The 113,371-nt window shown below is 70.0% G+C and carries 103 protein-coding genes and 3 pseudogenes (1 of these 106 cut by a window edge); 44 read left to right on the forward strand and 62 right to left on the reverse strand.

What is annotated here, in order from left to right; translation table 11 throughout:
- The 11 genes from BLU79_RS23160 to BLU79_RS23210 form a co-directional block, all read right to left on the reverse strand.
- Positions 1-278, reverse strand: a 278-nt coding sequence (locus tag BLU79_RS23160) for a transposase (RefSeq protein WP_143052521.1), incomplete at its 3' end; no start/stop codon positions are given.
- 191 nt (positions 279-469) lie between these two features.
- Positions 470-1,084, reverse strand: a complete 615-nt coding sequence (locus tag BLU79_RS23165) for a hypothetical protein (protein ID WP_093908113.1) — start codon at positions 1,082-1,084, stop codon at positions 470-472.
- Complete coding sequence (locus BLU79_RS23170) at positions 1,053-1,862, reverse strand: FkbM family methyltransferase (protein ID WP_093907795.1); 810 nt, start codon at positions 1,860-1,862, stop codon at positions 1,053-1,055. Before BLU79_RS23170 ends, BLU79_RS23165 begins: the two co-directional genes overlap by 32 nt.
- The gene (locus tag BLU79_RS23175) at positions 1,859-2,086 is read right to left on the reverse strand and encodes a Trm112 family protein (RefSeq protein ID WP_093907796.1); all 228 of its coding nucleotides are present in this window, start codon (positions 2,084-2,086) and stop codon (positions 1,859-1,861) included. The genes BLU79_RS23170 and BLU79_RS23175 overlap by 4 nt, the downstream gene beginning before the upstream one ends.
- A complete protein-coding gene (locus BLU79_RS23180; RefSeq protein WP_093907797.1) occupies positions 2,083-3,006 on the reverse strand; it encodes a hypothetical protein in 924 nt (307 codons plus the stop codon). The genes BLU79_RS23175 and BLU79_RS23180 overlap by 4 nt, the downstream gene beginning before the upstream one ends.
- 23 nt (positions 3,007-3,029) lie before the next feature.
- Positions 3,030-3,767: a class I SAM-dependent methyltransferase gene (locus tag BLU79_RS23185; protein WP_093907798.1), complete on the reverse strand. Its 738-nt coding sequence runs from the start codon at positions 3,765-3,767 to the stop codon at positions 3,030-3,032.
- Positions 3,764-5,152 carry a condensation protein gene (locus tag BLU79_RS23190; RefSeq protein WP_093907799.1) on the reverse strand — a complete coding sequence of 463 codons (1,389 nt, stop codon included), beginning with the start codon at positions 5,150-5,152 and terminating at the stop codon, positions 3,764-3,766. Before BLU79_RS23190 ends, BLU79_RS23185 begins: the two co-directional genes overlap by 4 nt.
- Entirely contained in the window at positions 5,149-9,624 is a 4,476-nt protein-coding gene (locus BLU79_RS23195) for a DUF3367 domain-containing protein (protein ID WP_093907800.1), read from the reverse strand. The genes BLU79_RS23190 and BLU79_RS23195 overlap by 4 nt, the downstream gene beginning before the upstream one ends.
- A complete protein-coding gene (locus BLU79_RS23200; protein WP_093907801.1) occupies positions 9,621-10,373 on the reverse strand; it encodes a class I SAM-dependent methyltransferase in 753 nt (250 codons plus the stop codon). The genes BLU79_RS23195 and BLU79_RS23200 overlap by 4 nt, the downstream gene beginning before the upstream one ends.
- A 77-nt stretch (positions 10,374-10,450) precedes the next feature.
- Positions 10,451-11,605 carry a glycosyltransferase family 4 protein gene (locus BLU79_RS23205; protein ID WP_093907802.1) on the reverse strand — a complete coding sequence of 385 codons (1,155 nt, stop codon included), beginning with the start codon at positions 11,603-11,605 and terminating at the stop codon, positions 10,451-10,453.
- A 219-nt stretch (positions 11,606-11,824) separates the two neighbouring features.
- Positions 11,825-12,811: a cell envelope lipid trafficking protein PgfA gene (locus BLU79_RS23210; protein WP_093907803.1), complete on the reverse strand. Its 987-nt coding sequence runs from the start codon at positions 12,809-12,811 to the stop codon at positions 11,825-11,827.
- 214 nt (positions 12,812-13,025) lie between these two features.
- Here BLU79_RS23210 and BLU79_RS48335 point away from each other — a divergent pair, with 214 nt between their 5' ends.
- Together BLU79_RS48335 and BLU79_RS23215 are read left to right on the forward strand one after the other, a co-directional pair.
- A complete protein-coding gene (locus BLU79_RS48335; protein ID WP_167348315.1) occupies positions 13,026-13,178 on the forward strand; it encodes a hypothetical protein in 153 nt (50 codons plus the stop codon).
- Between the two features lie 2 nt (positions 13,179-13,180).
- On the forward strand, positions 13,181-14,428 hold the full coding sequence (locus tag BLU79_RS23215) for a PucR family transcriptional regulator (RefSeq protein WP_177001144.1): 1,248 nt from the start codon (positions 13,181-13,183) through the stop codon (positions 14,426-14,428).
- A 55-nt stretch (positions 14,429-14,483) separates the two neighbouring features.
- Here the strand turns inward: BLU79_RS23215 and BLU79_RS23220 are convergent, their stop codons facing one another.
- The 3 genes from BLU79_RS23220 to BLU79_RS23230 form a co-directional block, all read right to left on the reverse strand.
- Positions 14,484-15,338 (reverse strand): hypothetical protein, encoded by an 855-nt coding sequence (locus tag BLU79_RS23220; RefSeq protein WP_093907804.1) that lies wholly within the window; start codon positions 15,336-15,338, stop codon positions 14,484-14,486.
- Between the two features lie 86 nt (positions 15,339-15,424).
- The gene (locus tag BLU79_RS23225; protein ID WP_093907805.1) at positions 15,425-15,871 is read right to left on the reverse strand and encodes a hypothetical protein; all 447 of its coding nucleotides are present in this window, start codon (positions 15,869-15,871) and stop codon (positions 15,425-15,427) included.
- A gap of 47 nt (positions 15,872-15,918) precedes the next feature.
- The gene (locus BLU79_RS23230; RefSeq protein WP_093907806.1) at positions 15,919-16,506 is read right to left on the reverse strand and encodes a DUF2269 domain-containing protein; all 588 of its coding nucleotides are present in this window, start codon (positions 16,504-16,506) and stop codon (positions 15,919-15,921) included.
- A 173-nt stretch (positions 16,507-16,679) separates the two neighbouring features.
- Here BLU79_RS23230 and BLU79_RS23235 point away from each other — a divergent pair, with 173 nt between their 5' ends.
- The 3 genes from BLU79_RS23235 (at position 16,680) to BLU79_RS23245 (ending at position 18,911) form a co-directional block, all read left to right on the forward strand.
- Complete coding sequence (locus BLU79_RS23235; protein ID WP_093907807.1) at positions 16,680-17,150, forward strand: hypothetical protein; 471 nt, start codon at positions 16,680-16,682, stop codon at positions 17,148-17,150.
- A 139-nt stretch (positions 17,151-17,289) separates the two neighbouring features.
- Entirely contained in the window at positions 17,290-18,063 is a 774-nt protein-coding gene (locus BLU79_RS23240) for an IclR family transcriptional regulator (RefSeq protein ID WP_093907808.1), read from the forward strand.
- Positions 18,060-18,911, forward strand: coding sequence for an SMP-30/gluconolactonase/LRE family protein (locus BLU79_RS23245; protein WP_093907809.1), 852 nt, complete (start codon positions 18,060-18,062; stop codon positions 18,909-18,911). The genes BLU79_RS23240 and BLU79_RS23245 overlap by 4 nt, the downstream gene beginning before the upstream one ends.
- Before the next feature lie 102 nt (positions 18,912-19,013).
- Here the strand turns inward: BLU79_RS23245 and BLU79_RS23250 are convergent, their stop codons facing one another.
- The 3 genes from BLU79_RS23250 to BLU79_RS23260 form a co-directional block, all read right to left on the reverse strand.
- Positions 19,014-20,357 (reverse strand): NAD(P)/FAD-dependent oxidoreductase, encoded by a 1,344-nt coding sequence (locus BLU79_RS23250; RefSeq protein ID WP_093907810.1) that lies wholly within the window; start codon positions 20,355-20,357, stop codon positions 19,014-19,016.
- A gap of 74 nt (positions 20,358-20,431) precedes the next feature.
- Positions 20,432-21,682 (reverse strand): MAB_1171c family putative transporter, encoded by a 1,251-nt coding sequence (locus BLU79_RS23255; protein ID WP_371131912.1) that lies wholly within the window; start codon positions 21,680-21,682, stop codon positions 20,432-20,434.
- A complete protein-coding gene (locus BLU79_RS23260) occupies positions 21,679-22,296 on the reverse strand; it encodes a toxin-antitoxin system, toxin component family protein (RefSeq protein ID WP_177001145.1) in 618 nt (205 codons plus the stop codon). Before BLU79_RS23260 ends, BLU79_RS23255 begins: the two co-directional genes overlap by 4 nt.
- Positions 22,297-22,560: 264 nt before the next feature.
- Between BLU79_RS23260 and BLU79_RS23265 the strand changes: the two genes are divergently transcribed.
- The 6 genes and pseudogenes from BLU79_RS23265 to BLU79_RS23290 all read left to right on the forward strand — a co-directional run bounded on the left by BLU79_RS23265 (position 22,561) and on the right by BLU79_RS23290 (position 29,325).
- Positions 22,561-23,916 carry an extracellular solute-binding protein gene (locus tag BLU79_RS23265; protein ID WP_093907811.1) on the forward strand — a complete coding sequence of 452 codons (1,356 nt, stop codon included), beginning with the start codon at positions 22,561-22,563 and terminating at the stop codon, positions 23,914-23,916.
- Positions 23,913-24,866 (forward strand): carbohydrate ABC transporter permease, encoded by a 954-nt coding sequence (locus BLU79_RS23270; RefSeq protein WP_093907812.1) that lies wholly within the window; start codon positions 23,913-23,915, stop codon positions 24,864-24,866. The genes BLU79_RS23265 and BLU79_RS23270 overlap by 4 nt, the downstream gene beginning before the upstream one ends.
- Positions 24,863-25,699, forward strand: coding sequence for a carbohydrate ABC transporter permease (locus tag BLU79_RS23275; RefSeq protein WP_093907813.1), 837 nt, complete (start codon positions 24,863-24,865; stop codon positions 25,697-25,699). Before BLU79_RS23270 ends, BLU79_RS23275 begins: the two co-directional genes overlap by 4 nt.
- 276 nt (positions 25,700-25,975) lie before the next feature.
- A pseudogene (locus BLU79_RS23280) lies at positions 25,976-26,634 on the forward strand (arabinan endo-1,5-alpha-L-arabinosidase); the annotation flags it as partial.
- Positions 26,635-26,716: 82 nt separating this feature from the next.
- On the forward strand, positions 26,717-28,228 hold the full coding sequence (locus BLU79_RS23285; protein ID WP_093907814.1) for an arabinosylfuranosidase ArfA: 1,512 nt from the start codon (positions 26,717-26,719) through the stop codon (positions 28,226-28,228).
- A gap of 182 nt (positions 28,229-28,410) precedes the next feature.
- On the forward strand, positions 28,411-29,325 hold the full coding sequence (locus BLU79_RS23290) for a sulfite exporter TauE/SafE family protein (protein WP_093907815.1): 915 nt from the start codon (positions 28,411-28,413) through the stop codon (positions 29,323-29,325).
- A 31-nt stretch (positions 29,326-29,356) separates the two neighbouring features.
- On the opposite strand, the gene BLU79_RS23295 is transcribed toward BLU79_RS23290, so the two are convergent.
- Positions 29,357-30,196: an intradiol ring-cleavage dioxygenase gene (locus BLU79_RS23295; protein WP_093907816.1), complete on the reverse strand. Its 840-nt coding sequence runs from the start codon at positions 30,194-30,196 to the stop codon at positions 29,357-29,359.
- A 240-nt stretch (positions 30,197-30,436) separates the two neighbouring features.
- Here BLU79_RS23295 and BLU79_RS23300 point away from each other — a divergent pair, with 240 nt between their 5' ends.
- The gene (locus BLU79_RS23300; protein ID WP_093907817.1) at positions 30,437-31,108 is read left to right on the forward strand and encodes a DUF4360 domain-containing protein; all 672 of its coding nucleotides are present in this window, start codon (positions 30,437-30,439) and stop codon (positions 31,106-31,108) included.
- A 131-nt stretch (positions 31,109-31,239) separates the two neighbouring features.
- Here the strand turns inward: BLU79_RS23300 and BLU79_RS23305 are convergent, their stop codons facing one another.
- Positions 31,240-32,019 carry an intradiol ring-cleavage dioxygenase gene (locus tag BLU79_RS23305; RefSeq protein ID WP_093907818.1) on the reverse strand — a complete coding sequence of 260 codons (780 nt, stop codon included), beginning with the start codon at positions 32,017-32,019 and terminating at the stop codon, positions 31,240-31,242.
- Between the two features lie 353 nt (positions 32,020-32,372).
- Between BLU79_RS23305 and BLU79_RS23310 the strand changes: the two genes are divergently transcribed.
- Positions 32,373-33,518 (forward strand): methyltransferase, encoded by a 1,146-nt coding sequence (locus tag BLU79_RS23310; RefSeq protein ID WP_371131913.1) that lies wholly within the window; start codon positions 32,373-32,375, stop codon positions 33,516-33,518.
- A 16-nt stretch (positions 33,519-33,534) separates the two neighbouring features.
- Here BLU79_RS23310 and BLU79_RS23315 read toward each other — a convergent pair whose 3' ends face one another.
- Positions 33,535-34,428 (reverse strand): LysR family transcriptional regulator, encoded by an 894-nt coding sequence (locus BLU79_RS23315; RefSeq protein WP_093907819.1) that lies wholly within the window; start codon positions 34,426-34,428, stop codon positions 33,535-33,537.
- 99 nt (positions 34,429-34,527) lie between these two features.
- On the opposite strand from BLU79_RS23315, the gene BLU79_RS23320 reads away from it, so the two are divergent.
- Both BLU79_RS23320 and BLU79_RS23325 read left to right on the forward strand, forming a co-directional pair.
- Positions 34,528-34,893 (forward strand): YybH family protein, encoded by a 366-nt coding sequence (locus tag BLU79_RS23320; RefSeq protein ID WP_093907820.1) that lies wholly within the window; start codon positions 34,528-34,530, stop codon positions 34,891-34,893.
- A gap of 36 nt (positions 34,894-34,929) precedes the next feature.
- A complete protein-coding gene (locus tag BLU79_RS23325) occupies positions 34,930-35,307 on the forward strand; it encodes a peptidase inhibitor family I36 protein (RefSeq protein WP_177001146.1) in 378 nt (125 codons plus the stop codon).
- 651 nt (positions 35,308-35,958) lie between these two features.
- Here BLU79_RS23325 and BLU79_RS23330 read toward each other — a convergent pair.
- Together BLU79_RS23330 and BLU79_RS23335 are read right to left on the reverse strand one after the other, a co-directional pair.
- The gene (locus BLU79_RS23330; RefSeq protein ID WP_093907822.1) at positions 35,959-36,225 is read right to left on the reverse strand and encodes a DUF397 domain-containing protein; all 267 of its coding nucleotides are present in this window, start codon (positions 36,223-36,225) and stop codon (positions 35,959-35,961) included.
- Positions 36,222-37,064, reverse strand: coding sequence for a helix-turn-helix domain-containing protein (locus BLU79_RS23335; protein WP_093908118.1), 843 nt, complete (start codon positions 37,062-37,064; stop codon positions 36,222-36,224). Before BLU79_RS23335 ends, BLU79_RS23330 begins: the two co-directional genes overlap by 4 nt.
- Positions 37,065-37,194: 130 nt before the next feature.
- Here BLU79_RS23335 and BLU79_RS23340 point away from each other — a divergent pair, with 130 nt between their 5' ends.
- Positions 37,195-37,665, forward strand: a complete 471-nt coding sequence (locus tag BLU79_RS23340) for an ATP-binding protein (protein WP_093907823.1) — start codon at positions 37,195-37,197, stop codon at positions 37,663-37,665.
- Here BLU79_RS23340 and BLU79_RS23345 read toward each other — a convergent pair.
- From BLU79_RS23345 to BLU79_RS23375, 6 genes are all read right to left on the reverse strand, one after another.
- Entirely contained in the window at positions 37,662-39,494 is a 1,833-nt protein-coding gene (locus BLU79_RS23345) for an AAA family ATPase (RefSeq protein WP_093907824.1), read from the reverse strand. The genes BLU79_RS23340 and BLU79_RS23345 overlap by 4 nt on opposite strands.
- A gap of 36 nt (positions 39,495-39,530) precedes the next feature.
- Positions 39,531-40,367: a nucleic acid/nucleotide deaminase domain-containing protein gene (locus tag BLU79_RS23350; protein ID WP_093907825.1), complete on the reverse strand. Its 837-nt coding sequence runs from the start codon at positions 40,365-40,367 to the stop codon at positions 39,531-39,533.
- Between the two features lie 12 nt (positions 40,368-40,379).
- Complete coding sequence (locus tag BLU79_RS23355) at positions 40,380-41,063, reverse strand: SUKH-4 family immunity protein (protein WP_371131914.1); 684 nt, start codon at positions 41,061-41,063, stop codon at positions 40,380-40,382.
- Between the two features lie 312 nt (positions 41,064-41,375).
- A complete protein-coding gene (locus BLU79_RS23365; RefSeq protein WP_093907827.1) occupies positions 41,376-42,002 on the reverse strand; it encodes an SUKH-4 family immunity protein in 627 nt (208 codons plus the stop codon).
- A gap of 1 nt (position 42,003) precedes the next feature.
- Complete coding sequence (locus tag BLU79_RS23370; RefSeq protein WP_093907828.1) at positions 42,004-42,633, reverse strand: SUKH-4 family immunity protein; 630 nt, start codon at positions 42,631-42,633, stop codon at positions 42,004-42,006.
- A gap of 70 nt (positions 42,634-42,703) precedes the next feature.
- Positions 42,704-44,398: a nucleic acid/nucleotide deaminase domain-containing protein gene (locus BLU79_RS23375; RefSeq protein ID WP_093907829.1), complete on the reverse strand. Its 1,695-nt coding sequence runs from the start codon at positions 44,396-44,398 to the stop codon at positions 42,704-42,706.
- A gap of 243 nt (positions 44,399-44,641) precedes the next feature.
- Between BLU79_RS23375 and BLU79_RS23380 the strand changes: the two genes are divergently transcribed.
- The 3 genes from BLU79_RS23380 (at position 44,642) to BLU79_RS23390 (ending at position 47,631) form a co-directional block, all read left to right on the forward strand.
- Positions 44,642-45,637, forward strand: a complete 996-nt coding sequence (locus BLU79_RS23380) for an arabinan endo-1,5-alpha-L-arabinosidase (RefSeq protein WP_093907830.1) — start codon at positions 44,642-44,644, stop codon at positions 45,635-45,637.
- Positions 45,619-47,052, forward strand: a complete 1,434-nt coding sequence (locus tag BLU79_RS23385; RefSeq protein ID WP_093907831.1) for a family 43 glycosylhydrolase — start codon at positions 45,619-45,621, stop codon at positions 47,050-47,052. The genes BLU79_RS23380 and BLU79_RS23385 overlap by 19 nt, the downstream gene beginning before the upstream one ends.
- 195 nt (positions 47,053-47,247) lie before the next feature.
- Positions 47,248-47,631 (forward strand): hypothetical protein, encoded by a 384-nt coding sequence (locus BLU79_RS23390; protein WP_093907832.1) that lies wholly within the window; start codon positions 47,248-47,250, stop codon positions 47,629-47,631.
- 68 nt (positions 47,632-47,699) lie between these two features.
- Here the strand turns inward: BLU79_RS23390 and BLU79_RS23395 are convergent, their stop codons facing one another.
- From BLU79_RS23395 to BLU79_RS23430, 8 genes are all read right to left on the reverse strand, one after another.
- Positions 47,700-49,292: a pyridoxal phosphate-dependent aminotransferase gene (locus BLU79_RS23395; RefSeq protein ID WP_093907833.1), complete on the reverse strand. Its 1,593-nt coding sequence runs from the start codon at positions 49,290-49,292 to the stop codon at positions 47,700-47,702.
- Between the two features lie 183 nt (positions 49,293-49,475).
- Positions 49,476-50,621: an aldose epimerase family protein gene (locus BLU79_RS23400; RefSeq protein ID WP_093907834.1), complete on the reverse strand. Its 1,146-nt coding sequence runs from the start codon at positions 50,619-50,621 to the stop codon at positions 49,476-49,478.
- A 137-nt stretch (positions 50,622-50,758) separates the two neighbouring features.
- Complete coding sequence (mmsB, locus tag BLU79_RS23405; RefSeq protein WP_093907835.1) at positions 50,759-52,003, reverse strand: multiple monosaccharide ABC transporter permease; 1,245 nt, start codon at positions 52,001-52,003, stop codon at positions 50,759-50,761.
- Positions 52,000-53,550 (reverse strand): multiple monosaccharide ABC transporter ATP-binding protein, encoded by a 1,551-nt coding sequence (mmsA, locus tag BLU79_RS23410; RefSeq protein WP_093908119.1) that lies wholly within the window; start codon positions 53,548-53,550, stop codon positions 52,000-52,002. Before mmsA ends, mmsB begins: the two co-directional genes overlap by 4 nt.
- A gap of 32 nt (positions 53,551-53,582) precedes the next feature.
- Positions 53,583-54,695 (reverse strand): multiple monosaccharide ABC transporter substrate-binding protein, encoded by a 1,113-nt coding sequence (chvE, locus tag BLU79_RS23415; RefSeq protein WP_371131915.1) that lies wholly within the window; start codon positions 54,693-54,695, stop codon positions 53,583-53,585.
- A 139-nt stretch (positions 54,696-54,834) separates the two neighbouring features.
- Positions 54,835-55,797 carry a glycosyltransferase family protein gene (locus BLU79_RS23420; RefSeq protein ID WP_093907837.1) on the reverse strand — a complete coding sequence of 321 codons (963 nt, stop codon included), beginning with the start codon at positions 55,795-55,797 and terminating at the stop codon, positions 54,835-54,837.
- A 125-nt stretch (positions 55,798-55,922) separates the two neighbouring features.
- Positions 55,923-56,927 (reverse strand): zinc-dependent alcohol dehydrogenase, encoded by a 1,005-nt coding sequence (locus tag BLU79_RS23425; protein ID WP_093907838.1) that lies wholly within the window; start codon positions 56,925-56,927, stop codon positions 55,923-55,925.
- Positions 56,924-58,090, reverse strand: a complete 1,167-nt coding sequence (locus tag BLU79_RS23430) for a mandelate racemase/muconate lactonizing enzyme family protein (RefSeq protein ID WP_093907839.1) — start codon at positions 58,088-58,090, stop codon at positions 56,924-56,926. Before BLU79_RS23430 ends, BLU79_RS23425 begins: the two co-directional genes overlap by 4 nt.
- Before the next feature lie 529 nt (positions 58,091-58,619).
- On the opposite strand from BLU79_RS23430, the gene BLU79_RS23435 reads away from it, so the two are divergent.
- From BLU79_RS23435 to BLU79_RS23460, 6 genes are all read left to right on the forward strand, one after another.
- Complete coding sequence (locus BLU79_RS23435) at positions 58,620-59,666, forward strand: LacI family DNA-binding transcriptional regulator (RefSeq protein WP_093907840.1); 1,047 nt, start codon at positions 58,620-58,622, stop codon at positions 59,664-59,666.
- A gap of 153 nt (positions 59,667-59,819) precedes the next feature.
- Positions 59,820-60,821 (forward strand): ABC transporter substrate-binding protein, encoded by a 1,002-nt coding sequence (locus BLU79_RS23440; RefSeq protein WP_093907841.1) that lies wholly within the window; start codon positions 59,820-59,822, stop codon positions 60,819-60,821.
- Positions 60,822-60,921: 100 nt separating this feature from the next.
- Positions 60,922-62,460 (forward strand): sugar ABC transporter ATP-binding protein, encoded by a 1,539-nt coding sequence (locus BLU79_RS23445; RefSeq protein WP_093907842.1) that lies wholly within the window; start codon positions 60,922-60,924, stop codon positions 62,458-62,460.
- Positions 62,457-63,557: an ABC transporter permease gene (locus BLU79_RS23450; RefSeq protein ID WP_093907843.1), complete on the forward strand. Its 1,101-nt coding sequence runs from the start codon at positions 62,457-62,459 to the stop codon at positions 63,555-63,557. Before BLU79_RS23445 ends, BLU79_RS23450 begins: the two co-directional genes overlap by 4 nt.
- Positions 63,554-64,594: a galactofuranose ABC transporter, permease protein YjfF gene (yjfF, locus tag BLU79_RS23455; protein WP_093907844.1), complete on the forward strand. Its 1,041-nt coding sequence runs from the start codon at positions 63,554-63,556 to the stop codon at positions 64,592-64,594. The genes BLU79_RS23450 and yjfF overlap by 4 nt, the downstream gene beginning before the upstream one ends.
- A 336-nt stretch (positions 64,595-64,930) precedes the next feature.
- Positions 64,931-65,785: an SCO2400 family protein gene (locus BLU79_RS23460; protein WP_371131916.1), complete on the forward strand. Its 855-nt coding sequence runs from the start codon at positions 64,931-64,933 to the stop codon at positions 65,783-65,785.
- Between the two features lie 33 nt (positions 65,786-65,818).
- Here the strand turns inward: BLU79_RS23460 and BLU79_RS23465 are convergent, their stop codons facing one another.
- Positions 65,819-67,171, reverse strand: a complete 1,353-nt coding sequence (locus BLU79_RS23465) for a diacylglycerol/lipid kinase family protein (protein WP_093907846.1) — start codon at positions 67,169-67,171, stop codon at positions 65,819-65,821.
- A gap of 266 nt (positions 67,172-67,437) precedes the next feature.
- Between BLU79_RS23465 and BLU79_RS23470 the strand changes: the two genes are divergently transcribed.
- On the forward strand, positions 67,438-68,889 hold the full coding sequence (locus BLU79_RS23470; RefSeq protein WP_093908120.1) for a DUF2252 domain-containing protein: 1,452 nt from the start codon (positions 67,438-67,440) through the stop codon (positions 68,887-68,889).
- Here BLU79_RS23470 and BLU79_RS23475 read toward each other — a convergent pair.
- Positions 68,861-70,171, reverse strand: a complete 1,311-nt coding sequence (locus BLU79_RS23475; protein WP_093907847.1) for a cation:proton antiporter — start codon at positions 70,169-70,171, stop codon at positions 68,861-68,863. The genes BLU79_RS23470 and BLU79_RS23475 overlap by 29 nt on opposite strands.
- Positions 70,172-70,340: 169 nt before the next feature.
- On the opposite strand from BLU79_RS23475, the gene BLU79_RS23480 reads away from it, so the two are divergent.
- The gene (locus BLU79_RS23480) at positions 70,341-70,757 is read left to right on the forward strand and encodes a DUF7144 family membrane protein (protein WP_093907848.1); all 417 of its coding nucleotides are present in this window, start codon (positions 70,341-70,343) and stop codon (positions 70,755-70,757) included.
- 43 nt (positions 70,758-70,800) lie between these two features.
- A complete protein-coding gene (locus tag BLU79_RS23485; protein WP_371131917.1) occupies positions 70,801-71,268 on the forward strand; it encodes an SHOCT domain-containing protein in 468 nt (155 codons plus the stop codon).
- 12 nt (positions 71,269-71,280) lie between these two features.
- Here BLU79_RS23485 and BLU79_RS23490 read toward each other — a convergent pair whose 3' ends face one another.
- Positions 71,281-71,559, reverse strand: coding sequence for an MFS transporter (locus BLU79_RS23490; RefSeq protein WP_371131918.1), 279 nt, complete (start codon positions 71,557-71,559; stop codon positions 71,281-71,283).
- Between the two features lie 35 nt (positions 71,560-71,594).
- Positions 71,595-71,831: pseudogene (locus BLU79_RS23495) on the reverse strand (trehalase-like domain-containing protein); the annotation flags it as partial.
- Between the two features lie 267 nt (positions 71,832-72,098).
- Here BLU79_RS23495 and BLU79_RS23500 point away from each other — a divergent pair.
- Positions 72,099-72,503, forward strand: coding sequence for an SHOCT domain-containing protein (locus BLU79_RS23500; RefSeq protein ID WP_256333437.1), 405 nt, complete (start codon positions 72,099-72,101; stop codon positions 72,501-72,503).
- A 26-nt stretch (positions 72,504-72,529) separates the two neighbouring features.
- On the opposite strand, the gene BLU79_RS23505 is transcribed toward BLU79_RS23500, so the two are convergent.
- The 3 genes from BLU79_RS23505 to BLU79_RS23515 form a co-directional block, all read right to left on the reverse strand.
- Positions 72,530-72,727 carry a hypothetical protein gene (locus BLU79_RS23505; RefSeq protein ID WP_093907849.1) on the reverse strand — a complete coding sequence of 66 codons (198 nt, stop codon included), beginning with the start codon at positions 72,725-72,727 and terminating at the stop codon, positions 72,530-72,532.
- Positions 72,728-72,824: 97 nt separating this feature from the next.
- Positions 72,825-75,518 (reverse strand): helix-turn-helix transcriptional regulator, encoded by a 2,694-nt coding sequence (locus BLU79_RS23510; protein ID WP_177001147.1) that lies wholly within the window; start codon positions 75,516-75,518, stop codon positions 72,825-72,827.
- 128 nt (positions 75,519-75,646) lie between these two features.
- Positions 75,647-76,099: a MarR family winged helix-turn-helix transcriptional regulator gene (locus BLU79_RS23515; RefSeq protein ID WP_093907850.1), complete on the reverse strand. Its 453-nt coding sequence runs from the start codon at positions 76,097-76,099 to the stop codon at positions 75,647-75,649.
- A 127-nt stretch (positions 76,100-76,226) separates the two neighbouring features.
- On the opposite strand from BLU79_RS23515, the gene BLU79_RS23520 reads away from it, so the two are divergent.
- Positions 76,227-77,225, forward strand: a complete 999-nt coding sequence (locus BLU79_RS23520; RefSeq protein WP_093907851.1) for an NADP-dependent oxidoreductase — start codon at positions 76,227-76,229, stop codon at positions 77,223-77,225.
- Positions 77,226-77,344: 119 nt separating this feature from the next.
- Positions 77,345-77,764: an organic hydroperoxide resistance protein gene (locus BLU79_RS23525; RefSeq protein WP_093907852.1), complete on the forward strand. Its 420-nt coding sequence runs from the start codon at positions 77,345-77,347 to the stop codon at positions 77,762-77,764.
- A 98-nt stretch (positions 77,765-77,862) separates the two neighbouring features.
- On the opposite strand, the gene BLU79_RS23530 is transcribed toward BLU79_RS23525, so the two are convergent.
- Together BLU79_RS23530 and BLU79_RS23535 are read right to left on the reverse strand one after the other, a co-directional pair.
- Positions 77,863-79,014: a serine hydrolase domain-containing protein gene (locus tag BLU79_RS23530; protein WP_093907853.1), complete on the reverse strand. Its 1,152-nt coding sequence runs from the start codon at positions 79,012-79,014 to the stop codon at positions 77,863-77,865.
- Between the two features lie 9 nt (positions 79,015-79,023).
- A complete protein-coding gene (locus BLU79_RS23535; RefSeq protein ID WP_093907854.1) occupies positions 79,024-81,618 on the reverse strand; it encodes a M14 family zinc carboxypeptidase in 2,595 nt (864 codons plus the stop codon).
- Positions 81,619-81,802: 184 nt separating this feature from the next.
- On the opposite strand from BLU79_RS23535, the gene BLU79_RS23540 reads away from it, so the two are divergent.
- On the forward strand, positions 81,803-82,666 hold the full coding sequence (locus BLU79_RS23540) for a hypothetical protein (protein WP_093907855.1): 864 nt from the start codon (positions 81,803-81,805) through the stop codon (positions 82,664-82,666).
- Positions 82,667-82,751: 85 nt separating this feature from the next.
- A complete protein-coding gene (locus BLU79_RS23545; protein WP_093907856.1) occupies positions 82,752-83,555 on the forward strand; it encodes an EI24 domain-containing protein in 804 nt (267 codons plus the stop codon).
- 110 nt (positions 83,556-83,665) lie between these two features.
- Here the strand turns inward: BLU79_RS23545 and BLU79_RS23550 are convergent, their stop codons facing one another.
- A complete protein-coding gene (locus BLU79_RS23550) occupies positions 83,666-84,982 on the reverse strand; it encodes a pyroglutamyl-peptidase I (RefSeq protein ID WP_093907857.1) in 1,317 nt (438 codons plus the stop codon).
- An 87-nt stretch (positions 84,983-85,069) separates the two neighbouring features.
- Positions 85,070-86,014 carry a LysR family transcriptional regulator gene (locus BLU79_RS23555; RefSeq protein ID WP_371131919.1) on the reverse strand — a complete coding sequence of 315 codons (945 nt, stop codon included), beginning with the start codon at positions 86,012-86,014 and terminating at the stop codon, positions 85,070-85,072.
- A 49-nt stretch (positions 86,015-86,063) separates the two neighbouring features.
- On the opposite strand from BLU79_RS23555, the gene BLU79_RS23560 reads away from it, so the two are divergent.
- A complete protein-coding gene (locus tag BLU79_RS23560; protein ID WP_093907859.1) occupies positions 86,064-86,474 on the forward strand; it encodes a RidA family protein in 411 nt (136 codons plus the stop codon).
- Here BLU79_RS23560 and BLU79_RS23565 read toward each other — a convergent pair.
- Positions 86,437-87,027 carry a TetR/AcrR family transcriptional regulator gene (locus BLU79_RS23565; RefSeq protein ID WP_093907860.1) on the reverse strand — a complete coding sequence of 197 codons (591 nt, stop codon included), beginning with the start codon at positions 87,025-87,027 and terminating at the stop codon, positions 86,437-86,439. The genes BLU79_RS23560 and BLU79_RS23565 overlap by 38 nt on opposite strands.
- Before the next feature lie 102 nt (positions 87,028-87,129).
- On the opposite strand from BLU79_RS23565, the gene BLU79_RS23570 reads away from it, so the two are divergent.
- Entirely contained in the window at positions 87,130-89,571 is a 2,442-nt protein-coding gene (locus tag BLU79_RS23570) for a beta-glucosidase family protein (protein ID WP_093907861.1), read from the forward strand.
- 97 nt (positions 89,572-89,668) lie between these two features.
- Here BLU79_RS23570 and BLU79_RS23575 read toward each other — a convergent pair whose 3' ends face one another.
- Together BLU79_RS23575 and BLU79_RS23580 are read right to left on the reverse strand one after the other, a co-directional pair.
- Positions 89,669-90,646 carry an aldose epimerase family protein gene (locus BLU79_RS23575; RefSeq protein WP_093907862.1) on the reverse strand — a complete coding sequence of 326 codons (978 nt, stop codon included), beginning with the start codon at positions 90,644-90,646 and terminating at the stop codon, positions 89,669-89,671.
- Positions 90,647-90,656: 10 nt separating this feature from the next.
- Positions 90,657-91,550 carry an SGNH/GDSL hydrolase family protein gene (locus tag BLU79_RS23580; protein ID WP_093907863.1) on the reverse strand — a complete coding sequence of 298 codons (894 nt, stop codon included), beginning with the start codon at positions 91,548-91,550 and terminating at the stop codon, positions 90,657-90,659.
- 281 nt (positions 91,551-91,831) lie between these two features.
- Between BLU79_RS23580 and BLU79_RS23585 the strand changes: the two genes are divergently transcribed.
- Positions 91,832-92,326, forward strand: a complete 495-nt coding sequence (locus BLU79_RS23585; RefSeq protein WP_093907864.1) for a DUF3145 domain-containing protein — start codon at positions 91,832-91,834, stop codon at positions 92,324-92,326.
- Positions 92,327-92,404: 78 nt separating this feature from the next.
- Here BLU79_RS23585 and fabF read toward each other — a convergent pair whose 3' ends face one another.
- From fabF to fasR, 5 genes are all read right to left on the reverse strand, one after another.
- Positions 92,405-93,676: a beta-ketoacyl-ACP synthase II gene (fabF, locus tag BLU79_RS23590; protein WP_093907865.1), complete on the reverse strand. Its 1,272-nt coding sequence runs from the start codon at positions 93,674-93,676 to the stop codon at positions 92,405-92,407.
- An 85-nt stretch (positions 93,677-93,761) separates the two neighbouring features.
- Positions 93,762-94,010, reverse strand: coding sequence for an acyl carrier protein (locus BLU79_RS23595; protein ID WP_093907866.1), 249 nt, complete (start codon positions 94,008-94,010; stop codon positions 93,762-93,764).
- Between the two features lie 113 nt (positions 94,011-94,123).
- Positions 94,124-95,155, reverse strand: a complete 1,032-nt coding sequence (locus BLU79_RS23600) for a ketoacyl-ACP synthase III (RefSeq protein ID WP_093907867.1) — start codon at positions 95,153-95,155, stop codon at positions 94,124-94,126.
- A gap of 16 nt (positions 95,156-95,171) precedes the next feature.
- A complete protein-coding gene (locus BLU79_RS23605; RefSeq protein ID WP_093907868.1) occupies positions 95,172-96,104 on the reverse strand; it encodes an ACP S-malonyltransferase in 933 nt (310 codons plus the stop codon).
- Between the two features lie 89 nt (positions 96,105-96,193).
- Positions 96,194-97,399 (reverse strand): fatty acid biosynthesis transcriptional regulator FasR, encoded by a 1,206-nt coding sequence (gene fasR / locus BLU79_RS23610; RefSeq protein ID WP_093907869.1) that lies wholly within the window; start codon positions 97,397-97,399, stop codon positions 96,194-96,196.
- A gap of 109 nt (positions 97,400-97,508) precedes the next feature.
- Here fasR and BLU79_RS23615 point away from each other — a divergent pair, with 109 nt between their 5' ends.
- Both BLU79_RS23615 and BLU79_RS23620 read left to right on the forward strand, forming a co-directional pair.
- Positions 97,509-98,162, forward strand: coding sequence for a pirin family protein (locus BLU79_RS23615; protein WP_093907870.1), 654 nt, complete (start codon positions 97,509-97,511; stop codon positions 98,160-98,162).
- A gap of 84 nt (positions 98,163-98,246) precedes the next feature.
- Positions 98,247-100,499, forward strand: a complete 2,253-nt coding sequence (locus BLU79_RS23620) for an MMPL family transporter (protein ID WP_093907871.1) — start codon at positions 98,247-98,249, stop codon at positions 100,497-100,499.
- Positions 100,500-100,505: 6 nt separating this feature from the next.
- On the opposite strand, the gene BLU79_RS23625 is transcribed toward BLU79_RS23620, so the two are convergent.
- Positions 100,506-101,327: a serine hydrolase domain-containing protein gene (locus tag BLU79_RS23625; protein ID WP_093907872.1), complete on the reverse strand. Its 822-nt coding sequence runs from the start codon at positions 101,325-101,327 to the stop codon at positions 100,506-100,508.
- 144 nt (positions 101,328-101,471) lie between these two features.
- Positions 101,472-101,615: pseudogene (locus BLU79_RS23630) on the reverse strand (GNAT family N-acetyltransferase); the annotation flags it as partial.
- Positions 101,616-101,712: 97 nt separating this feature from the next.
- Here BLU79_RS23630 and BLU79_RS23635 point away from each other — a divergent pair.
- Together BLU79_RS23635 and BLU79_RS23640 are read left to right on the forward strand one after the other, a co-directional pair.
- Positions 101,713-102,204 (forward strand): MerR family transcriptional regulator, encoded by a 492-nt coding sequence (locus tag BLU79_RS23635; protein ID WP_177001148.1) that lies wholly within the window; start codon positions 101,713-101,715, stop codon positions 102,202-102,204.
- Entirely contained in the window at positions 102,201-103,217 is a 1,017-nt protein-coding gene (locus BLU79_RS23640) for an aldo/keto reductase (protein WP_093907873.1), read from the forward strand. Before BLU79_RS23635 ends, BLU79_RS23640 begins: the two co-directional genes overlap by 4 nt.
- A 41-nt stretch (positions 103,218-103,258) precedes the next feature.
- Here the strand turns inward: BLU79_RS23640 and BLU79_RS23645 are convergent, their stop codons facing one another.
- The 3 genes from BLU79_RS23645 to BLU79_RS23655 form a co-directional block, all read right to left on the reverse strand.
- On the reverse strand, positions 103,259-104,125 hold the full coding sequence (locus BLU79_RS23645; protein WP_093908125.1) for a DUF4429 domain-containing protein: 867 nt from the start codon (positions 104,123-104,125) through the stop codon (positions 103,259-103,261).
- Between the two features lie 57 nt (positions 104,126-104,182).
- A complete protein-coding gene (locus BLU79_RS23650; protein ID WP_093907874.1) occupies positions 104,183-105,400 on the reverse strand; it encodes an alpha/beta hydrolase in 1,218 nt (405 codons plus the stop codon).
- A 93-nt stretch (positions 105,401-105,493) separates the two neighbouring features.
- Positions 105,494-106,120 (reverse strand): TetR family transcriptional regulator, encoded by a 627-nt coding sequence (locus tag BLU79_RS23655; protein ID WP_093907875.1) that lies wholly within the window; start codon positions 106,118-106,120, stop codon positions 105,494-105,496.
- A gap of 66 nt (positions 106,121-106,186) precedes the next feature.
- Between BLU79_RS23655 and BLU79_RS23660 the strand changes: the two genes are divergently transcribed.
- The gene (locus BLU79_RS23660; protein WP_093907876.1) at positions 106,187-107,806 is read left to right on the forward strand and encodes an MFS transporter; all 1,620 of its coding nucleotides are present in this window, start codon (positions 106,187-106,189) and stop codon (positions 107,804-107,806) included.
- A 240-nt stretch (positions 107,807-108,046) separates the two neighbouring features.
- Here BLU79_RS23660 and BLU79_RS23665 read toward each other — a convergent pair whose 3' ends face one another.
- Complete coding sequence (locus BLU79_RS23665) at positions 108,047-108,808, reverse strand: potassium channel family protein (protein ID WP_093907877.1); 762 nt, start codon at positions 108,806-108,808, stop codon at positions 108,047-108,049.
- A 90-nt stretch (positions 108,809-108,898) separates the two neighbouring features.
- Positions 108,899-111,646, reverse strand: a complete 2,748-nt coding sequence (aceE, locus tag BLU79_RS23670; protein ID WP_093907878.1) for a pyruvate dehydrogenase (acetyl-transferring), homodimeric type — start codon at positions 111,644-111,646, stop codon at positions 108,899-108,901.
- 363 nt (positions 111,647-112,009) lie between these two features.
- Between aceE and BLU79_RS23675 the strand changes: the two genes are divergently transcribed.
- The 3 genes from BLU79_RS23675 to BLU79_RS23685 form a co-directional block, all read left to right on the forward strand.
- The gene (locus BLU79_RS23675; RefSeq protein WP_177001149.1) at positions 112,010-112,447 is read left to right on the forward strand and encodes a DUF3052 domain-containing protein; all 438 of its coding nucleotides are present in this window, start codon (positions 112,010-112,012) and stop codon (positions 112,445-112,447) included.
- A 118-nt stretch (positions 112,448-112,565) separates the two neighbouring features.
- A complete protein-coding gene (locus tag BLU79_RS23680; protein WP_093907880.1) occupies positions 112,566-113,024 on the forward strand; it encodes a peroxiredoxin in 459 nt (152 codons plus the stop codon).
- Between the two features lie 140 nt (positions 113,025-113,164).
- Positions 113,165-113,371, forward strand: the 5' portion of a protein-coding gene (locus BLU79_RS23685) for a TerD family protein (protein WP_093907881.1). Its footprint extends 369 nt past the window's final position; the window shows 207 of its 576 coding nt (coding positions 1-207); its start codon is at positions 113,165-113,167; its stop codon lies beyond the right edge, outside the window.

Here is a 113,371-nt window from a genome sequence, read left to right on the forward strand (position 1 = left end):
CGGTGCAGCACGGCCTCGTGGAGGCGGCCCCAGACGCCGGCTCTCGACCAGATCAGGAACCTGCGGTGGGCGGTCGACTTCGATATGCCGAAGCATGGCGGCAGTTGGCGCCAGGCGCAGCCACTGACCAGGACGTAGATGATGGCCGCAAACAGCGTCTCATCAGGCGTGTCCTGCGTTCCGCCGCCCTGCGGCCGCACCTTCGGAGGTGGGATCAGCGGCCTCGCGATCTCCCATAAGCCGTCCGGCACGATCCAACTCCACGTTCCCCGCCCCATACCGGGTCAACGCCCGCCTCACCACGTAGGACACGGTCTAAGGGTCGGGCCGTTCTCGGCTACGGGGCAGGCCCCTTCCGGCTACCGGGCAGGCCGCCCCGACCACCGGGTCAACTCCCGACCACCGAGCCGACCGCCCCGACCACCGGGTCAACCCCCGACCACCGAGCCGACCGCCCCGACCACCGGAACTACCGGACCGCCACCCGCTGCAGCAGCCCCCACGTGAACTCGGCGACCACCTCCCGCCGCACCCCCTCCCCGTCCGGCGCCGTGAACGCCAGCCCCCACCGCGTCGGCGCCGTGCCCTCCAGGGGCCGGGCGGGGGCGAAGGCGCGGGCCGCCTCGTCGACCGTGCAGGACCAGGGGGCGAGGTCGGACAGGGTGCGCAGGGTCGGGCCGGGCGCTCCCGGGGCGCGTACCAGCCACTCGTTCCAGACGGCGCCGTTCGGGGCGAGCAGTACCTCGAAGCGCAGGTCGGGCCAGAGCGGGACCGGCCACAGCCAGGCCTCGCACTCCAGGTCGCCGACCTTGCGGGTGACGACGGACTCGGGCGCGCCCAGCACCGACCGGTACCGGGAGGCGGCCCCGCGTGCGCGCGGCGAGCGGACCATGGCCTGCCATCGCTTGTTCGCCTCGCGCATCTCCGCGAGGGAGACGCCCAGTTGACGGCGGGCGTCGTCCACCAGGTCCGGATTGTGGTCGGCCATGCGGCGCAGCAGCACGAGCTGGAAGTCGCGCGGGGTGAAAGGGCCGACGGGGTTCGTTCCGCCGCTAGCGGGGTGTTTTCCGGGTCCGGAGGGCATGCCGCCCATCGTCGCCGATCGGGCGGCGGCCGTCGGGGAGAAAGAGGACTGAGTTGACGTACCGCGGCCCCCGGAAGGGCAGGATCCGACGCAGCAGGCCCTGGGTGACGACGTACGAGGTCTCCGCCTGGTGGGCCTCCAGCGGGAAGTGGCTCAGGGGCACCCAGTCGCGGCCGGGCAGCACCCAGCCGTCGTAGCCGAGCAGCGACAGATATGTCACCACCGGGCCGATCGGCTGGATGCGGGACTCCAGCTCGATGAACAGGGTGGGCCGGTCGCGCGCCAGGATGCCGGTCGCGCCGCGCAGCACCGCGAGCTCGCTGCCGTCCACGTCGACCTTGACGAACCCGACGTCCTTGAGGCCGAGTTCGTCGAGGGTGACACAGCTGACCGGCAGTGCCGTGGCGTGGATGTCCCGGCGGACCAGGGAGGACACACCCCGGTCGCCCGCGTCGTGCGGCGGCAGCCAGAGCCGGGCCGCACCGGGGCGTTCGGCCGCCGCGGCCTGCACGATCCGGACGTTGGGCGGGGCCGTCGCCGCCAGCAGCCGGGCCAGATGGGGAACCGGCTCCACGGTCACCACCCGGCGTGCCCGTCTCGACAGCCGCCGCGTCCACGGGCCGTACCACCCGCCGACGTCCACGGCCGTCCCGCACCCGGCGGGGCACAGCTCGGGCAGCCGGGCCAGCTCCGGCTCGAAGCGCGGGTACACGGCCCGGGCGACGGCGGCGACCAGGCGGGTGGGCAACAGCGGGGCGATGCTCGCGGTCAGGGTCATGGAGCCATCCGTTTGAGGAGGTCTTCGTGCTCGTCGTCGGAGACCTGCTCCCCGGAGGCCGGCAGCAGCTGCGGGATGCCGTCGACGATCGGGTAGCGGCGGCGCAGGCGCGGGTTGTACAGCGCCTCGGCCGGGGCCGCGGTGTCATCCGGCGCGACGAGGTGCAGCGGGCCCTTGTCGAGCGGGCACGCCAGGATCTGCAGCAGGGGGTCGTCGGGTTTCATGGTGGTGTCAACTCCTTGGCACCGATGGGGGGTTGAGGAGAGGGCGGAGGCTCGGGGCGACGGTCGTGGCGCGGCATCGACAGCAGTACGGCGACGGCGAGCGCCGTACCCGCGACCCGCAGCGCCAGCCGCAGCGGATCCTCGGGCAGCGATTCGCCGAACGACAGCGTGCCGAGCACGGCCGTGTAGAGGGAGGTCACCGTCGTGCACACCGGCACGATCAGCGAGGCCCGGCAGCGCTGCAGCGCAGCCTGCGACATGACCAGCCCGAACGCGCCGGTGAACAGGAGGAGATACGGGTACGGGGAGCGCAGCAGGTCCAGCAGCGCGTCACCGAGCCCACTGGTCGTCAGGTAGCTGGACACCCCTTTGATGGCCAGTGAGCTCACCCCGTACAGCAGCCCCACCGCCACGCCGTACTCCACACCGGTCGTCGGCAGCCGGTGTCGGTGCCGGGTCCTGCGCTCGGCGGAGTTGTACAGCCACACGCCCGCGGCCAGCGACGGCACGCACACCAGCAGGATCAGCGGGTACGGCGCGGCTTGACTGACGGTCTCCGAACCCTCCCGCAGCGACAGCACGACCATCAGCAGGGCGGCGAGGATCGCCCCGAGCGCGTACCGCTCCCGCCCGCTGGTCTCCTCGCCCAGCAGCCGCGCGGAGAGCAGCACGAGCAGCACGAGACCGGAGACGAAGATGCCCTGCGCGGCGGCGATCGGCAGGGTGCGGTAGACGACGAGCTGGGCGCCGAACCCGGCGGCGAGGGCGAGCGAACCGCCGATCCACAGCGGGCTGCCGAGCACCAGCCGCAGCAGCCGTGCGGGTTGCCGGATGCTCACCTGCGGAAGTGCGGTCAGCGCCCGTTTCTCCAGGACGAAACCGAGGCTGTACAGGGTGTTCGCCAGCAGGGCCGCGGCCACTCCCCACCACATGGTCCACCCCCCTAGGTCCGTCGAGCGTGCAGCAGCAGGATCGACGCGAGCGACGGCCGGGCGCAGGCCAGCCGGTCGAGCGGGCGCAGCGGACGCGGTACGCCGTGGAAGGGCGCGCCCGCGAGGCGTACGACGTCGAAACCGGACGCGGCGACGAACTCCCGCAGCGCACGGGCGGTGTAGAGCCGCAGATGCCCCACGACCTCCCGCCCCGGCCGCCCGTGGATCGCCCGCAGACTGACCTCCGAGAACACCGGCTGCACCCCGGCCAGCAGCAGGGCGCGGTTGTACCAGGCGGCCAGGTTCGGGGTGGAGAGCATCAGATGGCCGCCGGGACGCAGCACACGGCGGATCTCGTCCAGCGCGGCGTCCGGGTCGACGAGGTGCTCGATCACCTCGCTGAACAGCACGGCGTCGGCGGACCCGGTCCGGAACGGCAGCCCGCCGCCGGTGAGTTCACCGCGGACGGCGTACGGGATCCGGGTGCGGGCCCGCCGCAGGGCGTCCTGCGACCAGTCGATGCCGACGATGCGGTGGCCGGGGAGGAAGGGGGCTGCGGTGGCCGCGGCGGTTCCGTCGCCGCAGCCGATGTCGAGGATCGTGCCCGTCCGTTCGGCGGACGCCGGCCCCAGGGCCTCGGCGAGCATGCGGGCCTGGCGGCGGCTGCGGGGGGTGCCGGAGGCGACGGGCACGGCGGGGTTCTCGTAGAAGTCGCGTAGTTCGGGGGGCTTCACAGGGGAAGTCGTCACGGGGTCACCTCCGTGGTGTGCAGATAGTGCTCGAAGAGGTCCCTCAGGTGGGCGCCGTCGCCATGGCTGAGCAGGGCCCGCGACCAGCGCAGGGCGAGGTGGAGGCGGCCCGCCGTGGAGGCGGTGGTGACGGTGAGGCCGCGGGGCATCCGTGCGGGCGCCGAGAACCACACGGCGTGCGCGCGGCCGGTCTCCTCGCCGAAGTCCAGGGGGTAAGGGATACGGCCGATGTTGCTGAGGAGGGTGGTCGAGGTCCAGGGCGCGGCGGCTCTGCGCAGGCCGCGGGTGAGGACGGCACGGACGGCGACGGGGGCCCAGGGGGCGGTGAGGAGGGAGGCGCCGTGGCCGAGTTGGGGGCGGGGGAGGGACTTCAGGGCGCGGGTGCGGGTGGCCGTGCGGTGCAGGAGGGCGGGCATGTCGGCGGGGGTGTGTGCCGCCAACTCCCCCGGAGTGAAGGGGACTTCGACCAGTCGGGTGCCGTTGCCGATGGGCATGGTGGCGTCGCGGGGGCGGTCGTCCACGGGCATCGTGATGCGGAGGGGGCGGGGGTGGGCGCCGTGCTCCCTGTTCCAGTGGGCGATGGTCAGGGCCGTGGTCACCATGAGCTGGTCGTTGACCGTGTAGGGGGAGCCCTTGGGGCGGTGGGGGAGGGGGAGTTCGGTGACGAGCATGCCGTTGCCGGGGGAGGGTTCGGGGGCGCCGGGGGCCACACGGGCGGGGGGTGACCAGTTGGAGGGCATTTCCTCGGTGGCGGGCTGGGCCTCGGTCGTGCGCGTGGGCGGTGCGGCGGGGGAGTTGTCCCTGCCGCTGTAGAGCTCGGCGGCGGTGGCCAGGACGCGGAGGCAGGCGGGGCCATCGAGGGCGGTGTGGTTGATGGTGAGGAAGAGGACGGTTCCTTGTGCCGTCCGTGGCTGCGGACTGTCGGCTCCGCGCAGCCGCACACCCACGGCATCGGTCGCCTCGCTCCCCTCGACCGGCCCCGCCCCTTCCACCACCTCCACCCTGATCGGCGGGGACAAGGACAACGGCGGTGCCTGAGTCAGCGCCCGGGTCCGCGCGTCCCGCAACGCGTCCCGCCCCGGCGCCGGAAAGCTCACCACCTCCACATCCGGCTCCGCCGTCAGCTCCCACTCGTACCGCCGCCGGTACCACCGCCCCGGCGCCTCCCGCATGAGGATCCGCGGATGCCGACGCAGGGCCTCCGAGAAGGCCGTACGCAGTCGCCACGCATCCAACGGCCCCGGCAGATGGACCTCGATATGCACCGTCTCCGGCTCCTCCTCCTGGAGGCAGTGCCGGGCGACTTCGTCCACGACGGGGAACGGGACGCGAACCGGCGGCCGAAGCGGACCGTCGGCTCGCGCGGGCTGCTGCAGTGCGGTCATGTGGCCTCGCCCTTCCCGGCGTCGTCGGACCCCGACGCGTCCTCGGGCCCGGTCGCCCGGAACCGCGGCTTACGGGGCGCGATCCGCGCGGTCGGCGGATCCGGCACCGGCCCACCGGGGCCGCGGGCGGAGAGGGTCGGCCCCGAGTCGGGGGGCGGAGTTGTGGGATCGGGGCGCTCGGAGGGCTCGGTCCCCAGCGGACTGCGCCCCCGCTCGCGGTGCGGCAACGGCCGCGTCGGCGCCTCTGGGGTGCCGAAGCCCGGAACCAGGCCGCCTCCGGCGGCCGACGGCAGCACGGCTGTGGCGCCGGGCCCACCCGCTCCTTGGCCCGGGCCGCCCGCTTCTCCGGCCGCCCCTTCCCGCTCCCTCACCCCGACCACACCTGCGAACAGCCCGATCAGCGCGAGCAGTTGAGCCGCCCGGCCGAAAGCGCCCTCTCCTGCCCCCACCGGCTCCCCGGCCCCGACGGCCGCGGCAACCCCCGCGCCCGCGAGGGCCACCAACGCGATCGGTACGAGCAACGTATGCCGTCGCCACGCCACCACCGCCAGCGCCGGCACCAGCAGCGCGAACCACCCGGCGATGAACACCGCGACCACCGTCACGGCCACCGTGCCCAGCCACAGACCGGGCAGCGGCGGAGCGGGCTGCGGCTCGTCGGGGTTCGGGGCGCGACGGCGCCACAGCGCCAGCCCGGCCAGCAGCGCGAGTGCGACCGCGCTGCCGATCAGCCCGCCCTCGTACATCACGGCAGGCTCGTACGACAGCTCGACCGTGCCCCCGGCGCCCGCCGGGATCCGCCAGCCCTGCTGCCAGCCGTCCAGCCGTACCGGCGTCAGTTCCTTGCCGTTCAGCGTGGCGTGCCAGCCGTCGTTGAAGTTCTCGTACGTCGTCAGGTAGCTCGCCGCCCCCGACCCGACGCTCACCGCGCGCCGGTCGCCGAGCCAGTCCCGTATCTCCAGGTCACGCGCCGCTGTCGAGGCGTCGGCGACCGTGCCGCGCGTGAGTGTCACGTCGGTGAGCGTGAGGGGCCCGGCGTCTCCGCCCTCGACCTGGTGGTCACCGGCGGTCAGCTGCACCTCGGCGTCGTCGCGACCGCGCTGACAGAGCGTCACCTCGACGCGGCGCCGCTCCACGAGATCCCGTACGGTCCCCCGCACACTCGTCTCGTACAGCTCCCCGTCCACCGACACCACCGGCCCGTCCCCGCACGGCAGCGAGAACGTCCGGGTGGCCTTCGGCTTCGGGGTCCGGTACTGGTCGAGGGCCGGGAAGTAGGCCTCGGTCAGGCCGACGGGCAGTTGCAGATCCTCGCCCACCATCGGGTTGTAGAGGGTCAGGGGCGCCGTCTGGGTGATCGTGATGTCCAGGCGGTCGGTGGTGATCGGCGGGAAGCGGACGATGCCGTTCTCGTCGACGCCCGCGATCGCCGCGCCGTCCGGGGAGCTGATGTGCACCTCGGTCGGACGGGTGGACAGCCCGCCGGCCGGCGCGAGCACGACCTCCCCCACCGCCTGCTTTCCGGGCCAGCTCAGGTGGATCGTGGGCCGGTCGCCCGCGATCCACGCCGTGGTCAGGTCGCCGTCGGTGAGGTTGCGCGGCGACAGACCGGCCCCCAGCCGTGCCGTGGAGTCGGCGGTCGCGACGATCCGGTTCTGCTGGTCCGGCGCCACCTCGTACAGCAGCTTGTCCAGCTCCTCGCCCGGCACCGGTATCGCGCTCGCCCGGATCTCGTACGTCCCCGCGGTGGACGTCGTGAAGCGCCGGTGCAGGCCCGCCTCCGTGCCCGTCGGGGACAACCCGGTGGGGTCGGCCGTACGGGACAGCGAGACGATCTCGGCGCCGGCGCCCGTCCCCTTGGTGTCGGTGGGCAGCCGCAGCAGCCGGGTCACCTGCACGTCCGGCAGATCGATCTCGGAGAAGCCGGCGCCGGTCAGTCCGGCCCGCCGGGACACGGTGTCCGTGATCGTCAGCTTCATCCAACCGGTCTCGCCCGCAGGCGCCTTGACGGTCTGCGCACTGCCGTCCGGCCGCAGGAAGGAGCTCACCGCCCCCTTCTCCGTCTCCACCCGCACCCGCGTTGGTGCCTCCCGCACACCCTCCTGGGGCAGCGGCGTCACCTTGAACGACGACGGCATGTCGTACGACCCGCCCGCGAACGCGATCCGCAGCCACTCCCCGTCCGGTGACCCCTCCGAGCCCTCGGTCCAGGCCGTGTCCGGGTTGCCGTCGAAGGCGTTCACCGGATCGAACTGCGGCAGATGGAAGAGCCAGCTGCCGTACGACGACGCCGTCACCGACCGCGCCCCGCGCAGCTCGGCCACCGTCTGGTGGTCGAGGCCGCTGGTGGGCAGGATCTGGTGCGGACTCTCGCCCGCGTCCTGGGCGGCGTCGGGCGCATTGCGCTCATCGCGGGTGTACGTGTACGAGGTGTTGGCGTTGATCAGCCCGAACCGCGTGTCCGCGCGCCGCAGCCCGTCACCGACGACCTGCACCGAGGGCGAGCCAAGACCCGGATGGTTGTCGCCGGTCAACACGGTTGCCCGGCCGCGCAGTTCGGACGCCAGCGGCAGCAGCGACTCCGGCCCGCCGGAGACTACGGCCGTGTCGGCGACCGGCTGCAGCCCGGCCTGGTGCGGGCGCGGCACGTCCTCGCCCACCGGCTTGTAGATCTCCACCGCCCGCTGCTGCGGATACAGCCCCTCCACCTGGAGCGGGGTGTCCGGGGCGATCGTCCCGATGGTCGAAGTGGGCCCCAGACCGGTGACCCGCTCGTACCCGGACTGTTCCAGGGTCCGCTTCACCGTGGTCGTGGGGACCTGCCCGATCTGGTCGGGATCGAGGTCGTTGCGGACGACGACGTAGTAGATGCCCGCTCTGCTCAAGTAGTCCGCCAGCCCCGGCACTTGGCCACCACTCACCAGCGCCTGCTCGACGGCGTCCATGGCGCGCCGGTTGCCCGGAGTGCCGAAGGGGACGTAGTCGCGCTGCGCCCAGCGCGAGTCGGCCACGACGTCGAGGGGCTGGTCGATGGTGGAGCCCCAGGTGTAGATGCCGTGCGCGCTCGCCGGGACGACGAGGGCTCGGGCGTCGGGGGAGTACTTCTCCATCCAGTCGGCCGTGGCCTGCCAGTACTTGGGGATCTCCTTGAAGGAACCCGGGTTGAGGATCGAGCCGTTGAGGTACGGCCACATCAGTCCCGGCAGCACCAGCACGGCCGCGATCAGCGCGGCGAACCGCCGCCCCCGCACCGGCCGTGCTCCGCGCACCTCGGCCGCCACGCCCACCAGATGGGCGAGCCCCAGCGCCAGCGCCAGGGCGAGCCCCGTCTGGAACTTGTAGATGTTCCGGAAGGGGACGAGCCCGCCGTCCAGCCAGTCCTGCACGACCCCGTGGAAGGGCGCGCCGAACGTCCCGCCGTACCCGGCGAGCAGGATCAGCGCGACCGTCACCACGGTCAGCACCAGCCACCGCCGCTCCGGCATGTCCCGCCGCGCCAGCCCCGCGAGCCCCAGCCCGGCGGCGAGCGCCGAGCAGACGATCACGACGACGGCCGAGGCGACGGTCCAGCCGGCCGGCAGCCAGGCCTCTCCGAAGTGCAGATAGGCGACCCAGTTCCCGGCCCCGCGCAGGGCCTCGGTCGCCGACATGGTCTCGGTGGTGGTCTGCGAATTCTCCACGTAGGGAAGGAAGTTCTCGCCGTAGGTGCCGAGGAGCAGAAGCGGGATGACCCACCAGGCGGTAGCCAGAATCACCCCGGGCACCCACCACGCGATCAGCTTCCGCTGCCGTGGCCCGGCCGGCCGGGACAGCAGATACAACCCGACGGGTAGCAGCGAGGCCAGCGTGGAGGCGGCGTTGACACCGCCCATGAAGGGGATGATCAACGCCGACCGCAGGGCGGCGACCCGCGCGGCGAACCGCTCATTGGTCAGCGGCAGCAGCACCCACGGCAGAAACGCACCGGGCAGCGCGGCAGCGGACGTAGACCCGACGACGATGGTGAAGACGGGCCACAACGCATAGACGACCGCGGCCACCAGCCGCGACCCGCCGCTCCCCACCCGCAGCCGCTCGGCCAGCCGCAGCGCACCCCAGAAGGCGACCGACACGATCAGCGACAGCCACAACCGCTCCGCCAGCCACACCGGCAGCCGTACGACATCGGCCAGCCAGTAGAACGGCAGCATCGGCCACAGATAGCCCGAGTACTGGTTCTGGATGCCGCCGAAACTGCCCTCGTCCTGCCACAACTGGCCCAGGTCGGCGAGGAACTGGCCGGGATCGACGGTCACGCCCAGCTTGGTGTCGAACGTCTGCCGTCCTGGCTGGACCGCCACCAACAGCACGAACACCACGGCCCAGAACCCCAGCAGCCAGCGCCGCGACCGCGGCCCCTCCGGCGGGCCCGCGGCAGGCACGGAGGTCGGTACGGCTGCCGGGGGAGGAGCCTGGACCGTGGTCGTCGTCATGGTGGACACCGCCTGAGGATGAGGAGGAGGTTCCAGGTGGCGAACTCGCGGATACCGGGCACCTTCACCACGGTCTCCGCGAGGAACGGCCAGTAGCGGGAGCGCGCCGACACGACCTCGACGTCGTCGCGGGCGCGGACCTGCCGCAGGGTGGCGCCGATGTGCACGGCGAAGAGGTTCTCGCCGAGGGTGTGCTTGGCCGCCCGTCCGGTACGGCGCTGGTAGCGGGCACGGGCCCGCTCGGCACCGAGGTAATGCCAGGGCGCCCACTCATGACCGCCCCAGGGGGACAGCCAGTTGGTGAACGACACGTAGATCAGCCCACCGGGCCGGGTCACCCGCGCCAGCTCACTCAGAAACGTCTGCGGATCGGCCACATGCTCCAGCACATTGGAGGAGAAGGTGACGTCGGCGACGCCGTCGCGCAGGGGGAGCAGATAGCCGTCGGCGACGACGGCTCCATCAGGAGGCTTCTCGCCGAGCTCCGCCAGGTCCGGCTCGAAGAGAAAGGCATGCGCCCCCCGCAGCCGAAACTCCTCGGTGAAGTACCCACTCCCGCCACCGACGTCCACGACGGTACGCCCGGCGACGGGCCCGTCGTAGGCCTCGACCTGATCGGCGGCATCACGGGCCAGCAGTGAGTAGCAGGCTTCGGGGTCCTCCTGCTCATGGAGGAAGGCCCGAAAGAGAGCGAGAGACCGCCGAAAGGAGGGGTCCTTGTGAGTTCCGGGTTGGGGCGCTCCCCTCAAGGGGCGCGGGGAACTGCGCGACCAGCCACGAATCACCGGCACTCGCGAGACGACCGAACCATCACGGCGTTTAGGCGTCACGACGCCCCGTCCCGCCGCACGGCCTCTGAAGCAACGGCAAGAAACTGCCGCACCGTCCGATCCCACCGATACCGCGCAGACCGATCCCGCGCAGCCTTCCCCATCAACTCCCGCCGGTGCCCGGACAACGCCAACGCACACCAAGCAGCAGCGAACGAAGACTCTCCCTGCGCCAACACCCCGGTCTCCCCGTCCACGACGGAATCCCGAAGCCCAGGCACATCAAAGCCGATGGTCGGAGTCTCGCGCGTCGCGGCCTCGGTCACCACAAGCCCCCACCCCTCCACGGCAGAGGGATGCATCAGCATCCAGGCCTCGCACAGCAGCCGGTGCTTCTCGGCCTCGGAGACATGCCCGGTGAACTGGACACCAGGACCGGCGAGCTGCTCCAACCGCTGCCGCTCGGGCCCGTCCCCGACGATGACGAGCCGCCCACCGGTAACGGGCCGCACGCGCTCCCACAACCGCAGCAGCAGATCGATCCGCTTGTATTCGACAAGTCGGCCCACGGCCACGAACAGCGGCTCCGGGGAACGCTCGCCGAGCGGCCCCGGCTCCTCCACCCCGTTGTGCACGACACGGATCCGCTCCCGCTCGACGCCGATCCCGCGCAGCGCCTGCGCCGTGGACGGCGACACGGCGACCAGCAGACTCCGCCGCTGCGCCCCGGTCAGCGCCCAGTGCTCCAGTCTTCGGCCGAGCCGAGCGGCAGGCGCCATCGCCCCGCCGAACCGCATCTTCCACAGATCGGTGTGCACATGGTTGACCAGGCACAACGTGGGCCCGCGATGCCAGAGGGGGGCGAAGTACGGCATCCCGTTGCAGACCTCGACCAGCAGATCGCAGTCGCCCACCTGGCGGGCGAAGGCGGATCTGGCGCGCAGATAGTGGCCGTAGGAACCGCCGGCGGACACGACCCGGTAGTCGCGGTAGGCCGCGGGGCCTCCGCACAGGAGGGTGACCTGATGGCCGAGCCGGGTCAGCCCGTCGGCAAGGCGGTCGACCAGCAGCTCGGAGCCGCCGGCGGCCTCGTTGCCCAGGTCACGGTGGGCGAGAAAAACGATTCGGCGCGGATGTGGGGGAAGCGCCGGGGGGTGCTGCGGTGCCAAGGGGAGACTGGCACGCAGCTGGGAAGGCACGTGCTGGGGCATGGGTGCTCCAACTCGTCTCAGGGTGCGGAACTCAGCGTGGGGGTGGGGAGGGTTTGGGTTCCCGTGGGGGGAATCGGAGTTTCGTGGGTCTCTTACGGTCACTTTGCGTGGGGTATGGACAGGCTGTGTCCGGGTGGGGGTGGACAGTTTTCGCCCAGCCGTTCGCCAGGGCTACTCACCGGCGTGACAATTTCCGGCTTTGTTAGAGCTGACGTCACGTCACATCGTGAGCGAGGGCTGGGGCATCTCGACCGTTTCCGGGGAATCCGGCCGCTTACGCCCTCGTACCACCAAAACGCCACCCACCACCGCAAGTGCGAATCCTGCCCCAGCAGTCCCGATGGGCAGCGTCTCGCCCACCATACGCAGCAGCCCGCTGTCCCGTTTCGCCTGCCGCACGGCGTCCTTCTGCGTGGCCGTGGTGAACGCGATCTTCTCGCTGTCCAGCAGCACCACCGCGTCCTTGTCGCCGCCGGGCGCCCGCAGCGTACGGCGCGGACCGGTCTGGGCGTAGATCACCCGGCCGGTGCGCTGGTCCACGACCAGCTTGAACCCGTGGTTGGAGTACCACTCCTCGGCCAGCACCTGCGGCCGGTTCGGCTGGTCGACGATGCTGCCGGGGACGAGCCGGGTGCCGACCTTGCGGGGCGCGACCGTGGCGGTGAACCGGTAGCCGGTGTAGCCCTGGACCTTCTCGGTGCCGTCGTAGCGCATGGTGACTGTCGTGCCGCCGGTGTTGTCCCACCACTGGTAGGAGCGTTTCTGCACGTCGAACGGGAACTTCAGATAGGCCTCGCCCTCGATGTAGGGCGTCTCCTTGCAGCAGTGCACCGGCCTGGTCGTCTTCCGGTCCATCACCCAGCGGTGCGGGGCGAAGTCCAGCGCGTCGTGCGGGTCGGCGGCCGGCAGCGACTTGTCGGTGTCGACGGTGGTGATCACGTCCCAGACGCCGTTGCCGCTGCGCTCACTTTCCGCCACATTGCCGCGCACCCGCTGGGTGACGGTGATTTTCTGGTCCGGCACGGTCTCGATCTTGTCGGTGTCGAAGACGCTGCCGGTGCCTTTGTAAACGGCGGTGGTGTCGATGTCGATGGGGTTCACGGCGGCACGCGGGGTCACGTACCAGGCCAGCATGGGCGCCAGTACCAGCAGAAACGTGCCGATGCCCAGCAGGATCAGCGAGAGAGGTGAGGCTGTACGGCGCATCCGGCACTCCTGGGGTTTGACGCACACTTCGGTGCACGGTCGTTGCCTGGCCGTTCTTGGGCCGGGAACCGTAGGCGCCCCTTGACTGAGTGTCAATGTCTTGACGGTCTTGACGGGGCAGTCACAGCTTGTCGAGACTGGGCCCGACAGGCAGGGGTCGGATCGGACTTGTGACCCGGGGTGGGGACCTCCGGACAGAGAGGCTGACCCTGCGATGTCCAGACTGCTCGCCGCCGCGCTGACCGTCGCGCTCGCCGCCGTACTCGCGGTGGGCGCCGCGCTCGGCGTCGTCGCGCTGCTGGAAGCGACGCCCGACCAGCCCAACACGCCCTTGATCACCTACGAGCAAGCGGGCCAGGGGAGTTGACCGTGGCAGCGATCCGCTCCACGACCTCCCCGGCCGCGCCCGCCCGCTCGGCCTGGCACGACGTACCCCGCTTCCAGGTCCGCCGTTTCGCGGAGCTGGCCATGGCGGACGCCCCGGCCCTCGCCGAGGAGATCCTCAGCGAGATCCGGCGCGAGTACCCGCACCTGCCCGTCGTCCTCGACGAGTCGGGCGAGCCGATGGCCCTGGTCGGCATCCGGCGCGCGATCGAGGTGTTCGTCCAGCACCTGGAGACCTCGGAGGGCCGCCCGAGCGTCCCGCCGGGCGTCTTCCAGGAGTTCGGCCGGGGCGAGGGCCTGGGCGGCCGCTCCCTGGACTCGCTCCAGGCGATCTACCGGATGGGCGTACGGCTGGCCTGGCGCCGTTTCGCCGAGATCGGCCAGCGCGTCGACATTCCGCCGCCCGCGATGTACGAGCTGGTGGACGCGGGATACGAGTATCTGGACGGCCTCGTCGACCAGTCGGTGCGCGGGTACGCCGAGGCGGCGGCACGACAGGCGGGCGAACGGCTGCGCCTGCAACGCCGCCTGATGGAACTCCTGCTGGCCGAACACCACCGGGGCGATCCGGCGGACGCCCTGACGGAGCGGGCGGCCCGGATCGGCTGGTCGTTGCCCGAGAAGGTCGCGGTGGGGGTGCTGCTGCGCCCGGCACGGGAGGCGGTGGCGCCGGCCGTGGGGCAGGGGGTGCTGCTCGACATGGAGTACGAGCAGCCGCGCATGGTCGTCCCCGAACCGGACGCCGCCGGCCGCCCCGAACTGCTGCACCGGGCGCTGACCGGCTGGGCGGGCGCGATCGGCCCCCCGGTCCCGCTCGCCGACGCGGCGAAGTCGCTGCGCTGGGCCGAGGCGGCCGTACGCCTGATGGAACGGCGGCTGCTGCCGGCCGGTGAGGTCCTGTACTGCACCGAGCACACCGAGGCTCTCGTCCTCCTGCAGCCCGAGGAGCTGATCGACGACCTGGCGGTGCGGTGCCTGGCACCCCTGGAGCACTGCGGGCCCACGCACGGGCGGCGGCTCGCCGAGACGTTACTGGCGTGGCTGGAGACCAGGGGAGGGGCGCCGGAGGTGGCGGCCCGCCTGGGGGTTCATCCCCAGACGGTCCGCTATCGGCTGCGGCAGATCCGGGAGTTGTGGGGCGACGAGATGGACGACCCGGACCGGCGGTTCGAGCTGGAACTGGTGTTGCGGGCCCAGCGGTTGAAGGGGGCGCTGGGGGAGCCGCGCCGATAGTGCCGAGGACGGCGCAGGCTCCCGTGCACCCGTGCGGGCCGCCCGGGCGCGAACCTCAGAGGCCGTAACGGCTCTTCAGATGCCGCCAGAAGTCCCGGAACATCCACTTGTCGAACTCGGTGATCTGGGCGGCCGATCCGGCCTTCATGAGGAAGCAGCACTGGCCGGTCGGGGTCCAGTCGTAGAAGTCGTCGAGCCCGAAGGTGTGGCCGACTTCATGCAGATAGATGTGGATGTTCTCCTGCCCCAGGGCCGAGGTGAAGTACTCCTGCCCGACCCGCTGGCCCCAGTCACCGCCGGCCCCGCCCTGGAACCCCTTGGTCAGCCACAGGGACTGGTCGTAGTGGCGGGCGGCACCGCCCGGGCACTTGGAGTAGTTGCCGTCCTGGTGGAAGAAGCGGCCGCAGTCGGGGGCACACTGGGGCGCGTCTTCGCTGTCCAGGACGCCGCTGTAGATGTCGACGGAGTTGTCGGTCCACTGGAGGGTGGAGCGGTTCTTGACCGCCCAGCCGACGATGTTGACGGGCACGTTGGTGTACGGCCAGGCGTTGTGCCCGGCGCCGTTGCTCTTGACCATCGCGGCCATCCACTTCCCGAACTGCTTCTTCAGGGCGGCGTGGATCTGGTCGCGCAGGGCGGCGCTGACCGGCGCGTCGGACTCCCAGCGGACGCAGTAGTTGACGCTGCCCTTGTTGGCCATGACCTGGTCCCAGCCGTAGTTGCGGAAGCCGTAGAGGTCGGGGTAGGTCGACTCGACGTGGTTCCAGACCTCGCCCAGGGGCTGGACGAGGTTGGTCGGCGGGTTCCACTGTTCGGCGGCCTGGGCGGGGGCCGCGGTGACGGCGGGTGCGGCGATCAACGCGACGACGGCGGCGAGTACGGCGCCGAGTCGCGCACAGCGGGTGCGCATGGCGAACTCCCTTGGTGGGGGACGGGACTTCGCCTGTACGTTGCCGCCGGGGCGGTGGAGGTTGCCCGAGGCGGGCTACTTGTGTGTCACGGCGGTGTCCGGGGCACCTGCCCGACGGTGAACCCCTCGCCGTCCTGGAACTCGATCAGCAGCCGGGCGTCCATGAGATGGACCCAGAACTCGGGGCAGCACTCCACCACGGTGTCGGCGTGCGCGGCCAGCAGCCCCGCGTCCAGCGCGACCGAGGGCACCGCGAGGTTTCCCCAGAACACGACCGCCGTCTCGCCCGCAGGCGCGTGCCGGAGCAGCAGCTCGCGCAACTGCGCGCCGTCGAAGGCGGAGGAACGCTCGACCACCTCGGCTCCCCGCCAGTCCAAGCGGGTCGACCCGACGGTGCCGAACCGATTGAGACCCATCGCGGCGACCGCACGGTTCTCGTCGTACGAGAGGACCACCGCCGCCGCCTCGCCGACGGCGTGCACCAAGGCGGCGATCTCCTCCTGCTGTGTGCCGTAGCGGGCTCTCGCGCTCAAGGTGTGTGCCCCATGCGGGCATCCTGCCAGTGCTGCCGAGGAGGGGGTCAGACGGTCTGGCGGGCGGGCTTGGCGGTGCCCGACGCGGTGCGGGCTGCGGCGGAGGCGGCGCGCAGCCGTCGCCCCCGCCGGGTCAGCCCCCAGGGCTTGAGGATCGAGATCACCGTCATGAAGACGTACGCGGACAGCGACACGATCGGCCCGAACAGGACGTCACCGGCATCGGGCAGCGGCCCGCCCGCGGCGACGGCGGCGACCGCGGAGTTCACACCGGGGCGCAGGGCGAAGACGGTGGCGGTGGTCGTGGCCAGGGTCACCCAGAACTTGACGTAGACCCACCGGTGCCGCGCCAGTCCCCACTGCGTGCCCAGGGCCAGCACGAGCCCGCTGACCAGCGTGAGGAACGCGACCGGCAGCAGAAGCCAGTCGGCGAACAGCTTCATGGCCCGTACGGACGCCTCCACGGCCACCGCGGACCCGGTCGAGCCCGCGGTGATCCCGAGCGCGAGCAGCCCGACCGTGAGCCCGAGCCAGCTCGCGGAGGCGACGACGTGGACGACGAGGACGGCCCGGCGGGCGGGACGGCTCAGTTTCTTGGCCGACGCGGCGGAGGGGGTGGCAGATGTGGAAGACATGGAAGACATGGAAGACGTGGAAGCCATGGACCCCACCGTGCCGGGCGGGAAGAACGAGGACGTCTGACAGCGGGAGAAACCCCGTGTACTGCCGTGGGAGTACCCGACGCCCCTCGGGCTGCTCCCGCGCCGACCGACCGCAGAGCACCCCGCTCGCGAACAGAGGAGACCCGATGCGCCGACCGACACCCCACACCGCCCTACGACAGCTGGAGGCGTTCGTCGGAGCGTGGGACATGTGGGCCGCGGGCCGCACCGTCGGCCCCATCCGGACGGAATTCGCCTGGCTGGAGGGCGGCGCCTTCCTCGTCCAGCGCGCGGATGTCACCCCCGAGACCGCCCTCCCCGGCGAGTGGGCCGCGCACGCTCCCTTCCCCACCGTCGCCCTGACCGGCTACGACGACACGGCCGAGGAGTACACGGTCCTGTACGCCGACGGCCGCGGCGTGACCCGCGTCTACCGAGGCAGCCTGACCGACCGCACCTGGCGCCAGTGGCGCTCCGCCCCCGGCTTCCACCAGCGCCTCACCGCCACCGTCAGCCCCGACGGCACCACGATCGAGGGCAGCTGGGAGCAGTCACCCGACGGGGAGCGGTGGACGACGGACTTCGATGTGAGGTTTGTCCGCACTGAGAGGCCGTAAAGCGGAGGGATCTTGTCAGAGAGGCAGCGCAGCCCCATTGCCGGGGCAAACGCACTTTGAGTAGCCTGTGTTCGTTATTCCGATCGGCTGTTGAAATCTCGAACGCAGCCTCACTGACACCCAAGGGAGGGGGCCGGACGTGGGACGCCTCGTACCAGCCGTGACCAGGGCTCTCGACATTCTCGAGCTCTTCCTCGACGGGGACGGCACACTCTCCGCCCCCGACATCGTGCGCAAGCTCCAGCTGCCGCGCACCACCGTGCATGAGCTGGTGACCACTCTCGCCGCCCGGTCGTACATCGTCCAGGTGCCGGGCCAGCCGGGACGGTACCGGCTCGGTGTGCGGCCGTACCAGCTCGGCAGTCGGTATGCCGAGCAGCTCGACCTCGCGGCCGAGGGGCAGCAGGTCGCCCGGTCCGTCGCCGAGACCTGCGACGAGACCGTGCACGTGGCCATCCTCGAAGGCACCGACGTGATCTACATCGCCAAGGTCGACTCGACGCACGCGGTGCGGATGGTCTCCGCCGCCGGGCGTCGGCTGCCCGCGCACTGCACCTCCGTCGGCAAGATGCTGCTGGCCTCCCTTCCCGAGCCCGAGCTCAGCGCGCGTGTCCCCGACGACGCCGAGCTCGTCGCGATGACTCCGAACAGCATCACCGACCCCGGCGCCCTGCGCGAGGCCCTTGCCGGGATTCGGGAGCGAGGGATCGCCGTCGAGAGCCGGGAGTCCAACCCGGATGTGTCGTGCGTGGCGGCTCCGGTGCACGACCGGACCGGCAAGGTCGTCGCCGCGCTCTCCATCTCCGTGCCCATGATCCGCTGGAGCGACGACCGCCGCGTCGAGCTGGAGCAGCTCGCCGCCAAGGGCGCCGCAGAGCTGTCGGAGCGTCTCGGACACCGGAGCGTGGCATGAGGGCGACGGCGTACGAGGTCGCGGTGCGGGCGGAAGCCGAGCTCGGTGAGGGGCCGACCTGGGACGCGGTCAGTGGGCGGCTCCTGTGGATCGACATCCTGGGGTCCCGGGTCCACACCTACGACCCCGTCTCCGGGCGTCGCTCCGTCCGTACGACCCCGCAGCACGTCGGCGCCGTCAAGCCGCGCGTCGGCGGTGGCCTCGTCCTGAACCTCCGGGACGGCGTGGGGCTGCTGGACCCGGACGACAGCTTCCGCTGGCTGCACCGAGAGACCGTTCCCGGCCGCCGCGCCAACGACGCCGCCGTCGCGCCCGACGGCTCCCTGTGGGCCGGCACCATGCGCTACGACGAGGCGCCGGGCGGCGGCACCCTGTCCCGGCTCACCGGTGACGGCTCGGCCGAGGTGATCCTCGACGACGTGGCGGTGAGCAACGGCACCGGCTGGAGCCCGGACGGGCGGCTCATGTACTACATCGACTCGCCCACGCGCCGTGTCGACGTCTTCGACCAGGAGGGCGGGCGGGCCGTGAACCGGCGGCCGTTCGTCACGATCGAGGACGGCGCCGGGTTCCCCGACGGGCTCACCGTCGACGCCGAGGGCTGCGTCTGGGTGGCCCTGTGGGAGGGCTCGGCCGTACGCCGCTACACCCCGGCCGGCGAGCTGGACCGGATCGTCCCCCTCCCGGTGCCCCGCGTCACGGCCTGCGCCTTCGCCGGCCCCGACCTGACCGACCTGTACATCACGACGGCCCGCGTGGGACTGACCTCACCGCCCGCCCTGGCCGGGTCGGTGTTCGTCGTGCCGGGCGCGGGGAAGGGGCTGGCGCAACCGGCGTTCGCCGGCTGACCCGCCTGGGGTGCGGCGGCGGCTCACTGCGGCGCCGCCGCAAGCCTCCACCCAGCCGGCTACCGCACCCCCCCCGACAAACCTCCGCCCCACGGCCTACGGCTACCGCAACCCGCCCGCCTTCATCTCCTCCGCAGTCAACGGCGGCCCGCTCAACGCCGGCTTGAGCGGCCCGGCCAGCGCCGCCAGCAGCACGGACGGGGCCAGCAGCACTTCCGCCCCCCGCTCCAGGGACGTCACATCCGTCACCCGCCGGGCGATCCGCCCGTTCCCGGTGGCCGTGTGCATCAGTCGGCCGACGTACGCGGCCACGAGTCGCTCCCTGAGCGTGGGGCCGTGCTCCGTCGCGCCGGGGTAGAACACGTCCTGGCCTATGGCCATGTCCCAGGCGGCGCCGACCGGGCGGGCCACCGCCCGCTGGACACCGCGCGCCACTCCCGGCGTCGCCCAACCCTGACGGCGCATCATATTCCGTAGGATCAGGGCGCTTTGGGCGGCGACCGCCAGCCCGTGCCCGTACACCGGGTTGAGCGCGGCGAGTGCGTCGCCGAGGACGACGAAGTTCTCCGGCCACGCCGGCATCCGCTCGTAGAAGTACCGGCGGTTGACCGTGCTGCGGGTGACCGACACGTCGGACAGCGGCTCGGCGTTGTCGAGCAGGTCGCCGATCAGCGGGTGCCGCAGCTCCTCGCGGGCGAAGCGGGCGAAGTCGTCGGCGTCGGCGGAGGGTTCGCCGCCGCGGGTGCCGCAGAGGGTGACGATCCAGCGGCCGTCCTCGATGGGCAGCAGGAAGCCCGCCCGGCCGGGCAGCCCGTCGCGCGGGTCGGGCTGCACGTTGACGACCGGGAAGCCGTCCCGGGCCGCCTCGGGGGCGAGGTGGAGCCGACTGGCGTACACCAGCCCGGAGTCGACCTCGCGCTGCTGCGGTGCGGGCAGCCCGAGGTCGGTCAGCCACCGGTGCGCTCCCGACCCGCGGCCGGTGGCGTCGACGACCAGGCCCGCCTCCAGGGTGCGTTCGGCGCCGTCGTGCGTCCGGATCCGTACGCCGGTCACGGCGGCGTCCGTGCCGACCAGCCCCAACGCCTCGGCCCGCTCGACCAGTTCGATCCGCTGGTCGGCGAGGACCTGCGCACGGATCGTCGCGTCCAGCAGATCCCGCCCGGCCAGGATCACATGGTGCGACTCGGGCCAGCGCCGGAACCAGCCCCGCGCCGACAAAGCGACCATGTCCGTGGTGACCGGCAGCCGGTGTGCCCCGGCCCCGCGCAGCGCCTCGGTGATCCCGGGCAGCAGTTCCGCCACGGCCTGCGCCCCGCCCGACCACAGCATGTGGGCGTGCCGGGCCTGCGGCAGGCCCTTGCGGGGAGCGGCTCCCGCCGGCAGGGCGTCGCGTTCGACGACGATGACCCGGTCCACGAACTCGGTCAGGGCGCGGGCCGCGAGCATGCCGGTATGGGATCCCCCGAGGACGACGGCCGTTCTGAGCGACTGTGTCATGTCCCCGGGGGTGTGCTGTTCAGTCATGCGCGAGCTTTCTCTGCCTGGGCGGCCGCGCGGTCGCGTACCGCCTTGATGTCGTCGGGGTGGCGGAGGGCTCGGGACACGGCCTGGATCTCCCGCAGCAGGTACGCGGTGTCCGGGCCGGACGGTGCGGCGGTGCTCTCGGTCTCGGGGGACCGCTTGCGGGTGTCGACGGCGTCCAGGATCGTCACGGCCGCGGCGAGGGCCTCGGCCCGGGCGGGCACGAAACCGAGGGCCAGGGCCGCGTCGTACGACCGGCCGCGCAGGTCCTCGTCCAGGTGCCGGGACACCTGGAGGAGCCCGTCGCGGATGAACGTCTCACGGCGGATCAGGCGCAGCTCGCCGGTGCCGCGCAGGGCGAACGGCTCGCGTCCGCCGGTGACGGACCGCATCAGCAGATAGAGGGGCCGCAGCCGCAGGCGGTGCAGCCGGATCCGCCAGCGCTCGTGCAGGTACTGGCCGGCGTGCGGGATGATGAAGCCCACCGCGACCAGCGAGGCGGAGACGCAGGCGGCCGACGGTGCCAGGTCGGTGCTGAGCCAGTCCAGGTCGTGGCCCAGCCACCGGGCGACGACGGCGGTGAGCTTGGACGCGTCGAAGAGCAGGTTCGTCGCGTAGCCGACACCCAGGAACCTGAGCCCCCAGCGCAGCCAGGCGTCGAGGCCGTCGGTGCGGATCCAGTTCCAGATCAGCCGGGCCGTGATGGTGCAGGCCACGGTGTGCGCGAGGAGGTAGAGCAGGATCATCTCGCGCATGAAGGGCGTGGTCGCGTAGTACGTGTCGAGGTCCCGGAGCCGTTCCACGGGGGCGTCGGCGAGTGCGAAGAGGCCCCACAGGGTGGCCACCACACCGGCGTACACGGAGACGACCCAGCGGGTCGCGCGGCGGGTCGCGGTCGAGTCGTCGGAGAGACCGTTGCGCCAGGCGATGATCAGCAGCAGCCAGGACGCGCAGAGCGCGGTGAGCAGGGAGTACACCCAGGGCGCCGAGATGTTCGGCACGCCGGTGACGCGGTTGGTCCAGGCGATGGTGTTCGGGGCCGCGAAGACGAACACGGCGCAGGCGAACAGCAGCAGTCCGCCGACGGCGCGCAGCAGCGGGTCCCGCCACATCTTGACGATGCTGGGCAGCTTGATCGCCAGGGCGGCGGTCAGGATGACGGTCGGGATCCAGAACGAGATGTACATGTCGCCGAGGAGGGCGGAGGGTTCCTGGGCCGCCTGGGCCGCCTGGGCCGCAAGGCCGGTCATCGCGTCGTCCCCCCGCCGTCGCCCCCGCGATACCCCATCGAACGCTGCACGGGCCCGAGCGGCACGTCCGGCCCCGTCCCCGACAGCAACGGCCGGAAGGCGGCGGCCAGTCGGTGCCCGAAGTCGTCGGCCTCGGCCTCGTCCCGCTGCCGGGAGCCGTCGCGGGCGGCCACCGCGAGGGCGATGTCCTTCCACCCGGGCCGGTCGGCGAGGGCGTGCACGGCCGCCGTACCGGAGGTGTGGTCATGACCGTGCCCGGCGTGCAGATGCCACAACTCGTGGCCGAGGATGACCAGTTGCTGCACCGCCTCGGCCCGTTCCTCGACGATGACCAGGTCGAAGTCCTGGAACTCCACCCACAGCCCGGTCACTTCGATCTCGTCGGGGAACCGCTCGAAGCGCAGCTCGACGGGCCGCCCGCCGCGTCGTGCGCTCATCTCCGCGCACAGCGCGTGGCACACCTCGCGTACGTCGGCCGGGGGATGAGGTCTGGCACGTACGGCCGCGCTCAGCTCGGAAGCCAGGTCGCGCATGGTCGAGGCGCGGTGAGAGCGCCGCGACCGCAGCATGGAAGCGACCCGGGCCGCCCATGTGCGCGCGCCCGCGATGTCCATCGCACCCCCTGTTCCTCCGCCGCTCGGCGGGCCGTTCGAGCGTACGCGGCCCGACGTGCCCGCGTCATGCGATACGGCGACCGTTGTTCAACCGGTAACCAGCACTGCTGCTCTCGGAGCCCGCGCCTGTCTCGTCCGTCTCCCTTCCCTCCCGCCACCCACTCGGAATTCGTGCACAAGGCATTGACTAGAAAGCGCTTGCCGCCTACGGTCCCGTTCGAAGTTACGTGCAAAATTCGATATCTCGAACAGTTAGGGCAGGGAATGGGACAACCTGGCCTCAACCGCAGGCAACTTCTGGCCACCGCGGGCGGGTTGACGGTGGCCGGCAGCTTCGGCTTCGCCGCACTCGGCACCGGTGCCGACGCGCTCGCCTCCAGCGCCGGCACCCGGGTGCGGTACTGGAACCTCTTCAGCGGCGGCGACGGCTCCAACATGATCGCGATGCTGGACGCCTTCCGTAAGGCGAACCCCGGCATCGACGTGAAGGACTCGACCCTGCAGTGGGGCAATCCCTTCTACACCAAGCTCGCCATGGCCGCCGCGGGCAACCGCGCCCCGGACCTCGGCGTCATGCACCTCGGCCGCGTCACCGGCTTCTCGCCCGGCCGGCTCCTGGACCCCTGGGACGTGGACCTGCTCGCCAAGTACGGCGTACGGGAGACGGACTTCAACCCCGCGCTGTGGAAGCGTGCCGTCATCGACGGCAAGCTCTACGCCCTCCCGCTCGACATCCACGTCCAGCTCTGCTTCTACCGCAAGGACGTGCTGAAGAAGGCGGGCCTGCTCGGCGCCGACGGCCGGATCGTGCCCGTGACGTCGGCCGACGAGTGGTTCGACGTGCTCAAGGAGGCCAAGAAGGCCACCAGGAAGGGCCTGCAGACCATCGGCCTGTGGATCAACGACCAGAACTTCCAGTGGTGGTTCTTCGTCGCCTTCTACACCCAGCTCGGCGGCACCTGGTTCAACGCCGCCCACACCGAGGTCACCTTCGACACCGACAAGGCCGTCCAGGTCCTTGAGTTCCTGCGCCGCCACGTCAGCGACGGATACGCCGACCCGGGCCTGGGCTCCGTCGGCGCCGAACAGTTCCTCAACGGCGCACCCTTCGCCTGGGAGGGCAACTGGTCGGTGCCGGTCTACTCGGGCGCGAAGCTCGACTACGGCGCCACCCCGCTACCGCCCGTCTTCGGTAGCCAGGCCACCCACGCCGAGTCGCACGCCTTCGTCCTGCCGCACCAGTCCGACCGCGGCGGCGCCACCAACGAGGCGGCCCACCGACTCGCCGCCTACGTCGTCCGGCACGCCCAGCAGTGGGCGGCAGGCGGCCACATCCCCGCGTACACACCGACCCTGTCCACGGCGGCGTACAAGAAGCTGAACCCGCAGAGCGAGTACGCCTCCGCCATGGACCACCAGGCCACCGAGCCGAAGGTGTGGTTCGCGGGCTCCACCGGAATCCTCGCCCAGCGCATCGGCCCGATCGTCGTCTCCTCGACGGTGGGCTCGGCGGGGCCGGAGGCCGCCGCCGGCCGTATGAAGAGCGCGCTCACCCAGCTGCTCGCCATGAAGAACCCCATGGACGGCAGAACAGCCGCGCAAGGAGGTACGGCAGCATGATGGCGACCAGCGCTCAGGCCGGCGCTCAGACCGTCGTCGCACCGGCGCGCACCCGGACCGCCGCGATCGGTGCCACCCTCCGCCGAGGACAGGGCTTCCAGCACGGCGGCTGGTTCGTCGCCCCGTTCCTCGCCCTGTTCGCGCTCTTCGTGATCTGGCCGCTGCTGCGCGGCGTCTACCTCAGCTTCACGGACGCCAACATCACCGGCGACGGCGAGAGCTTCATCGGCCTCGACAACTACCGCGAGGCCCTGAACGACCCCCTGATGTGGGATGCGCTCGGCCACAGCGCGTACTTCACGCTCCTGGTCGTGCCCTGCATCACGGTCCTGGCCTTCCTTCTCGCGATGCTCGCCCACCACATCGAGCGCGGCAAATGGCTGTGGCGCCTGTGCTTCTTCGCCCCCTTCCTGCTCCCCTCCACCGTCGCCGGCAACCTCTGGCAGTGGCTGTTCAACCCCGGCACGGGAATGATCAACCACGTCTTCGGCATCGAGACGCCCTGGCTGACGGACAAGTCGTACGCGATGCTCGCCATCGTCATCACCACCCTGTGGTGGACGGTCGGCTTCAGCTTCCTGCTCTACCTCGCCGCGCTCCAGTCCATCCCCGACCACCTCTACGAGGCCGCCAAGCTCGACGGCGCCAACGCCTGGCACCGCATGGTCCACATCACCCTGCCGATGCTGCGCAACATCACGGGCCTCGTCATCGCGCTCCAGATCCTGGCCTCGCTCCAGGTCTTCGACCAGGCGGTCGTGATGATGGACTTCAGCCCCGGCCCGGAGAACTCGACCCGCACCTTCGTCCAGTACACCCTCGAAGAGGGCTTCACCAGTTACCGCGTGGGCTACGCCTCCGCGATCTCCATCATCTTCTTCGTGATCATCGCGGCCGTCGCCCTCGCCCGTATGTGGCTGCTGCGCAACCGTGAGGAGGGCGCACGATGACGACCGCCAGAGCATGGACGCCCAGCCAGATCATCCTGACCCTCCTCGCCACGGCCGTCTCGGTCGTCTTCCTCGCGCCCTTCGCCTGGGGCCTGTTCACCTCGCTCAAGTCCGAGACCGAGGCGGTGGAGGTGCCTCCGCACTGGCTGCCCGAGGACTGGACGGGCCAGGCGTGGACGGCCCTGTTCGAGACCGGCAACATCACGAACTGGTTCGTGAACTCGCTGGTCGTGTCCGTATGCGTGACGTCCGTCGTCCTGCTGGTGAGCGCGCTGGCCGGATACGGCTTCGCCCGCACCGAGTTCCGCGGCAAGAGCGTCCTGATGGGCGTGGTGATGGCGGGCCTGATGATCTCCCCGGCGGTCCTGGGGGTCCCCCTCTTCACCACCGTCCAGCAGATGGGGATGGTCGACACCTACTGGGGCATGATCCTGCCGCAGTGCGCGCCCGCCGCGATGGTCTACATCCTCTACAAGTTCTTCCAGGGCATCCCGCGCGAACTGGAGGAGGCCGCGTTCATCGACGGCGCCGGCCGCTGGCGCGTCTTCTTCACCATCGTCGTCCCGCTCGCCCGCCCCTCCCTCGCCGCGGTCGGCATCTTCACCTTCATCGCCTCGTGGAACAACTTCCTCTGGCCCTACATGGTGACCAACAACCCCGACCTGATGACCATGCCGAACGGCATCGCGACCGTCATGAACTCCTACGGCATCCAGTGGGCCCAGCTCATGGCCGGCGGCCTGATGGCGGGCCTGCCCCTGATCGTCGTCTTCGTCTTCTTCCAGCGGCAGATCGTGGCGGGCGTCGCCCACACGGGTTTGGCCGGTCAGTAACCACACTGAGGAGAGCCCGAGTTGAAGCGCCTCATTCTTCAGGGTGGAGATGTAGGCCAACCTGGCATTGGTGGCCCGTCGAGGCGTGGCGCCACGGCTACAGTCGCCATGTCCGACAACGTGGTTGTTGGACATGGCGCCGGGTGGGCGGGAAGTCAGGCCTGTGGAGGCCCGCGTAAGACCACACGAAAGACGTGGCAGGGGTCGTTGAAGCAGGAACCCGTGGATGCGCCACGAAGTGGTGCAGGCCGAAATCGTCAGCTCCCGGGCGGGCGAGGACGCCAATGGCTCTACTACGCGGCCGCCGTCTCCTCCTGGGGTACCAGCCAGGAGGCGATCGGCGTCGCCACCTCCCCGTCCAGCCTCCCCGGCACCTGGACGGACCACGGCAAGGTGTTCGCGTCGGAGACGACCGACACCTGGAACGCCATCGACCCCGCGCTCATCCAGGCCGACGGCAGGCTCTGGATGTCCTTCGGCTCGTACTGGACGGGCATCCGCATGGTCGAACTGAACCCGAGAACGGGCAAGGCGCTGGAGAAAGCCCCGGTCCATCACCTTGCGACCCGCCCGGACGCCCCGTACGCGGTCGAGGGCCCGTACATCGTCAAGCACGGCCGCCACTACTACCTCTTCGCGTCGTACGACGCCTGCTGCGCGGGCGTGAACTCGACGTACAAGATCAGGGTGGGCAGATCGACGTCGGTGACCGGCCCGTACGCGGACAGCGAGGGCAAGCCGATGCTGGAGGGCGGGGAGACCTGCTTCTGGCAGGCCACGGCCGGTACATCGGCACGGGCGGCCAGTCGGTGTTCCGGGCGAAGGGCCAGGACTGGCTGGCCTGTCACTACTACGACGCGGAGGACGAGGGCACGCCCAAGCTGGGCCTGAACAAACTGAACTGGCAAAGAGACGGCTGGCCATACGTCCCTTAGGGGCGCGGGGAACTGCGCGACCAGCCCCCCCCAAGCCCGCAGCCGCCGACGAAACAAGAACCACCCCTCTGGAAAGGCGACCATGCACAACACGGCCCGCTTCACCCTCGACCCCGCCTTCACCATCGGCGAAGTCAACCCCCGCCTCTTCGGCAGCTTCGTAGAACACCTCGGCCGCTGCGTCTACACCGGCATCTTCGAACCCGACCACCCCACAGCCGACGAGAAAGGCCTGCGGCAGGACGTCCTGAACCTGGTCCGCGAACTCGGCGTGACAGCCATCCGCTACCCCGGCGGCAACTTCGTCTCGGGCTACAAGTGGGAGGACTCGGTAGGCCCCGCGGAGGACCGCCCCCGCCGCCTCGACCTCGCCTGGCACTCGACGGAGTCCAACCGCTTCGGCCTCTCCGAGTACATCGACTTCCTCCGCAAGGTCGGCCCCCAGGCCGAGCCCATGATGGCCATCAACCTCGGCACCCGAGGCGTGGCGGAAGCGCTCGAACTCCAGGAATACGCCAACCACGCCGAAGGCACGGCCCTCTCCGACCTCCGTGTCTCCCACGGAGACAAGGACCCCTTCGGCATCAAGCTCTGGTGCCTCGGCAACGAGATGGACGGCCCCTGGCAGACCGGCCACAAGACGGCCGAGGAGTACGGCCGTATCGCCGCCGAGACGGCCCGCGCGATGCGCCAGATGGACCCGAAGGTCGAACTGGTCGCCTGTGGCTCCTCCAGCCAGTCCATGCCGACCTTCGCCGAGTGGGAGGCGACGGTCCTCAAGGAGACGTACGACCTCGTCGACTACGTGTCTCTCCACGCCTACTACTGGCCGGAGGACGGTGACATCGACTCCTTCCTCGCCTCGGCCGTCGACATGGAGTCCTTCATCGAGAACGTGGTCGCGACCGCGGACCACGTGGGCGCCCGGCTGAAGTCGAAGAAGAAGATCAACCTCTCCTTCGACGAGTGGAACGTCTGGTACCTGCCGGAGTGGGAGGCGCACGCCAAGACGCTGGAGGACTGGCCGGAGGCGCCGCGCCTGCTGGAGGACAACTACAGCCTCACCGACGCCGTCGTCTTCGGCTCGCTCCTCATCGCCCTCCTCCGGCACGCCGACCGCGTCACCGTCGCCTGCCTCGCGCAGCTCGTCAACGTCATCGCCCCGATCATGACCGAGCCGGGCGGCCCGGCCTGGCGGCAGACGACGTTCTTCCCCTTCGCGCAGGCGTCCCAGTACGGCCGCGGCGAGGTCCTGGACGTCCGGGTGGACTCCCCGACGTACGAGACGAAGAAGTACGGCGAGGCCGATCTGCTGCACGCCACGGCCGTGCGTGCCGAGGACGGCACGGTCACCGTCTTCGCGGTCAACCGCAGCCGTACCGAGGCCCTCCCGCTCGAAGTCGCCCTGAGCGGGCTGGACCTGACGGAGGTCGTCGAGCACAGCGCTCTCGCGGACGCCGACCCGGACGCGCGGAACACCCTCGACGACCCCGAGCGCGTCACCCCGCACCCGGTCGAGGGCACGGCGCTGAAGGACGGCCGCCTCACCGCCGTACTGGAACCGCTGTCCTGGAATGTGATCCGGCTGGGCTGAGGGGTTCTGGATCAGAGACGCGCTTGTCTGAGACGCGCTTGTCTGAGACGCGCATCCCTGAGACGCGCGTCTCTGTATTCGGACACTCTCAGCCCGCCCTCAGTTTGATGCCCTAGAGTCCGGTCCCGTCCAGCCATCCCTACCAACCCGGTAGGAAACCTCGGAAAGACGGGACCGGCCGCATGCGCACGCTGATACTGCTCGCCCTCGCGGGCCTGGGAGCCCAGCTCGTGGACGGCAGCCTCGGTATGGCCTACGGCGTCACGTCGACGACGCTGCTGCTGGCCATGGGCACCAACCCGGCCGCCGCCTCGGCCACGGTGCACCTCGCCGAGATCGGTACGACGCTGATGTCGGGCGCCTCGCACTGGCGGTTCGGGAACGTCGACTGGAAGGTGGTCGGGAAGATCGGCGTGCCGGGCGCGATCGGTTCCTTCCTCGGCGCGACCGTCCTGTCGAAGCTGTCGACCGACGTGGCCGCACCGCTGATGTCCCTGATCCTGCTGGGCCTCGGTGTGTACGTCATGTCCCGGTTCACCTTCCGCGGCCTGCCCAAGGACCGGATGGGCCTGCCCCTGCGGCGCCGCTTCCTGACCCCGCTCGGCCTGGTCGCCGGCTTCCTCGACGCGACCGGCGGCGGGGGCTGGGGGCCCGTCGGTACGCCCGCCCTGCTCGCCTCCGGGCGGATGGAGCCGCGCAAGGTCATCGGCTCGATCGACACCAGCGAGTTCCTGGTCGCGGTCGCCGCGAGCCTCGGTTTCCTCTTCTCGCTGGGCTCGCAGGGCATCGACTTCACGTGGGTCGCCGCCTTCCTCCTCGGCGGGCTGGTCGCCGCGCCGATCGCCGCGTGGCTGGTGCGCATCCTGCCGCCGCGGGTCCTGGGCTCGGCGGTCGGCGGCGTCATCCTCGTCACCAACGTCCGCACGCTGCTGAAGAGCGACTGGATCGCGGCGTCGGGGGCCACGTCCGCCGTGGTGTACGTCGCCCTGTACGCGCTGTGGGCCGCCGCCCTGACGTACTCGATCCGCGCCCACCTGAAGGAGGGGAAGGCGGCCGGGACCGAGTCCGCCGAGGAGCGGCAGCCCGTCAGCACCTGACCGATCGATCCGGGGGCTTGACCGATCGGTGTCAGTCGGTGCTGACGCCCACTGTCAAGGTCGCCTTGTAGCCGTCCGAGACGCTGTCGCCGAGCGCGGTCAGGGTCAGCAGGCCGGAGGACGCGCCGCCGTCGTCGTAGATGCCGTCGTCCTCCAGCAGGGTCTCGCGGGTCGTGTTCGCCGTATACGGCGAGGTCGCCTGGATCTCGGTGTTGATGTCCTGGTCGAAGAAGAGCTGCCCGGTGTGAATGATCTCGCCGCCTGTGTACGAGTCGTCGGTGAGCGTCACGTCCGTGTGCACCCGCATATGGACGTGGACCGCGCGTGAGACGTAGTGCCCCGGCCAGATGGACGTGATGCTGCACTGGCCGCTGTCGTCGGTCATCTGACCGCCGCGCAGGAACGTGCCGTTGTCCTCCTCCTCGTGGCCGTTGCCGCCGACGAAGCCGGAGTACTCTCCGAGGTGGTCGCAGTGCCAGATCTCCAGCAGGGCGCCTCCGAGCGGTGCGCAGTCGTTGGAGACGTCGACGACGGTGAAGGTGTACTGGACCTCGAAGCCCTCCTTGTCCTCCCGGATGTCCTCGCGTACGAGGGCACCTTCGAGGGAGTACGGACCCTCGGTGACCTCGGCGTTGAGGACGCAGACGCCGTCCGTGGCGGAGGTGGAGGCCTCCGTCGCGGCGGTGGTCGACGTGCCGCTCTCCGAGGTCGCGGTGTCGGCCGACGCGAGGCCGGCGACCGCCAGGCCGCCCACCGCTGCGACGGCGCCGCCGCCGATCAGGACGCGCCGACGCCGGACGCCCGGGTCCCTGCGGTGCCGGCTCGGTTGTTGCTCACTGTGTTCCGAGTGGTGCTCTGTGTTTCCCGTCATGTGAAGGAAATTAGGGGCCTATCTGAGGAACGGCTTAATGTGCGGCTGTGAATGACCTGGGGATGGATCCCTCAACTCGGTTGTAAATGGCTGGAGTTCACCCTGGCCGACCCTCATGGGGCTCCCTACGATTCCAACGCCTCCGACCTTCACAGAAACCTCACTCTTTCTTCAAAGATTCAACGAGGCGAGGCCGAACGGATCGAGGCACAGCCACCCCCCAACCCCAGGGAGAGATCCATGGCACGTGGACTCCTGAGATTCCTGCTGAGCGGCGGCGCGCTGGCCGCTCTGCTCACCGCGGCATTGCCCGCGCAGGCGGCTCCGTCCCCGTCCGGCGCGTTCGACGACCCGCCGCCGGACAAGATCGTCATCAAGGTCGCCACGGTGAACGGCTCCGGCTGCCCGCAGGGCACCACGGCGGTCGCCGTCTCGGAGGACAACACCGCCTTCACGGTCACCTACAGCGACTACCTCGCCCAGGTCGGCGGCAACTCCGACCCCACGGCGTTCCGCAAGAACTGCCAGCTCAGCCTGATCGTGCACGTCCCTGGCGGCTTCACCTACGCCATCGCCAGCGCCGACTACCGCGGCTTCGCCGCCCTCCAGCCCGGATCGAGCGCCATCCAGCGAGCCTCGTACTACTTCCAGGGCTCCCCGAACACGCAGTTCCGCAACCACCCCTTCAGCGGCCCCCTCAACGACAACTGGCAGGCCACCGACGAGACCGACTGGGCCCAACTGGTCTGGGCGCCCTGCGGGGTTCAGCGCAACTTCAACATCAACACCGAGCTGCGGGTCAACGCCGGCACGTCCTCGCCGGACAAGGTCAGCTTCATGACGATGGACTCGACGGACGGGGACATCAGCACGATCTACCACATCGCGTGGAAGGAGTGCCCGGGCAAGTAGCCCCTCCGCGCGGGGCGCATGCGTCGCGGGGCGCATGCGTCGGGCCGCGCCCGCTGGATGGCAGCGGGCGCGGCCTGTCTTGGCGCTCGTCGGCGTTGGATCTGTCCGGTGTCAGATCAGTTCTCCACCCCTCAGTTCTCCACCCCCAGCGTCAGCGTCCCCGCGTAGCCGGCGGACGGTGAACTGCCCAGCGCGGTGAGCGTGAGCAGGCCGGACGCGGCGCCTCCATCGTCGTAGATCGAGTCCTGGGCGAGGGTGGTGCGGGTGACCGTGTTGGCCGAGTACGGCGACAGCGCGGCGACCCGCGTCGTGATCGCCTCGTCGAAGAAGAGCTGCCCGGTGTGGAGTTCCTGACCGCCCTCGAAGGAGCCGTCGTCGGTCAGGGTGACGTCCGTGTGCACCTTGATGTGGATGTGGATGCAACGGCCTCTGTACCACCCCGGGTAGACGGTGGTGATCTTGGCAACGCCGTTGGAGCCGGTGAGGACGCCGCCGCGCAGGAAGGTGCCGTTGTCGGGTTCGTCGTGGCCGTTGTTGCCGACGAAGCCGGAGTACTCGCCGAGGGCGTCGGCGTGCCAGATCTCGACGAGGGCGTTGCCGAGGGGAGCGCAGGTGTCGTCGTCGACGACGGTGAGGGTCAGCTCCAGCGGGAAGCCCGTCTTGTCCTCGCTGATGTCGGCGCGGACGAGCTGTCCGTCGAGGTAGTAGGGACCTTCGGTCATCTCCTTCGTGAGCGTGCAGACGGCCGCGGCGGCGACGGTGGCCGTGTCGGCCGCCTCGGCTGTGGGGGCTTCAGGCGCGGCGGCGGCGACGGCGAGGGTGGCGGCCGTGGCGCCGGTGGCGATCAGTACGGTGCGGCGCCTGATCGGGGTGGGGGTTGCCTGTGCTGTGCCTTCTGAAGTGTCTGTCATGGACACGGCACCGTAGGGAGGGATGCTGTTGATGGGCTGTCAGTTGGGCAAAGTGAGCATCCGTCAAGTTACTTGTTGGTCAGGGAGGTTGGTGGGCAGTGGGTGCGCGACCAGTACGCAGCTGTGCGACCCTCTTGATGGCATCTGTCTGAAAGGCTGGTCATGACCCCAGGCATGGTTGTCGGCATGGTCGTCGGCTTGGTTCTCGGCGACGTCTCCTCGCGCGCTTCGACGCGGGAGCCGTAGCCCCACCTGCCCTGACATGCGTGCCCGTGCCGCAGCACGGGCCGTTCGGCCTGCTCCTCGTCGAAGTGCTCTTCGTGCCCCCGCACGTTCGATCCCGAGGAGTACATGTGTCCACGGTGTCCACCATCCACTGGACCGAGACGAACACCCCCCGTTCCGCCCACTGGCATTCCGAGAGCGCAACGCCGCCTCCCGGCCGGGTCATCGGCGCGGACGACCGTATGAAGGCCGACACCGCCTACCGTCTGGTCTGCGAAGGCACCGCCTTGCTGTGGCGGGGCGACTTCCACAACGCACGTCAACTGCTGCGAGCGATGGGCCGCCGCATCGACCGGAAGCCTCCTCGGCCAGGCGACAGCCCGGCGGACTCCTTCCGCCTGCATCGCCGGGCCCGCGGCCACCGGGCCCGAGTGCTGGGCAGGCTCCTCGTTCTGCTGGAGGACAACTACGGCCTGAACCTGCGCAGAGCCCCCGATGTGCGCCAGGCGTGCACCGAGGCATACGGTCCGCCGTCCGGACCGATGGCTGTCTCGCTCACGGAACTGCTGGGCGTGACCGGAGCGCATCAGTGGCGATCGAAGGGCGTGGAGGTACCGGCCCTCGACGCTCGCCTGCACCCGCACTACGGAGTGTTCTCCCCGGTCAGGGGCGAATACGTCGACCTCGTCGCACACGCACCACTCCCCGCGCCCGCAGGCCGACACGCAGGTCGCCGCCGCACCGCGTTCGACCTCGGAACGGGGACGGGGGTGCTCGCAGCCGTCCTGGCCCGCCGGGGGATCGACCACATCGTGGCCACCGACATCAGCCCGCGTGCCCTGGTCTGCGCACGCGACAACGTCCGCCGACTGAGCCTCACCGGACGCATCGACATCGTGGGTCCCGGCCTCTTCCCGGACGGGCGCGCGGACCTCGTCGTCTGCAACCCGCCCTGGATTCCGGCCCGGCCCACCTCCGCCGTGGAGCAAGGCGTCTACGACTCGGGCGGCAGCATGCTCCGCACCTTCCTGGACGGACTCACCGCCCATCTCGAACCGGGAGGTGAAGGATGGCTCATCCTGTCGGACCTGGCCGAGCACCTCGGACTCCGGACGCGCGGCGAACTGCTGGCCGGCATCGAAGCGGCGGGCCTGCGCGTGGTGGACAGAATCGACACCAGGCCGCGGCACCCACGAGCGAGGGACACCGCTGATCCCCTGCACGCCGCCCGTGCCGCGGAGGTCACGTCACTTTGGCGTCTCACCGGCAACTGACGGTCGGCGTCGGCTGTCACGGGGTCGGGTTGGGCTCGGTGAATGCTCGTCGACTGTGCACGAGCAGCTCGCGCACCGCGGGGTTGTGCGTGCTCTTCCAGATCAGAGCGAGCAATGCCGGTGTTTCGATGTCCTCGATGGTGCGGGCCGTGAGCCGGTCGCCGTAGCTTGCGGCCATCGAGGTGCTGAGGATGGCGACGCCGAGCCCGCGGGCGGCGAGGTCGGCAATGGCGTCCGCGGCACTGGCTTGCAGGGCGATCGAGGGTTGGAGGCTCTGTGCGGTGCAGGCGAGGTCGAATACCGTGCGCAGGCCGGTGCCGGGGGGCATGCACACGATTGGGTGGGTGGCCAGGTCGCCCAGAGTGACCCGCCGCTGTTTCGCCAAGGGGTGTCCGGCCGGAACTGCTGCGACGAGCCGCTCGCTGATGATTGTCAGCGCCTCCAGCCCGTCGGGGGTGGCGGTTGCGGTCCCGACGAGAGCCAGGTCGATGGTGCCTGCGCGCACCCGCTCGACGAGCAGGTCGGAGTTGTCCTCCAGCAGTGAGATCTCAACACCGGGATGCGCCCGGTGGAACGCGGCGAGGGCGTCGAAGAGGGATGTGACGGTGCAGCCGATGACCATGCCGACCGTGAGCCGGCCCCGGATCAGGTCGGTCACCTCACCCACTGCCTGGCCGACCGCCCCGGCTGCGGCGAGTGCGGCGCGCGCGTGTTCGAGCGCGGCCTTTCCTGCAAGGGTCAGGGTGGCGGTGCGCGCCGACCGGTCGAACAGCTCGGTACCGAGTTCCCGTTCCAACTGGCGGATCTGAGCGCTGACGCCGGACTGGCTGATGTGCACCCGCTCTGCCGCCCGGGTGAAGTTCCGCTCTTCGGCGACCGCGACGAAGTATTCCAGCTGCCTGAGCTCCATAACTGTGGATTCTAGCTTCCAGTAATTCCATCTGTTGGACTTCTGGTCAGGGGGTGACCACGCTGGGAGGTACCGGAGCCCGACGCCAGGAGGAACCCCATGCCGGAGTACGAGAAGGCCATGCGGCCCGAGGACATCACCCGCCTGTTCGTCGAGCGATCCAACGCCGGTGACGCGGCCGGGGTCGCCGCGCTCTACGAAGAGGAGGCGGTGATGGCCTATCCCCCCGGCGAGTTGACGGTGGGGCGGGAAGCGATCCGTGCGCTGTGGGGGAAGGTGCTGACCAACCGTCCCCGCTTCGAGCCGGAACAACCGCTGCCGACGCTGATCAGCGGCGATACCGCCCTGACCTCGACCCCGCCGAAGGACGGGGCCGGCGCCCGGGCGCAGGTCGTCCGGCGTCAGCCTGACGGAAGTTGGCTGCGTCTGCTCGACCAGCCCGAGTTCGTCCTGCCCACGCGCTGACTTCCTCGGTTCTGCGGGTAGCACCTCATGCCCATCATGCCCCTCCGCAAGCGTCGTCTCGGCCTCGGTCTGGCCGCCCTCGTCGGCACCGCCGCCATGCTGGCGATTCCCACGTCCGCGCAGGCGGCCGGGGACCCGGCCACCTGGTCGTGCGACCCGTCCGAGTTCTGCATCTACCACGACGCCCAGGGCGGCGGCGCGCACTACGCGCTGTCGGACGGCGCGTCCAACCTGGGGGCGCTGGCGGGCGGTCTCAACGACCATGTGTGGTCGGTGAAGAACATCTCCGGCGACGACTGGTGTTTGTACCGGGACGCCGACTACGAGAACGAGATCCAGGTGATCCTGGACGGCCAGGCCCTGGACCTTGCCTCACCCGTCCGGGACCAGGCGAGCTCCGTCGAGGAGTGCTGAGAGCCCACCTGAGCGCCCACTGGAGTGCGCTTTGAGCGCCCCGTCGCACATGGTCGTGCGGCGGGGCGTCCGCTGTGCGCCTGCGGGCGACCCCGTGACTTCTGAGGATGGCAAGAGGCCAGGAACGCCGCAGCATGTGAGTGCAGACCGAACGGGGATGACTCACATGGCGGTACGCATTCACTTCACCGACGCAGACCTTGCCCAGATCAGGCTGGCACAGGCGTCCGATCCCATGTGGGAGGCGCTGCTCAGCATGCACATGCTCAGACCGACACCGGGGCGGCCGTCTTCGGCGGCTGGCGGCGCAGACTACGCTGCGAACTGCCAGTAAACGTACGCCCGTTGCTCCGACTCGCACCACCCGTCGGCTACCGGGATTCATTCGCAGTGCTCCGGCGTTCACGCCGGGGGTGAAGCGAATCAGATGGGTGCGACGCGGTGCGTCGCGGTGTCGTTCCGGCGGAGCCGGTCGTACTTCTGCTGGCGCAAGCCGACGCTGCTGAGGGATCCGGCGCTGCCGTGCGTAGTGGTCTACCCGATGACGCACGAGACGATGCTGAGCGGCGGCGCGTCCGGGCTCCGCTCCTTGAACGCCCTCCTCGGACGTACCCGCGCCCGGATCCTCGAACTCGTCGCTGCTGCATTCGGTTACGCCGTTGGGGCTGGCCCTGCTGGACGGACGTGCGTGAGGAACTCCGTCCAGGTGGTGGGGGAGAGGGTGAGGTGGGGGCCCGCAGTGCGGTGCTTGGAGTCGCGGACGTGGATGGTGTGGGGGCAGGTGGCGACCTCTACGCAGTCGCCGTCGCCGCCACTGCTGTAGCTGGACTTGCGCCAGGAGAGGGCGACTTCGACACAGTCGCCGTCACCGCTACTGCTGTAGCTCGACTTGAACCACGCCAGTTCGCTGGTGCTCATAGCTCTCCTCGCATCCGCTGCAACAGGCTCACGGAGTCTTCAGGGGTGAGAGCCTGTGAACGCATACTGACATACCGCCTCTGGAGGACGCTGACCTCTTTCGGGTCGGATACGAGCAGCCCGCCTCGCTGCCCCTCGCAGTAGGCGAACCACTTGTTCTCCGGGGTCTCCAGGAGCTGCATCGGGCCGTCGAGCCCCGAGTGCGTCTCCCGTACCGTCGGCATGATCTGAATCTCGACGTTCCGCAGTTCGGCGATCTCCAGCACGTGGTCGATGAGCTCCCGCGTGACTTCCACGCCGCCCGTGCGTCGCCGGAACAGGTGCTCCTCCAGGACGAAGGCGAACGCAGTGTTCGGCCGTTCCCGCAACAGCTCCTGCCGTTCCGCCCGCGCGAGCCACTGTGCCTCGATCTGCTCGTCGCTCAACGGCGGCAACTGAGTCGTGAACAGGGTCCGAGCGTACGCCTCCGTCTGCAACAACCCCGGAATCAACCGGCATTCGTACGTGTACAGCGTGATCGCCGTGGCCTCCAGCAGTGCCCACCGCCGAAACCACGCCGCCAACCCCGGCTGCCGAGCCAGATGCTTGGCCGCGTTCCGTACTGCACCCGTATTCCCCAGCGCCGCCTCCGTCCGCTCCGCGAACTTCGGATCCGGCATCCGTCGCCCCTGCTCGATCGATGCCACGGTGTGTTTGGAGAGCCCCACCAGGTTCCCGAACTCCTCCCGGCTCAGCCCCGCATGCTCCCGCAGAGCCTGGACGACCGCCCCGAACGTCCGCAGACTGTCCGAAGACTCCGGCTCGCCACCCGTACCCGTACCCACCGCACCATCGACCACAGTCGGCCACCTCCCGCGCACATGGTCACGGTCGGTCACGCGTACCGTCCAGTCCGTAACCGCGTACGCTCGCGCAGCGTACGCGCCGCTCACCTGGTGAACTGCCTCCCGCAGCCGCCAGATTGGGCCCATGCCCGCACCTCACACCCCCCAACCCCCGCTCACCGTACGTACGTTCACCCAGCGCCTCAGCGCCACCCCGCGCGGCGCCCGCCTCGCCCTGACCCAACTCCACGCCTGGGGCATCCCGCACGGCAGCAGAGCCTCCGGTGCCGTCGCCGTGATCGTCGCCGAGCTGGCCGCCAATGCCGTCACCCACGGCCGCGTCCCCGGACGGGACTTCGAGCTGCGCCTGTCGCTCCCGACCGGCAGCATCCGTATCGAGGTCAGCGACACCCGTGCCGAGACCTGGCCGCCGAAACCCGGGGACGTACGACCTTCGTGCCCCCTGGACGAACACGGCCGAGGCCTCGTCCTCGTCGAGGCGTTGGCCGACCGGTGGGAGGTGGTGGACCGGGAGACGGCGCCCGGGAAGACCCTCCGTGCCGAGGTGGACCTGCCGGGGTGGCTGTCGCTCAACGGCGCCGGCCCACCGGCTTAGGGCCAGAGCCCGTCCAGCTGCAAGCGCACGGCGTACAGCCCCTCGGGACTTCCGACGACGAGCAGCCCCTCGGGTGTCAGGGCGAGCGCGCCGCAGGGGTGCAGCAGCGGCAGGACGCGCATCCGGCCGGAGAACACATGCCACAGGTGGATCTCCGCGTCGCTCCACGCGACGGCCAGCACCGGACCGACGGAGGTGTCGGCCGCCGCGAGCGCCGTGGCCAGGGACCCGCGCTGCTCCACGGGGACCGGCATGGGATCGCCCGAGGTCTCCCACAGCCGTACCGAGCCGTCGAGCGCCGCGCTGAAGGTGAGCGTTAGGTCGTCGGCGGCGATATGGAGGCAGGCGGCGGCGGTGACCGGCCGCTCGTGCACGCGGCAGGAGTGCGGGGTGTCCTGATACTCGCTCAGAGACCAGGTGTGGAGGCTGCCGCCTTGGTCACCGACGATCGCGTACGGGCTCCGCGGGCCGCCGCTGCCGAGTGCGGTGACCTGGGATCCGTTGTCGGCGAGGGCGGCCGAACCATGGTGCTCCGCGATCTGGTCGAGCATGAACCCGGCGATGGGATCGTCCTCGGGTGCGAGCGGCAGCAGCGCACCGGTCTGGTCGAGCAGCAGCATCGCGCGGGCGTCGCGTGGAGCGACGGAGACGGGGCGGGCGGAGGGCGGTGAGTCGGTCGCTGCGGCCGCGGCTGGGGCTGCGGTGCCGGTGTCCATGTCGTACGTCCGGATCCGCCCTGTGACGTCGGCCGTCAGCAGGTGTCGTTCGTCGTCGCCCGGCGCCGGTGCCAGCGCGGCGACCGGGAGATCGGGCCGGGCCCACACCGCGGACCACCAGTGGCGTTGGGCGAGGGGGCGCAGGAACTCGGCCAGGGTCGCGTCCGTACCCACGGCGGCGGCGTGCAGCAGGGCGGCGCGCTCGGCGCTGTCGGCGTGATGCGCCGTCAGCTCGGGGGCGGCGCGCTGCCATACCTCGCGGAGGCGACCGGGGGCCGGGATGCGCGCGTCGGCGAGCACGGCCGTGAGCGCGGTGGCCGAGCCGTGCACCAGGAAACCGGGGTCGGCCAACAGGCCTCGTACGGCGGCTCCTTCGTCGTCGGCGTCGGCTCGCAGGGCCGCGTCGAGGATGTGGCGGTGGACGGGGGCGGGCGCATGGGACCAGTCGGGCCGGCCGTCGGGTGTGCGCGGGACGGTCGCGGCAAGCTCCACGAACGAGCGCTTCGCGGGGCTGCCATGGCCGCTGCCGCCCAGGTCGATGATCTCGGCACCGTCTGCCTGGTCTGCGGGCAGCAGCCCGGAGTCGCCGATCTCCACGGCAGCGCGCAGGTGGGGGAGTTCCAGCAAGGGCTCCAGCAACTCGGCGACCAGGGTCGCCGGTGCCGCCGTCGGCAGATCCGCGGGGCCCGCCCCGGACCGGTGCAGATCGGCCACGAGCAGCAGCAACGGCCGCTCGTCCCGGCTCACCCGGTCCAGCAGACGCGCGGGGGAGAGGGGGCCGTAGCCGAGCTGGCGTCCGAGTTCCCAGGCGCAGGTCTGGGCGGTGAGTCCCTCGGTCAGGAGGGTGGCGTGGACGGTGGGACGGACGGTGGGGTGGGCACTGGCATGGACGGTCGTCCGCGACTGCCCGGCCGCCCCGTCCCCGGACCCGGCGAGGAACCAGGCGAGCAGATGGCTCTTGCCGCTGCCCTCGGCACCCCGCACCAGCAACAGCCGGGACCTGGCCCCGTTGTCGTCGGCCGCCCAGGCGAGCAGCTGCTGTCCGAAGGCCCGCTTGTCGTCGTCGAGCGGCGGCCAGCCGGCCATGTCCGGTATGGCGGTATCTACGGTCATGGTGAGCTGCTCCCCTCTTCTCGCGTCCCGGGTGTCCTACTGCGGCGGCTGCTCGGCCGCCTCACGCAGCAGCCGGATGCCCTCGGCACGGGAGTCGGCCGTCTCGCCGTAGGGGAAGTTGTGCGTGAGCTGCGCCTCGGGGAAGACCTGCCCGAGCCACAGCGAGCAATAGTGGCCGGGCATGAAGCAGGCCTCCAACTCGGTGTGGATCCGCAGTACTTGCTCCGGCGCGACACCCGCGGCCCGCAACCGGGCCCACAGCCGCTCCTCCGGGTGGACGCCGATGTCGCCGGCCTGCGTGACGATCTGCTTCTCGCCCTGCCCGTCGACGATCTCGAACGCGGTGAACCACTCCGCACTCGCGGTGTCCCTGATGTCGTCGAGAACCAGGGGCCACCAGTTCTCGCGCCCCTCGAACGCCCGCGGGTCGATGCCCCGCAACCGTTCCTCCAACTCGGCGTACGCGGCGGCGGCCTCCCGCGGCTGATCGGTGCCGACGATCACGGCGAGGGCCCGGTCGAGCGCGGCGAGCGACTCGGCGAACGCCTCCGGAGCCGCGTTCACGAACCTCAACTCCTCGTTCCAGTCGAGGAGTACGGCGTGCACGACGCCCTCGGGGTCGGCACAGATCTCGAACCCCCGGTCGAAGCCGAGCCGCGCCCACTGCAGGCACTCCTCCCGCACGACCGTACGCCCGACGGACTCCGCGAACTCCTGCAGCAGTACAGCGTCGTCGTGGGCGGTGGCGAAGTACGGCCCGACCTGGACGGGCACGGAGACCTCCGCCAGGCGCCGCACACTCGGGACCGCACCGGCCGCATCACCAACAGCCTCCTCCCGGAACTGCCGGACGCTGCCTGCGGGGACTGTCATGGGTAACTCCGCCTAACCAATGGACTCGTACACGTTCGAGAGAACAACATCCCACGCGGGCATGCGAGGCGCGTCCTCGGCCTCCCAGTCGAACCCCTCCGACCAGGCGGGCTCCACGCCCTCGAAGGGCAGCGGGTCGACCTGGGCCATCCTCTCCCGCAGGGACATCGCCACGCCCTCCGAGTCGGGGATCTCGTCCGACACGGTGAAGTCATAGTTGGGGCGCTCGACTTCGAGCAGGTAGATGAAATAGACGAAGGAGTCGAGACTCTGGTTCAGCGGATGTGCCCCGTACTCGCCGTCCGGTAAGCAGTACACCATCCCGGACACGGGGTCCAGGGCCACACAGTCGTAGAAGATCGACCCGATGACGAGCCAGTTCTCCCAGCCGTTCGGCATGTTCTCGTAGTCGGAGGAGTAGCGAAGCTCCGCACATCGGCGAAACCGGTTGGGGGTCTCTCCCTCGAAGAGCGCTCCATCAACCAGGAAAAAGGAAGCCCGGTCGTCCGGCAGGCCGACGCCCATCAGGATCGCGCGGGCCGACTCGTGGAGGCAGGCGGGGATGCCTTCCTCCTTCACTCTGACGATTCTCCTGGGTGGAAAGACCGATTCCAACATTGAGCGGTTGACAAGCCGATGCATTACCTGTCCATTAACTTCGTGTGGCGGGCCATCGCGTCTTGGGATAGGCGACATACTCAAGAATGTTGTGCCAGCGGGAATGGCTCACTCCCAGAGCCTCCGGATCGATCGCGCTCATTTGGTAGATCTGGAACTCGTCCCCCGGAAGGCAGTAAACGACACCCGTGACTCCGTCCAGGGCGATGTCGTCATAGGGGATCATCCCGAGAAGAAGCCAATCCGATGTGGCGCAGGAAGTGCGAGCTCAGTCCGTGCTGGATTTTCGCCACCACAGGCTCGGGAAACATGAGGAGTTCATCCAGGCGGAATTCGGTCTCCACCGTTTTCCGGTCGATGGGAGGTGTCAACTGCCCGGCCATTACGAGCTCACCCGATCGACTCGTGGACTTCGTGGAGGACGCGCTCCCAGGTCGGCATGGGTGGCGCATCGTCGGCCCACCAGTCGAACGTTTCCGACCAGGCGGGCTCCACCCCTTCGAAGGGAGCGGGATCGGCCTGGATCATCAGCTCTCGCAGATGTACCGCAGCACCGTCGGAGTTGGAAACGTCGCCCGAGACGTCGTAGTCGTAGTTGGGGCGTTCCACTTCCAAGAGGTAGAGGAAGTAAGCGAGAGTGTCGAGGCTCTGGTTCAGTACGCGTACTTCTGGGTGGCCGTCCGGCAGGCAGTAGAGCGTTCCGGAGGCGGGGTCCAGAACCACGGCGTCGGACAGGATCTCTCCAAGGATGATCAAGTTTTCCGCACCCTCCGGAAGGTTCTCGAAAGGGGTGAGGTCGATTTCCCGGCCCAGCCTCAAACCGTCGGGTGACTCGCTTTCGATGAACCCGACGTCGATGAGAAACCAGGCACTCCGGACCCTGGGGAGCCCGATCCCGGTCAGGAAAGACTTTGTGGCCCCCTGGAGGTTCGAGGGCAGCCTGTCATCGCTCGCTCTCATGAGCCGCATTGAGGGGAATGCTGATTCCATCATCGTGCGGTCGACGAGCCTGGGCACCTTAGTAAAGCGACTCGTAGACATTGTGCAGAACGCGATCCCAGGTAGGCATGTGCGGCGCATCATCGGCTTCCCAGTCGAACGCCTCCGACCAGCCGGGTTCTACCCCCTCGAAGGAAACCGGATCAATGCGGATCATACTTTCGCGAAGATGCGCAGCGACACCCTCCGAGTCGGGAATTTCCTCAGATACCGCGAAATCATAATTCGGGCGTTCGGTCTCAAGTAGGTACAGGAAATAGGCGAAAGAGTCGAGGCTCTGGTTGAGCATGTATACCGTTATGTCATTGTCTGGCAAGCAGTACACTGCCCCGGATGCGGGATCCAGAATCACGCCGTCGTAGGGAACCTCCCCGAGAATTATCCAGTCAGCACCCTCCTTCGGCATGTTCTTGTAGCGTGAGAGGTGGTTGATTTCCCGACACAGCCGTGGTCCGTTAGGTGATTTTTCTTCAACCAGTCCCGGATCCATCATGAACCAGGAGTTCCTCAGGCGCGGGAGACCAACCTCTGTGAGGAACCAGCGGGCGGACTCATGAAGTCCGGAAGGGAGCTTGTCTGCCTTGAGTCGGACAATCTTTTCCGGAGGGAACACGGATTCCATCATCGCGCGGTCGACGAGTCGAGACATGCTTACTCTCTTGTCTGCTTGGCCAGGTTTTCCTGCGACCTTACAGAGTAGCCGAGCGTGTGGCGTACGGTCAATTGTGGCTCCGCTTCTTCGGGTTGAGGCCGTTGAGGTATTGCTCCATCTGTGCGTTCCCTTGTTTCTTCGAATCTTCAGTCGCGCCATATTCAACGGTATGGGAAACTTGCACGCTGTCCGGAAGGTGATGTGACATCCATGCGCTGCAGTCCCTGGCGCCACTCCCTGTTGTGCATGGTTCTCGCTCGGTATAGAGCTCAGTCATTCTGTCGGTTGCGCCAGCATCTAGAAAAGGTATCCCCACCTGTCGCTCTGAATGCTGACCGGGAAACTTACTGCGCCCGACAAGGATGAATCCGTCCTGATCGCCTAGTTGTCCATATCTCGCTGCAGCATAGTTCCGACTGCTGAATTTTCCTTTTCGATACTGTCCATAGTCCCTGTTGGCCTGCCGTGCCAACTGCGTGGCCTGTGACAGATCGGTGCTTCCGAATTCGACCTGCTGTGACGGCTTCTTATGCCGAACTTCCGGCAGTGCATAATTGACTGCCTTCCTGTCCTCGACGAATCCTTCACTGTCGAGCCGGAGTGGGCCAAGCCGTGCCCGGTCCTCGTCGGTCAGATCCTGGTGTCCTGCAGAGGTGAGGCGCGTAACCCTGCCCTCGTCGTCGACGTGGAAGACAGGGGTGTTCCCATGTGACGTCTTGCTGATGCTCTGCAACTCGGTCGCGATGTCGTCGTCGTTGGACCGATGGCGCTTGGCCATCTTGCTCAAGCCGCCGGTCATGTTCTCGTCGAGGTGCTTGGCGGACCGCTTGACGCCCTTTTCGATGCCGTCGATGACCTGGTCCAGCATCGCGTTGGCGGCGTCGGCGATCGGGTCCTTGCCCTTGGTGCGGCCGTGCGAGGACTTGGCCCGGGACAGCTTGCCGCCCGCGCCGTCGCGGATCTTGCCGCCCGCGCCCTTGAGTTGGCTGCCGACGCGGTCGTAGGAGGCGAGGTCCATGCTGAACTGGCCTCCACCTCCCCCTCCGCCCAGATCGCCCATGCCGCCACTGGGACCGTTCGCACTGGCCAGCTGCATCGCCCCGCCCGACTTGGCGGCGTCGACGCCCTCGCTCAGGCCCTCCTTGCCCGCCTTCGCGGTCTGGCTCAGGTCGACGCCGTTCTGCACGCCGAGGGCGTTGCCGCCCAACTGGACCACCAGGTCTCCGGCCATCGATCCGAGAGCCTCGTAGACGGGGCCCATCGCGACTTCGATCACCCGTGAGGCGACCTCCTCGCAGACCTCCTGGAAGATGCGTTTGACCGCGATTCGCGTGACTTGGGTTCCGGCCAGGCCGCCCAGCGTCGACAGCCCCAGGGTGACCGGGGCCGCGGCGATCGCCGCCGCGATCTCGGCCGCGAGGATGCCCAGTTGCGCGATGGCAGCGAGCTTGGCGCCCTCGATCAGGACGGCCACCCCGTCGAGCGCGGTCGCCGCCAGTCGGCCTCCCTCGGCGAGGTTGGACAGGTGAACGTCCTTGACCTTGCTCCAGTGGCGTTCGAGGGCCTGTACGGCCAGGCCCTCGTTGGTTCCGATCAGGTCGGCGATCGCCGCGTGGGCGTCGGCGGCGCCGTCATCGATGTCGTCGGCGAACTCCCGCATGGCCTTGGCCATTTCGCGGTAGTCGTCCTCGTCGACGTTCGGCCAGTTGACGCCTATCAGATCAAGGGCCTCGTCCAGATAGCTCGGAAGAGTGACACCCACAAGAACCCCCGTTCGAAACCTACTTGAGGGAACGTAACTTCGAACGGCCAGTACCAGCAAGCTCGTTCAGGAGCTCTGGGCTTGTTCTGTGACATGGGTAATGCAGGGCAACCCGTGTGCGGCGCGGCTGTTGCTGTGTGGGCCATTGACGCGCAAGTGATTCGATTCTACGTTCCCGTCCGAAGTGACGATCGTTGTTCGGTATACGGAACAGGAGCGTCCCCCATGAGCCGCACGAGCCCCATGAGCCGTACTAGCCGCACGAGTTCCACGATCCGCAATCGCACCGCACTCCTCGCCCTCCCCGCCGCCGTCCTCCTCGCCCTCATCCCGTCCTCGGCGTCGGCCTACCCCAACCCCGGCCGGGTCACCGGCTCCGTCGTCACGCACGACCCGTCGATGATCCGCACCTCGTCCGGGCAGTACCTGCTCTACGCCACCGGCGGCGGCATCGCCAACAAGACGTCGTCCGACCGCACCGCCTTCAGCGCGGGCGCCGACGCCTTCTCCTCCCGGCCCAGTTGGTGGCGGACGTACTCCTCCGTCCCGGAGGCCTGGGCGCCGGACATCTCGTACCAAGGCGGCAAGTACCTGATGTACTACTCCGTCTCGTCCTTCGGCTCCAACACGTCCGCCATCGGCCTCGCCACCTCTACCACCGGCCAGCCGGGAAGCTGGACCGATCAGGGCACGGTCTACACCTCCAGCTCCTCCAGCGACTACAACGCCATCGACCCGAACCTCTTCGTCGACGGCGACGGCAAGTGGTGGCTGTCCTTCGGCAGTTGGTGGACCGGCATCAAGATGATCCAGGTCAACCCCGCCACGGGGAAGCAGCTGTCGTCCAACACCACGCGGTACTCGCTCGCCTCCCGCCCGACCGGCACCAAGGCCGTCGAAGCCCCCTTCATCGTCAAGCGGGGCAGCTACTACTACCTCTTCGCCTCCTACGACACCTGCTGCGCCGGCACCAGCAGCACCTACAAGGTGAAGGTCGGCCGCGCCACCAGCATCACCGGGCCGTACGTCGACAAGAACGGCGTCTCGATGATGAACAACGGCGGGACGCCCGTCCTGGAGTCGCACGGCAGCGTCATCGGCCCCGGCGGCCAGTCGATCACGAACGACGTCGACGGGGACCTGATCGTCTACCACTACTACGACGGCAACGACAACGGCACGCCCAAGCTGGGCATCAACCTACTGAACTGGAGCACCGGATGGCCCGTCGCCTACTGACCCTGCTGGCGGCCCTGCTGCTGGCCCTGTCGCTCGGGCAGCCGTCCGCGAGCGCCGCCTCCTTCGCCAACCCGATCAAGGCACAGAAGGGGGCCGACCCCTGGATCTCGTACCACAACGGCAACTACTACCTGGTGACGACGAGTTGGACCGACGTCATCACCATCCGCAAGTCCACCACCCTCGCCGGCCTCGCCACCGCGCCCAGCGTCCAGGTGTGGAAGGGCGACGCGGCCTCGCGGTGCTGCAACATCTGGGCCCCGGAACTCCACTTCATCAACGGCCGCTGGTACCTGTACTACGTCGCCGGCCAGAACGTCTCCGACTACATCCCGACGCAGCGCACGCACGTCCTGGAGAGCGCCGGATCCGACCCGATGGGGCCGTACACCTACCGGAACCAGCTCAACTCCGCCTGGATGCTGGACCCGACGGTCGCCACCATCAACGGCCAGCTTTACCTGTTCGGCAGTGCGAGCGGCGGCGGCACGCAGAACCTCGTCGCGGCCCGGATGTCCAACCCCTACACCCTCGCCAGCGGCTTCTCCACCGTCTCCACGCCGACCTACGACTGGGAGCGCAACGGCACGGTCAACGAGGGCCCGGAGATCCTCCAGCGCGGCGGGCGGACCTTCCTCATCTACTCGGGCAGCGGCTGCTGGACACCCGACTACAAGCTGGGGCAGCTGACGCTCACGGGGGCCGATCCGCTGTCCGCCTCCTCCTGGACCAAGAAGTCCACCCCGGTCTTCCAGCGCAACGACTCCGCCGGCGTCTACGGCCCCGGCCACAACGGGTTCTTCACGTCCCCCGACGGCACCGAGAACTGGATCGTCTACCACGCCAACGACAGCGCCAGCGACGGCTGCGACAACGGGCGTACGGCGCGGGCGCAGAAGTTCACCTGGAACTCCGACGGTACGCCCGACTTCGGTACGCCGGTCCGGCTCGGGGCGAGCGCGGCCGGCCCGTCGGGTGAGCCGTCGGCCGCCGCGACGACGTACACCATCACCAACCGCAACAGCGGCAAGTGCCTTGACGTGGCCGGGAGTTCGAGTGCCGACGGGGCCAATGTCCAGCAGTGGACGTGCAGCGGCGGCGCCAACCAGAAGTGGCGGATCGAGGACCAGGGAGACGACACCAGTCGCCTCGTCAACGTCGCCACCGGCAAGGTCCTCGACACCGAGAACTGCTCCTCCGCCGACGGCGCCGACCTGCGCCAGTGGTCCTGGCTGAACAACACCTGCCAGCGCTTCCGCTTCATCGCCACGGACAGCGACTACGTCCAGATCGTCAACCAGGCCACCGGCAAGGTGGCCGACGTGGCGAACTGCGGAACGGCGGACGGGGCGGACGTACGCCAGTGGAGCTGGCTGGGCAACACCTGCCAACAGTGGCGCCTCAACCCGGCTTAGAGATCGTCTCAACTGGCTTCGAGATCTGCCGCAGCGGCTTGTCACCCTGAAAAGGTGCAGGTACGCCGGGCGGCGGATGGGCGAGAGACTCGGGCTGCGCTCACGGAGGCGGGCACAGGCGCATTCGTTTCAAAACGCTCCTGTGCCGTCTTCGGGCCGCTGCCCCGACTCTCGCCATCTCACCCAAGGAAGACCATGAACTTCATCAAGGCTCGCACGTCCGCCGGTTTCGCCCTGGCTGCCGCTCTGGGGCTGGCCGGCTCCGTGCTGGTCCTGGCGGAGGCTCCCGCTGCGAACGCCGCCTGCGCGCCGAAGTACAAGACCCTCACCGACACGGGCGTCAAGGCCGTGTTCAGGTACGGCTGCGGTGACGTCAAGGGTTACGTGGAAGACACCAAGAAGGACGGGAGGGACGCCCGGGTCCAGTTCTCCACCTATGGCGGCACTCAGTCGAAGGTGACCGTCGCCAGCGGCAAGGGTGACCAGACGGATTTCGACCTCGACGGTTCCTGGGTCGAAGGCTGCGTGTGGCGCTACGGCTTTGGCGTCGGTTCCACCCCGAACTGCGACAATCTCTAGTATCCACCCGGACGCCCGCCTGATATGCGGCTCCGCCGCGTGGGCACGACCAGCCACAACCCAGGGCGCTACCCCACCTGCCCCATCCCCGCCGCATTCGGCCAGCTCTGACTGTTGGGCCACCCGGTCGCCGGGGCGGGAGTCAGGCCCGGACCCGTCGTACCCCGAACCTGCGCGGCCGTGAGCCCACCCCGAGCCGGTACCCCCGGCGGGGTGGGTCCGGGCATCGCCGCCGCAGCGGGCGCCACCGGCGACGGGAACGGCATCGGCGCGGGCGCGGCAGGCGCGGGGGCCGGCATCGCGGCCGCCGGGGCCACCGGAGCGGGGGCGGGCATCACCGGAGCCGGGGCGGGCATCACCGGAGCCGGGGCAGGCATCACCGGAGCCGGCGCTGGCATGGGCATGCCGGTCGTCTGCATCGCCGCCGCCTGCTGAGCCACCCCCGGCATCCCCGCGCCGTTGGTGGAGCCGACCAGCCGGTCCACGGCCGCCGTACCCGAGCTGTAGTTGGTCCCTGTACCCAGCTCGGGTACGGCGGCTCCCCTCCTGGTCCCGTAGAGCACCTGTTCCAGGCCGGACACCAGGCGACGCACGTCCACCTGGGGGCGCACCACGAGTCGCAGGAAGCGGCTGGACGAACCGATCTTGTTGCCGCACTCGCGGACCAGGATCCGGTGCTCGGTGAGCAGCCGGTCACGGACCACGGTGCCCTCGGCGCCCACGGGGAGGCGCACGAAGAGGAAGTTGCCCTGGGACGGGTACACCGTCAGACCGGGCAGCGCGGAGAGCTGGCTGGCCATGTCGAGGCGGTCCCGGCGCACTTGGTGGAGGCTCTGCGCGTACTCGGCGCCGTGGTTCTTGAGCATGAACACCACGTGCTCGGCGAAGGCGTTGAGGTTCCACTTCGGCAGCATGGAGCGGACCATGCCCGCGAGCGCCGGGTTGGCGACCAGGTAGCCGAAGCGGATGCCGTGCAGGCCGAAGTTCTTGCCGAGGGAGCGGAGGACTATGACGTTCGGCCGCAGCATGGCCTCCTGGACGACCGACGGCTCCTGCTCGGCGTCGGCGAACTCCAGGAAGGACTCGTCGATGATGACGAGGTCCAGGTCGGCCATCGCGTCCATGAACTGCACGAGCGCGTGCTTGTGCAGGTAGCCGCCGTCGGGGTTGTTCGGGTTGCAGATGACGGCCACCCGGGTGCCCCTGGCCCGGATGAACTCGGCGTACTGGGCGAGGTCCAGGGCGAAGCCGCTGGACTCCTGGAGCGGGAACATGTCGACCCGCTTGCCGGTCTCCATCGGCTGGTCGGTCCAGCGGCCGAACGTGGGGACGGGGATGGCGAGGGACTCCCGGACCATCAGATGGTCGATCCAGGTGATCAGCTCCGTGGAGCCGTTGCCCATCGCCACGCACTGCGGCGGAAGCTGGAGCAGACTGCACAGCTCGGACGTGATCGTGTCGGCGCTGCTCGGGTAGTACGTGATGATGTCCCGCAGCCGGGCCCCCATGTCTGCGAACATCTCCGGCGTCGGGAAGTACGGGTTGCAGGGAATACAGAAGTCGACCGGACCGGCTCCGTCGCCGCCCTCCCGCGTCAACGCCGCCATCGACGGGCTGTGTGCCGCGGTGCTGCGGAACAGCGAGGTGACGTTGTCGGCCATGGAACCTCCGTATGAGGGCGGGCCCGGCGGGGATGACCGGGCCCGTCGTCTTGGGTGGCCCGCGCGGGGGAGCACGGGCCGCCCTTACATACGGAGGCTGGGGTGGCGCTGTTCAACCACTGAGAAATCGGTAAGAACTTGTGTGCCACCTGTGAAGAACCGCCAGAGGAGACTTCTCGGGCCTCAGCGGCTGAACGAGTGCACCGTCGTCGAACGGTACGTCTGCCCGGGTCGCAGCAGCGTCGACGGGAACGCCGGCTTGTTCGGCGAGTCCGGGAAGTGCTGCGTCTCCAGGCACAGAGCGTCGCCCTGCCGGTAGGTGCGGCCGGACGGGCCGACGAGGGTGCCGTCGAGGAAGTTGCCGGAGTAGAACTGCAGGCCCGGCTCGGTGGTCGCCATCCGCAGGGTGCGGCCGGAGGACGGGTCCTTCAGGGTCGCGATCCACTCGGGGCGCGGCGAGATGCCCTTGTCGAGCACCCAGTTGTGGTCGATGCCCTTGCCGTACAGCAGCTGCTGGTTGGCCTCGCGCAGGTCCTCGCCGATCGCCTTGGTGCGGCGGAAGTCGAAGGGGGTGCCCGCGACGGGGGCCGGCTCACCGGTGGGGATGAGGCCCGAGTCGACGGGGGTGTAGCGGGACGCGGCGATCTTCAGCTCGTGGTTCTCGATCGTGCCGCTGCCCTCGCCGGCGAGGTTCCAGTACACGTGGCTGGTGAGGTTGACGACCGTGGCCTTGTCGGTGGTGGCCTCGTAGTCGATGCGCCAGTCGCCGTGCCGGGTGAGGGTGTACGTCACCTTCACCTTGAGCGTGCCCGGGTAGCCCATCTCGCCGTCGACGGACGTGTAGTACAGGTACAGGCCGACGTCCGAGCCCTTGGTGAACGGCTCGATGTCCCACACGTGCTTGTCGAAGCCCTTGGCGCCGCCGTGCAGGCTGTGCACGCCGTCGTTGACGTTGACCTGGTAGGCCTTGCCGTCGATGCTGAACTGGCCCTTGCCGATGCGGTTCCCGTACCGGCCGATCAGGGCGCCGAAGTACGGGCTCTTGGCGACGTAGTCCTCGATGTTGTCGAAGCCCAGGGAGACGTTGGCGAGCCGGCCGCGGCGGTCCGGGATCTCCAGCGACTGCACGATGCCGCCGTAGGAGAGGACCTTCATCCGCGTGCCGCCGTTGGCCAGCGACCAGCTGTAGACCTTCGTGCCGTCGGCGAGGGTGCCGAAGAGCGACTTCACCGGCTTGTTGCCTCCCGTGCCGTGTGCGGTGCCGATGGTCGCGGCGGTGATCCCCGCCGCCGCGGCTCCGGCCATGACCGTACGTCTGCTCGTGTCCATGTGCGGCTCCACTTCTTCGGGAAGCTGCTGAAACTCTGAGTAGTGCGAGAACTGCTGGGGACTGCCGGGAAAGAACCGGGCCCCGCCGTTCTGGCGGGGCCCTGGGGCCCCGCCGTCCTGACGGGGCCTGCTCGGCCTTACGAACCGACCTTGCGCTTGTTCCATACGTCGAACCCGACCGCCGCCAGCAGCACCAGGCCCTTGATGACCTGCTGCCAGTCGGTGCCGATGCCGACGAGGTTCATACCGTTGTTCAGCACGCCCAGGACCAGGCCACCGATGATCGCGCCGAGGACCGTGCCGACGCCGCCGCTCATCGACGCGCCGCCGATGAACGAGGCCGCGATGGCCTCCAGCTCGAAGTTGAGGCCGGCCTTGGGAGAGGCCGCGTTGAAGCGGGCGGCGAAGACCAGACCCGCCAGGGCCGCGAGCATGCCCATGTTCAGGAAGACCAGGAAGGTGACCTTCTTGTCCTTCACACCCGACAGCTTGGCCGCGGGCAGGTTGCCGCCGATGGCGTAGATGTGGCGGCCGATGATCGCGTTGCGCATGACATAGCCGAAGCCGACCAGCAGCACGCCCAGGATGAGCAGCACGATCGGGGCGCCCTTGTAGCTGGCCAGCAGCATCGTCAGCGTGAGGATGGCGGCGCCGAGCGCGACCAGCTTCAGCAGGAACAGGTTGAAGGGCGGGACGTCGAGGGAGAACTCCTGCTGCCGGCGGCGGTCACGGAACTCCTGGAAGACCACGAACGCGATCATCGCGAAGCCCAGCAACAGGGTGAGGTTGTGGTAGTTGGTGTTCGGGCCGACCTCGGGCAGGAAGCCGTTGGCGACCTTCTGCAGCCCCTCCGGGAACGGGCCGAGGGTCTGGCCCTCCAGGAAGATCTCCGTCAGACCGCGGAAGATCAGCATGCCCGCGAGGGTCACGATGAAGGAGGGTATGCCGCCGTACGCGATGAAGAACCCTTGCGCGGCACCCGCGAGGGCGCCCATCGCGAGGCAGAGGATCACGGCGAGTGGCCATGGCATGTCGTTCTTGACCATGAACACGGCCGCCATCGAGCCGACGAACGCCGTCAACGAGCCGACGGACAGGTCGATGTGGCCCGCGATGATGACCAGCATCATGCCGATCGCGAGGATCAGGATGTAGCTGTTCTGCAGCACCAGGTTGGAGACGTTGCGCGGCAGCAGCAGGTCGCCGTCGGTCCACACGGCGAACAGCACCACGATCAGGCCGAGGGCGATCAACATGCCGTACTGCCGCATGTTGCGGCGCATACCGTCCAGCACCAGCTGGAGCAGACCGTCGCCCGCGGCCCCTCCGCTCTTCCCCGGCGGCGCGGGGGCCGGGGTCTTGGCGGTCACATCCGTGCTCATCGGGATACCTCTTTGTCCTTTGTCATCTGACGCATCAGCGATTCCTGCGAGGCCTCGGCCCGCGAGAACTCACCGGTCAGCCGCCCCGCGGCCATCGTGTAGATGCGGTCACACATGCCGAGCAGCTCGGGCAGCTCGGAGGAGATGAAGACGACCGCCTTGCCCTGGGCGGCCAGCTGGTCGATGACCGTGTAGATCTCGTACTTGGCGCCGACGTCGATACCGCGCGTGGGTTCGTCCAGGATCAGCACGTCCGGGCCCGCGAAGATCCACTTGCTGAGGACGACCTTCTGCTGGTTGCCGCCGGACAGCTTGCCCACCGGCTCGAAGACGGTCGGTGCCTTGATGTTCATGGACTTGCGGAAGCCCTCGGCGACCTGCCGCTCCCCGTGCTCGTCGACCACGCCCCGCTTGGCGACCTTGCCCAGCGCACTGAGCGAGATGTTGCGGTTGATGGTGTCGATGAGGTTGAGGCCGTAGTGCTTGCGGTCCTCGGTGACGTACGCGATGCCGTGCTTGACCGCCTCGGGGACGGACTTCGTACGGATCTCCGTGCCGTCCTTGAGGACCGTGCCGCCCGCGTACCGGCCGTAGGTGCGCCCGAAGACGTTCATCGCGAGTTCCGTGCGGCCGGCGCCCATCAGGCCCGCGATGCCGACGATCTCCCCGCGCCGCACGGACAGCGACACATCGTCGACCACCTTGCGCTGCTGGTCGATCGGGTGGTGCACGGTCCAGTTGCGGATCTCCAGCGCGGGGGCCGCGCCCTTCTCCGCCTCGTGCGGGGTGCGGTCCGGGAAGCGGTGCTCCAGGTCCCGGCCGACCATGCCGCTGATGATCCGGTCCTCGGTGGTCTCCGCGGCCTTCACATCGAGGGTCTCGATGGTCTGGCCGTCGCGGAGGATCGTCACCGAGTCGGCGACCTTGCGGATCTCGTTGAGCTTGTGGGAGATGATGATCGAGGTGATGCCCTGCTTCTTCAACTCCAGGATCAGATCCAGGAGTTTGTCGCTGTCCTCGTCGTTCAGGGCCGCGGTCGGCTCATCCAGGATGAGCAGCTTCACCTTCTTCGACAGCGCCTTCGCGATCTCCACGAGCTGCTGCTTGCCCACGCCGATGTCGGCGACGCGGGTGTCCGGGTGGTCGGACAGGCCGACCCGGCGCAGCAGTTCGGTGGCGTGCCGCAGGGTCTCCCGCCAGTCGATGAACCCGCCCTTGGCGTGCTCGTTGCCGAGGAAGATGTTCTCCGCGAGGGAGAGGTAGGGCGACAGCGCCAGTTCCTGGTGGATGATGACGATGCCGCGGTGCTCGCTCGCCCGGATGTCCTTGAACTCGCAGACATCGCCCTCGAAGAGGATGTCCCCCTCGTAGGTGCCGTGCGGGTGGACGCCGGAGAGGACCTTCATCAGGGTCGACTTACCGGCGCCGTTCTCCCCGCAGATGGCGTGGACCTCGCCCTGCTGGACGGTCAGTGTGACGTCCGACAGCGCCTTGACGCCGGGAAAGGTCTTGACGATCGAGCGCATTTCCAGGACGGGTCCCGCCATGGTCGTGCCTTCCAATCAGAGTGGGCCGGCGGTTACTTGAGGTCGCTTTCCTTGATGTAACCGGAGTCGACCACCGTCTCCTTGTAGTTGGTCTTGTCGACGCTGACCGGCGTGAGCAGGTAGGCGGGGACGACCTTGGAGCCGTTGTCGTAGGTCTTGGTGTCGTTGACCTCGGGCTTCTTCTTGTTGAGCACCGCGTCGACCATGTTCGAGGCCACCTTGGCGAGCTCACGGGTGTCCTTGTAGACGGTCATCGACTGCTCGTCGGCGATGATCGACTTCACCGAGGCGACCTCGGCGTCCTGGCCGGTGACGATCGGCAGCGGCTTGCTCTTGGAGCCGTAGTCGTCCGACTTCAGCGCCGAGAGGATGCCGATGGAGATGCCGTCGTACGGCGAGAGGACCGCGTCGACCCGGCCCGAGCGGTACTTCGAGGTCAGGATGTCGTCCATGCGCTTCTGGGCGGTGCCGCCGTCCCAGCGCAGGGTGGTGACCTGGTTCAGCGCGGTCTGGCCGGACTTGACGACGAGCTGCTTCTTGTCGATGTAGGGCTGCAGGACGTTCATCGCGCCCTGGAAGAAGTAGCGCGTGTTGTTGTCGTCGTTGGAGCCGGCGAACAGCTCGATGTTGAACGGGCCCTTCTTGGAGCCGTCCTTCAGGCCGAGCTTCTCGACGATGTAGCTGCCCTGGAGCTCGCCGACCTTCTCGTTGTCGAACGACGCGTAGTAGTCGACGTTCTCGGTGCCGAGGATGAGGCGGTCGTAGGAGATCACCGGGATGTTCGCGTCGGCGGCCTGCTGGAGCACGTTGTTCATCGACTTGTTGTCGATGGCCGCGACGATCAGCGCCTTCACGCCCTGCGTGATCAGGTTCTCGATCTGACCGACCTGCTGGTCCGGGTCGTCCTCGCCGTAGACCAGCTTGGTCTTGTAGCCCTTGGACTCCAGATCCGCGACGACGTTCTTGCCGTCGGCGATCCAGCGCTCCGAGGACTTGGTCGGCATCGCGATGCCGATGGTCGCGCCTTCGGCGCTGCCCGAGTCGTCCTTGGAGCCGCCCTCGCCGCTCTGGCCACAGGCGGACAGGGTCAGGGCGAGCGAGGCGGCGGAGGCTATGGCGGCGAGTGCGGCTCTGCGAGTACGCATGGTCATCATCCTTGATGTGTGTGAGCAGGGCTCGGTCGGGCGGTGCGAAGACGCTTCGAGTGCTGAACGGAGAACTGCAAGGGTGTGTGGGATTGTGTTCGACTGCGTCTTCTTCTGTGAAGGGGGTTTGTCCGGAACGTTATGCGGGAGTTTCGAATCGCTTCAGCGTTCCGGGCAGCCGTGAACCGAGGGGCGCCATGTCGCCGTCAGCTCCGTGCCGTGCGAGCAGGTCCAGGGCCAGCCGGCCGCGCCGTACGCGTTCCCGGGCGGTGGCCAGCGTCAGGTCCCGCATGTGATGTCCGTAGGGATAGATGCCGGGGGCCTTGGAGAGCCCGAACTTCAGATAGAGCGGTGCGCCGCGCCGGATCAGCTCGGCGACCTCGTACATCCGGATATAGCCGCCGAGGTCGTCGGGGGCCTCGATGTACATGTCCATGGGGGCGGCGGAGACCCGCCGTATCTCGGTGAGGTGATCGAGCGTCAGATCGCTCGGCACGTTGATCGAGTCGCCGCCGAGGTTCTCGTACACGGCGTACGCGGCCGGGTTGACCGGGCCGATCAGCGCGCTCACCTTGAGGGTCGTGTCGGCCGGGATGATCCCGGCGGTCCGCGCCCGGTGCAGCGTCCACAGCACGCCCTCGTCGGCGACGAGCAGGCACTTCACGCCCAACTCCGTCGCCCGTACGGCGTCCTCGACGCAGCCGGCGACGGCGTCGTGGCCGCGTGCGCGCAGACCGGCCCCCCGCGAGTCGGTGCGCGTGGAGCCGCCGATGTCCCAGGTGCCGCGCGGGCCGGTGAACAGGCAGAGCTCGATGTCACGTTCGTTCGTCGCGTCGACCATCTCGGTGATCTCGGCGTCGGTCAGCATCCACACACCGCTGCCCTGGCTGATCCGGTGGATCGGCACGTCGAGTCGCGAGGCTTCCTTCAGAATGACGGCCAGCGCTTCGGGACCCTCGCACGAGGGGATCTCGGTGCGCCATCTGCCGCCGCCCGGGAAGGTGTGGGGCGAGGCGTCGGCGGGGGAGAGGTCGGGCGCGCCCAGGCCGAGGGCGGCGAGCGCCTGCTCGCCGGGTCGACGGGCTGCGGAAGCGTCGGTCACAAGCTGTCCTTCGTGTTCGATATGTCGGACGAGGTTCGCGGCTCAGGCTGTGCGGGGCTTTGGGTGTACGCCGGCACGGGGACCGTCAGGTTGCCCCCGTGCCGGCGTACGGCTGAGGGGGTCACTCAGGGGCGAAGGAGGACCTTGCCCACCTTCGGATCACCGGACCCGACGAGCTCGATCGCCTGCGGGAACTCCGCTAGCGGAAGCTCGTGCGTGACCAGCGGAAGCGGATCGAGCAGCCCGGCCCCGAAGACGCGCACCGTGTGCGCCCAGGCGTCCGGCGGCGCCCCGAAGACGGTGTGCACCTCCAGCTGCCGTACGACGAGATCGGTCGGGTCGAGACCCTGCGCACCCGACGCCGGGATCCCGGTGAGGACCAGTCGCCCACCGCGCCTCAGTAGCGAGGCGGAGGTGCGCGCGGCGTCCGCGGACCCGGCCGTCTCGATGACGACGTCGAAGTCGTCGGGGAGCAGCTGGTCCTTGGTACGGAAGTCGGTCGCGCCGTACTGCCGCGACAGCGCCTCGCGGTCGCCCCGGGTGCCGACGACGAGCAGCTCGGCCGGCGAGCCCGCCTTCAAGAACTGAACGGCGAACATCCCGAGTGTCCCGGTGCCCACCACCGCCACCCGCTCGCCCGGCAGCGCGTTCGCCTTGATCGCGGCGGCGGCGATACAGGCGGCCGGCTCCAGCAGGGCGGCGGCGGTGAGGTCGGCGTCGTCCGGCAGGGCGTGCAGCAGCCGGGCCGGGAGCGTGAGCGTGGCGGCCATGGCGCCGGGCTGGGTGAACCCGGTCTCCTCGTAGCCCGCGCTGCACAGCGTGGTCTCACCGGCGTGGCAGCGGTCGCAGACCTGGCAGTTGCGGAAGCCCTCGCCGACGACCTTGCGGCCGACGAGCGCCTGAGGCACACCGGCGCCGACCGCCTGCACGGTCCCGGACCACTCATGGCCCGGCGTCAGCGGGTAACGGACGTACCCCTCCGGCCGGTTGCCCTGGTACACCTCGCGGTCACTGCCGCAGATGCCGACGGCGTGGACGCGCACCAGCGCCTCACCGGCCTCCGGCTCACGCGGCGTGTGCTCGGTGAGCCGGTGCTCGCCGGGCGCCTCGATGACGACGGCGGTGCTCACTGCTCGGTGCCCTTCGGCTTGCGCTGCTCCCAGCCGTCGGCCCACAGGTCGAACCGGGCCTGCTGCTGCGGGAACTCCGCGGCGGCGTCGACGTCCAGCTCCACACCGAGACCGGGCTCGTGGGAGAGGTGGAAGCAGCCGTCCTCGGGGTTCACCTGGGGGGCGCCCTTGATGACCTTCTTGATCTCCGCGTCCGCGAAGTCGTTGAAGTGCTCAAGGATCTTGAAGTTGGGGGCGGTGAAGCCGACCTGCAGGGAGGCGGCGGTCAGCACGGGCCCGCCCACGTTGTGGGGCGCGACCAGCACGTAGTGCGTCTCGGCGGTGGCGGCCAGCTTACGGGTCTCCCAGATACCGCCGATGTGGCCGACGTCCGGCTGGATGATGTCCACGGCCTGGCTCTCGAAGAGCTCCCGGAACTCGATGCGATCGTGGATGCGCTCACCCGTGGCGACCGGCATGTCGACCTTGGCGGCAACCTTCTCCAGCGCCTTCAGGTTCTCCGGCGGCACCGGCTCCTCCAGCCATGCGGGCTTGAACGGTGCCAGCTCCTTGGCCAGGCGGACGGCGGTGGCGGGGGAGAAGCGGCCGTGCATCTCCAGCATCAGCTCGGCGTCCGGGCCGATGGCGTCGCGCACGGCCTCGATCAGGGAGACCGCGTAGAGGCTCTGCTCGTGGTCGAGCTCGAAGTGGCCCGTCCCGAACGGGTCGATCTTGAGCGCCCGGTAACCGCGCTCCATGACCCCCTGGGCCGCCTTGTGGTACGCCTCGGGTGTCCGTTCGGTGGTGTACCAGCCGTTGGCGTACGCCTTGACCTTGTCGGTGACCTTGCCGCCGAGGAGCTGCCAGACGGGCACCCCGAGGGCCTTGCCCTTGATGTCCCAGCAGGCCATCTCGATCACGGCGATTCCGGACATCACGATCTCGCCGGCCCGGCCGTAGTCGCCGTACTTCATCCGCTTGACGAGATCCTCGACAGCGAACGGGTCGGAGCCGAGAATGTGATTGGTCTTCGCCTCGTGCAGATAGCCGAGCAGTGCGTCGGTGTGGCCCAGCATGCGGGTCTCGCCGACGCCGGTGAGTCCCTCGTCGGTGTGCACCTGGACGTAGGTCAGGTTCCGCCACGGCGTTCCGACCACGTGTGTGCTGATTCCCGTGATGCGCACGGTACTCCCTGTCCTCTTCGGTCTGTTCGAAATATCGGCACTCGTTCGAAATGCTGGTCGCGACAGTAGGGACGACCACATGCGAGTGTCAATGGGTCTACAAACAACGGTTTCGATGCGGCGGTGCAGGCGGCGGCGAGGCGGATGCGACGGGGTGTGCCGCGAGGGCCGCAGGGCTCTTCGAGGGCGTGTACATGCCTCCCTGGCGGGTACTCGGATCGCTCCTGACCAGGTAAAACGCCCTCGGTCCCGCAACCTGTGCCGCCCGTCGCGTTATTCAACCGTGACGACTTCTCTGACGCAGCCCTCTTGACCGGCGCGAATTGTTAGCGCTCACAATACGTCCGCATTCACCAGTCGACCCCGACGGCATGCAAGGAGGTATGAGCGTCGTGTCAGCAGTGCTTCAACTCGCCTTCCCGCCCCGTGCCGTTGGCCCTTCCGGAACACCGGCATGACGCCGTCGGCGCCGAACCATCGGCCGTCGGCGCAGGTCTTATCGGCAGACGACCGCCAAGGAGGTGCGGCTGTGACCCGCTCGCAGCTTCGGCCGCCCACCATGGCCGATGTGGCACGCCAGGCCGGTGTGTCCCACCAGACCGTGTCCCGCGTGCTGGGGGACCACCCCAATGTGCGGGACGAGACACGGGCCAAGGTGTTGCGCGCGATCGAGGAGATGGGCTACCGCCGCAACTTCTCCGCACGGGCCCTGGCGACCCGGCGCACCCGGACCCTGGGTGTGGTCGCCTCCAACGCCACGCTCTACGGTCCGGCCAGTACGTTGTTCGCGCTGGAGGAGGCGGCGCGTGCCGAGGGCTATCTGGTCTCGACGGTCAGTCTGCGCAGGCTGACGGTGGAGACGTTGTCCGAGGCGATGGACCGCCTCAGTGAGGGCGGGGTGGAGGGGGTCATCGCCATCGCCCCGCAGCGGTCGGCGGTCGAGGCCCTCGCCAAACTCCGCCACCCGTTCCCGGTGGTGGCTGTGAGCACCGGCTCGGGCGCCGGGGTCCCCAGTGTCAACGTGGACCAGAATCTGGGCGCACGGCTGGCCACCAGCCATCTGCTCGCCGCAGGTCACCGCAAGGTCTGGCATCTCGCCGGGCCCGAGGACTGGCAGGAGGCGGCGGACCGGGTCGACGGCTGGCGGGCGACCCTCGAAGAGGTGGACGTGGAACCACCGATGCTGCTGCGGGGGGACTGGAGCCCGCTGTCGGGCTACCGGGCCGGCCAGGAACTGGCCGGCTGGGTGGGACGTGGCCTGACCGCAGTCTTCGTGGCCAACGACCAGATGGCACTGGGCGTGTTGCGGGCGCTGCGTGAGGCGGGCGTGCGTACGCCCCAGGATGTCGCGGTGGTCGGCTTCGACGACATTCCGGAGTCGGAGTTCTTCGCCCCGCCGCTCACCACCGTCCGGCAGGACTTCGCGACGGTGGGCAAGCGGAGCATCGCCCTGCTGCTGGACCTGATCGAGGGCCGTGCCCCCTCCGGGACGTCCCAGGTCTCCATCGAACCCCAACTCGTCGTCCGCGCAAGCACGTTCCCGTACCTTCCTCAGCCGGGAGCCGCTCCCGGCTGACGCCGCACCACCTGGTCGCTTTTCGCCCTTCGGGCAAGCGTGACCGATATTTCGAACAATGATCGGCAGGCTGGACGCTGTGCAGCCGGTCCCCACGAGTACCCAACGAGTACCAGCGGTCCATCCCCGGGCCGGCTCTTCAAAGGAGAAGACATGCTCAACAGACGGAACTTCCTCACCGCGGCGGTTGGTGTGGCGGCCACGGCCGGTCTGGCGGCCTGCGCCAAGGAGGACGGCTCCTCCGCCGGCTCCTCCTCGGGCGGCAGCAAGACGATCACCCTCGGCTTCTCCCAGGTCGGCTCCGAGAGCGGCTGGCGCACCGCCAACACCGACTCGGTGAAGTCGGCCGCCAAGGAGGCGGGCTACAAGCTCCAGTTCTCCGACGCGCAGCAGAAGCAGGAGAACCAGATCTCCGCGATACGCAGCTTCATCGCGCAGAAGGTGGATGTCATCGCCTTCTCGCCGGTGGTCGTCACCGGCTGGGACGCCGTGCTCAAGGAGGCCCAGGCGGCGAAGATCCCGGTCGTCCTGACCGACCGGTCCGTGGAGAGCGACGAGTCCCTGTTCGTCGCCCTGGTCGGCTCTGACTTCACCGACGAGGGCCGCCGCGCCGCCAAGATCCTGGAGAAGGTCCTGGAGAAGGCCGGCCACAAGGGCAAGGTGAAGATCGCCCAGCTGGAGGGCACCACCGGTGCCGCCCCCGCGATCGAGCGCGCCAAGGGCTTCAAGGAGGTCATGGACGCGGAGCACAAGGACGACTGGGAGATCGTCGTCAGCCAGACCGGTGACTTCACCCGCGCCGGCGGCAAGCAGGTCATGGCGGCCTTCCTGCAGTCCAACCCGGACATCGACGTGCTGTTCGCGCACAACGACGACATGGGCCTCGGCGCCATCCAGGCCATCGAGGCGGCCGGCAAGAAGCCCGGCAAGGACATCCTCATCGTCACGGTCGACGGCGTGAAGGACGGCTTCATCGCCATGTCCGAAGGCAAGATCAACGCCATCGTCGAGTGCAACCCGCTGCTCGGCCCCCAGCTGATGGAGGTCGTGAAGACGGTCCACGACGGCGGCAAGGTCGAGCGCTGGATCAAGACCGAGGAGAGCGACTTCATGCAGGACCAGGCCAAGGACGCGCTCCCCACCCGTAAGTACTGACCGACCGCACCCACCGGCAGGGAGCCTCCGGCCGACCGTCGACCATCCGGTCCCGGGAGGCTCCCTGCGGGCCTGAACCCATTTCAAGAGGAGCGCTGCCATGGCAGAGCCGCGGCCCGTCCTGGAGATGACGGGCATTGTCAAAGAGTTTCCGGGGGTACGGGCTCTGTCGGGCGTCGACTTCCGGCTCTTCCCCGGCGAGATCCACGCCCTCATGGGCGAGAACGGAGCCGGGAAGTCCACCCTCATCAAGGTGCTGACCGGGGTCTACTCCCTGGATGGCGGCACCATCACCCTCGACGGCAAGTCCGTGCGGTTCGGCAGCCCGCTGCAGGCGCAGCACGCCGGCATCAGCACGGTCTACCAGGAGGTCAACCTCTGCCCCAACCTCTCGGTGGCGGAGAACATCTTCATCGGCCGTGAACCCACCCGCGCGGGCCGCATCCAGTGGAAGCAACTGCGCAAGGACGCCGCGAAGATGGTCGACCGGCTCGGCCTCGACATCGACGTGACGGCGCCACTGTCCTCGTATCCGCTGGCCGTGCAGCAACTGGTCGCGATCGTACGGTCGGTGGGCCACGGCGACAGCGACGGCGAGGGCTCCGGCACCAAGGTGCTCGTCCTGGACGAGCCCACCTCCAGCCTCGACCGCGACGAGGTCCTCGAACTCTTCCGCCTGATGCGGCGGCTGCGGGACGAGGGCGTCGCGATCCTCTTCGTGTCGCACTTCCTCGACCAGATCTACGAGATCTGCGACCGCATGACCGTGCTGCGCAACGGCACCCTGGTCGGCGAGCACATGGTGGCCGACCTCGACCAGGTCGGGCTGATCGAGCTGATGATCGGCAAGGCCCTGGACCAGCTGGAGGAGCTGCACGAGCACCAGCTGCGCTCCGACGTCGGCGAGACGCTCGTCCAGGCCGAGGGCCTCGGCCGCACCGGCGGTATCGCCCCCTTCGACCTGGAGATCAAGAAGGGCGAGGTGCTCGGCCTCGCCGGACTGCTCGGCTCGGGCCGCACCGAACTGGCCCGGCTGCTGTTCGGCGCCGACCAGCCCGACAGCGGCAAGGTGACCGTCGCAGGCAAGCAGGTCTCGATGAGCGCCCCCAACGACGCCATCGGCGCCGGTGTCGCGTTCTGCTCGGAGAACCGCAAGACCGAGGGCCTCGTCCCCGATCTCACGGTGCGCGAGAACATCATCCTCGCCCTCCAGGCGTCCCGCGGCTGGACCCGGCCCATCCCGGCCTCCCAGCGCGACGAACTCGTCGCCAAGTACATCAAGGCCCTCGACATCCGCCCTGCCAACCCCGAGGCCCGCGTGGGCCAGTTGAGCGGAGGCAACCAGCAGAAGGTGCTGCTCGCCCGCTGGCTGATCACCCAGCCGAAGCTGCTGATCCTCGACGAGCCCACGCGCGGCATCGACGTCGGCGCCAAGGCCGAGATCCAGAAGCTCGTGGTCTCCCTGTCCGAGGACGGCATGTCCGTGCTGTACATCGCGGCCGAACTGGAGGAGGTGCTCCGGCTCAGCCACACCATCGGAGTGCTGCGCGACCGCAAGCTCGTGGCACAGCTGACCAACGGGCCGGAGATCACCACCAGCAAGATCCTGGAGACCATCGCGAGCGGAGAGCACCAGTGAGTACCCCGGCAGAGACCACCCCCTCCCGCTGGCGAGCACTGACGCACCACCACCTGTTCTGGCCGGTCGCGGTCCTGATCGCCCTGCTGCTCGTCAACGTCCCCTTCACACCCGACTTCTTCGCGATCCGGATGGCGGACGGCCACCTCTACGGCAGCCTCGTCTCGATCGTGCTGTTCGGCTCGCCGCTGATCCTGGTGGCGGTCGGCATGACCCTGGTCATCGCCACCGGCGGCATCGACCTCTCCGTCGGCGCCGTGGTCGCCATCACCGGCGCCCTGACCTGTTCGTACATCAGCGACCAGGCCGACCAGAACGCGCTGGCCGGGGTGTTCCTGGCCATGGGCATCGGCCTGGTGGCCGCGGTCGTCTGCGGCCTGTGGAACGGCTTCCTGGTGGCCCGCATGGGCATCCAGCCCATCATCGCGACCCTCATCATCATGGTCGCCGGACGCGGTGTCGCCCAGCTGATCACCGACGGCCAGATCATCACCATCAACAGCGAGCCGTACAAGCTCATCGGCGGCGGCTACTGGCTGACCCTGCCCTTCTCCATCTTCGTGGTGGCCGCCGTCGTGGCCGTCACCATCGCCCTGACCCGCCGCACGGCGCTCGGCCTGCTCGTCGAGTCGGTCGGCGGCAACGCCGAGGCCAGCCGCCTGGTCGGCATCCGCTCCCGGCGCATCAAGATCATGGTGTACATGTTCTGCGCCCTGTGCGCGGGCATCGCCGGCCTGATGATCAGCTCCAACACCTCGGCCGCGGACGGCAACAACGCCGGCCTGTGGATAGAGCTGGACGCGATCCTCGCGGTCGTCATCGGCGGCACCTCGCTGCTCGGCGGCCGGTTCTCCATCGGCGGCACCGTGATCGGCGCCCTCGTCATCCAGACCCTGACCACCACGATCTACACCATCGGCGTGCCCACCCAGACCAACCTGGTCTTCAAGGCCGTCGTCGTCATCGTCGTCTGCCTGCTGCAGTCCCCGAAGTTCCGGGCCAAGGTCTTCGGCGCGAAGGGACGCGCCCGGACCACCGCCCCGGCGGAGCCCGCCACCCCGGCCGACGCCGCCCCGAAGATGGAGGTGTCGCGATGAGCGCGACCACCAAGACCCGTACGGCAGCGGAAGGCCGTACGCCGTCCACGCCGGCACGGGCGTCCACGGCCGCGCGCCTGCTCGGCGACCGGCGGCTGCCCGTCCTGGTCACGGCCGGCCTGTTCCTCGCGATGTACATCGGCGGTCTCAGCCGCTACCAGAACTACGGTTTCGGCGAACCGCAGGTCTTCCTCAACCTGTTCATCGACAACGGCTATCTGCTGGTCGCCGCCGTCGGCGCCACCTTTGTCATCATGTCCGGCGGCATCGACCTGTCCGTCGGCTCGCTGATCGGCTTCACCACCATGTTCACGGCGTGGCTGGTGGAGCGTCAGGGACTGCCGCTGATGCTGGTCATCCCGCTCGCCCTGGGCGTGGGCGCGTTCGGCGGCTTCCTCATGGGCTATGTGATCCACAACTTCGAGATCCAGCCGTTCATCGTGACCCTCGCCGGCCTCTTCCTCTTCCGGGGCCTCTGCCTGGTCATCAGCAAGGAGTCCATCTCCATCGGCGACTCCACGGTGAGCAGCATGGCCCAGACCCGGGTGTCGCTCGGACTGGGGGAGCTGTCGATCGGTGCCGTCGTCGCCCTGGTCGTCCTCGCCGCCGCCTTCTACATACTCCACTACACGCGCTTCGGCCGCCGCGTGTACGCCATCGGTGGCAACGAGCAGTCGGCGCTGCTGATGGGGCTTCCGCTGGGCGGCACGAAGATCGCCGTGTACACGGTGAGCGGCTTCTGCTCAGCGCTGGCCGGCCTGCTGTTCATGCTGTACATCCAGTCCGGTGACCCGCTGCACGCCGTCGGCATGGAACTCGACGCGATCGCCGCGGTCGTCATCGGCGGCACGTTGCTGACAGGCGGCTCCGGTTACGTCCTGGGCACCCTGTTCGGCGTCCTCGTGCTGGGCCTGATCAAGAGCATCATCCAGTTCGAGGGCACGCTCAGCTCCTGGTGGACGAAGATCGCCACGGGTGTGCTGCTGTGCGCGTTCATCCTGATCCAGCGGGCGATGACGACGCGCAAGCAAACATAGGCCGGACCTGGGCACTTGGTCCGACGTGGCCCGTCGCACGGCGTACGTGCGACGGGCCGCGTGACGTTGCCGTACGGACCGGGCGCGGAGGATCGCGCCGAATGGTCGGGCTTGACCCCCACCGACCAAACTGGAAAGGCAAGTTCCGCACACAACTTTCACAGCAGCCGCTAGGAAAGGTGTGCGTCGGTTCCTTAGTCTTCCCGCGTCATGGACTACTGCCACCCGTGCCGACGGCACCTGAATGGCGCCCTCGCCTGCCCCGGGTGCGGCGTCACGGTCGAACAGCTACGCGTGCACGCGGGTGCGGGCGACGCGTATCCACAGATGCCGCCCATGGCCCAGCAGATACCCGCCCAGACCTACGCGGGGCAGTACGACGGGCACTACGACGGGCAGTACGACGGGCAGTACGGGGGTGCCGCGTACGGAGGTGGCGGTGCCTACGCAGGTGGCGAGTACGGCGGCGGTGACTACGGCGGTCCTCTGTACCGGGACGAGTACGCCGCCCCCGAGGTGGAGTACCGGGACGACGCGGGCGCCCAGGACGGCCACGACGACGCGCGCGACGGCCAGGACGACGGCCCGCGTGGGCGCGACGACGAGCGTGCTGACGACCGCGATGGCGACCGCGATGGCGACCGTGATGGCGACGACTGGGACGACGACGAGTCCGAGGGTGGAGTCAGCCGTCGCGATCGCAAGGCCGCCGCCCATCGGCGCCGCCGTCGCCGGGCCCTGCTGGTCGCCGCGGGGTTCGTCCTGGCCGCGGGCGGTCTGAGCCTCGCGGAGCTCGGCCTGGACGCGCCGGGCAGCAGCCCGAAGCCGGCGGCTGCCGGGGACGAGTCCGCGGAGGGCGCGGCGTCGGAGGAGGTGTCCGCGTCTCCGGACGCGACGGACGGGACGACGCGGACGGACGGGGAATCGCCGTCACCGGATCCGTCCAAGTCTCCCTCGGCTTCGAAGTCGCCGAAGGACAAGGGCGACAAGAAGGACGAGGACAAGACCCCCGACAAGGACTCCCAGTCGGCGACGGCGGGCGGCGGCGGTTCCGGTTCGTCCACCTCGGCGCCCACGGCCACGTCCGATCCGGAGACCCAGGAGCCGACGGCGGACCCGACCACGGCGGACCCGACCCCGGACCCGTCGCCGTCGGAGACCTGTGACCGGTTCCTCTGGTGGTGCACCTGATCCGTTCGCCTGATCCGTTCGCCTTCGCGAATCTTAAGGTGCGTGACGGCTTGCGGGACGGGTGCGGGGGAACGCCAGCCGGCCGAGGCTCCGCCAGTCCATCCGCGGCTTCTCCCCGGGCACTCCCGGCCGCTCACGCGGCACCCGCACGCGCAGCGCGCCGGGCGAGATACGGCAGGTGACCGGCGTGGGCAGCAGGAGGGCCTCGCCGTCGACGCCGACCGGGATGTCGGGGGCGCCGGAGTCGACCACCACCTCGGTCCCGGTCAGCAAGGTGAGCCCGCGCGCCTGCCGGCCCCGCAGCAGCCCGGCCGCCTGAGCCGCGTTGTCGACCTTGACGCCGGCGACGCCGAGCACCCCGGAGTCCAGCCGCGGGCGTCGGCCGAGTCCGGCGGCGTCGCCCAGCTGATAGGCGTTGTTGCTGATCAGGACCCCTTGGGGAGCGTCCATGACCACATCGCCCGCGCGGACGGTCAGGCGTGGCCCGACCTGATGGGGCAGCAGGTCCGGGAGCTCCCGGAGGATGGTGTGCACCTTGTCGTCGCGGTAGGCGGGGCTCTGCACGACCGCCGCGTACACACCGAAGGACGCGTTGTTGACGAAGACGCGCTCACCGATGAGGCCCAGGTCGATGCGGAGTTCGACCCCGTCGGTGAGGGCGTCCAGGCAGGTCGACGGGTCGGCCCGGTCGAGGCCGAGGTCCATGGCGAAGTGGTTGCGGGTGCCGGCGGAGATCACCACGAACGGCAGACCGTGCCGCGCCGCCACACCCGCCACCAGCGCCTGCGTGCCGTCGCCCCCGGCGACCCCCAGCAGATCCGCGCCGCGCGCCACGGCCCCTCGCGCGAGCTCGGCGACGTCCTGAGGGTGAGCCGGATCGAGTACGGCGACCTCGGCGCCCAGAGCGCGGGCCTTGGCCACGAGGTCGTACCTGCCGACCTTTCCGCCCCCTGAGCGCGGGTTCATGATCAGGAACGGTGCGGCGGGCGGCGGGCTCGGGTGCTCCCGGGGGCCGGCCCGCCCGGCGTCCGCGGCGAGGGCGGCCCGCCCGATCAGCATCGCCGCGAGCCACAGCGCGAGGGCGGACAGCGCGGCCCACAGCAGGCCCACCGCCGCATAGTTCAGCAGCACCGCGAGCGGCAGCAGCACGGCGAGTGCCGCGGCCAGCGCACGGGCCAGGCCGCGTCGGGAGAGGGCCCACCACAGCGCGGCCGCGGTGGCGACGAGCCCGGCCAGGCCGACGGCCAGCAGCCCGAGGCTCCTGACCCCGGCGGCCGCCAGCAGCAGGGCGATCGCGCCCGCCGCGACCAGGAGTGCCAGGCGCGCCACCCACCGCTGTGCCGCCGCATCGGGACGATCGGCCGTGCCGGACGTCCGTGCGGGCATCCGCGTACCGCCCACGGGGGCATCCCACCGCCCGGACCCCGGCCCCACATCACCTGTCACGGGTGATCCGGTCCGGGCGCCCGGCTTGAGAGCCTGTGAACAACCCCCCGCCTGCGCTCCGGCGCCTGGCGATCGCACGCTCCCTCACGCTCGAACGACCTCGCGCGGGGGACCATGACGCCGCAGCGCCCGCCCTTCGGGCGGACGACGGGGGTTTGTTCACAGGCTCTGACACTGCAGGGCAAGGAGGTCCGGGCATGGCCACGATGCACGACGGTCCGAGTTTCCCGACGCAGGACGGTTCGTTCTCCGCGACGAGCGGCGGCCCGCTCTCCCCGGCCGAGCGCGCGGCACTCGGCAAGGAGGCACGCGCGCGCATGCCGCGTTCCGCCCACGCCGGCTACGAACCCGACGAGAAACGGCCGGACCCCGTCGACATCATCGACCGGCAGTCCGCCAACCGCGTCCCCGAGCTGGTCCCCGTCCGCTACGGCCGGATGCTCGAATCGCCGTTCCGCTTCTACCGGGGAGCCGCGGCGATCATGGCGTCCGACCTCGGCGCCGGAATGCACACCGGGCTGTACGCCCAGCTGTGCGGCGACGCGCACCTGCTGAACTTCCGGCTCCTCGCCTCCCCGGAGCGCCATCTCGTCTTCGATATCAACGACTTCGACGAGACCCTGCCGGGCCCCTTCGAGTGGGACGTCAAGCGGCTCGCCGCGAGCCTGGTGATCGCCGGCCGGGCCAACGGGTTCCCGACGAAGCGGTGCGACGCCGTCGTTCTCGCCGGAGTGCAGGGCTACCGCGAGCGCATGCACGAGTTCGCCGGGCTGCGCACCCTCGACGTCTGGTACGCGCGGGACGACCTGGACCAGCTCGAGGGGCTGCTGCCCGAGCGGCCGGGCAAGGAGGACCGGGAGCGGGTCTCCCGGGCTGCGGCGAAGGCCCGCACCCGCACCAGCCTCCAGGCGGCCGCAAAGCTGACCCGGGTGGTGGACGGCGTCCACCGGATCATCTCGGATCCCCCCTTGATCACCCCCCTCACCGAACTGTTGCCCGGCACGGAGGGCGAGGAACTGGCACAGACCCTGCGGGAACTGATCTCCGGCTACTCCGACACCCTGACGTCGGAGCGGCGGCACCTGCTGAACCGCTTCCACGTGGCCGACATGGCGCGCAAGGTCGTCGGGGTCGGCAGCGTCGGCACCCGTTGCTGGATCGTGCTGCTGATCGGCCGCGACAGCGAGGACCCGCTCCTGCTGCAGGCCAAGGAGGCAGGCGACTCGGTCCTCGCCCCCTATTGCGGCGCCAGCGAGTTCGAGAACCAGGGCGAGCGGGTGGTGACCGGGCAACGGCTCATGCAGGCCGCCAGCGACATCTTCCTCGGCTGGAAGCACGCCACGGGCATCGACGGCCGCGAACGCGACTTCTACGTACGGCAGTTGCGGGACTGGAAGGGCATCGCCCGCCCCGAGACCATGGACGCTGGCGCAATGGGGTTGTTCGCCCGGCTGTGCGGCGCCTCACTGGCCCGGGCCCACGCCCGCTCGGGCGACCCGATCGCCATCGCCTCCTACCTCGGCCGCGGCGACAGCTTCGACCGGGCCCTGGTGGAGTTCGCCCAGGCCTACGCCGACCAGAACGAACGCGACCACCAGGCACTCACCGACGCGGTGGCCGGGGGACGTGTCACCGCGCGGACCGACCTGACGGCGTGACCCGGGGCCCTTCCGGCACGGACGCCCCCTCCCGCAGCCCGCGCCCACCGGCGGCGGCCGAGGCACGCGCGTACCAGCGGCCGTAGCGCTGGGCGAACGCCACGGCCGAGAGACCCTCCAGCAGGATGCTGAGGGCGACGGTGACGGCGACCACCCGGCCCAGCGTCTCGGTTCCCGGCACGTGTTCCTCGGCCACGAGCAGCGCCAGGACGATGGAGGCGAGACCCCGCGGCCCGAACCAGCCGATGTACGCCACCGTCGGCCACCGTAGGCCGCTCCCCGCCAGGGCAATGGCCACCGGGAGCATCCGCACGACCGTCAGGCTGAGCCCGGCGTACAGGACGATCTCCCAGGTCAGGTGCCGCAGCGCCGGGCCGAGCAGCACCGCCCCGAAGACCATCAGGCTGATCGACGCCAGCAGCGAGCCGAGGTTCTCGGCGAACTCGGGCGTGCGGTCCGGGCCCTGCGGCCTGCCGACGGGCTGGTGGTGCCGCACGGCGTGCCCGAAGGCGAACCCGGCGACCCAGGCCGCGATGAAGCCGCTGCCGTCGGTGACGACGGCCAGTTCGTACGCCGATACGGCGACCCCGAGCACGTACACCTGCCCCCAGTCCCGGGCGACCCAGCCGCGCGTCCGAGCCGCCCGCAGCAGCCGCCCGCCGAGGTCGCCGGCCAGCAGGCCCAGGGCGGTGCTGAGAAGCAGGGAGCGCCAGAAGGCACCCGCGATGCCTTCCTGCGCGTAGGACGTGCCGGGGACGCCGGCGGCGAAGACGATGAAGAACGGCAGGATCAGGCCGTCGTTCAGACCGCTCTCCACGTTGAGACCGTGGCGGACGAGCGGCGGTACGGACGGCTCGGACACGGCCGTCTTGCCCACGGCGGCGTCGGTCGGCGCGAGGATCGCACCCACCAGGGCCAGCTCCCACACGGTCAGCCCGGGCAGCAGCGGCCACGCCAGCAGCCAGCCCGCGGCGATGCAGAGCGGGAGGCCGATGCCGAGCAGCCGGCCGGCCAGGAAACCGCCCGCGACCAGGTCGGTACGCCGGACGGCCATGGCATCGGTGAACAGGACCAGGGTCAGGGCGGCCTCCATCAGAGCCGTGACCGGGGCGGCGAAGTGCTCGATGTCCACGACGCCGAGGACGGCGGGACCGATGAGCAGGCCGCTCCCCGTGAACACGATCGCCGACGTGGCCGGCGTGCCCGACAGCCGACGCGATCCGAGGGCGTAGGCGGCGGTGACACCAGCCACCGCCAGCCCCGCCCAGGCACCACCGCTCATCGCGTCGACCTCCTCGGGCCCTGGTGCCCAAGCCCCTGTGCTTCATGGCAGCAGGGCGGCACCCGGCGCGTCCTCACCCTTCGAGGGTGACGACGGGCGCGGCCGTCGTGGATCAGGCTCGTTGGTGTACGGCTGCGCGCCGCAGCCCGGTGAGGAAAGGAGGCCGGCCATGGCCACCAGCGCTCGTCCCCAGCAGCGAACGGGGACGGAGGCCGCCGCAAGCGGCCTGACGCTGTTCGCCGGAGTGATGCTGTTCATCTCCGGGATCCTCGACGTCTTCCGGGGAATCATGGCGATCGCCGAGGACGACGTGTACGTCTCCACCCCCAACTACGTCTTCAAGTTCGACCTGACCAGCTGGGGCTGGATCCACCTACTGTTCGGGGCCGTCGCCGTGGTCGTCAGCTTCGGTCTGTTCGCGGCGAAGCCATGGGCGAGGGTCGTCGGCGTCGGCATCGCGGCCCTGCTGATCATCGCCAACTTCCTGTCCATCCCGTACTACCCGGTCTGGTCGCTCACGCTGATCGCGCTGTACGCGTTCATCATCTGGGCACTGTGCGTGGTGAAGCGGGATCCACTCGGCTAGGGCGCGGCCGGGCCGAGACGTCTGGTGCCACCCGTGAGGGGTGATGCCCGACGGAACGGCCCGGCGCACGGTGAAGGCCTCGGGATCCCACCAGCCGGCGGAGGCGACCATGGATTACCCGCTGCTCGACGTCTTCCTCACCATGCTCTGGTTCTTCCTGTGGGTCATGTGGTTCATGCTGCTGGTCCGCGTGGTCGTGGACGTCTTCCGTGACGACGCGCTCAGCGGCTGGGGGAAGGCGGGCTGGACTCTGATGGTGTGCGCGCTGCCGTTCCTCGGTGTCTTCGTCTACCTGGTCGCCCGTGGGCGCGGCATGGGCGAGCGCGAGCTGCGCCACGCCCGGGACCGCGAGCGGGCGTTCCGCGCCTATGTCCAGGAGACCGCCGCACCGGCCTCGAAGCCGCCGGGCGCCAAGGCGGACGAGCTGGGCAAGCTGGCCACGCTGCACGACAAGGGCGCCATCACCGACGGCGAGTACGAGCGGGCCAAGTCCAAGGTGCTGGCCGGCTGACCCGGCCCGCCGTCAGGGCGCGTCCTCGGCCGGTGCCGAGGGCGCGCCCCTCGCGTCCGGTGCCCGCGGCAGCAGTTCCGCGGCGACGAGGCCGGCGACGCCGACGACGCCCAGGGTGATCAGCGCGACGGCGTAGGCGCCGCGGGTGAGTCCGGAGACGAGGATCGTGCCCGCGATCGCCGTACCGAAGGACGAGCCGAGGTTGGACACGCTGCGGGACAGGCCGGAGATCTCGCCCTGCTGCTCCTCGGGGAAGCTCGACTGGACGACGTTGACCGACGGGGTGAGCATCACGCCCAGGCCGAGCCCGATCAGCAGGAGCCCGTCAGGATCGCCGTGTCCGACAGGTACAGCTGGCGGACCGTCAGCCCCTCGCTCGCCGGGAGATCCACGGCGAGCCGGCAGTGGCCGCCGCGCTCGCTGTCCAGCAGCGAGGCGAAGACACTGGGCGCGTCGAAGCGCGGCGTACACCACCAGTCGACCGTTCCGGCGGACGAGATCAGCGCCGCGGTCTGCAGGTCGCCGACCATTCCGTGCTCGGCGATGGGCGGATAACGGTCCACGGCGCGCCTCCCTCCACCGGGTACGCCGAAGCGCCCCTGAAACGGGTCACCTGCATCGTTCGGGAGCGCCCGCGAGAGGGCTTCACCCCCGACAGGTGAGCCCCTCGCCAGCGGGCTTACGGCCGGCCCGGCCGGGAGGTCCGCGCCCCGGACGGCGCCACCCCACCCGCTCCGGGTGATGCCCTCCGCGCCCGGCAGGCGCAGCGTGGACACATCAGGCTACGAGTACCGTCGTGGCGCCACGGCGGCCGGCATGTGGAGGCAACAGTGGACGACTATCCGCTGCTCAACGCGTTCCTGACCATGCTCTGGTTCTTCCTGTGGGTCCTGTGGTTCGTGATGCTGTTCCGAGTCTTCGGCGACATCTTCCGGGACCACGAGCTGAGCGGATGGGCCAAGGCGGGCTGGACGGTCTTCGTCTGTGTGCTGCCGTTCCTCGGCATCTTCGTCTACCTCATCGCCCGGGGCCGCGGCATGGGCGAACGCGACGTACGCCAGATGCAGCGGCAGGAGGAGCAGTTCCGCTCCTACGTCCAGGAAGCGGCGGCCGGGGCGCCGGCGACCGGGCCGACCCACGTGGACGAGCTGACGAAGCTCGCCGGGCTGCACGACCACGGAGACATCACCGACGCCGAGTACGAGCGGGCCAAGGCGAAGGTGCTCGCGGGGTGAGTCGTACGACGCCTGCGACCGCCGGCTCACTCCGGGAGCCGGCGGAACTCCACGATGTGCAGGCCCAGCGACTGGAACCGAATCAACAGGCCGTACAGATGCGCCTCGTCGTTGACCTGGCCGTACAGCACGGTCTGATGAGGGACGACGAAGCTGTCCAACTCGGGGAACGCCGTGGTCAGCTCGTTCGACATCTGCCCGTCGACGCGGATCTCGTAGAGCATGTCCCCATGCTGGGGGGCCGGGGGGATCGGTGGCATCACCCGGGCGAGGTGACAGGCCCGGGTCCGTGTGGACGGGCTCGGAGCAGCCCGGCTCGCGTCAGAGCAGCCCTAGTTCGCGGGCCCGGCGGACCGCCTCGCCGCGCCGGGTGGCGGCGAGCTTGCGGTAGATGCTCTTGAGGTGGGTCTTCACCGTGTTGACCGACAGATGCAGATCGGCGGCGATCTCCTCGGTCGACATGAGCTGGGCCAACCGCTCCAGGACGTCCAGCTCCCGCGCGCTGAGCGGCTCCGGGGGCGGGCTCGCGAGGTCCTCCCGATGCTCCCGCCGCCGCCCGTCGACAGGCCGCCGCGCGAGGGTGTCGGTCAGCCAGGCGTGCTCCCGGGCGAGCGCGGGCCGCTGGAGCAGCAGCCGTCCGACCCACGGCCCGGCCTCCAGGAACGGCCGCCGCAGGTGATGCGGGCGGGCGGCGGCCAGGGCCTTCAGGAGCAGGCTCTGGGCGGCGCCGGAGTCGCCCAGCGCGTCGACGGCCTGCGCGCGGGTGAGCAGGGCCCACACGTCGATGACCGGTCCCCGGTTGTGGTGGTCGGGGAGTGCGTCGAGGATCCGCAGCGCCCGCTCGCCCTCGCCCGCGGCCACCCGCGCCCGGGCCTCGGCCACCATGCTCTCCGGGCCGTGCGCCGGCTGTTCCTCGAAGACCTGCACCGCGGCCCGCGGATCGCCGTCGGCCAACTGCGCCGTGGCCGTGGCCATGGCGATGCGGTCGCTCACCCAGGGGGAGGGCTCGGCGGAGCCCAGGGTCTGCTCCGCCATGTCGTCCAGGGCGAGGAGCGCCGACCGCGAGTCCCCGCGCGCGCAGAGCAGCCGGGAGCGCAGGATCGCCAGCTCCACGGCCAGGATGGGATCGCGCGAGGCGGCGGAGGTGCCGGCCGCCAGGTCGAGATGGCCGCGCGCATCCCCCAGGTCGTCGCGGTCGATCGCCACGGCGGCCAGCACCAGCTGGGCCATCCCGGTCCGGTCGGACGCCGACAGCCCCGAGTGCTCCGCCTCCGCGATCGCGTCCCGGGCGTGCGACTCGGCCCGGCCGGGACGGCCGTGCAGGAAGTCGATCAGTGCCAGCCGGCTGAGCGCCTCATGCCGGGGGAAGGCCGTCGAGGGGCCCTGGGCGGCCCGGACGGCGGCGGACAGCGTGGAGCGGGCGGCGTCGAAGCGGCCCGCCCACAACTGGGCCGAGCCGAGGTCGGTGAGCATGAGGGCCGTCAGCTCCGGACACCGCTCCAGCCGGTCAGCGGGCAGGGAGCGCTCCGCCTCCACCGCGGCCCGCGCCGCCGTCTCCGCCATGTCCGCCGAGCCCGCCACCCGGGCGGCCAGCACCCGCAGCACCGCACAGCTCAGCCGCACCGCCGCCGCGTCGCCGCCCGGCAGGTGTTCCTCCGCACGCCGCAGATAGATCACACCCCGGCCCACGTCGTGGCGGGCCAGTTCCCGTGCCGCGCGCACCAGGTCGGGGGCGGGCCCGGACGCTTCCGGCGCCATCCTGGCGAAGAGGCCGTCCAGCCGCTCGGCGGCCAGCCCCGTCAGCAGCCGGCCGATCGCCAGATGGTCGATGAACTCGGCGGCGGCCAGCTCCCAGTCGCCCGCGTCCGCCGCGTGCGGCAGGGCCTCGTCGAGCAGGCCCGCCCGGATCAGCCACTTGGCGGCCGTACGGTGCAGCTCGGGTTCCAGGCCGGGGTGGCGGACGCCCAGGTGCACCCGCAGGATCTCGGCGAAGAGCGGGTGCAGCCGGTACCACGAGTGCCCGATGGGCTCCACGAACGCGTTCGCCCGCTGCAACTCCTCCAGGATCGGCTCCGCGTCGTCCCGCCCGGTGAGGGCGTTGGCCAGATCGGGGTGCGTCTCCTCCAGGATGCTGGTGCGCAGCAGCAGGTCCTGGGTCTCGGCGGGGTGGGCGCGCAGCACCTCGCCCAGCAGGAAGTCGGCCACCGTGCTGTGCCCGGGCTCGAACTCCTTCAGGAAGCTCTCCGGATCACCGGCCCGCTGCGCCGCCAGGGTGCACAGCCGCAGCCCCGCCGCCCAGCCCCCGGTGCGGTCGGTCAGCACCCGCGCGGCCTCGGCCGAGAGCGGCAGCGCGTGCCGGTCGACCAGGGCCGCCGTCTCCTCGGCGCGGAAGGCCAGGTCGTCGGCGCGGATGTCGACCAGTTCTCCGGCGGCCCGATAGCGGTGCAGCGGAAGCAGCGGCTCGGTACGGCTGATGATCACCAGGCGCAGTCCCTCGCCGGCGTGACGCAGCACGAACTGGAGCCCGTCGGCCACCTCGGCACAGCCGGCCACCCGATCGAACTCGTCCAGCACGAGGACCACCCGGGAGTCCCGCCCGTTCAGCCAGGCCGCGAGCCGGGCCAGCAGCGAGTGGTCCACCTCGCCGGGGTGGGCCGGGCTGCCGATGGACTCGGGAAGGTCGACGCCGTGGTGCCGGAAGGCATGCAGCACGTAGGCCCAGAAGACACCGGGCGCGCTGTCCTCCGGCTCCACCGTCAGCCAGGCGACGTCCCCCGGCGCGCAGGCCGCGATCCAGTCGGCGACCAGCAGCGTCTTGCCCGCCCCGGCGGGGCCGTTGACCAGCGTCAGGGGACTGCGCGCACCCTCCGTGAGCTGCTCGACGAGCCGCTCCCGGCGCACGAACGTCGCGGGGACCGTCGGCACGGTGAGCCGTGCGGCGAGCACCGGATCGCCATTCGGGGCCAACGCCGTCACGCTGGGATCGCCATGGCCCTCTCCGACGGAGTACGACATCACACCCATCACAGACCTTATGGATGCCCGAGTATGGGGGTCCGGGGCTTAGCCCCCGGGAAAGCGCAGCACACCCACGCTCCGATCCTCGCCTCGGACCAGGGAGCCCGCAAGTGACGCTTCAGCCGTCAGACAGGACCCTTGTCCACGCCCAGCATCCGCCGCAGCAGATCCCGCAGCGCCTGCCGTTCCTCCTCGGACAGCTCCGCGAGGGGCTCCCGGGCGAACCGCAGGGAGTTCCGCAGGCTGCGGGCCACCTGCCGGCCCTCCTCGGTGGCCGCCGCCAGCTTCACCCGCCGGTCCGCCGGGTCCGGGCGGCGCTCCACCAGGCCCCGGGACTCCAGCCGGTCCACGATGCCGGTCACGTTCGACGGCTCGCACCGCAGCTGCTGCGCCAGCTTCCGCATCGGCAGCGGCTCCAGCGACAGCAGGCTCAGCAGCCGGGCCTGCGCGCCGGTGAGGGCGTGTTCGGCGGCGGCCTCGTCGTACTCCTCGTGGTAGCGGGCCACGACCGAGCCGATGAGGTCGACGACCTCAAGGGTCAGCTCATCGGGGCGGTGGGTCTTCTCTGGAGTGGCCATGCTCTCAGGGTAACCCCGTTACTTGACATCATGAAATATTCAGGAGCATGGTTGTTTCAGGTACTGAAGTAAAAACACGCTGCGAAGCGTGAACCCGCGAAGCATGAACCGGAAAGGCGCACCCCCCATGAGCAACCGCGAATGGCACCTCCTCTCCCGCCCCGTCGGCTGGCCCAAGGACGAGGACTTCGCCCTGGTCGAGGCCGAGATGCCGACGCCCGGCGAGGGCCAGGTGCTCGTACGGAACAAGTACCTCTCCGTCGACCCGTACATGCGCGGACGCATGTCGGCGGCCAAGTCCTACGTCGCCCCCTTCGAGCTCGGCAAGGTCATGCAGGGCGGCGCGGTGGGTGAGGTCGTGGCCTCCAATGCCGAGGGCATCGCGGTCGGCGACCACGTCCTGCACTTCTTCGGCTGGCGCGAGTTCGCCGCGGTGGACGCGAAGACCGCCGTCAAGGTCGACCCGGAGGCGGCGCCGCTCTCCACGTACCTCGGCGTCCTCGGTATGACCGGCCTCACCGCCTATGCCGGCCTCCTGCGCACCGCCTCCTTCAAGGAGGGCGACTCGGTCTTCGTGTCCGGCGCCGCGGGTGCCGTCGGCAGCCAGGTGGGCCAGATCGCCAAGCTCAAGGGCGCCTCCCGGGTCATCGGCTCCGCCGGGTCCGACGAGAAGGTCAAGCTCCTGGTGGAGGAGTACGGCTTCGACGCCGCGTTCAACTACAAGAACGGCTCGGTGAACGAGCAGCTGCGCGAGGCCGCCCCCGACGGCATCGACGTCTACTTCGACAACGTCGGCGGCGACCACCTGGAGGCCGCCATCGGGCAGCTCAACCTCCATGGCCGGATCGCCATCTGCGGCATGATCTCGGTCTACAACAACACCGAGCCCGCCCCCGGCCCGAAGAACCTCGCCCGCCTCATCGCGACCCGCGGCCGCATCGAGGGCCTCCTCGTCGGCGACCACTACGACCTCCAGCCCCAGTTCGTCCAGGAGGTCGGCCCCTGGGTCGCCTCGGGGCAGCTCAAGTACCGCGAGACGGTCGTGGAGGGCATCGAGAACAACCTGGAGGCGTTCCTCGGGGTTCTGCGCGGCGACAACACCGGAAAGATGATCGTCAAGCTCTGACGTCCTCGACCGGTCTTCTCCCGGTCTTCTACGGCTTTCCGGTATGCGGTAACTTCTTTCCGAAACCGTCGTCGATCGTGGGCGCGAGTCGCGGCGGACCGAGGAGGAGAAGACACCGCATGTCCATCCAGCAGACCGACGTCCTCTACACGGCCGTAGCCACCGCCGACAACGGCCGCGACGGCCGGGTGGCCACCGACGACGGCAAGCTCGACGTCGTCGTCAACCCGCCCAAGGAGATGGGCGGCAGCGGCGCCGGCACCAACCCGGAGCAGCTGTTCGCGGCCGGCTACAGCGCCTGCTTCCAGGGCGCCCTGGGCGTGGTCGCCCGCCAGGAGCAGGCCGACATCTCCGGCTCGACGGTGACCGCGAAGGTCGGCATCGGCAAGAACGACGACGGTTTCGGGATCATCGTGGAGATCTCGGCGACCATCCCGAACGTCGACACCGAGACCGCACGGGACCTGCTTGAGAAGGCCCACCAGGTCTGCCCGTACTCGAAGGCGACGCGCGGCAACATCAGCGTGACGCTGGTCTGACACCGCTCGTTGTGTAGGACGGAGGCCGCACCCCTGGACGTGGGGTGCGGCCTCTGTGCTGCACGCTCTCTCAGCTCTCAGCTCTCAGCTCTCAGCTCTCAGCTGGCCAGCGCCGCCCGATGCGCCGCCCTCACCAGCCGTTCGTTCTCCGGGGCCGCCCCGCCGGGGAAGGAGCAGCGGCGGCGGGTGTAGCCGTAGGCCAGGCCGCTGCGGGGGTCCGCGAAGGCCTGGGAGCCGCCTGCTCCGCTGTGGCCGAAGGCGCCGGCGCCCAGGAACGGGTACACGTAGTCGGAGACCGCCTGGAAGCCGAGGCCGAAGGACTTGTGCGTGCGGGCCACCAGGTCGTAGCCGGTCGAGTGGATCTGGCCGACCTCGGCGATGGTGTCCGGTTTCAGGAGCGGCGGGCGGCCGTCCACTTCACTGATGGTCGCCGCGTACATTCCGGCCAGCCCGCGCGCCGCCGCGACCCCGCCCGCCGACGCGGGCCCCTTCGCGCGCACCGCGCGGGAGTTGGGGTAGTCCGCCAGCTCGCCCGGATTCGGCACATGGATGTTGAACGCGATCGACGCCAGGGTGTGCGGACCCGTCGGCTCCGAGTCCAGCACGGCCTGCTGCTCCGGTGTCGGGGCCATCGGCTGCACCGGGCGGAAGCGGGGCTCCAGTTCCTCGGGGAGGCCGAGGTGGAAGTCGAGGCCGTACGGCGCCCGCACCCGCTCCTCGTACACCTCCTGGAGCCTGCGCCCGGTAGCCCGTCGTACGACCTCGCCGGTGAGCGCGCCGATGGTGAACGCGTGGTAGCCGTAGGCCGTGCCGGGGCGCCAGAACGGCCGCTGGTCCGCGAGCCGCTCGGCGACGGCCTGGTCGTCGGCCAGCTCGTCCCCGGTGAACCCGGCGTCGACGCCGACCAGCCCCGCACGGTGCGCGAGAAGGTCGCGCAGCGTCAGGGCGCCCTTGCCCTCGACCCCGAACTCCGGCCAGTAGTACGTCACTTTGCGGTCCAGCTCCAGCGTGCCCTCCTGCACGAGGAGCGCGACCACGAGGTGAGCGGCGCCCTTGGTGGAGGAGAACACGCCGTAGAGGGAGTCGGCCTCGCAGCCGTCACCGGTCCACAGGTCGACGACCTTGCGGCCGTGCACGTAGGCGCACAACTGCCCCTCGTAGTCGGGGAGTTCCCGCCCCACGAACGCGGCGAACTCCTCGCGCACCGCCTCGAAGCCGTCCGCGACGGTGCCGTGGATCCCTTGCGTCATCCGCTCTCCTCAATCTGAGCCGCTTGCGAGTGCCATGGTGAACAATGCCCGCCCCACCTGCGCGAATTCCCCCTTCGGGTGGTCCCGGAAGAGTGGTTCGGTGCCGAAGAGCACCGCGCGCGGGCCGCTGACCACCGAGGCCTGCCCCGCCGCGTCCGCGGGACCGCCGGAGCCGTCTGCCGAGGGCCGCCAGTGCCCGGAGACCAGCGGGTTCCCGGTCGCGTACGACTGCTCCACCCGGACCTTCGGGCCGAGATCCGTGAACCACACGGGCGCGTACACGAAGCCGTGGTCCGGGGCGCCGGACATCAGATCGCTGCGAGAGTTCACGACCCGCACCACACCGTTGGCGTCCCCGTTGCCCTCGACCGGCTTCGCGGCCAGCAGGTCGGTCGCCGAGCTGAGCCCGGCACCTGTGGCACCACGACCGACCAGACCATGCCGGTCGAGGAAGGCGTCGAGGGCGGTACGGGCGCCGGGGGTCAGGTCGCCGTGATCGAGCCCCGTCGACACGAACAGCACGTCCACCGACGACCAGTCGAACCCGGCGTTCAGCACGTCCGTCGAGACCGGCGTGACCTCGAAGTTCATCTCCCGCAGCGCGAACAGCTCACCCGAGGTGACGGCGGCGGCGACGCGGGTGCGGTGCAGCGGGGCGGTCCCGGTGAGCTTCGTGGCGTGGAAGGCGACGTCGTACGTACGGGCGGCCTCCGCGGCCTGGCGCCGCGCCGAGCCCGGCACGATCGCGCTGCCGTCGGCGGCGCGGCGCGCCTCGACGCCCTTGCGCAGCAGGGAGTTGAGGGCGGCGATCTCGTTCGGGTCGTCGAGCCGCAGCCGCAGATCACCGCGCGCGGCGACGTAGGCCACGGAAGCCGCCGCACGGACGGGACGCAGCACGCCGTACGGCAGACCCGGCAGCGTTCCGACGGACGCGCCCCACAGCCTGCCGAGGCTCCAGCCCGAGATGTCGTACATCACCGAGACCTTGTCGCTGATGTCCCGCCCGTCCGCGAGGAGCACGTTCGCGAGCCCGCGCTTGGGCTGGCGCATGTCGACGACGTACGCGCCCTTGGCGTACGTCTTCCCGCCGAGCCGGAAGGCGTGTGCCGCGCGGCTGACCCGTACGTCATTGGCGAGGAGATGGTCGACGAGGCGGGCGGCGGCGGTGGCGGAGCGCTGGGCGCCGGTGCCGGTTCCCGTGTCGGCCGGGATGACGTACGCGCGGGGGAAGCGGGTCGTGTAGACGTCCTCGGGGCCGATGCCGGGCACGCCCGGGACGGTCTCCTCGGACACGGGCACCTGCGCGGCGCCCGCCGCACCCCGCCGGAAGACCTCGATCTGGTCGGCGACCAGTGAGGTGCGCTTCGCCTGCACGAAGTCGAGGGTGGCGCGCAGGGCGGCCCCGGCGACGTCCACGTTGATCGCGGACCGGCGGCGCAGCTCGGCGGTCGGCAGGGTGTCGTACTCCTCGTTGTTCACCGCCAGCGGGATCTCCACCGTGTGCGCGGCGACCGTGCCGTGGAAGGCCGCGTACTGCGGGGTGAAGATCGGTGGCCAGTCGTCCCAGCCCTCCTCCTGGTCCCGGAACGGGATCTGCGCGGGCTCGACGCCGTCCTTGGCGGGTGTGTAGCCCAGGCCGTTGACGGCGGCCTCCATGCCGAGGGCGTTGGCGTAGGTGTTCTTCAGGAAGAGGTCGTACTCGTAGTTCTCGCCGTGCGGGGGAGTGGTGGGCTCGATCAGGGTGCCGTTGACATAGCCGTGCAGGTCGAGCATGACGGCCGGCTGCTTGTCGATCTGGATCTGGCGCATCGCGCGCACCTCGGGCTGCGAGGCGGTCACGAAGTCCCGGTTCATGTCGAAGCCGTTGGCGTTGGTACGCGTTCCGGCGATACGGCCGTCCGGATTGGCGGTGATGTTGAAGTAGAGACGGCTGTGGGCGAGCAGATCGCGCGTCTTGCCGTCATCGGCCTTGGCGAGCCGCTCGATGAGCTTGAGGGAGGCGTCGGTGCCCTCCCACTCGTTGCCGTGGATGTTGTTGTTGAAGAAGACCGGGGCTTTGTAGGTCTTCTTGATCTCCGGGGACTTGGCGGCGAGGGCGGGAGCGCTCTCGATCAGCTCGCGCATCCGCGCCTGGGCACGGGTCTGGCGGGCCGTCTCCGGGGCGGTGACGGTGACGAGGTAGAGCCGGTGCCCGCCGGCCGAGCGGCCCGCGACCTCGACGCTCACCCGGTCGCCGAGGGCCTGGAGGGCGTTCAGCTTCGGCGCGATGGCGTGGTACGGGGTGAGGCCGAGCTTGAGGGACTTGTCGGCCGGGTTCTCCGGGTCCGGGGTGAGGACCTGGCGGCGGGGGTAGCCGCGGCTGTCGTCGGCGATCGCCTCGGAGGCGGCACCGGCGCCGGTCAGGGCCCGCTGGGCGGCGCTGGGAGGCGTCCGCGCCGCGTCCCGGTCGAGTGCGGCCTCGCGGTGCGGGGGTTCGGGGTCGGCGACGGCGACGGCGGTGTGCGGGGTGAGGAGCAGGGAGCCGGCCGTGGCGAGGGCGAGGGTGGCGATCAGAACGGGCCTTGCAGGAACGGGTCTCGCAGGAACGGTTCTCGTGGTGCGCACGCGTACCTCCTTCTGAGCTTCCAAAGATCGGTACGGCGAGGTCTACCTGTTCGACTCAACGGCAACAAGAGGGAGTTGGCGCCACGGATGCCCCGGACGGCCCATATGGGGGCATCCGGAGGCGGCATGCTGTGAGTGGCACAGGCGGCGGCAGGACGAACGGCTCAACGACGAGGAGAGCCCCATGCCCACGATCCCCACGCTCCCCAGCAGGGACGACGTACTCCGCATGGCACGCAGCACGACCGACATCACCGGCCAACTCCTGGACACGGCCGGGAACATCACCCGTATCGCGATCAACACCTTCGACCCCAGAGACGGTTCCGGCGCCGAGGTCCTGCGCGTGCTGCGGCAGACCACCGCCGAACTGGCCGAGGCGAGCGCGTCGCCGCAGGCCCAGGAGGCGTTCTACCGCATCGTCGAGACCCTCACCCGCCTCGGCACCAGCGGCGCGCCCCTCGCGGTCCACCCGGTGAGCGAACCGGCGCACGCCCTGCTCACGGCGTTGGGCGACAGCCTGCTGCCGGTGCTGGACGCGGTGGAGCCGGCGGTAGAGGAGTTCGCGGCGGCGCTCGGCGAGTTGGTCGAGGCGACCTCGCCCCTCCTCCCGGCGACGGCGGGAGTGGCGGCGGGCGCGCTGCTGGCCCTGACCCCGCTCCTCCGTTCCGCGGCGGAGGTACTGCACGAGTCGTCCCCGGAACTGCGCCGCATGGCCGAGGCGTTGACCGCCGCGCTGGCCCCGCTGATGCCGCTCCAGGTGGCGCTGGCGGAACGCGCGGCCGTCGCCGGCGCGAACATCGTCCGGGCGACCCTCCCGCCCCTCGCCGACCTCACGGAGGCAGCGGCGGCGACCACGAAAGCGGCCCGCCCGTTCCTGATCGCCGGTGAGGAGTTCCTGGTGTCCGGGCTGGAACGCCTGCAGCCCCTCCTGCTGACCGGGGCGTCGCGCGCGGGGCGGGTGGCGCGGGAGGTGGCGGTACGGGTGTCGGCGGCGGTGAGCCCGGCCGCCGAGCAGGGGGTGGTGGTGGCGGTCACTCCCGCGTGAGGGCTGTGAGCTCGCCCGAGCTGCGGTGACCGGTCCCCGAAACGACCGTGACTCCTGTGTGACACGCCCCGACTAGAGTTCCCTCATGCGCGATCTTGGTGCCGGTTTCAGATATCTCCTCAAGGGCCAGCGATGGGTGGCCCGGCACGGCAAGCAGTACGGCTTCGGGCTGATCCCGGGCCTGATCACCCTGGTGCTCTACGCGGCCGCGCTGGTCGCGCTCGCGCTCTGGGGCCAGGACTTCGTGGCCTGGACGACGCCGTTCGCCGACGACTGGTCGAGCCCCTGGCAGGGCCTGTTCCGTGGCTTCCTCACGGCCGTCCTGTTCGTCCTGGGCCTGCTCCTCTCGGTCGTCACCTTCACCGCCGTGACGCTCCTGATCGGCCAGCCCTTCTACGAGAACCTCTCCGAGAAGGTCGACCGGGACGTCTCCCCCGACGGCACGGCCCCCGAGTCCGGCCTGCCGCTCTGGCGCGAGCTGTGGATCTCGGGCCGCGACAGCCTGCGCATCGTGCTGCGCGCCGCCGTCTGGGGCGTGCTGCTCTTCGCCCTCGGCTTCATCCCGGTCGTCGGCCAGACGGTCGTACCGGTCGTCGGCGTCATCGTCACCGGCTTCTTCCTCACCGAGGAACTCACGGCGGTCGCCCTCCAACGCCGCCGAGTGGAAGCCCGCGACCGCCTCACCCTCCTCCGCTCCCGAAAGACCCTGATCTGGGGCTTCGGCACGCCTCTCGCGGCGGCCTTCCTGGTGCCGTTCGTGGCGGTGTTCCTGATGCCGGGGGCGGTGGCGGGGGCGACGCTGATGGCGCGGGAGCTGATGGGGGAGGAGACGGAGGAGGAGCAGAACGGGCATTCGCTTCCAGGCAGTTTCAGCCCGTCCGGCGTTTGAGGACGAGGCCCCTTCAGGGCCGAAGCGGGGGTCCGGGGACGGCAGCCCCCGGGGACGGGACGGGTAGGGGGCGGCGGGGGCGAAAACCCTCGACGCCCGCCCCCCCGCACCTACGAACCCGACGCCGCACCCACCGCGGTAGCCACAATCGCCCGCACCTGCGCCACGATGTCCACCCGGTTCCGCACGAACTCCGGATCCGTTACCACCCCCGTCGCCGGATCCGTGTTCCCCGCCCCGAACTGCAGCACCGGCGTGTGCACATGCCCACCCGGCAGCGTGTCGTGCAGCCCCAGCCGGTCCCGCAACAGCGTCGCTCGGTAGGCGATCTCATTGGACAGGTAGTTCCCACCGCCCCCGGCCCGCGCGACGGACCCCGCCGTCGGCCCGTCCGGCCGAACGACCGCGTCCGTCCCGCCCGCCGGAATCTCGGTCACGCTGGTGTTGTCGTACACGGGGAATCGCCCGGTGTTCGCGGCGACGATCGACGCGTACGGCAGCGTCGTCGACGTCCACTGCGGCTGCGAGGCCGGATCGGTGACCGGGACGGTCTCGGTGCGCGAGAGGTTCTCGTTGTCGGGGAACCCACCCCGCCAGGCACCGTTGGTCCGCTCGATGTCGAACCTCCCGACCCGCCCCTGGCTGACGGTCGTGAACAGATCGATCTGCTTCAGATACGGCCGCAGCGTCCGCTCCACCGTCCCTCCCCCAGTGCCGAAAGCCTGGGAGGTGCCCCCAGCGAAGTCCTGCCACCGCACGGGGAACACGGCGGTCTCCACCCGCGCAGGCCCGTCCGCCGTCTCGATCACCGTGCCGTCGAGGGCGAGCGCGGTGGCCCCGGAGGGGTTGGAGATACGGATGTCCCGGTCGAGGGTGAAGGGATCGAACCCGGTGACGAGGACCCGCTTGAGCGCTTTGCTCCCCTTGGTTCCCTCAATCCGTTCGCCGCCGTACGGGTACCGAATATCGCCCTGCCCACGCGAGCCCCGCTCCAACGCATCCAGCAGCGCGCGCCGCTGACCGTCACTCAACCCGAACCCCGGCTCCCACGTACGCACCTCCCGCGTCATCGACAACCGCGCCCAGTACAACGGCCGATCGTCGTCCCGGCTCAGATCACCGCCCGCCGGGCCCCGCCCCTGTACCCGGTCGACGGCCCGCCGCCACAGCGCCGACCCCTCGCGTACGACGACGCGGCGGGCCTGCGCGTACGAGCGCGCGGCGCCGAGGTCACGGGCGAACTCAGCTGTGGCGGCGTCGAATCCGGAGCGGCGCAGGATCTCCTGCGGGACCGCCTTGTCGAGGCGCTGTTCCTCGACGGTCGGCGCGGGCGCCGTCTCGGCGGCGGCCGCCCCGGTCGTCGGGGCCGAGAAACCGGCCAGCAGGGCGAGGCCGAGGACGCCGATCCGAACGCGTATGGAATTCAAGGGAGTTCCGGTCCTTCCGTCACGGTGGGGGGTGAGGCAGTGCGTGCGTGGTGCGGGACGCGGGAAGTATCGCGTGGCGGGAGTGGTCTACGCCATGGTGCGGGAAATCTCCCTCACCGCTCCCCGCAAGGCGTCCACGAACGCTTCCCCCGCCGATGTCAACGACCGCCCCCGCACCGCCGCCGCGTAGACGGCCCGCGCCGGGCCGCCCTCGTCCAGCACGGGAAGCAGGGCCACATCCGGGCGCACGGACGCGGCGGCCAGCGCCGGCACCAGGGCGACGCCGAGGCCTGCGGCCACATACCCCTGCTTCGCGGTCCACTCACCGACGACATGCGCGACACGCGCCCGGAAGCCCTGCCGCAGGGCGGCGTCGAGGAGGGTGCCCTCGGGGCGGGAGCTGCCGGATACCCAGTCCTCGTCGGCGAGTTGACCCAGCCGTACGGGTCCTGCGCGGCCCACGAGGGGGTGCGCGGCCGGCACGGCGACGTACAGGGACTCGTCGAGGAGGTGGTGGAGTTCGTATGCCTCCAGCGGGGCGCGGCCCGTGGTCGAGACGACCGCCAGGTCGAGGTGGCCGGCGGTGAGGCGTTCCAGGAGCACCGGCGTGAAGCCTTCCTCGCGGGTCACATGGACGCGGGGGTGCCGGGCCCGGAAGGCGGCCAGCGCCTGCGGCACCAGCCCCGCGTCGGCCGTGGCGAAGGCCCCGAACCGCAGCCGCCCGCCGGTGATCTCGCGCAGCGCGGCCAGCTCGCGCACGGCCCCGCCCAGCGACTCGGCGACGGTCTCGGCGTACGGCACGAGAACCTGCCCGGCCTCGGTGAGCCGCACTCCCCGTGGCAGCCGGTCGAACAGCGGGCCGCCGCCCAACGCCCCCTCCAGTGAGGAGATCTGACGCGACACGGCGGACTGGGTCCATCCGAGGGTCCGAGCGGCGCCGGTGAAGGAGCCGGACCGTGCGACCTCCAGGAAAGCCCTCAGCCACACGGTGGACACCTCGGGAAACTCATGCTGATTCGGCATGACAGCCATGCTGGACATTCGCTTGTCGCATCTCAAGCCCACGCCTAGCGTCGACGGCATGGAGACCACCATCGACAACCCGCCGTCCGCGCCCCAGCCCCTCAGCCCGTACTACTCCCAGGTCGCCCGCGTCGAACACGCCGACGGCGGCGCCCTGTTGTTCCTCTCCGGGCAGATCGCCGAGGGTGCCACCGTCGCCGAGCAGACCCGCGGCATCTTCGAGACGATCGCCGCCCTGTTGGGGGCCCACGGGGCCGGCCTCGCGGACGTCATCAACATCCGCACCTGTCTCACCGACATCGGCACGCTGCACGAATACGGCACCGTACGGCGGCAGTTCCTCACGGGCACCCCGCCCACCAGCATGACCTTCGAGGTGCCGAGGCTGTTCCGGCCGGAGGCCCTGGTGGAGGTCGAGGTCGTCGCCGCCGTCAGTCCCGATCCGTCGGCTCCTCGCCCAACAGCCTGAGGAAGTCCCGGAACGCCCCCGGCATGTCCACCGACTCGGGGTCCAGGAGCCACTGGTACTGGAGCCCGTCCATCACGGCCACCAGCAGGGGAGCGGTGCGCTCGGGTGTGAGCCCGTTCGGGAGCCGGTCGCCGTACTCGGCGCGCAGGACCTCCGCCATGCTCGCCCGCACGCGCGTGTACCGCTCGGTGAAGTACGCGCGCGCCGGATGCCCCTCCGTCACGCTCTCGCCGAGCAGCGCCGAGAAGGTCTGGATGATCGCGGGCCGCATCGCGTTGTACTCGACGAGTGAGGCGAGCAGGTCGACCCGCCACCGGGTGTCGGGCACGGCGTCCCACTGGTCCCGCTCCTGGAGCACGGCGACGAGCAGCGCGCCCTTGGTCGGGAAGTAGTGCAGCAGCCCCTGCTGGGTGAGCCCGACCCGTTCCGCGACCGCGCCCAGGCTCGCCCCCCGGTAACCGCGCTCGGCGATCACCTCCAGTGCCGCCCGGACGATCTCGGCGCGGCGCTCCTCGCTCCTGACCCTCGCGTTCATGGCGTCACCGTACGACATCGCCGTACACGCAATATAACAGCAAGGTAACGAAACCTACCGGCCTACAGGTACCCGATGCAGGATGGAGCCAACGCCCGGACTCAACGAGGAGGCACCGCGATGGCGGGAACCCGCACCCAGGCCGACGCAGCACGCGAGGCGGTCGTCGAGGCCGCGCTCGCCCGGCTCGACCTCGACGCGAAGGCGCGGCTGCTCTCCGGGCAGGACACCTGGACCCTGCCCGCGCTCCCCGAGATCGGCCTGCCCTCCCTCGTCATGTCCGACGGCCCGATCGGCGTCCGGGGTGTCCACTGGACCGCCGACGACCCGTCCGTCGCGCTGCCCTCACCCACCGCCCTCGCCGCCACCTGGGACCCCGAACTCGCCTGCAGGGCAGGGGTGTTGCTCGCCCAGGAGGCCCGCCGCAAGGGCGTCCATGTGCTCCTCGCCCCGACGGTCAATCTGCATCGCTCCCCGCTCGGCGGCCGGCACTTCGAGGCGTACAGCGAGGACCCGTATCTGACGGGGGTGATCGGCGCGGGCTATGTGAACGGCGTCCAGTCCGGCGGCGTCGGCACCACCGTCAAGCACTTCGTCGCCAACGACGCCGAGACCGAGCGCTTCACCGTGAACAACACCGTGAGCGAACGCGCCCTGCGCGAGCTGTACCTGGCGCCCTTCGAGATCATCGTCGAGAACGCCCACCCCTGGGGCATCATGACCGCCTACAACACGGTCAACGGCACGACGATGACCGAGCACCACTACCTCGTGAACGAGGTCCTGCGCGGCGAGTGGGGCTTCGACGGCTACAACGTCTCCGACTGGACGGCCGCCCGCAACACCGTCGCCGCCATCGAGGGCGGCCTCGACGTCGCCATGCCCGGCCCGCGGACCGTCTACGGCGAACCCCTCGCCCAGGCCGTCCGCGACGGCGAGGTCGACGAGGCCAAGGTCGACGAGGCCGTACGCAATGTGCTCCGGCTGGCCGCCCGCGTCGGCATCCTGCGCGGCGCCGAACCGGTCGTCACCGAGCTGCCCGCGGCCGTCGACGGCACCGCGCTGGCCCGCGAGATCGCCCGCCGCTCCTTCGTCCTGGTCCGCAACCAGGGCGCCCTGCCGCTACGGCCGAACGGCACGGTCGCCCTCATCGGCGCCGCCGCCCGCGACGCCCGCGTCCTCGGCGGCGGCTCCGCGACCGTCTTCCCCGACCGGATCGTCTCCCCGCTGGACGGCCTCACCGCCGCCCTCCCCGAGGGCACCGTCACCTACGCCGTCGGCGCCGACCCGAACACCGAACTCGGCGTCGCCGACAAGGGCTTCGAGCTGCGCGCCTTCTGCCGGGACGCGGAGGGGAAGGTCATCGGCATCGGCTCCGCTCCCAACGGCCACATCCAGTGGATGGGTGACGACCTCCCCGACGGCGTCACCCACGAGGCACTCCACACCGTCGAGCTGACCGGCACCTTCACCCCGCGCGACACCGGCCCGCACACCTTCGGCATCAAGGGCATCGGCGCGTTCCAGCTCACGATCGACGGCACGACGTACTACGACGACGTCCAGCGCCCCGCCAAGGACGACCCCTTCGCCGCCTTCTTCGGCGCCCCCGTACCCCGCGCCCAGCCCGAGCTCACCGCCGGTGAACCCGTCGACGTGTCCCTCACCCTCGTCGTCGAGTTCCCCGCGGACACCCCGATGAAGGTGGTCGGCTTCACGCTCGCCCACCAGGAGCCGCAGCGCGACGCCGACGAGCTGATCGCCGAGGCCGTCGAGGCCGCCCGCCACGCCGACACGGCCGTCGTCGTGGTCGCCACCACCGACCGCGTCGAGTCGGAGGGCTTCGACCGCACGGACCTCACGCTGCCCGGCCGCCAGGACGACCTGGTCCGCGCCGTCGCCGCCGTCAACCCGAACACCGTCGTGGTCGTCAACTCCGGCTCCCCGGTGGAGCTGCCCTGGCGCGAGGACGTCGCCGCCGTGCTGCTCAGCTGGTTCCCCGGCCAGGAGGGCGGCGCGGCCCTGGCGGACATCCTCACGGGCGCGCAGGAACCGGGCGGCCGGCTGCCCACCACCTGGGGCTCTCTGGCCGACGCCCCGGTCAGCCAGGTCGTCCCGTCCGCCGGTGAACTCCCTTACACCGAGGGCGTCTTCATCGGCTACCGCGCCTGGGAGAAGGCGGGCCACCTCCCCTCGTACCCCTTCGGGCACGGCCTCGGCTACACCGACTGGACGTACGAGTCGGTCGAGGCCGAGGGCACGACGGTCACGGTCCGCGTCCGCAACTCCGGCGAGCGTGCGGGGCGGGAGGTCGTGCAGGTCTATGTCGCGCCGGCCGACACCGACAGCGATGCCGACCGTCCGGTGCGGTGGCTGGCCGGATTCGCGGGGGTGGCGGCGGGGGCGGGGGAGACCGTCGAGGCGGTGGTCGAGCTTCCGCGCCGGGCCTTCGAGACCTGGGACGACAAGACCAATTCGTGGACTTTTGTGAAGGGTTCGTACGAGATCCAGGTGGGGCGCTCGATCACCGACCGTCGAGTGGCCGCGACGATTAACGTCTGACGCGGGAGAAGTACCCCAGGAACAGTCCCGGTCCGGGTCCTGACGCCCGGACCGGGACTTGTGCCCCTCACCCAGGGCCTGTCCGGCGGATCAGGCCCTAGCGGGCGGCGAAGCCGTACACCGTCTCCGAACGGAACACCTCACCCGGCCGCAGCACCGTGGTCGGGAACTCCGGGCGGTTCGGGGAGTCCGGGAAGTGCTGTGTCTCCAGCGCGATCCCGTCGCCCGGGGCGAACGGCTCGGTCAGATGGTCGGCGGTGTAGAGCTGGAGGCCGGGCTCGGTGGTCGCCACCGTCAGCGCCCGCCCGGTCGACGGGTCGTACAGCTCGGCGACCTGCTCCGGGCTCCCCGTCACTCCCTTGTCGAGCACGAAGTTGTGGTCGTACCCCGCGCCCACCTTGCGGGCCTCCCGGAAGTCGAAGCGGGTGCCCGCGACCTCGTCCAGGGAGCCGGTCGGAATGAGATCCGCGTCGACCGGGGTGAACCGGGAGGCGGCCAGCCGCAGTTCATGACCGCTCGCGTTGCCGGACCCCGCCCCGGCGAGGTTGAAGTAGCCGTGGTTGGTCAGGTTCACCACGGTCGGCGCGTCCGTCACCGCCTCGTAGGCGATCCCGAGCGCGCCGTCGGGCGACAGGGTGTAGGTCGCCGACACCTCCAGCCTCCCGGGGAAGCCCTCCTCGCCGTGCGGGCTGACCCGGCTGAGGCGCACCCCGTGCTCGACCGGCGTCACCTCCCACACCCGCTTGTCGAAGCCGTGCACGCCGCCGTGCAGGGAGCTCGGCGGGTTGTTGGGTTCGAGGGCGTGCGTCACCTCGTCCAGCGGGAAGCGACCGTCCGCGATCCGGTTGGCGTACCGCCCGATGAGGGCGCCGAGATAGGGCCCCGGGTGGGAGAGGTAACCGTCCAGGTCGGCGAAGCCCAGGACCACGTTCGCCGTACGCCCGTCCCGGTCCGGCACCTCCAGCGACTGCACGATCCCGCCGTACGACAGCACCCGTACCCGCACGCCCGCGCGCTCCAGGGTCCAGCGGTGGACCTCGGTGCCGTCGGAAAGTGTGCCGAAGTGTTCGCTCATGAGCGAAACACTAGTTCGTGACGGTCCGGTAGGCGATCTCGGCCAGCCGCGCCTGGCCGTCCACACTCGGGTGGAACCAGTCCCACTGGCTCAGTTGCCCGGCGCCGAAGCGGAACTCGTACACCGCGCCGTCGTCGAACCGACACCGGCGGTCCTTCGCGCAGACCTCCTCCAACACCTTGTTGTACGCCTCGACCCGCTCCTGCACCGACGCGCGCCGCTGGTTCGCCGTCGTGGTGAGGGAGTCGGGGTCACTGAGCATCGACGGGCAGATGCCGAGCTTCCACACCTGCTTGCTCAGCGGGTTCGTACGGCCCTGCTCCCACAGCCGCTTCAGATCCGGCACGCTCGCCACGTACACCTGCGTCTTCGGCTGGGCGTCCCGCAGGGTGCTCATGGCGTCCTCGAACTGGGTCCGGAAGTCGGCCACCGAGGTCATCGCGTCGGCCGTGTCCCGGCAGGCGTCGTTGGCCCCCGCCATCACCGCCACCAACTCGGGCTTGTGCGTCACCGCCCGCGCCATCTGCCGGGCCACGTCGGCCATCCGCGCCCCGGTCACCGCGTAGTTCCAGCTCCGCTCCGCCGCTTTCGCCTTGCCCAGCAGCCGTACGGCCAGACTGTCGACCTGCGCACTACTGCCCGTCGCCCACGAGACCTCGGGGCAGTCCGACAGGACCGTACAGGCGTCGAAACCGGTCGTGATGGAGTCGCCCACGGCCGCGATCGAGGCCGGGCTGCGGTCCCACGTCGGGGTCGGCTTCGGCGACGGCCGCGCGCTTCGCGCCTCGGTGCCGGACGGGGCCGGGGAGTTGCCGCCGACGGCGTCACAACCGGCGACGCCCAGCACGGCCCCCGCGGTCACGGCGGCGAAGACGGCGCGCGCGACGTGCCGGCGCTTCCGCATACCTGGTCCATCCCCTCGTCTGCCCCGTCATGGTGTCCGGTCATGACTTCCCGTCATGCTTTCCAACCCATAACAACGCACAAGGGTTCCCACCCGGCTCATGCAACGGCTCACACCCGTACAAGCGTCCTGCCGGGTGAATGGCGAACGTTTGGCGGCATCGGGAGCGACGGTACGTCACACTCCTTGCGCCGCCGCACGGTAGCCTCGCCATCAAACGTGGCTGCCCGGCCACGATCGTCCGCCAGTTCGCAAGATGTCCGCTCTGCCCGGAGGTACCGGTGACGACACGTGGGGTTCTGTACGTGCACTCCGCGCCGCGCGCGCTGTGCCCGCACGTCGAATGGGCCGTCGCCGGTGTCCTCGGCACGCGCGTCAACCTCGACTGGATCCGGCAGCCGGCCGCGCCCGGCACCTGGCGCTCGGAGTTCAGCTGGCAGGGCGAGGTCGGCACGGCCTCCAAACTGGCGTCGGCCCTGCGCGGCTGGCACTTGCTGCGCTTCGAGGTCACGGCCGAGCCCTGCCCCACAGCCGAGGGCGAGCGCTACAGCTGCACACCCGACCTGGGCATCTTCCACGCGGTGACGGGCATCCACGGCGACATCCTGATCCCCGAGGACCGGTTGAGGGCGGCCCTGGCCCGCTCGCAGCGCGGCGAGACCGACCTGGAGGCGGAGATCGCCAAGCTGCTGGGGAAGCCGTGGGACGACGAGTTGGAGCCGTTCCGGTACGCGGGTGAGGGAGCGCCGGTGCGCTGGTTGCACCAAGTCGTGTGATGTCGGCTCAGTATGCGTGAAGGGCCCCCACCGGCTGGTGGGGGCCCTTCACGTCGTACGACTGGAGAAGCGGTCTTCTCAGATGGTGCGGAACGCCAGCACCACGTTGTGCCCGCCGAACCCGAACGAGTCGTTCAGCGCGGCGATCCGGCCGTCGACCGGCAGCTTCCGTGCCTCACCGCGGACGACGTCGGCGTTGGCCTCGGCCTCCGGGTCGAGGTTCTCGACGTTGATGGTCGGCGGAGCCACCCGGTGGTACAGCGCGAGCACCGTCGCCACCGTCTCGACGCCACCGGCACCACCCAGCAGATGCCCGGTCATCGACTTGGTCGCGGACACCGCCATGTGATCGGCATCGTCGCCGAACACCTTCCGCAGCGCCTTCAACTCGGCGATGTCACCGGCCGGCGTCGACGTGGCGTGCGCGTTGACGTGCACGATCTCCGCCGGGTCGAGGTCGTTGCGGTCCAGCAGGTTCTGCAGGGCCTGCGAGATGCCGCGGCCCTCGGGCTCCGGCTGCACGATGTCGTGGGCGTCGGCGGAGATGCCCTGCCCGACGGCCTCGGCGTACACGCGCGCACCGCGCTTCGCGGCGTGCTCGGCGGACTCCAGGACGACGACACCGGCGCCCTCGCCGAGCACGAAGCCGTCGCGGGCGACGTCGTAGGGACGCGACGCGCCCTGCGGGTCGTCGTTGTTCTTGGACATCGCCATCATGTTGCCGAACGCGGCGATCGGCAGCGGGTGGATCGCCGCCTCCGTGCCACCCGCGACGACGATGTCGGCGCGGCCGGTGCGGATCATCTCGATGGCGTAGCCGATGGCCTCGGCGCCCGACGCGCACGCGGAGACCGGCGTGTGCACGCCCGCACGGGCGCCCACGGCCAGACCCACGTTGGCGGAGGGGCTGTTCGGCATCAGCATGGGGACGGTGTGCGGGGAGACGCGGCGGACGCCCTTCTCCTTGAGCACGTCGTACTGGTCGAGCAGCGTCGTCACGCCACCGATGCCGGAGGCGATGACCGCTCCGAGGCGGTCGGGGTCGACGGTCGGGTCCTCGCCGGCCTTGGCCTCGAACCCGGCGTCCGCCCATGCCTCCTTGGCCGCGATCAGCGCGAACTGCGCCGAGCGGTCCAGTCGGCGGGCCTGCGGCCGCGGGATGACCTCGGTCGGCTCCACGGCGACCGGCGCGGCGATACGGACCGCCTGCTCGGCGGCCCACTCCTGCTCCAGGGGCTTGACGCCGGACTTGCCGGCGATCAGGCCCTCCCAGGTAGAGGCTGCGTCGCCACCCAGCGGTGTGGTTGCGCCGATACCGGTGACGACCACGGTGCGATTGGTCGGGCTCACGGGAATTCTTTCTCCAACGGATACGAGGATTCAGCGGCGCCACCGCCGGGTGGCGGGGCAGACGGCCTCAGGCCTGATCGGAAGATCAGCCCTGGTGCTTGAGGATGTAGTCGGTCGCGTCGCCCACGGTCTTGAGGTTCTTGACGTCCTCGTCGGGGATCTTGACGTCGAAGCGCTCCTCGGCGGCGACGACGACCTCGACCATGGACAGCGAGTCGACGTCCAGGTCGTCGGTGAAGGACTTGTCCGACTGGACGTCCTCAACCGGGATGCCGGCGATCTCGTTCACGATGTCGGCGAGACCGGCGACGATCTCTTCCTGAGTGGCGGCCATGTTGGCGCTCCTTCGTAGTTGTTCAGGGTTGTTCAGAGAGTTTTGGCGCGCCCGCCGCGGCAGCGGCAGGTGGTGCGTTTCCGTACCGGTTCGCATGATCCGGCACGGAGTGCCTAGGGGAGAGTAACGACCGTCGCGGCGTATACGAGACCCGCCCCGAATCCGATGACTAGTGCGGTGTCGCCGCTCTTCGCCTCGCCGGTCGCCAGGAGCCGCTCCATCGCGAGCGGGATCGAGGCGGCCGAGGTGTTGCCGGTGGTGCGCACGTCGCGGGCGACCGTGACGTGCTCCGGCAGCTTGAGTGTCTTCACCATCGAGTCGATGATCCGCTCGTTGGCCTGGTGCGGAATGAAGACGTCCAGTTCGTCCGGGGTGATCCCGGCCGCGTCCAGCGCCTGCTGGGCGACCTTCGCCATCTCGAACACGGCCCAGCGGAACACCGCCTGGCCCTCCTGCGTGATCGCGGGGAACTTGACGTTGCCCTCGCTGTCCAGCGGGAGTTCGGCGACGTTGCCGATCCGGAACTCGTTCCAGGGCACCGTCTGCTTGATCGTCTCGGACTTGTCGCCCTCGGAGCCCCACACGGTCGGGCCGATGTGCGGCTCCTGGGAGGGGCCGACCACGACCGCGCCGGCGCCGTCGCCGAACAGGAAGGCCGTCGCCCGGTCCTCCAGGTCGGTGAGGTCGCTGAGCCGCTCCACGCCGATGACGAGGACGTACTCGGCGGAGCCCTCGACGATCATGCCCTTGGCGAGGGTCAGACCGTAGCCGAAGCCCGCGCAGCCGGCCGAGATGTCGAAGGCGGCGGCCTTGTTCGTGCCGAGCTTGTCGGCGATCTCGGTGGCGACGGCCGGGGTCTGCTTGAAGTGCGAGACGGTCGAGACGATCACGCCGCCGATCTGCTCGGCGGAGATCCCGGCGTCGGCGATCGCCTTGCCGGACGCCTCGACGGACATCGCGGCGACGGTCTCCTCGTCGTTCGCCCAGTGCCGTGTCTCGATGCCGGAGCGCGAACGGATCCACTCGTCGGACGAGTCGATCTTCTCCAGGATCACCTCGTTGGGCACGACCCGGGTCGGGCGGTAGCCGCCGACGCCGAGGATGCGCGCGTACGGGGCGCCCTTGCTGGGCTTCAGCTTCGGCATGCTCTCGGGCTCCTTGTCAGGCACTGTGCTCTGCGATGAGCTCGCGAGCCGCGTCCAGGTCGTCGGGGGTCTTCAGCGCCAGGGTCTTCACGCCCGGCAGCGCACGCTTGGCCAGACCGGTCAGCGTGCCGCCCGGGCACACCTCGATCAGGGCCGTGACGCCGAGCTCCTTGAAGGTCTCCATGCACAGGTCCCAGCGGACCGGGTTGGCGACCTGCCCGATGAGGCGCTGAAGCACCTCGGTGCCGGTGGCGACCGCAGAGCCGTCCTTGTTGGAGACGTAGGTCAGCTTCGGGTCGGCGGGGGCGAGCCCCTCGGCGGCCTCGGCCAGCTTGTCGACGGCGGGGCCCATGTGGAGCGTGTGGAAGGCACCCGCCACCTTCAGCGGGACGACCTTGCGCACGCCCTCGGGCTTGTCCTCGTTCAGTGCGGCGAGCTGCTCCATCGTGCCCGCGGCGACGATCTGGCCGGCGCCGTTGATGTTCGCCGGGGTCAGGCCGAGCTTCTCCAGGTGCGCGACGCTCACCTCGGGGTCGCCGCCGAGCAGCGCCGACATGCCGGTCTCGGTGATCGCGGCGGCCTCGGCCATGGCCAGGCCACGGGCGCGCACCAGCCGGACGGTCTCCTCGTCGGGGAGCACCCCGGCGAGCGCGGCGGCGGTCAGCTCACCGACGCTGTGCCCCGCGATGGCGCCGACCTTGCGCGGCAGCTCGGCGGGGTCGGCGAACAGCGTGTACGCGGAGGCGAGTCCGGCGGCCACCAGCAGCGGCTGCGCCACCGCGGTGTCGCGGATCTCCTCCGCGTCGCCCTCGGTGCCGTAACGGACGAGGTCGAGCTGCACGGCGTCGGACCATGCCTCCAGGGCACCGCGGACACCGGGGAGTTCGAGCCAGGGGGTCAGGAAGCCGGGCGTCTGGGCGCCCTGGCCGGGAGCGACGAGTACGAGCACTCTCACACTCTCTCTTGGGGACGGCCGACGCCGCCCGTGGGGACAAGGACGAAGAACACGAGGGGGTTTTGTGGGCCCCCGACAAAAGCCTAGAGCTGGAGATCGCCGTCGACCAGACGCCCCAGGATCAGCGCGATGCGCAGAGTGAACGCGGAGCGTACATCGGACGGCGACCAGCCGGTGACGTCAGTCACACGTCGAAGCCGGTAGCGCACGGTGTTGGGATGCACGAAGAGCATCCGCGCCGCGCCCTCCAGACTGCTCGCCTGCTCCAGATAGACGGAGAGCGTCTCCAGAAGAGCCGACCCGGCCTCCTCCAGCGGTCTGTAGATCTCCTCCACCAACTGCTCGCGCGCGCTCGGATCGCCCGCGATGGCGCGTTCCGGCAGCAGATCGTCGGCGAGCACCGGCCGCGGGGCGTCCTGCCAGGCGGTACACGCCTTCAGCCCGGCCGCCGCGGCCTGCGCGGACCGGGTGGCGGCCAGCAGATCGGGTACGACGGGCCCCGCGACGACCGGCCCGGCGGCGTACGGCCCGATCAGCGACTTGGCCACGGCGATCGGATTGTCGCTGCCGCCCGCGATGACGACGAGCCGGTCCCCGAGCACCCCGGTGAGCACCTGGAGCTTGGCGTGCCGGGCGGCCCGCCGGATGGCCTCGACGGTCAGCTCGCTGTCCCCGTCGGGCGCGGTCCCGAGCACCACGCACACATGCTCGGGCGAGTTCCACCCGAGGGCGGCGGCCCGTGACACGGCCCCCTCGTCGGCCTCGCCGCTGAGCACGGCGTTGACGACGAGCGACTCCAGACGCGCGTCCCAGGCACCGCGTGCCTCGGCGGCCTGGGCGTAGACCTGGGCGGTGGCGAAGGCGATCTCCCGGGCGTAGACGAGCAGCGCCTCCCGCAGCACGCTCTCGTCACCGGGCGCCGCCACCTCGTCGATGGCCGACTCCATGACCTCGATGGTCGTCCGGACCATCTCGACGGTCTGCCGCAGGGTGATGGCCCGGGTCAGCTCGCGCGGAGCCGTCCCGAAGACGTCGGTGGAGATGGCCTGTGGCGCGTCCGGATGCCGGAACCACTCGGTGAAGGCGGCGATACCGGCCTGGGCGACGAGACCGATCCAGGAACGGTTCTCCGGGGGCATGGCCCGGTACCACGGCAGTGTCTCGTCCATCCGCGCGATGGCCTGCGCGGCGAGAGAACCGGAGGACTTCTCGAGCCGCTTCAGGGTCGCGGCATGCGCGTGGACGTCGTGCACGGAGGCTGGGGACTTACTGGCTTCGGGTTCGGGCACGGGGACAAGACTGCCTTATCCGGACGCGAGCGCGTGCCAGAGGGGTCGCAGGTGAGCTCCCCGACAGGTCCAGGACAAGCCCCCCGATGGGTCTACGGTGGTGCCCGTGATGGACGTACGGCGCGCCGCGGAGCGCTACCCCGGAGGGGACGAGGCAGCGGGCATCGCGTCACGCCACGCCTTCTCCTTCGGCCCGCACTACGACCCCGACAACCTCCGCTTCGGCGCGATGATCGCCTGCAACGAGGAGCGGCTCGCCCCGGGCGCCGGCTTCGACGAGCACCCGCACAGCCACACCGAGATCGTCACATGGGTGGTCGAGGGCGAGCTGACCCACCGCGACTCCACAGGCCACGAGACCCGGGTCCGCCCCGGGGACGTCCAGCGGCTCAGCTCGGCGGGCGGAGTACGGCACGTGGAGCGCAACGACGCCGGCACACCGCTGACCTTCGTGCAGACCTGGCTGGCCCCGCTGTCGCCGGGCGGCGACCCGTCGTACGAGATCGTCCACGGCATCGCGGACTCGACGCCGTACGCCGTCCCGGAGGCGGGCGCGATGCTCCACGTACGGCGGCTGGGGGCGGGGGAGCGGACGGCGGTGCCGGACGCGGCGTATGTGTACGTCCATGTCGTGCGCGGTGAAGTGCGCCTGGACGGCGAGGAGTTGGCGGCCGGTGACGCGGCGCGTGTCACGGACGCCAAGGACGTGGAGGCGGTGGCGGTGAGCGCCGCGGAACTGCTGGTCTGGGAGCTGGCCGGATAGGCGTGGGGCGCGAGATGCCGGAGTGGTACACGAGGCGTCCAATGGAGGGGACGAACACTCGCTCGGCAGAGAAGAGCCGAGGCCATGGCCGACCGTGCAGCCACAGGGGGACCGGGTAAAGCCCGGAAGGGGGGACTGCGAGGACTCGGCGAGTGGTGCGCCCATCACTTCGTGATCGTGATCGTCGTCTGGCTGGTGGCCCTGGGCGCGTTGCAGACGCTGAACCATTTCCACGGCGGGGCGTACTCCGACGACTTCGCCCTGTCCGACGTGCAGTCCGAAGAGGGCCTGGACGTCCTGAAGCAGCACGATCCGCAGGCCGGGGGTTACAGCAGCCAGATCGTCCTGCACGACGACAAGTCGCTGACCTCGCTCGGCTCGCAGATCTCGACCACCGTCGCCGACCTGCAGAAACTGCCGCACGTCCTGACCGCGCTGAACCCGCTGGAGGCCACCTCCTCGAAGGTCGGGCCGCTCTCCGCGGACGGGAAGACGGCCTACATCACCATCCGTTTCAACGAGCAGCCCTCCTTCCTCGGCGACAGCTACCTCCATGGGGTCGACAACGCCGTACAGCCGCTGAGAGCCGCCGGCGCCGAGGTCGAGTACGGCGGATCGCTCGGCGAGCTGGCCCGGCCCGCGGCCAACGACCGGGTGAGCGAGCTGATCGGGTTCGCGGTCGCCATCGTCGTCCTGCTCATCGGCTTCGGCAGTGTGATCGCCGCCGGACTGCCGCTGGTCACCGCGCTGGTCGGGGTGGTCGGCGGCCTCGCCTGCCTCGGGCTGCTCGCCCTCGCGTTCACCTTCGCCACGGTCTCGCCCACCCTCGCCACGATGATCGGCCTCGGCGTCGGCATCGACTACGCGCTCTTCCTGATCACCCGGCACCGGCAGAACCTCATGGACGGCGCCGACCCGGTGCGCGCCGCCGGCCACGCCAACGCCACCAGCGGACGCGCGGTGCTCGTGTCCGGTACGACGGTGATCGTCGCCCTCATGGGCCTGTGGGTGTCCGGCGTGAGCTTCATCGGCAAACTCGGCGTCGCCGCGGCCGTCACGGTCGTCTCGGCGGTCCTGGGCGCGCTGACGCTGGTGCCCGCCATGCTGGGGCTGGTCGGCCGCACCATCGACCGCTGGCACGTGCGCAGGCCCGTCGCCGAGACCGAGGCCGGGGGTGACACGTCCCAGGGCACCTGGCACCGCTACGCCCAGCGCGTGGAGCTCCATCCGTTGCGGTACCTGACCGCGGGCGTGGTCACCGTCGCGGTGCTGGCCATCCCGCTCTTCTCGATCCAGCTGGGCCACATCGGCGACGGCGCCGACCCCACGTCCTTCACCGACCGACGCGCCTACGACCTGATGACCGACGCGTTCGGCGCCGGGTCCAACGGGCCCCTCACCATCGTCGTCGACCAGACCTCCGTACCGGACTCGCAACGCTCCGACCTGGCCTCGAAGACCCAGAAGGCCCTCGACGACGAGTCCGGGACCTCCTTCGTCAGCCCGCTGAGGCCGACGCAGGACGGGGACGTCCTGGTCGGCACGGTCTACTCGGCGGTGTCCCCGCAGAACATGGACACCACCGACCTGACGAACCGGCTCGTCGACCACACCCTCCCCGACGCGGCCTCCGGCACCGACGCCAAGGGCTACGTCACCGGGACGACGGCCGCGCAGGTCGACTTCCGCGACATCGTCGCGCAGCGGCTGCCGGTGATCATCGCCGTCGTGGTCGGCCTCGCCTTCCTGATCGTCCTCGCGGTCTTCCGCGGCCTGCTCGTCGCCCTGAAGGCGGCCGTCCTCAACGTCCTGTCGATCGCGGCCTCGTACGGCGTCGTCGTCGCCGTCTTCCAGTGGGGCTGGGGCGGGCCCGCGCTGGGCGTCCACGGCAAGGTGCCCATCGAGAGCTATGTGCCGATGATGATGTTCGCCATCATCTTCGGGCTGAGCATGGACTACGAGATCTTCCTGCTGTCCCGGGTGCACGAGGCGTGGCTGCGCACCGGGGACGCGAAGGGCGCGGTCGCGCACGCGCTGGAGATCACCGCGCGCGTGATCACCTGCGCGGCGCTGATCATGGTGAGCGTCTTCGCGGCCTTCATCATCAGCGACAACATCGTGGTCAAGATGCTGGGCCTGGGCCTCGCCGTCAGCGTGCTCATCGACGCCACCGTGGTCCGGCTGCTCATGGTGCCCGCCGTGATGACCCTGCTGGGCCGGCACGCCTGGTGGACGCCCCGATGGCTGGACAGGATCCTGCCGCACATCGACACGGAGGGAACGGGCGAGAAACTCGGCGCCCTCCCGGAGCCCGGGTCGGCCCGGCAGCGCAGCTGACCGCGCCTACCGCCCGACCTCGGCGAGCACCGCGTCCGTGAACGGCGGCCACACCTCGACCGCCCACGGCCCGAAGGCCCGGTCCGTCAGCGCGACACAGGCCGCGCCCGCCGCCGGGTCGATCCACAGGAACGTACCCGACTGCCCGAAGTGCCCGAACGTGCGCGGCGAGGACGCCGAACCCGTCCAGTGCGGCGACTTTCCGTCACGGATCTCGAAGCCGAGCCCCCAGTCGTTGGGGTTCTGGTGCCCGTACCCCGGCAGCACGCCCTTCGTCCCCGGGTACTGCACGGTCATCGCCTCGGCGACCGTTCGCGGGTCCAGCAGCCGCGGCGCCTGCACCTCCGCCGCGAACCGCAGCAGATCCTCGACCGTGGACACCCCGTCCTTCGCCGGGGAGCCCTCCAACGACGTGGCCGTCATCCCCAGCGGCTCCAGCACCGCCTGCCGCAGATACTCAGCGAACGGAATGTCCGTGGCCTTGGCCACATGGTCCCCGAGCTGCTCGAACCCGGCGTTGGAGTACAGCCGCCGCTCCCCGGGCGGGGCCGTCACCCGGTGCTCGTCGAAGGCCAGCCCCGAGGTGTGCGCGAGCAGATGCCGCACGGTCGCCCCCTGAGGCCCGGCCGCCTCGTCGAGCTCGACCGCGCCCTCCTCGTAGGCGACGAGCACGGCGTACGCGGCCAGCGGCTTGGTGACCGAGGCGAGGGGGAAGCGGTGCGCGACGGGGCCGTGGGTCCCGAGGACCGTCCCGTCGGCCCGCACCACACCCGCCGCGGCGGTGGGAACCGGCCAGTTCTCGATCAACGCGAGGCTCTGCAAGGACATGCCTGTGAGCCTAAGCCGCTCACAGATACAGCCGCATCAGAGGGTCCCTGTTATCCCGCGTGAAGGCCGGCGAGGTGTACAGCGGGCGGTTCGGGAGCGCCCTCAAGGGGCGCGGGGAACTGCGCGACCAGCCACGATGGTGCCGCCCAGCTTCCCTCTCAGCGCCGGAAGGGACTCCGCGTGCCACTCCGTGGAGCCGTCGCCACCGGGCAGCGAGTCGATCATCACCTGACGCAGACGCGGCACTTCCTCCGCGTCCTCGGGCGTGGCACGTCGTACAAGACTCATACGGCGCACGCTCACCACGGCGATCACGCCACGTCCCCCGCTTTTCTTACCGTTTCCGCTTGCTTGGAGCGCACTCCAAGGCCATAGCGTTGAGCACATGACGGTGATGGAGACCACGAGTACCAGGACCGACAGCTGCGCCGCCCCGCCCCACCCGCACCGGCGCCCGGAAGGCCAGGACAGCTACACGATCAGCGAGGTCGTCGCCTTCACCGGTCTGACGGCCCACACCCTGCGCTGGTACGAGCGGATCGGCCTCATGCCGCACGTCGACCGCTCGCACACCGGCCAGCGCCGCTACTGCAACCGCGACTTGGACTGGCTCGACCTCGTGGGCAAGCTGCGGCTGACCGGCATGCCGGTCGCCGACATGGTCCGGTACGCGGAGCTGGTGCGCGAGGGCGACCACACCTTCGGCGAGCGGTTCGAACTCCTCGAAGAGACCCGCCGCGACGTCCTCGCCCGGATCGCCGAGCTGCAGGACACGCTGGCCGTGCTCGACCGGAAGATCAGTTTCTACGCGGACGCGGGGCGTCTGTACGAGCAGGACAAGACATACCAGCAAGAGAAGACGGAGCAGGCCGGATGACGGACAGCAGCAGGATCGCGACCGCACGACTCGGCGCGCAGGGCCCCGAGGTGGGCGTGCAGGGCCTCGGCTGCATGGGCATGAGCTTCGCGTACGGTCCCACGGACGCGGACGCGTCCAGGGCGACCCTGGAACGCGCACTGGAGCTCGGCGTCACCCTCTACGACACGGCGGACGCCTACGGCGCGGGCGAGAACGAGAAGTTCCTCTCCCCCTTCTTCAAGGCGCACCGCGACGAGGTCGTCATCGCCACGAAGTTCGCCCTGGCGATCCACCCGGACGACCCGACGAAGCGGATCATCCGCAATGACGCGCCCTACATAAGGCAGTGCGTCGAGGCCAGCCTGAAGCGCCTGGACGTCGACGCGATCGACCTCTACTACATGCACCGCCGCGACGTGAACGTCCCCATCGAGGAGACCGTCGGCGTCATGGCCGAGCTGGTCCGCGAGGGCAAGGTCAAGCACCTGGGCCTCAGCGAGGTGACGGCCGGCGAACTGCGGGACGCGCACGCCGTGCACCCCATCGCGGCCGTCCAGTCCGAGTGGTCGCTCTTCAGCCGCGACATCGAGGCGAACGTGGTCCCGGCGGCCCGCGAACTGGACGTGACCCTGGTGCCGTACTCCCCGCTGGGCCGCGGCTTCCTCACCGGTTCCTTCGCCAAGGCCGAGGACCTGACCACGGACGACTTCCGCCGCCAACAGCCCCGCTTCACGGGCGAGAACGCGGCAGCGAACGGCGCCCTGCTGGACCCGATCCGCACGGTCGCCGAGTCCCACGACGCCTCCCTGGGCCAGATCGCCCTGGCCTGGGTCCAGCAGCAGGCAGCCGTACACAACCTCCCGGTCATCCCGATCCCGGGCACCCGCAAGCCGACGCGGGTGGAGGAGAACGCGGGGGCGACACGGATCGAACTGACGCAGGAGGACCTGGCCCTGCTGGAGCCGATCGCATCGAAGGTGGCAGGCGACAGGTACACGGACATGCGGTTCACTTCTGCCGGACGGGAGTAGATGCCGCCGACAACGGAACCGCCCCCGGCAGACGGGTAGTCCTAAAGCTCCGCCAACAACTCGGCCTTCTTCACCGAGAACTCCTCATCCGTCACCAACCCAGCCTGATGAAGTTCCCCCAGGTGACGAATCCGCTCGGCGATATCGGCAGGATCCCGGCGCGGCGCAGCCGCGGCCGGGACAGCCGCCGGTGTCGCCGAGCGCTCCCGAACCGCCGCCAACACAGCGGCAGCGAACGGCAACGACTCATGCACCGGCCCATACCCCAGCCCGAACACCACAGTCGCCGGATCCTGATCCGCCTGCGCCGCCTGCCCGTCGCCCGCGTCCCGTCGCAACAGCCGTAGATGCCCCTCGAACACCTCCGGCGAGCGCCACTCGACCCCACTCAGCTCCGTCACCGAAAAGCTCTGGTCCCCGGCCTTCCACTTCGCCGAGGACGCCCCCGTCCAGAACCACCGGAACCGAACGATGCTCCCGTCGAAGGACGCCTTCCCGTCATACGCCTTGAACTGCAACGGCACCTCGGGCGCACCCACGAGAAACTCCTCGGCCGCCCCGGACTCCGCCAACTGCGCCCGCAATTCGTCGGCGTAGTACTCGGCCAGCGTCTCGCGCTCGGCCGGCAGCACCAGCCGATACGGATCCCCGCCCTCCTTCAGCTGCCCGGCCGCCGCCTCCATCAACGGATCGGCGCCCGCCCGCATCTCGATGCGCAGCGCGACGGTCCCGCGCTTGCCGGGCGTCAGGGTCACCCCGGCGATCGCGTCGAGGGGAACACGTCGTTCGCCCAGGGCCTGAAAGAGCTTGGGTGTTCGAATCCCCCGTTCGTAACGGATGAGCACGGAGTCGGACTCGAACTCCCAGGCGGCATGAAATCCGGCCAGTACGTCACCCATGCGGCTCATCGTATGCGGCACGCGCTCCTCCGTCGCCACCCCGCGCAGACCGCAGTTCCTGCGCTTCTACGCGCGTCCGGCCGACGCCGTGTCGGACAAACCCGCCCGACAGGCTTCGGCATTGTCAGCACACCGCACCGACTCGTACGCGCCAACCCCGATCTCGGCGAAGTTCGCGATGCTGTCCGTGCCCGGCTCGAAATAGCCGCCGTGCCCCTTCGCCTCCCGCGCCGACAGCACCCGCGCCCCGAACACCGCAGACACCGGGTCCTCCCCGTGTCCCAGACCGCCGACCTCGAGATACGGCACGTCCTGGACCCAGTCGTCCGCGTCCCGCATCGCCCACACCTGCGCGGACGTGCGCAACTGAGAGGCGTTCTCGACCCGCATGCCGGGGCTTCCGGCCACCGCTATGTCGGCCACCCGCGCCGGCAGCGAGCGCGCGGCCACGCCGCACAGCACCGAGCCGTAGCTGTGGCAGAACAGGGAGACGGGCGAGGCGCCGGGCAGCCCCCGCACCAGCGCGTTCAGACGTACGGCCCCGGACGCGGCCCGCATCGCCGTCGCCGAGTCGATGCCGAGGCCGTCCGGCGCGGTGTAGTCGGCCCAGGCGATCACGGCCGTACGCGTCGAAGGGCTCGCCGTGCGCTCGGCCGCGTACAGGGACTCCGCCATGCCGACGGGGGCCGAGTACTTGCGGCTGGTGCGCTGGAAGGTCAGCAGGTTGGTGTCGACGCCGGGGACCACGACCGAGATCCGCTCGGCCTTCGTCAGATCGCCGAACACCTCCGCGGCCCGCCCGGAACCCTCCGGGTCGAAGGCGAGGATGTGCCGGTCCGCCTGCATCATCGCCTCGAAGCGATGCATACGGCGGCCCGCCTCGCGCTGTCCGTCGGGCGTGAGCCCGCTGTCGTGCATGCGTTTGCGCTCGACCTTGCGCGCCTCGTCCAGCGCGATGCGGTTGGCGCGGTAGCGCAGCTCGACGGGGGCGCCGTTCATGTTGCCGACCGCGAGCGGGTAGCGGACGGCGAGGGTGCCGCGCTGCTGGCCGGTGAGCGAGGCGAAGAAACGGGCGAGCCGGGCGGGGGAGGAGTCCGCGGCCGGCAGCCGGTGTCCGGCGATGCTGCCGTGCTCCCAGGCGCTGAGCGAGGCCTGGAGCGGCGGGGTGCTCCGGTGGTTGCGCAGGGCGGTCCAGCCGGTGGTCGCCAGCATCACGAACACCACGGCCAGCGCGAGCAGTGCGCGCCAGACGTTCAGTTGCGGGGACGTGTCGAAGGAAGTCACTGGGAGGACACACTAGGAGAACGACAGGGTCTCGCGTTAACCAAGTGACAGGTATCACGTTTCGATCACGGCGGTGCGAACGCGCCCATGACCTCAGCGTGTTCGCCAGCTCTCGCTGAGTGCGGGGCCCACCTGTTCGAGATGCGAGACGGTCAGTGCCCGCATGGCGTCGAGGCTGAAGTCCTCGCCCGCGCTCCACTGACGCTCCGTCAGTCGCATCACCCCGCCGAACACGGCCACCGCCAGCCGGGGCCGCGGATCGGCGTCGACGTCGACGCCCTCGCGCTCGGCGAGGATGTGCGCGATCGCCTCCTCGATCTCCACCGAGTGCCGCAGATGGGCGGCGAGCAGGACCGGCGTCGACTCGATGACCTGGTACATCCGCAGATACAGCCCGATCGGTACGACGGCCTCGACCACCTCGTTGAGCGTGTCCCAGCCCTCCAACACGGCCTGTCGCAGCGCCTCCATCGGAGGCTCGTGCGACGGGCGCTCGCGCACCGCCTCCAGGAAGTGCGCGACCGTGATCCCCTGCACCGCGAGGGCGGCCTCCTCCTTGCCGGCGAAGTAGCGGAAGAAGGTGCGCTGTGACACGTCGACGGCCTCGGCGATGTCGTCGACGGTGGTGTTCTCGTAGCCCTGGGTGGTGAACAGCTCCAGCGCGGTGCGCAGCAGTGCGTCCCGAGTGCGCTGCTTCTTGCGTTCGCGCAGTGTTTCCATGGGTGTCAGTTACCGACTTGTGAATTGGTTTGTCAATTGTCAGTGGCTGTCATTAGCCTCGAACGCATGACTAGTCAGACCACCATCGAAACGACGGGGTCGGGGGGCAAGGCACCAGCAGCTCCGTCGGACGCGGCGCCGGCCAAGGGGCTGCGCGGGCACCCTTGGTTCACCCTGATCACCGTCGCAGTGGGGGTCATGATGGTGGCCCTCGACGGCACCATCGTGGCCATTGCCAACCCGGCCATCCAGAAGGACCTCGGCGCCACCTTCGCCGAGGTGCAGTGGATCACCAACGGCTACTTCCTCGCCCTCGCGGTCTCCCTGATCACCGCCGGCAAGCTCGGCGACCGGTTCGGGCACCGCCAGACCTTCCTGATCGGCGTGGTCGGCTTCGCCGCCGCCTCCGGTGCGATCGGGCTGTCCAGCAGCATCGGCGCGGTCGTTGTCTTCCGTGTCTTCCAGGGCCTGTTCGGCGCGCTGCTGATGCCGGCCGCGCTCGGCCTGCTGCGGGCCACCTTCCCGGCCGAGAAGCTCAACATGGCCATCGGCATCTGGGGCATGGTCATCGGCGCGTCCACCGCGGGCGGTCCGATCCTCGGCGGTGTCCTCGTCGAGCACGTCAACTGGCAGTCGGTGTTCTTCATCAACGTGCCGGTCGGCATCCTCGCCGTCGTCCTCGGCGTCCTGATCCTGCTCGACCACCGCGCGGAGAACGCCCCGCGCTCCTTCGACGTCCTGGGCATCGGCCTCCTCTCGGCCGCGATGTTCTGCCTCGTCTGGGCCCTGATCAAGGCCCCGGAGTGGGGCTGGGGCTCCGGCCAGACGTGGCTGTTCATAGCCGGGTCGGTGCTGGGCTTCGTGCTCTTCGCCTTCTGGGAGACGAAGGTGAAGGAGCCGCTGATCCCGCTGGCGCTGTTCCGCTCGGTCCCGCTGTCGGCGGGCGTCGTCCTGATGGTCCTGATGGCCATCGCGTTCATGGGCGGCCTGTTCTTCGTGACGTTCTACCTCCAGAACGTCCATGGCATGAGCCCGATCGACGCGGGTCTGCACCTCCTGCCCCTGACCGGCATGATGATCGTCGGCTCCCCGCTCGCGGGCGCGATGATCACCAAGCTGGGCCCGCGGATCCCGCTGGCGGGCGGTATGGCGGCCACCGCGATCGCCATGTACGGCATGTCCACGCTGGAGACGGACACCGGCAGCGGCATCATGTCGCTCTGGTTCGCCCTGCTCGGCCTCGGCCTCGCGCCGGTCATGGTCGGCGCCACGGAGGTCATCGTCGGTAACGCGCCCATGGAGCTGTCCGGCGTGGCCGGCGGTCTCCAGCAGGCCGCGATGCAGATCGGCGGCAGCCTCGGTACGGCCGTCCTGGGCGCCGTGATGGCCTCCAAGGTCGACAGCGACCTCGCCGGCAACTGGACCTCCGCGGGGCTTCCGCCGCTGACGGCGGCCCAAGAGGCGCAGGCCTCCGAGGCGGTCCAGGTGGGCGTGGCCCCCTTGGCTCCGGGCACCCCGGACGCCATCGCCGCGAAGATCACGGACGTCGCGCACGACACGTTCATCTCGGGCATGAGCCTGGCGTCGCTGGTCGCGGCGGGGGTGGCGGTCGTGGCGGTGTTCGTGGCCTTCCTCACGAAGCGGGGGGAGAACGCGGAGGCGGGAGCGGGCGCGGCGCACATCTAGCCCGCGGATGGCCTGCGGCTGGCTGGGTCGGTGCGGCTGCGCCGTAGGGGCCCAGACCGGCTGCGGACTGCGGGGCGTGGGGTGGCTGGTCGCGCAGTTCCCCGCGCCCCTAGGGGCGTTGCAGCTGCCGTAGCTGCGGGCATTCGTGCCGCTGGGGCGGCGCCCGTCCCAAAGAAGGCGGCACCCCGCCAGCGCGGGTGAGCGACTCACCCCCGCCCAGGCCCAACGCCCGGTACCCCTCTAACGCACCTTCTCCTCGCCCACCTGCCCCGGCACCGCCGCCCCCGACAGCGAAGCGACCTCGGCCCGCAGCGCCCGGACCTCCTCCGTCAGTACTCGTATCGCCTCCGTCTGGCGGCGTTCCTCCACGTCGTCCATCTCGAAGCGCGCTATGAACCAGGCGGCGATGTTCGCGGTCACCACACCCAGCAGCGCGATCCCCGACAGCATCAGCCCCACCGCGAGCATCCGCCCCACGCCCGTGGTCGGCGCATGATCGCCGTAGCCAACCGTCGTCATCGTCGTGAACGACCACCACACCGCGTCACCCAGCGTCTTGATGTTCCCGTTCGGCGAGTCCCGCTCGACGGACAGCACCGCCAGCGACCCGAACATCAACAGCCCGACCACCGACCCGGCGACATACGTGGTGAGCCGCACCTGCGACGCCATCCGGGCACGCTGCCCGACGAGCAGCAGCGTGGACACGAGCCGCAGCAGCCGTAGCGGCTGGACCAGCGGCAGCACCACCGCGCACAGGTCGAGCCAGTGACCGCGTACGAACTCCACGCGCCGCTCGGCGAGGGCGAGCCGGACGACGTAGTCCAGCGCGAACGCGCCCCACACCACCCACTCCACGGCGAGGCACGCGGACACCACCTCACGGCTCGCGTCCGGGTCGACGATCGGCACGGCATAGGCCACGGCGAACCCCAGAGCCATGCCGAACAGCGGCCGCTGGGTATGCCGTTCCCAACGGACTTGTGCGGGAGCTTCCTTCATGGGCGCATCGTAGGAAATGTGAAGGGGCGGTGTATCCCGCAGGTCACCCACGGGCACACCACCCCATCGAGCCGTTGACGCCGGCCGAACCTACGCGTCGCCGCCCGCGGCGCCCGGGTCCGCCGCCGAAACGTCCAGCAGCTGGTAGCGGTCGATCGCCTGCTTCAGCGCCGACCGGTCCACCTTCCCCTCCTTCGCCAGCTCCGTCAGCACCGCCACCACGATCGACTGCGCGTCGATGTGGAAGAAGCGGCGAGCCGCCCCGCGGGTGTCGGCGAAGCCGAAACCGTCCGCGCCCAGCGACTGGTACGTCCCCGGCACCCAGCGGGCGATCTGGTCCGGCACCGACCGCATCCAGTCGGAGACGGCCACGAACGGCCCCTCGGCGCCGCTCAGTTTGCGCGTCACCCACGGCACGCGCTGCTCCTCCTCGGGATGCAGCAGGTTGTGCCGCTCGCACTCGACGGCCTCGCGCCGCAGCTCGTTCCAGGAGGTCGCCGACCAGACGCCGGCCTTGACGTTCCACTCCTCGGCGAGGATCCTCTGCGCCTCGACCGCCCAGGGGACCGCCACACCGGACGCGATGATCTGCGCCGGGATGGACCCCGCCGTGCCCTCACCGAGGCGGTGGACGCCCTTGAGGATGCCCTCGACGTCGACGTCCTCCGGCTCGGCCGGGTGCTGGATGGGCTCGTTGTAGACGGTGAGGTAGTAGAAGACGTCCTCGCCGTGCGGGTGTTCGGCCGAACCGCCGTACATCCGGCGCAGACCGTCCTGCACGATGTGCGCGATCTCGTACGAGTACGCCGGGTCGTAGGCGACACAGCCCGGGTTCGTCGAGGCGAGCAGCTGCGAGTGGCCGTCCGCGTGCTGGAGGCCCTCACCGGTCAGCGTCGTCCGGCCGGCGGTCGCGCCCAGCACGAAACCGCGCGCCAGCTGGTCCGCCATCTGCCAGAACTGGTCGCCGGTGCGCTGGAACCCGAACATCGAGTAGAAGACGTAGACGGGGATCAGCGGCTCGCCGTGGGTGGCGTACGCCGAACCCGCCGCGATCAGCGAGGCCGTACAGCCCGCCTCAGAGATGCCGTCGTGCAGCATCTGGCCCTGCGGCGACTCCTTGTAGGCGAGCAGCAGATCGCGGTCGACCGCCTCGTACTGCTGGCCGAGCGGGTTGTAGATCTTCGCGCTCGGGAAGAACGAGTCCATGCCGAACGTGCGGTACTCGTCCGGCGCGATCAGGACGAACCGCCTGCCGATCTCCTTGTCCCGCATGAGGTCCTTGAGGAGGCGGACAAAGGCCATGGTCGTCGCGATCGACTGGTGGCCCGAGCCCTTCTTCACGGACGCATACGTCTTGTCGTCCGGCAGCGCCAGCGGCTTGGAGCGCACGACACGCGTCGGGACGTAACCGCCGAGCCCCTTGCGGCGGTCGTGCATGTACTGGAGCTCCTCGGACTTCCGCCCGGGGTGGTAGTACGGCGGGAGCCCGCTGTCCAGGTCCTTGTCGGCGATCGGCAGGTGCAGCCGGTCGCGGAAGCGCTTGAGGTCGTCGACCGTCAGCTTCTTCATCTGGTGCGTGGCGTTGCGGCCCTCGAAGTTGGGGCCGAGCGTCCAGCCCTTGATCGTCTTGGCGAGGATCACCGTCGGCTGGCCCTTGTGGGCGCGGGCGGCCGAGTAGGCGGCGTAGATCTTGCGGTGGTCGTGACCGCCGCGGCCCAGGTGCAGGATCTGGTCGTCGGTCATGCCCTCGACCATGGCGCGCAGCCGCTGGTCGTCGCCGAAGAAGTGGTCGCGGATGTAGGCGCCGGTCTCGGTGGCGTACGTCTGGAACTGGCCGTCCGGCGTGGTGTTCATCCGGTTGACCAGGATGCCGTCGCGGTCCTGCGCGAGCAGCGGGTCCCAGGTGCGGTCCCAGATCAGCTTGATGACGTTCCAGCCGGCGCCCCGGAAGATCGACTCCAGCTCCTGGATGACCTTGCCGTTGCCGCGCACCGGGCCGTCCAGGCGCTGAAGGTTGCAGTTCACGACGAAGGTGAGGTTGTCCAGGCCCTCGCGCGCGGCGATGGACAGCTGCCCGAGCGACTCCGGCTCGTCCATCTCGCCGTCGCCCAGGAACGCCCACACATGCGACTTGGAGGTGTCCGCGATACCGCGCGCCTCCATGTAGCGGTTCATCCGCGCCTGGTAGATCGCGCCGATCGGGCCGAGGCCCATCGACACGGTCGGGAACTCCCAGAAGTCCGGCATCAGCCGCGGGTGCGGGTAGCTGGACAGCCCGTACGGCGCCTTCGACTTCTCCTGCCGGAAGGCGTCGAGGTTCTCCTCGTTCAGCCGGTCCAGCAGGTACGCGCGCGCGTAGATGCCCGGGGAGGCGTGGCCCTGGAAGAAGACCTGGTCGCCGCCGTCGCCCTCGTCCTTGCCGCGGAAGAAGTGGTTGAAGCCCACGTCGTAGAGTGAGGCGGAGGAGGCGAACGTGGCGATGTGGCCGCCGACGCCGATACCCGGGCGCTGCGCCCTCGACACCATGACCGCGGCGTTCCACCGGGTCGCGTTGAGGATCTTGCGCTCGATCTCCTCGTTGCCCGGGAAGAAGGGCTCGCTCTTGGTGGGGATCGTGTTGACGTAGTCCGTGCTGCGCATCTCGGGCACGGCCACACGCTTCTCGCGGGCCCGCTCGATCAGCCGAAGCATCAGGTAGCGGGCCCGCTCCCGGCCGCGCTCGTCCACGGCGGCGTCGAGGGAGTCGAGCCACTCCTGGGTTTCCTCGGGATCGAAGTCAGGAACCTGACTCGGAAGGCCGCCAATGATGATCGGGTTGCGATCGGATCCGGAAGCCACGCTGTTCCTTACCTGTCAGAGGGCTGTGTTTCTGGGGATTCTCAGTGCCTGCACCGCTCCCCATCGTGTACCTAGGGGGGCCAAACGTCATCTCTACTGTGGGGTAACAGGGGGCTTTGCAAACGGCTGACTGCCCACGCATGGTTCCCAAACGCACAAAGGGGGCAGATTGGTGTGGTGTGCGTCACCTTGAGACGATGATGGTGTGCCTGAAGTTGCGGTGACACGTTCCGGAACGTCACCGTTTCGGCGGTCTGAACGGCCGGGTACTTGCGCGATCCGTCCCGCCCGTGTGGACTACGGCCAATGCTTCGCGCACGCGCGTGGCTGAGTTATTCCCAAGACATGATCAGGAGGCAACCCGTGAGCGCGACCGCGGACCACGCGGAGGAGCGGACGAGCCCTGCCGTCAGGCTGGGGTTCCAGCCCGAGCAGGTGGTCCAGGAGATCGGCTACGACGACGACGTAGACCAGGAACTCCGCCAGTCCATCGAGGAAGTCGTCGGCAGCGAGCTCGTGGACGAGGACTACGACGACGTTGCCGATGCCGTGGTGCTGTGGTTCCGCGACGAGGACGGCGACCTGACGGATGCGCTGGTGGACGCCACCACGTACATCGAAGAGGGTGGCTCGATCCTGCTTCTCACGCCGAAGACCGGCCGTGACGGCTACGTGGAGCCCAGCGACATCTCGGAAGCCGCGACCACGGCGGGTCTGTCGGCGTCCAAGAGTGTCAGCGTCGGCAAGGACTGGAGCGGCAGCCGGCTGGTGACGCCCAAGGCAGCCAAGTCCAAGAAGTAACCGGTGACGGTGCCGGGCCGGGCCGACAAGCCCGGCCCGGCCTCCTGCACGGGCCGCGGTGGTCGCTGCATAGGGTGGGTTGCACCCGAACAGCCCCCACCGAAGGGACATCCACGCGATGGCGATCCAGGTCGGCGACAAGGCCCCCGACTTCGAGCTCAAGGACAACCACGGTGCGACCGTGAAGCTCTCCGACTTCCGTGGTTCCAAGAACGTCGTCCTGCTCTTCTACCCCTTCGCCTTCACCGGTGTGTGCACGGGCGAGCTGTGCGAGGTGCGCGACAACCTGCCGCAGTTCGCCGACCGCGACACGCAGGTGCTGGCCGTCTCCAACGACTCCATCCACACCCTGCGCGTCTTCGCCGAGCAGGAGGGCCTGGAGTACCCGCTGCTCAGCGACTTCTGGCCGCACGGCGAGGTCAGCCGCGCCTACGGCGTCTTCGCCGAGGACAAGGGCTGCGCGGTGCGCGGCACCTTCGTCATCGACAAGGAGGGCGTCGTGCGGTGGACGGTCGAGAACGCGCTCCCGGACGCCCGTGACCTCAGTGAGTACGTCAAGGCACTCGACGCCCTCTGATCCCGGCCTGATCCCGACACCCTGTGATTCTTCGGTATCAAGGCCTGCGACCTACGGGAACCCGTCACTAGGATCGAGTCGTTGATCCCATATCAAACGCACGGCGGGGCTCCCCGCCCCTGGAAACCAATGGAGGACTCGTGGGAGTCAGCCTCAGCAAGGGCGGCAACGTATCACTGAGCAAGGAGGCGCCCGGTCTCACCGCGGTCATCGTCGGTCTGGGGTGGGACATCCGCACCACGACCGGCACCGACTTCGACCTGGACGCCAGCGCGCTGCTGCTGAACCCGGAGGGCAAGGTCGGCAGCGACGCGAACTTCGTCTTCTTCAACAACCTCAAGAGCGCC

Origin of the sequence: Streptomyces sp. cf386, assembly GCF_900103585.1 — a bacterium.
In the GTDB taxonomy this organism is placed as follows: Bacteria; Actinomycetota; Actinomycetes; order Streptomycetales; family Streptomycetaceae; genus Streptomyces.

Excerpts from the sequence above, each read along its gene's own strand:
- chvE (WP_371131915.1), bottom strand. The coding sequence starts at position 54,695 with ATGCGTACTCGCAGAGCCGCACTCGCCGCCATAGCCTCCGCCGCCTCG.
- BLU79_RS23285 (WP_093907814.1), top strand. The coding sequence starts at position 26,717 with ATGCACAACACGGCCCGCTTCACCCTCGACCCCGCCTTCACCATCGGC.
- BLU79_RS23475 (WP_093907847.1), bottom strand. The coding sequence starts at position 70,171 with ATGAGCGGTGGTGCCTGGGCGGGGCTGGCGGTGGCTGGTGTCACCGCC.
- BLU79_RS23330 (WP_093907822.1), bottom strand. The coding sequence starts at position 36,225 with ATGAGCACCAGCGAACTGGCGTGGTTCAAGTCGAGCTACAGCAGTAGC.
- BLU79_RS23385 (WP_093907831.1), top strand. The coding sequence starts at position 45,619 with ATGGCCCGTCGCCTACTGACCCTGCTGGCGGCCCTGCTGCTGGCCCTG.
- BLU79_RS23440 (WP_093907841.1), top strand. The coding sequence starts at position 59,820 with ATGCTCAACAGACGGAACTTCCTCACCGCGGCGGTTGGTGTGGCGGCC.
- BLU79_RS23370 (WP_093907828.1), bottom strand. The coding sequence starts at position 42,633 with ATGTCTCGACTCGTCGACCGCGCGATGATGGAATCCGTGTTCCCTCCG.
- BLU79_RS23460 (WP_371131916.1), top strand. The coding sequence starts at position 64,931 with ATGGCCCAGCAGATACCCGCCCAGACCTACGCGGGGCAGTACGACGGG.
- BLU79_RS23615 (WP_093907870.1), top strand. The coding sequence starts at position 97,509 with ATGGACGTACGGCGCGCCGCGGAGCGCTACCCCGGAGGGGACGAGGCA.
- BLU79_RS23575 (WP_093907862.1), bottom strand. The coding sequence starts at position 90,646 with ATGAGCGAACACTTCGGCACACTTTCCGACGGCACCGAGGTCCACCGC.
- BLU79_RS23505 (WP_093907849.1), bottom strand. The coding sequence starts at position 72,727 with ATGCTCTACGAGATCCGCGTCGACGGGCAGATGTCGAACGAGCTGACC.
- BLU79_RS23680 (WP_093907880.1), top strand. The coding sequence starts at position 112,566 with ATGGCGATCCAGGTCGGCGACAAGGCCCCCGACTTCGAGCTCAAGGAC.
- BLU79_RS23480 (WP_093907848.1), top strand. The coding sequence starts at position 70,341 with ATGGCCACCAGCGCTCGTCCCCAGCAGCGAACGGGGACGGAGGCCGCC.
- BLU79_RS23565 (WP_093907860.1), bottom strand. The coding sequence starts at position 87,027 with ATGTCGTACGGTGACGCCATGAACGCGAGGGTCAGGAGCGAGGAGCGC.
- BLU79_RS23210 (WP_093907803.1), bottom strand. The coding sequence starts at position 12,811 with ATGCGCCGTACAGCCTCACCTCTCTCGCTGATCCTGCTGGGCATCGGC.
- yjfF (WP_093907844.1), top strand. The coding sequence starts at position 63,554 with ATGAGCGCGACCACCAAGACCCGTACGGCAGCGGAAGGCCGTACGCCG.
- BLU79_RS23520 (WP_093907851.1), top strand. The coding sequence starts at position 76,227 with ATGAGCAACCGCGAATGGCACCTCCTCTCCCGCCCCGTCGGCTGGCCC.
- BLU79_RS23525 (WP_093907852.1), top strand. The coding sequence starts at position 77,345 with ATGTCCATCCAGCAGACCGACGTCCTCTACACGGCCGTAGCCACCGCC.
- BLU79_RS23195 (WP_093907800.1), bottom strand. The coding sequence starts at position 9,624 with ATGACGACGACCACGGTCCAGGCTCCTCCCCCGGCAGCCGTACCGACC.
- BLU79_RS23255 (WP_371131912.1), bottom strand. The coding sequence starts at position 21,682 with ATGACCGGCCTTGCGGCCCAGGCGGCCCAGGCGGCCCAGGAACCCTCC.
- BLU79_RS23345 (WP_093907824.1), bottom strand. The coding sequence starts at position 39,494 with ATGACCGTAGATACCGCCATACCGGACATGGCCGGCTGGCCGCCGCTC.
- BLU79_RS23390 (WP_093907832.1), top strand. The coding sequence starts at position 47,248 with ATGAACTTCATCAAGGCTCGCACGTCCGCCGGTTTCGCCCTGGCTGCC.
- BLU79_RS23270 (WP_093907812.1), top strand. The coding sequence starts at position 23,913 with ATGATGGCGACCAGCGCTCAGGCCGGCGCTCAGACCGTCGTCGCACCG.
- BLU79_RS23170 (WP_093907795.1), bottom strand. The coding sequence starts at position 1,862 with ATGACCCTGACCGCGAGCATCGCCCCGCTGTTGCCCACCCGCCTGGTC.
- BLU79_RS23560 (WP_093907859.1), top strand. The coding sequence starts at position 86,064 with ATGGAGACCACCATCGACAACCCGCCGTCCGCGCCCCAGCCCCTCAGC.
- BLU79_RS23445 (WP_093907842.1), top strand. The coding sequence starts at position 60,922 with ATGGCAGAGCCGCGGCCCGTCCTGGAGATGACGGGCATTGTCAAAGAG.
- BLU79_RS23515 (WP_093907850.1), bottom strand. The coding sequence starts at position 76,099 with ATGGCCACTCCAGAGAAGACCCACCGCCCCGATGAGCTGACCCTTGAG.
- BLU79_RS23395 (WP_093907833.1), bottom strand. The coding sequence starts at position 49,292 with ATGGCCGACAACGTCACCTCGCTGTTCCGCAGCACCGCGGCACACAGC.
- BLU79_RS23290 (WP_093907815.1), top strand. The coding sequence starts at position 28,411 with ATGCGCACGCTGATACTGCTCGCCCTCGCGGGCCTGGGAGCCCAGCTC.
- BLU79_RS23485 (WP_371131917.1), top strand. The coding sequence starts at position 70,801 with ATGCCCGACGGAACGGCCCGGCGCACGGTGAAGGCCTCGGGATCCCAC.
- BLU79_RS23600 (WP_093907867.1), bottom strand. The coding sequence starts at position 95,155 with ATGCCGAAGCTGAAGCCCAGCAAGGGCGCCCCGTACGCGCGCATCCTC.
- BLU79_RS23530 (WP_093907853.1), bottom strand. The coding sequence starts at position 79,014 with ATGACGCAAGGGATCCACGGCACCGTCGCGGACGGCTTCGAGGCGGTG.
- BLU79_RS23190 (WP_093907799.1), bottom strand. The coding sequence starts at position 5,152 with ATGACCGCACTGCAGCAGCCCGCGCGAGCCGACGGTCCGCTTCGGCCG.
- BLU79_RS23265 (WP_093907811.1), top strand. The coding sequence starts at position 22,561 with ATGGGACAACCTGGCCTCAACCGCAGGCAACTTCTGGCCACCGCGGGC.
- BLU79_RS23320 (WP_093907820.1), top strand. The coding sequence starts at position 34,528 with ATGCCGGAGTACGAGAAGGCCATGCGGCCCGAGGACATCACCCGCCTG.
- mmsA (WP_093908119.1), bottom strand. The coding sequence starts at position 53,550 with ATGGCGGGACCCGTCCTGGAAATGCGCTCGATCGTCAAGACCTTTCCC.
- BLU79_RS23660 (WP_093907876.1), top strand. The coding sequence starts at position 106,187 with ATGACTAGTCAGACCACCATCGAAACGACGGGGTCGGGGGGCAAGGCA.
- BLU79_RS23275 (WP_093907813.1), top strand. The coding sequence starts at position 24,863 with ATGACGACCGCCAGAGCATGGACGCCCAGCCAGATCATCCTGACCCTC.
- BLU79_RS23555 (WP_371131919.1), bottom strand. The coding sequence starts at position 86,014 with ATGGCTGTCATGCCGAATCAGCATGAGTTTCCCGAGGTGTCCACCGTG.
- BLU79_RS23635 (WP_177001148.1), top strand. The coding sequence starts at position 101,713 with ATGACGGTGATGGAGACCACGAGTACCAGGACCGACAGCTGCGCCGCC.
- BLU79_RS23355 (WP_371131914.1), bottom strand. The coding sequence starts at position 41,063 with ATGTCGCCTATCCCAAGACGCGATGGCCCGCCACACGAAGTTAATGGA.
- BLU79_RS23540 (WP_093907855.1), top strand. The coding sequence starts at position 81,803 with ATGCCCACGATCCCCACGCTCCCCAGCAGGGACGACGTACTCCGCATG.
- BLU79_RS23510 (WP_177001147.1), bottom strand. The coding sequence starts at position 75,518 with ATGTCGTACTCCGTCGGAGAGGGCCATGGCGATCCCAGCGTGACGGCG.
- BLU79_RS23400 (WP_093907834.1), bottom strand. The coding sequence starts at position 50,621 with ATGGACACGAGCAGACGTACGGTCATGGCCGGAGCCGCGGCGGCGGGG.
- BLU79_RS23340 (WP_093907823.1), top strand. The coding sequence starts at position 37,195 with ATGCCCGCACCTCACACCCCCCAACCCCCGCTCACCGTACGTACGTTC.
- BLU79_RS23625 (WP_093907872.1), bottom strand. The coding sequence starts at position 101,327 with ATGTCCTTGCAGAGCCTCGCGTTGATCGAGAACTGGCCGGTTCCCACC.
- BLU79_RS23250 (WP_093907810.1), bottom strand. The coding sequence starts at position 20,357 with ATGCTCGCGGCCCGCGCCCTGACCGAGTTCGTGGACCGGGTCATCGTC.
- BLU79_RS23465 (WP_093907846.1), bottom strand. The coding sequence starts at position 67,171 with ATGCCCGCACGGACGTCCGGCACGGCCGATCGTCCCGATGCGGCGGCA.
- BLU79_RS23580 (WP_093907863.1), bottom strand. The coding sequence starts at position 91,550 with ATGCGGAAGCGCCGGCACGTCGCGCGCGCCGTCTTCGCCGCCGTGACC.
- BLU79_RS23315 (WP_093907819.1), bottom strand. The coding sequence starts at position 34,428 with ATGGAGCTCAGGCAGCTGGAATACTTCGTCGCGGTCGCCGAAGAGCGG.
- BLU79_RS23230 (WP_093907806.1), bottom strand. The coding sequence starts at position 16,506 with ATGTCTTCCACATCTGCCACCCCCTCCGCCGCGTCGGCCAAGAAACTG.
- BLU79_RS23620 (WP_093907871.1), top strand. The coding sequence starts at position 98,247 with ATGGCCGACCGTGCAGCCACAGGGGGACCGGGTAAAGCCCGGAAGGGG.
- BLU79_RS23245 (WP_093907809.1), top strand. The coding sequence starts at position 18,060 with ATGAGGGCGACGGCGTACGAGGTCGCGGTGCGGGCGGAAGCCGAGCTC.
- BLU79_RS23300 (WP_093907817.1), top strand. The coding sequence starts at position 30,437 with ATGGCACGTGGACTCCTGAGATTCCTGCTGAGCGGCGGCGCGCTGGCC.
- BLU79_RS23570 (WP_093907861.1), top strand. The coding sequence starts at position 87,130 with ATGGCGGGAACCCGCACCCAGGCCGACGCAGCACGCGAGGCGGTCGTC.
- BLU79_RS23235 (WP_093907807.1), top strand. The coding sequence starts at position 16,680 with ATGCGCCGACCGACACCCCACACCGCCCTACGACAGCTGGAGGCGTTC.
- BLU79_RS23655 (WP_093907875.1), bottom strand. The coding sequence starts at position 106,120 with ATGGAAACACTGCGCGAACGCAAGAAGCAGCGCACTCGGGACGCACTG.
- BLU79_RS23665 (WP_093907877.1), bottom strand. The coding sequence starts at position 108,808 with ATGAAGGAAGCTCCCGCACAAGTCCGTTGGGAACGGCATACCCAGCGG.
- BLU79_RS23490 (WP_371131918.1), bottom strand. The coding sequence starts at position 71,559 with ATGCTCACCCCGTCGGTCAACGTCGTCCAGTCGAGCTTCCCCGAGGAG.
- BLU79_RS23205 (WP_093907802.1), bottom strand. The coding sequence starts at position 11,605 with ATGCCCCAGCACGTGCCTTCCCAGCTGCGTGCCAGTCTCCCCTTGGCA.
- BLU79_RS23260 (WP_177001145.1), bottom strand. The coding sequence starts at position 22,296 with ATGGACATCGCGGGCGCGCGCACATGGGCGGCCCGGGTCGCTTCCATG.
- BLU79_RS23325 (WP_177001146.1), top strand. The coding sequence starts at position 34,930 with ATGCCCCTCCGCAAGCGTCGTCTCGGCCTCGGTCTGGCCGCCCTCGTC.
- BLU79_RS23545 (WP_093907856.1), top strand. The coding sequence starts at position 82,752 with ATGCGCGATCTTGGTGCCGGTTTCAGATATCTCCTCAAGGGCCAGCGA.
- BLU79_RS23380 (WP_093907830.1), top strand. The coding sequence starts at position 44,642 with ATGAGCCGTACTAGCCGCACGAGTTCCACGATCCGCAATCGCACCGCA.
- BLU79_RS48335 (WP_167348315.1), top strand. The coding sequence starts at position 13,026 with ATGTCCAGACTGCTCGCCGCCGCGCTGACCGTCGCGCTCGCCGCCGTA.
- BLU79_RS23305 (WP_093907818.1), bottom strand. The coding sequence starts at position 32,019 with ATGACAGACACTTCAGAAGGCACAGCACAGGCAACCCCCACCCCGATC.
- BLU79_RS23470 (WP_093908120.1), top strand. The coding sequence starts at position 67,438 with ATGCACGACGGTCCGAGTTTCCCGACGCAGGACGGTTCGTTCTCCGCG.
- BLU79_RS23295 (WP_093907816.1), bottom strand. The coding sequence starts at position 30,196 with ATGACGGGAAACACAGAGCACCACTCGGAACACAGTGAGCAACAACCG.
- BLU79_RS23595 (WP_093907866.1), bottom strand. The coding sequence starts at position 94,010 with ATGGCCGCCACTCAGGAAGAGATCGTCGCCGGTCTCGCCGACATCGTG.
- mmsB (WP_093907835.1), bottom strand. The coding sequence starts at position 52,003 with ATGAGCACGGATGTGACCGCCAAGACCCCGGCCCCCGCGCCGCCGGGG.
- BLU79_RS23220 (WP_093907804.1), bottom strand. The coding sequence starts at position 15,338 with ATGCGCACCCGCTGTGCGCGACTCGGCGCCGTACTCGCCGCCGTCGTC.
- BLU79_RS23640 (WP_093907873.1), top strand. The coding sequence starts at position 102,201 with ATGACGGACAGCAGCAGGATCGCGACCGCACGACTCGGCGCGCAGGGC.
- BLU79_RS23175 (WP_093907796.1), bottom strand. The coding sequence starts at position 2,086 with ATGAAACCCGACGACCCCCTGCTGCAGATCCTGGCGTGCCCGCTCGAC.
- BLU79_RS23350 (WP_093907825.1), bottom strand. The coding sequence starts at position 40,367 with ATGACAGTCCCCGCAGGCAGCGTCCGGCAGTTCCGGGAGGAGGCTGTT.
- BLU79_RS23165 (WP_093908113.1), bottom strand. The coding sequence starts at position 1,084 with ATGCCCTCCGGACCCGGAAAACACCCCGCTAGCGGCGGAACGAACCCC.
- BLU79_RS23645 (WP_093908125.1), bottom strand. The coding sequence starts at position 104,125 with ATGAGCCGCATGGGTGACGTACTGGCCGGATTTCATGCCGCCTGGGAG.